This window comes from Brevibacillus sp. AF8, from assembly GCF_021270385.1.
Taxonomy (GTDB): Bacteria; Bacillota; Bacilli; order Brevibacillales; family Brevibacillaceae; genus Brevibacillus.
The window spans coordinates 1-115,343 of record NZ_JAGQDN010000009.1 but is presented as its reverse complement, the minus strand read 5'-3'; the positions used below and the strand labels follow the sequence as shown (position 1 = coordinate 115,343).

100 protein-coding genes (1 of these 100 running past the window's edge) are annotated in these 115,343 nt (G+C 49.3%); 16 read left to right on the top strand and 84 right to left on the bottom strand.

Annotation, left to right across the window (positions count from 1 at the left end; all coding sequences use genetic code 11):
• The 16 genes from KB186_RS14070 to KB186_RS13995 form a co-directional block, all read right to left on the bottom strand.
• Positions 1–557 carry the 5' end (the start) of a putative baseplate assembly protein gene (locus KB186_RS14070; protein WP_221868146.1) on the bottom strand. Its footprint begins 1,687 nt before the window's first position, so 557 of the gene's 2,244 nt are visible here — the first part of the coding sequence; its start codon is at positions 555–557; its stop codon lies off the left edge, out of view.
• Positions 558–598: 41 nt separating this feature from the next.
• A complete protein-coding gene (locus KB186_RS14065; RefSeq protein ID WP_232773829.1) occupies positions 599–3,649 on the bottom strand; it encodes a putative baseplate assembly protein in 3,051 nt (1,016 codons plus the stop codon).
• A gap of 48 nt (positions 3,650–3,697) precedes the next feature.
• Positions 3,698–4,099 carry a GPW/gp25 family protein gene (locus KB186_RS14060; RefSeq protein WP_173610970.1) on the bottom strand — a complete coding sequence of 134 codons (402 nt, stop codon included), beginning with the start codon at positions 4,097–4,099 and terminating at the stop codon, positions 3,698–3,700.
• A 16-nt stretch (positions 4,100–4,115) separates the two neighbouring features.
• Entirely contained in the window at positions 4,116–4,841 is a 726-nt protein-coding gene (locus tag KB186_RS14055) for a phage baseplate assembly protein V (RefSeq protein WP_232773828.1), read from the bottom strand.
• Positions 4,838–5,953: a phage late control D family protein gene (locus KB186_RS14050; RefSeq protein ID WP_232773827.1), complete on the bottom strand. Its 1,116-nt coding sequence runs from the start codon at positions 5,951–5,953 to the stop codon at positions 4,838–4,840. Before KB186_RS14050 ends, KB186_RS14055 begins: the two co-directional genes overlap by 4 nt.
• A 7-nt stretch (positions 5,954–5,960) precedes the next feature.
• Complete coding sequence (locus KB186_RS14045; RefSeq protein WP_173610967.1) at positions 5,961–6,596, bottom strand: CIS tube protein; 636 nt, start codon at positions 6,594–6,596, stop codon at positions 5,961–5,963.
• 57 nt (positions 6,597–6,653) lie between these two features.
• Positions 6,654–10,586 carry a hypothetical protein gene (locus KB186_RS28535; protein WP_232773826.1) on the bottom strand — a complete coding sequence of 1,311 codons (3,933 nt, stop codon included), beginning with the start codon at positions 10,584–10,586 and terminating at the stop codon, positions 6,654–6,656.
• A gap of 33 nt (positions 10,587–10,619) precedes the next feature.
• Positions 10,620–11,084: a phage tail protein gene (locus KB186_RS14035; protein ID WP_221868141.1), complete on the bottom strand. Its 465-nt coding sequence runs from the start codon at positions 11,082–11,084 to the stop codon at positions 10,620–10,622.
• 5 nt (positions 11,085–11,089) lie between these two features.
• A complete protein-coding gene (locus KB186_RS14030) occupies positions 11,090–11,281 on the bottom strand; it encodes a DUF6760 family protein (RefSeq protein WP_007721336.1) in 192 nt (63 codons plus the stop codon).
• Positions 11,278–11,655 (bottom strand): hypothetical protein, encoded by a 378-nt coding sequence (locus KB186_RS14025; RefSeq protein WP_007721338.1) that lies wholly within the window; start codon positions 11,653–11,655, stop codon positions 11,278–11,280. Before KB186_RS14025 ends, KB186_RS14030 begins: the two co-directional genes overlap by 4 nt.
• An 86-nt stretch (positions 11,656–11,741) precedes the next feature.
• The gene (locus tag KB186_RS14020) at positions 11,742–12,173 is read right to left on the bottom strand and encodes a phage tail protein (protein ID WP_007721341.1); all 432 of its coding nucleotides are present in this window, start codon (positions 12,171–12,173) and stop codon (positions 11,742–11,744) included.
• Between the two features lie 37 nt (positions 12,174–12,210).
• Positions 12,211–13,971: a phage tail sheath subtilisin-like domain-containing protein gene (locus tag KB186_RS14015; protein WP_232773825.1), complete on the bottom strand. Its 1,761-nt coding sequence runs from the start codon at positions 13,969–13,971 to the stop codon at positions 12,211–12,213.
• A 181-nt stretch (positions 13,972–14,152) separates the two neighbouring features.
• Complete coding sequence (locus tag KB186_RS14010) at positions 14,153–14,959, bottom strand: hypothetical protein (RefSeq protein ID WP_221868140.1); 807 nt, start codon at positions 14,957–14,959, stop codon at positions 14,153–14,155.
• Positions 14,959–15,513 carry a Pvc16 family protein gene (locus KB186_RS14005; protein WP_258183171.1) on the bottom strand — a complete coding sequence of 185 codons (555 nt, stop codon included), beginning with the start codon at positions 15,511–15,513 and terminating at the stop codon, positions 14,959–14,961. Before KB186_RS14005 ends, KB186_RS14010 begins: the two co-directional genes overlap by 1 nt.
• Positions 15,514–15,643: 130 nt before the next feature.
• Positions 15,644–17,800: an ATP-binding protein gene (locus KB186_RS14000; RefSeq protein ID WP_232773824.1), complete on the bottom strand. Its 2,157-nt coding sequence runs from the start codon at positions 17,798–17,800 to the stop codon at positions 15,644–15,646.
• A gap of 18 nt (positions 17,801–17,818) precedes the next feature.
• A complete protein-coding gene (locus tag KB186_RS13995) occupies positions 17,819–20,575 on the bottom strand; it encodes an adenylate/guanylate cyclase domain-containing protein (protein ID WP_232773823.1) in 2,757 nt (918 codons plus the stop codon).
• A 170-nt stretch (positions 20,576–20,745) separates the two neighbouring features.
• Between KB186_RS13995 and KB186_RS13990 the strand changes: the two genes are divergently transcribed.
• From KB186_RS13990 to KB186_RS13980, 3 genes are read left to right on the top strand one after another with little or no spacing between them, the layout of a single operon-like run.
• The gene (locus KB186_RS13990; protein ID WP_015892467.1) at positions 20,746–21,132 is read left to right on the top strand and encodes a DUF4280 domain-containing protein; all 387 of its coding nucleotides are present in this window, start codon (positions 20,746–20,748) and stop codon (positions 21,130–21,132) included.
• Positions 21,133–21,151: 19 nt separating this feature from the next.
• A complete protein-coding gene (locus KB186_RS13985; protein WP_232773822.1) occupies positions 21,152–22,825 on the top strand; it encodes an MORN repeat-containing protein in 1,674 nt (557 codons plus the stop codon).
• A 2-nt stretch (positions 22,826–22,827) separates the two neighbouring features.
• Positions 22,828–24,261 carry an eCIS core domain-containing protein gene (locus tag KB186_RS13980; protein WP_232773821.1) on the top strand — a complete coding sequence of 478 codons (1,434 nt, stop codon included), beginning with the start codon at positions 22,828–22,830 and terminating at the stop codon, positions 24,259–24,261.
• Between the two features lie 53 nt (positions 24,262–24,314).
• Here the strand turns inward: KB186_RS13980 and KB186_RS13975 are convergent, their stop codons facing one another.
• The 9 genes from KB186_RS13975 to dpaL form a co-directional block, all read right to left on the bottom strand.
• On the bottom strand, positions 24,315–24,953 hold the full coding sequence (locus KB186_RS13975) for a pyridoxamine 5'-phosphate oxidase family protein (protein ID WP_173610957.1): 639 nt from the start codon (positions 24,951–24,953) through the stop codon (positions 24,315–24,317).
• A gap of 73 nt (positions 24,954–25,026) precedes the next feature.
• The gene (locus tag KB186_RS13970) at positions 25,027–26,367 is read right to left on the bottom strand and encodes a YjiH family protein (protein WP_173610956.1); all 1,341 of its coding nucleotides are present in this window, start codon (positions 26,365–26,367) and stop codon (positions 25,027–25,029) included.
• A gap of 72 nt (positions 26,368–26,439) precedes the next feature.
• Positions 26,440–27,714, bottom strand: coding sequence for an imidazolonepropionase (gene hutI / locus KB186_RS13965; RefSeq protein WP_173610955.1), 1,275 nt, complete (start codon positions 27,712–27,714; stop codon positions 26,440–26,442).
• A gap of 5 nt (positions 27,715–27,719) precedes the next feature.
• Positions 27,720–29,390: a urocanate hydratase gene (gene hutU / locus KB186_RS13960; protein WP_173611005.1), complete on the bottom strand. Its 1,671-nt coding sequence runs from the start codon at positions 29,388–29,390 to the stop codon at positions 27,720–27,722.
• A gap of 163 nt (positions 29,391–29,553) precedes the next feature.
• Positions 29,554–31,050, bottom strand: coding sequence for a helix-turn-helix domain-containing protein (locus KB186_RS13955; protein ID WP_173610954.1), 1,497 nt, complete (start codon positions 31,048–31,050; stop codon positions 29,554–29,556).
• 99 nt (positions 31,051–31,149) lie between these two features.
• Positions 31,150–31,707 carry a signal peptidase I gene (gene lepB, locus KB186_RS13950; RefSeq protein WP_173610953.1) on the bottom strand — a complete coding sequence of 186 codons (558 nt, stop codon included), beginning with the start codon at positions 31,705–31,707 and terminating at the stop codon, positions 31,150–31,152.
• Positions 31,708–31,808: 101 nt separating this feature from the next.
• The gene (locus KB186_RS13945) at positions 31,809–33,590 is read right to left on the bottom strand and encodes a sigma-54-dependent Fis family transcriptional regulator (protein WP_232773820.1); all 1,782 of its coding nucleotides are present in this window, start codon (positions 33,588–33,590) and stop codon (positions 31,809–31,811) included.
• Between the two features lie 74 nt (positions 33,591–33,664).
• Positions 33,665–34,825 (bottom strand): ArgE/DapE family deacylase, encoded by a 1,161-nt coding sequence (locus KB186_RS13940; RefSeq protein WP_232773819.1) that lies wholly within the window; start codon positions 34,823–34,825, stop codon positions 33,665–33,667.
• Positions 34,822–36,066: a diaminopropionate ammonia-lyase gene (gene dpaL / locus KB186_RS13935; protein ID WP_232773818.1), complete on the bottom strand. Its 1,245-nt coding sequence runs from the start codon at positions 36,064–36,066 to the stop codon at positions 34,822–34,824. Before dpaL ends, KB186_RS13940 begins: the two co-directional genes overlap by 4 nt.
• A 565-nt stretch (positions 36,067–36,631) precedes the next feature.
• Between dpaL and KB186_RS13930 the strand changes: the two genes are divergently transcribed.
• Positions 36,632–37,861, top strand: a complete 1,230-nt coding sequence (locus KB186_RS13930) for a leucine-rich repeat domain-containing protein (RefSeq protein WP_370646681.1) — start codon at positions 36,632–36,634, stop codon at positions 37,859–37,861.
• Between the two features lie 100 nt (positions 37,862–37,961).
• On the opposite strand, the gene KB186_RS13925 is transcribed toward KB186_RS13930, so the two are convergent.
• On the bottom strand, positions 37,962–38,540 hold the full coding sequence (locus tag KB186_RS13925) for a TMEM175 family protein (protein WP_173610949.1): 579 nt from the start codon (positions 38,538–38,540) through the stop codon (positions 37,962–37,964).
• A gap of 274 nt (positions 38,541–38,814) precedes the next feature.
• On the opposite strand from KB186_RS13925, the gene KB186_RS13920 reads away from it, so the two are divergent.
• The gene (locus tag KB186_RS13920; RefSeq protein ID WP_173610948.1) at positions 38,815–39,225 is read left to right on the top strand and encodes a BlaI/MecI/CopY family transcriptional regulator; all 411 of its coding nucleotides are present in this window, start codon (positions 38,815–38,817) and stop codon (positions 39,223–39,225) included.
• 36 nt (positions 39,226–39,261) lie between these two features.
• Entirely contained in the window at positions 39,262–41,520 is a 2,259-nt protein-coding gene (locus tag KB186_RS13915; protein WP_232773817.1) for a M56 family metallopeptidase, read from the top strand.
• Between the two features lie 145 nt (positions 41,521–41,665).
• Here KB186_RS13915 and KB186_RS13910 read toward each other — a convergent pair whose 3' ends face one another.
• The 20 genes from KB186_RS13910 to KB186_RS13815 form a co-directional block, all read right to left on the bottom strand.
• Complete coding sequence (locus tag KB186_RS13910; protein WP_232773816.1) at positions 41,666–42,079, bottom strand: VOC family protein; 414 nt, start codon at positions 42,077–42,079, stop codon at positions 41,666–41,668.
• Between the two features lie 78 nt (positions 42,080–42,157).
• Positions 42,158–42,910, bottom strand: coding sequence for an RNA polymerase sigma factor (locus KB186_RS13905; RefSeq protein WP_173610945.1), 753 nt, complete (start codon positions 42,908–42,910; stop codon positions 42,158–42,160).
• Positions 42,911–43,042: 132 nt separating this feature from the next.
• Positions 43,043–43,900, bottom strand: coding sequence for a putative RNA methyltransferase (locus tag KB186_RS13900; RefSeq protein WP_232773815.1), 858 nt, complete (start codon positions 43,898–43,900; stop codon positions 43,043–43,045).
• A 308-nt stretch (positions 43,901–44,208) separates the two neighbouring features.
• The gene (locus KB186_RS13895) at positions 44,209–45,168 is read right to left on the bottom strand and encodes an ATP-grasp domain-containing protein (RefSeq protein WP_232773814.1); all 960 of its coding nucleotides are present in this window, start codon (positions 45,166–45,168) and stop codon (positions 44,209–44,211) included.
• Entirely contained in the window at positions 45,169–46,440 is a 1,272-nt protein-coding gene (locus KB186_RS13890) for a type III PLP-dependent enzyme domain-containing protein (protein ID WP_232773813.1), read from the bottom strand. It lies immediately after the preceding gene.
• Positions 46,433–47,605 carry a DegT/DnrJ/EryC1/StrS family aminotransferase gene (locus tag KB186_RS13885; RefSeq protein ID WP_232773812.1) on the bottom strand — a complete coding sequence of 391 codons (1,173 nt, stop codon included), beginning with the start codon at positions 47,603–47,605 and terminating at the stop codon, positions 46,433–46,435. The genes KB186_RS13890 and KB186_RS13885 overlap by 8 nt, the downstream gene beginning before the upstream one ends.
• Entirely contained in the window at positions 47,605–48,633 is a 1,029-nt protein-coding gene (locus KB186_RS13880; RefSeq protein ID WP_232773811.1) for a GNAT family N-acetyltransferase, read from the bottom strand. The genes KB186_RS13885 and KB186_RS13880 overlap by 1 nt, the downstream gene beginning before the upstream one ends.
• A complete protein-coding gene (locus tag KB186_RS13875) occupies positions 48,602–49,249 on the bottom strand; it encodes a sugar transferase (RefSeq protein WP_173610939.1) in 648 nt (215 codons plus the stop codon). Before KB186_RS13875 ends, KB186_RS13880 begins: the two co-directional genes overlap by 32 nt.
• Positions 49,233–50,243: a polysaccharide deacetylase family protein gene (locus KB186_RS13870; protein WP_232773810.1), complete on the bottom strand. Its 1,011-nt coding sequence runs from the start codon at positions 50,241–50,243 to the stop codon at positions 49,233–49,235. Before KB186_RS13870 ends, KB186_RS13875 begins: the two co-directional genes overlap by 17 nt.
• Positions 50,210–51,448 carry a glycosyltransferase family 4 protein gene (locus KB186_RS13865; RefSeq protein WP_232773865.1) on the bottom strand — a complete coding sequence of 413 codons (1,239 nt, stop codon included), beginning with the start codon at positions 51,446–51,448 and terminating at the stop codon, positions 50,210–50,212. Before KB186_RS13865 ends, KB186_RS13870 begins: the two co-directional genes overlap by 34 nt.
• A complete protein-coding gene (locus KB186_RS13860) occupies positions 51,408–52,610 on the bottom strand; it encodes an O-antigen ligase family protein (RefSeq protein WP_232773809.1) in 1,203 nt (400 codons plus the stop codon). The genes KB186_RS13865 and KB186_RS13860 overlap by 41 nt, the downstream gene beginning before the upstream one ends.
• On the bottom strand, positions 52,611–53,327 hold the full coding sequence (locus KB186_RS13855) for a phosphocholine cytidylyltransferase family protein (protein ID WP_221868120.1): 717 nt from the start codon (positions 53,325–53,327) through the stop codon (positions 52,611–52,613). It abuts the gene before it with no gap.
• On the bottom strand, positions 53,272–54,099 hold the full coding sequence (locus tag KB186_RS13850; protein ID WP_173610934.1) for a CDP-alcohol phosphatidyltransferase family protein: 828 nt from the start codon (positions 54,097–54,099) through the stop codon (positions 53,272–53,274). Before KB186_RS13850 ends, KB186_RS13855 begins: the two co-directional genes overlap by 56 nt.
• Positions 54,100–54,114: 15 nt before the next feature.
• Entirely contained in the window at positions 54,115–55,512 is a 1,398-nt protein-coding gene (locus KB186_RS13845) for a flippase (protein ID WP_232773808.1), read from the bottom strand.
• A 23-nt stretch (positions 55,513–55,535) separates the two neighbouring features.
• Positions 55,536–56,231 (bottom strand): CpsD/CapB family tyrosine-protein kinase, encoded by a 696-nt coding sequence (locus tag KB186_RS13840; protein WP_173610932.1) that lies wholly within the window; start codon positions 56,229–56,231, stop codon positions 55,536–55,538.
• Positions 56,206–56,958, bottom strand: a complete 753-nt coding sequence (locus KB186_RS13835) for a YveK family protein (protein WP_173610931.1) — start codon at positions 56,956–56,958, stop codon at positions 56,206–56,208. The genes KB186_RS13840 and KB186_RS13835 overlap by 26 nt, the downstream gene beginning before the upstream one ends.
• Complete coding sequence (locus tag KB186_RS13830) at positions 56,951–58,039, bottom strand: LCP family glycopolymer transferase (RefSeq protein ID WP_232773807.1); 1,089 nt, start codon at positions 58,037–58,039, stop codon at positions 56,951–56,953. Before KB186_RS13830 ends, KB186_RS13835 begins: the two co-directional genes overlap by 8 nt.
• On the bottom strand, positions 58,036–59,931 hold the full coding sequence (locus KB186_RS13825; protein WP_232773806.1) for a polysaccharide biosynthesis protein: 1,896 nt from the start codon (positions 59,929–59,931) through the stop codon (positions 58,036–58,038). The genes KB186_RS13830 and KB186_RS13825 overlap by 4 nt, the downstream gene beginning before the upstream one ends.
• Before the next feature lie 36 nt (positions 59,932–59,967).
• Positions 59,968–61,248 (bottom strand): nucleotide sugar dehydrogenase, encoded by a 1,281-nt coding sequence (locus KB186_RS13820; protein ID WP_232773805.1) that lies wholly within the window; start codon positions 61,246–61,248, stop codon positions 59,968–59,970.
• The gene (locus KB186_RS13815; RefSeq protein ID WP_173610927.1) at positions 61,241–62,224 is read right to left on the bottom strand and encodes an NAD-dependent epimerase; all 984 of its coding nucleotides are present in this window, start codon (positions 62,222–62,224) and stop codon (positions 61,241–61,243) included. Before KB186_RS13815 ends, KB186_RS13820 begins: the two co-directional genes overlap by 8 nt.
• A gap of 191 nt (positions 62,225–62,415) precedes the next feature.
• Here KB186_RS13815 and KB186_RS13810 point away from each other — a divergent pair, with 191 nt between their 5' ends.
• Positions 62,416–63,954 (top strand): glycoside hydrolase family 55 protein, encoded by a 1,539-nt coding sequence (locus KB186_RS13810; RefSeq protein WP_221868115.1) that lies wholly within the window; start codon positions 62,416–62,418, stop codon positions 63,952–63,954.
• A 55-nt stretch (positions 63,955–64,009) separates the two neighbouring features.
• Here KB186_RS13810 and KB186_RS13805 read toward each other — a convergent pair whose 3' ends face one another.
• Positions 64,010–64,405, bottom strand: coding sequence for a hypothetical protein (locus tag KB186_RS13805; protein WP_173611003.1), 396 nt, complete (start codon positions 64,403–64,405; stop codon positions 64,010–64,012).
• A 111-nt stretch (positions 64,406–64,516) separates the two neighbouring features.
• Positions 64,517–67,729, bottom strand: coding sequence for a DNA translocase FtsK (locus KB186_RS13800; protein ID WP_370646680.1), 3,213 nt, complete (start codon positions 67,727–67,729; stop codon positions 64,517–64,519).
• Between KB186_RS13800 and KB186_RS13795 the strand changes: the two genes are divergently transcribed.
• Positions 67,623–68,897, top strand: coding sequence for a hypothetical protein (locus tag KB186_RS13795; protein WP_221868114.1), 1,275 nt, complete (start codon positions 67,623–67,625; stop codon positions 68,895–68,897). The two genes, KB186_RS13800 and KB186_RS13795, sit on opposite strands and share 107 nt — an antisense overlap.
• A gap of 63 nt (positions 68,898–68,960) precedes the next feature.
• Here the strand turns inward: KB186_RS13795 and cysC are convergent, their stop codons facing one another.
• The 9 genes from cysC to KB186_RS13750 form a co-directional block, all read right to left on the bottom strand.
• Positions 68,961–69,566, bottom strand: coding sequence for an adenylyl-sulfate kinase (gene cysC, locus KB186_RS13790; RefSeq protein WP_173610924.1), 606 nt, complete (start codon positions 69,564–69,566; stop codon positions 68,961–68,963).
• Between the two features lie 38 nt (positions 69,567–69,604).
• Positions 69,605–70,744: a sulfate adenylyltransferase gene (gene sat / locus KB186_RS13785; protein ID WP_232773804.1), complete on the bottom strand. Its 1,140-nt coding sequence runs from the start codon at positions 70,742–70,744 to the stop codon at positions 69,605–69,607.
• A 42-nt stretch (positions 70,745–70,786) separates the two neighbouring features.
• Entirely contained in the window at positions 70,787–71,503 is a 717-nt protein-coding gene (locus KB186_RS13780) for a phosphoadenylyl-sulfate reductase (RefSeq protein WP_232773803.1), read from the bottom strand.
• A 15-nt stretch (positions 71,504–71,518) separates the two neighbouring features.
• Positions 71,519–72,976: a uroporphyrinogen-III C-methyltransferase gene (cobA, locus tag KB186_RS13775; RefSeq protein ID WP_232773802.1), complete on the bottom strand. Its 1,458-nt coding sequence runs from the start codon at positions 72,974–72,976 to the stop codon at positions 71,519–71,521.
• Positions 72,977–73,031: 55 nt separating this feature from the next.
• Positions 73,032–73,271 (bottom strand): DUF3906 family protein, encoded by a 240-nt coding sequence (locus KB186_RS13770; RefSeq protein WP_173610921.1) that lies wholly within the window; start codon positions 73,269–73,271, stop codon positions 73,032–73,034.
• Positions 73,272–73,308: 37 nt separating this feature from the next.
• On the bottom strand, positions 73,309–74,925 hold the full coding sequence (locus KB186_RS13765) for a nitrite/sulfite reductase (protein WP_232773801.1): 1,617 nt from the start codon (positions 74,923–74,925) through the stop codon (positions 73,309–73,311).
• Positions 74,891–75,703, bottom strand: a complete 813-nt coding sequence (locus KB186_RS13760; protein ID WP_232773800.1) for a sirohydrochlorin chelatase — start codon at positions 75,701–75,703, stop codon at positions 74,891–74,893. Before KB186_RS13760 ends, KB186_RS13765 begins: the two co-directional genes overlap by 35 nt.
• A 156-nt stretch (positions 75,704–75,859) precedes the next feature.
• Positions 75,860–76,753 (bottom strand): alpha/beta hydrolase, encoded by an 894-nt coding sequence (locus KB186_RS13755; protein ID WP_221868110.1) that lies wholly within the window; start codon positions 76,751–76,753, stop codon positions 75,860–75,862.
• Between the two features lie 25 nt (positions 76,754–76,778).
• Positions 76,779–77,537 carry an arylamine N-acetyltransferase family protein gene (locus KB186_RS13750; RefSeq protein WP_232773799.1) on the bottom strand — a complete coding sequence of 253 codons (759 nt, stop codon included), beginning with the start codon at positions 77,535–77,537 and terminating at the stop codon, positions 76,779–76,781.
• Between the two features lie 147 nt (positions 77,538–77,684).
• Between KB186_RS13750 and KB186_RS13745 the strand changes: the two genes are divergently transcribed.
• A complete protein-coding gene (locus KB186_RS13745) occupies positions 77,685–78,566 on the top strand; it encodes a LysR family transcriptional regulator (RefSeq protein ID WP_232773798.1) in 882 nt (293 codons plus the stop codon).
• Positions 78,567–78,635: 69 nt separating this feature from the next.
• Here KB186_RS13745 and KB186_RS13740 read toward each other — a convergent pair whose 3' ends face one another.
• The 6 genes from KB186_RS13740 to KB186_RS13715 all read right to left on the bottom strand — a co-directional run bounded on the left by KB186_RS13740 (position 78,636) and on the right by KB186_RS13715 (position 82,897).
• On the bottom strand, positions 78,636–79,403 hold the full coding sequence (locus KB186_RS13740) for a potassium channel family protein (protein ID WP_173610915.1): 768 nt from the start codon (positions 79,401–79,403) through the stop codon (positions 78,636–78,638).
• 147 nt (positions 79,404–79,550) lie between these two features.
• Positions 79,551–79,988, bottom strand: a complete 438-nt coding sequence (locus KB186_RS13735) for a DUF350 domain-containing protein (RefSeq protein WP_173610914.1) — start codon at positions 79,986–79,988, stop codon at positions 79,551–79,553.
• A gap of 21 nt (positions 79,989–80,009) precedes the next feature.
• Complete coding sequence (locus KB186_RS13730; RefSeq protein ID WP_173610913.1) at positions 80,010–81,251, bottom strand: glutathionylspermidine synthase family protein; 1,242 nt, start codon at positions 81,249–81,251, stop codon at positions 80,010–80,012.
• Between the two features lie 10 nt (positions 81,252–81,261).
• Positions 81,262–81,519 carry a hypothetical protein gene (locus tag KB186_RS13725; RefSeq protein WP_173610912.1) on the bottom strand — a complete coding sequence of 86 codons (258 nt, stop codon included), beginning with the start codon at positions 81,517–81,519 and terminating at the stop codon, positions 81,262–81,264.
• Between the two features lie 11 nt (positions 81,520–81,530).
• Positions 81,531–81,977 carry a hypothetical protein gene (locus KB186_RS13720; RefSeq protein WP_173610911.1) on the bottom strand — a complete coding sequence of 149 codons (447 nt, stop codon included), beginning with the start codon at positions 81,975–81,977 and terminating at the stop codon, positions 81,531–81,533.
• Positions 81,978–82,120: 143 nt separating this feature from the next.
• Complete coding sequence (locus tag KB186_RS13715; RefSeq protein ID WP_173610910.1) at positions 82,121–82,897, bottom strand: inositol monophosphatase family protein; 777 nt, start codon at positions 82,895–82,897, stop codon at positions 82,121–82,123.
• A gap of 111 nt (positions 82,898–83,008) precedes the next feature.
• Between KB186_RS13715 and KB186_RS13710 the strand changes: the two genes are divergently transcribed.
• Positions 83,009–83,386: a hypothetical protein gene (locus KB186_RS13710; RefSeq protein ID WP_173610909.1), complete on the top strand. Its 378-nt coding sequence runs from the start codon at positions 83,009–83,011 to the stop codon at positions 83,384–83,386.
• Positions 83,387–83,433: 47 nt separating this feature from the next.
• On the opposite strand, the gene KB186_RS13705 is transcribed toward KB186_RS13710, so the two are convergent.
• Positions 83,434–83,922, bottom strand: coding sequence for a PaaI family thioesterase (locus KB186_RS13705; RefSeq protein WP_232773797.1), 489 nt, complete (start codon positions 83,920–83,922; stop codon positions 83,434–83,436).
• 198 nt (positions 83,923–84,120) lie between these two features.
• On the opposite strand from KB186_RS13705, the gene ilvD reads away from it, so the two are divergent.
• Positions 84,121–85,797, top strand: coding sequence for a dihydroxy-acid dehydratase (ilvD, locus tag KB186_RS13700; RefSeq protein WP_015892520.1), 1,677 nt, complete (start codon positions 84,121–84,123; stop codon positions 85,795–85,797).
• A gap of 146 nt (positions 85,798–85,943) precedes the next feature.
• Here ilvD and KB186_RS13695 read toward each other — a convergent pair whose 3' ends face one another.
• Positions 85,944–86,444 carry a C40 family peptidase gene (locus KB186_RS13695; RefSeq protein WP_232773796.1) on the bottom strand — a complete coding sequence of 167 codons (501 nt, stop codon included), beginning with the start codon at positions 86,442–86,444 and terminating at the stop codon, positions 85,944–85,946.
• A 449-nt stretch (positions 86,445–86,893) separates the two neighbouring features.
• On the opposite strand from KB186_RS13695, the gene trmB reads away from it, so the two are divergent.
• The gene (gene trmB / locus KB186_RS13690; protein ID WP_173610906.1) at positions 86,894–87,538 is read left to right on the top strand and encodes a tRNA (guanosine(46)-N7)-methyltransferase TrmB; all 645 of its coding nucleotides are present in this window, start codon (positions 86,894–86,896) and stop codon (positions 87,536–87,538) included.
• A gap of 357 nt (positions 87,539–87,895) precedes the next feature.
• Here trmB and KB186_RS13685 read toward each other — a convergent pair whose 3' ends face one another.
• From KB186_RS13685 to KB186_RS13650, 8 genes are all read right to left on the bottom strand, one after another.
• Positions 87,896–88,594, bottom strand: a complete 699-nt coding sequence (locus tag KB186_RS13685) for a DUF977 family protein (RefSeq protein WP_173610905.1) — start codon at positions 88,592–88,594, stop codon at positions 87,896–87,898.
• The gene (locus tag KB186_RS13680) at positions 88,572–90,203 is read right to left on the bottom strand and encodes an ATP-binding protein (protein ID WP_463674827.1); all 1,632 of its coding nucleotides are present in this window, start codon (positions 90,201–90,203) and stop codon (positions 88,572–88,574) included. Before KB186_RS13680 ends, KB186_RS13685 begins: the two co-directional genes overlap by 23 nt.
• Before the next feature lie 98 nt (positions 90,204–90,301).
• On the bottom strand, positions 90,302–91,612 hold the full coding sequence (locus KB186_RS13675; protein ID WP_232773795.1) for a CitMHS family transporter: 1,311 nt from the start codon (positions 91,610–91,612) through the stop codon (positions 90,302–90,304).
• A 244-nt stretch (positions 91,613–91,856) separates the two neighbouring features.
• Complete coding sequence (locus tag KB186_RS13670; protein WP_232773794.1) at positions 91,857–92,723, bottom strand: ABC transporter permease subunit; 867 nt, start codon at positions 92,721–92,723, stop codon at positions 91,857–91,859.
• Positions 92,695–93,657 (bottom strand): ABC transporter ATP-binding protein, encoded by a 963-nt coding sequence (locus tag KB186_RS13665; protein WP_173610901.1) that lies wholly within the window; start codon positions 93,655–93,657, stop codon positions 92,695–92,697. Before KB186_RS13665 ends, KB186_RS13670 begins: the two co-directional genes overlap by 29 nt.
• A gap of 90 nt (positions 93,658–93,747) precedes the next feature.
• Positions 93,748–94,923 carry an anti-sigma factor family protein gene (locus KB186_RS13660; protein WP_232773793.1) on the bottom strand — a complete coding sequence of 392 codons (1,176 nt, stop codon included), beginning with the start codon at positions 94,921–94,923 and terminating at the stop codon, positions 93,748–93,750.
• Entirely contained in the window at positions 94,920–95,444 is a 525-nt protein-coding gene (locus KB186_RS13655; RefSeq protein WP_217367222.1) for an RNA polymerase sigma factor SigX, read from the bottom strand. Before KB186_RS13655 ends, KB186_RS13660 begins: the two co-directional genes overlap by 4 nt.
• A gap of 124 nt (positions 95,445–95,568) precedes the next feature.
• A complete protein-coding gene (locus KB186_RS13650) occupies positions 95,569–96,279 on the bottom strand; it encodes an AAA family ATPase (RefSeq protein ID WP_173610898.1) in 711 nt (236 codons plus the stop codon).
• 96 nt (positions 96,280–96,375) lie between these two features.
• On the opposite strand from KB186_RS13650, the gene KB186_RS13645 reads away from it, so the two are divergent.
• Positions 96,376–97,800: a L,D-transpeptidase family protein gene (locus KB186_RS13645; RefSeq protein WP_232773792.1), complete on the top strand. Its 1,425-nt coding sequence runs from the start codon at positions 96,376–96,378 to the stop codon at positions 97,798–97,800.
• Between the two features lie 146 nt (positions 97,801–97,946).
• On the opposite strand, the gene KB186_RS13640 is transcribed toward KB186_RS13645, so the two are convergent.
• The 4 genes from KB186_RS13640 to tkt all read right to left on the bottom strand — a co-directional run bounded on the left by KB186_RS13640 (position 97,947) and on the right by tkt (position 106,643).
• Entirely contained in the window at positions 97,947–101,264 is a 3,318-nt protein-coding gene (locus KB186_RS13640) for a collagenase (RefSeq protein ID WP_232773791.1), read from the bottom strand.
• A gap of 233 nt (positions 101,265–101,497) precedes the next feature.
• Positions 101,498–101,848 (bottom strand): hypothetical protein, encoded by a 351-nt coding sequence (locus KB186_RS13635; protein ID WP_173610895.1) that lies wholly within the window; start codon positions 101,846–101,848, stop codon positions 101,498–101,500.
• 101 nt (positions 101,849–101,949) lie between these two features.
• On the bottom strand, positions 101,950–104,466 hold the full coding sequence (locus tag KB186_RS13630) for a transglycosylase domain-containing protein (RefSeq protein WP_232773790.1): 2,517 nt from the start codon (positions 104,464–104,466) through the stop codon (positions 101,950–101,952).
• A gap of 170 nt (positions 104,467–104,636) precedes the next feature.
• Positions 104,637–106,643, bottom strand: coding sequence for a transketolase (gene tkt, locus KB186_RS13625; protein ID WP_221868100.1), 2,007 nt, complete (start codon positions 106,641–106,643; stop codon positions 104,637–104,639).
• 129 nt (positions 106,644–106,772) lie between these two features.
• Between tkt and KB186_RS13620 the strand changes: the two genes are divergently transcribed.
• Positions 106,773–106,928, top strand: a complete 156-nt coding sequence (locus tag KB186_RS13620) for a hypothetical protein (protein ID WP_229088116.1) — start codon at positions 106,773–106,775, stop codon at positions 106,926–106,928.
• 16 nt (positions 106,929–106,944) lie between these two features.
• Entirely contained in the window at positions 106,945–107,406 is a 462-nt protein-coding gene (locus KB186_RS13615) for an NUDIX hydrolase (RefSeq protein WP_173610891.1), read from the top strand.
• A gap of 254 nt (positions 107,407–107,660) precedes the next feature.
• Here KB186_RS13615 and KB186_RS13610 read toward each other — a convergent pair whose 3' ends face one another.
• From KB186_RS13610 to KB186_RS13600, 3 genes are all read right to left on the bottom strand, one after another.
• The gene (locus tag KB186_RS13610) at positions 107,661–108,248 is read right to left on the bottom strand and encodes a DedA family protein (protein WP_173610890.1); all 588 of its coding nucleotides are present in this window, start codon (positions 108,246–108,248) and stop codon (positions 107,661–107,663) included.
• A gap of 188 nt (positions 108,249–108,436) precedes the next feature.
• On the bottom strand, positions 108,437–108,643 hold the full coding sequence (locus KB186_RS13605; protein WP_015892550.1) for a YqgQ family protein: 207 nt from the start codon (positions 108,641–108,643) through the stop codon (positions 108,437–108,439).
• Positions 108,640–109,038 carry a hypothetical protein gene (locus tag KB186_RS13600; RefSeq protein WP_232773789.1) on the bottom strand — a complete coding sequence of 133 codons (399 nt, stop codon included), beginning with the start codon at positions 109,036–109,038 and terminating at the stop codon, positions 108,640–108,642. Before KB186_RS13600 ends, KB186_RS13605 begins: the two co-directional genes overlap by 4 nt.
• Before the next feature lie 22 nt (positions 109,039–109,060).
• Between KB186_RS13600 and KB186_RS13595 the strand changes: the two genes are divergently transcribed.
• On the top strand, positions 109,061–110,398 hold the full coding sequence (locus KB186_RS13595) for an MFS transporter (RefSeq protein WP_312027536.1): 1,338 nt from the start codon (positions 109,061–109,063) through the stop codon (positions 110,396–110,398).
• A gap of 63 nt (positions 110,399–110,461) precedes the next feature.
• Here KB186_RS13595 and abc-f read toward each other — a convergent pair whose 3' ends face one another.
• From abc-f to KB186_RS13575, 4 genes are all read right to left on the bottom strand, one after another.
• Entirely contained in the window at positions 110,462–112,387 is a 1,926-nt protein-coding gene (gene abc-f / locus KB186_RS13590; protein ID WP_173610888.1) for a ribosomal protection-like ABC-F family protein, read from the bottom strand.
• A 454-nt stretch (positions 112,388–112,841) separates the two neighbouring features.
• The gene (locus tag KB186_RS13585; protein WP_232773788.1) at positions 112,842–113,639 is read right to left on the bottom strand and encodes a stalk domain-containing protein; all 798 of its coding nucleotides are present in this window, start codon (positions 113,637–113,639) and stop codon (positions 112,842–112,844) included.
• A gap of 99 nt (positions 113,640–113,738) precedes the next feature.
• The gene (locus tag KB186_RS13580; protein ID WP_173610886.1) at positions 113,739–114,677 is read right to left on the bottom strand and encodes an AEC family transporter; all 939 of its coding nucleotides are present in this window, start codon (positions 114,675–114,677) and stop codon (positions 113,739–113,741) included.
• A gap of 13 nt (positions 114,678–114,690) precedes the next feature.
• Complete coding sequence (locus KB186_RS13575) at positions 114,691–115,092, bottom strand: hypothetical protein (protein ID WP_047071713.1); 402 nt, start codon at positions 115,090–115,092, stop codon at positions 114,691–114,693.
• Positions 115,093–115,343 lie beyond the last annotated feature (251 nt).

Sequence of the window (115,343 nt, the reverse complement as noted above, 5' to 3'; positions counted from 1 at the left end):
GGATAGTCCTCAAACAGGCGCAATCCGATGGAGACTGCTTTCCCCACTGGCAGCGGTCGATCAAAGCCCAAGTAAATCTTGTTTCCTGTCTTCGGTTCCTGGCCAAATGCGTAGTAGGAAACACCGTTATGCGCATTCGATGAACTCACATCCGCCGTCCCGCTTTCTGTATGAACCAGCACTCGCTCCAGGCTGGCCGGTACCAGAACAAGCGAATGTTCCGTCTCGAAAGGAAGATTCCCCGCGAACAATCTCGTCTTCTCCGGAAGGATCGCTTCTTCTGACACGTCGAAAAACGTTACATCTGTCATTGCACATGACTGGTCCTTTGGGTGTACACCCATGAGCTGCAAAAATTTGCGTTCGTTCTTTTCGGTTATCCGGTTGAGATAATATTGCTGCATTTCCATCAACCACGCGAACATCTCCAAAAGCGTAATGCCGGGATCGTGATGACGGTGATCCCCCCACTCTGGCTGCAGCTTGGGGATCGCGTTTTTTGCTTGTTCGACGATCTCTTCAAAGTGGCGATCATCCAGATTCTTGGATGGAAGCATAGTGCACACTTCCTTTTTCAATGTTTGGGTGGGAAGAAAGCCTAGCCTTCGTGAACGCGGACGCTGATTCGATGTGCTCCCTCTGTGACGATCCCATGTACAATCGTTTCGTATTCAGAAGCGAGTATTTCTTTTCGGTGCCCATTTTCTGTTCGAAATACAGCCAAGGTCAAATGATCCACAAAGCGGACGCCCTTTACGGATTTCAACAAGGCAAACAAGAGCGAAGGGTGTACACGCTGGCCTATTTCCCAGCCCCCACCATGCAGATTTCCCGAAATCGGGTCAAGGAATCTCGCGAGCTTGCCGAGTGTCTCCAGCTCCACTTCAACGATTTCCTCCAAAGCCCCCACTGCCAGCTCTGCCGTCACCGCAATTTCCAAGTAGACAGGCTCCCTGACATGAATCCGTTCGGGAGAGGCTATTGTCGCTGCCGCATGTGTAAGCAAGTAGTTCGTGACAGAACGCCGGAGCTCCAAAAATGGTGTCCCGAAGCTTCCCACTGCGGGCAATACGATCACAGTGACATGCCCTGCTTCTTTTTGCAGTCGGTTGTTCCGATTCGGCAAACACTTCACTTTGACTATCCCCGGATGCGCTTCGCGGACGAGCCATTCGAAATCTTCAGCCGTCACCGCTCGATAACGATGCTTGATTGTCTGAGGACCGCGCTGCAAGGCTTCCGTCAGCAATTCCCGATTACTTCCCCCAATCGCAGGCACCGGATTGCTGACAGCTTGGACAAACGGAATCGATTGTTCCAGTTGATTCAACTGTCCTGCTGAAAGATTCCCTGCCGCTCCCCCACCAACCTTATACGTCACCCTTACGGAACCGAGTCCGGTTTGTGGAAGCTCCCTACCGTGTCGGCCATCGCCAAACAAAATTTTTCCGCTAGCACTCTCCAAGCAGTAATGGCGATCATCCGGGCCAGAATCGTGCAGATGCTCTACTCGCTTCCACAGAACCCAGCATTTTTGTTCGTTCCCTTCAGAATCATAGAGAAGCTCCACCCGATTTTCTGGATGTTCCAGCCAGCTCTTTCGTTCACTCGGCAAAAAGAAGCCTGTTTCATCTACCCATACCTCTTCGCCCATGACGGGATGTCGGATCAATCTGTACTCGGCTTGTGGCCCCTCTGTTATTCGCTCTGCCATTTCATTGCGAATCGTCTCCTGTTGAATGGCTCGTATCGTATTCGGATAAAAGCCGCTTAGCACGGGATGTCGTGCATCCGAAGTGCCTCCTCCAAGACGATTGTCTACGTTGACGGCGCGAATCCAATAACGCTCCCGTTCAAACATTTTGCTTTTTTCCATATCAAAAGGACCAGCGAAACGCACGGTACCACTTTCCGTAAAACCAGTGGTCTGATCAATCGTCTGCAGCTTGGCCCAAGTCGTTGCTCCTGCTTCTCCCCGCTTGTACTCCCATTGCACTACCGGAGCAGCCCCTGGGGATTCTTCCATTGGGAGAAAAGAAAAGTAGAAAGAAAGCGGTCCTTGTAATGGCGGCTGCTCAAATCCAAAGTAGACGGCGGGGTGCAGGCATTCGGGCGGCAAAAACGGCTGGAAGCTCCCCTGATAATTGCCTGTACCGACAGGTTGCTGCCAATCCAAGTCGTTCTGTATGAGAATCGCTTCCGGCTCATGCAGCGACTCTCGGTACGAGTAGCTCAGACGCATATCTTCCAGCCACGGGGCCATGTATACAGGATTTGGGCCGTATAAGCCTTCCACCTGAAGAATTCTCACACGAATCCAATAACCATACTGGGATTGCACGGTTGTCGGCTGCAAGTCATCTGGACACGTAAAGGCAACCACAATCTCCTCATCCGAATCGGTGCCGGCAAACAGCTTCTCCCGATCCTCTCCTGACAGAAGCACCATCCATCCACTGCCATTCCAGTATTCCCATACCACCTTGCTGACCGTGACGGGTGTCGTCGCAGGAGGGTCAAAGGAAGACTCCTTCATGATCCATTTCCATTTCGGTTCCGGTTGTGAAAGATGCGTAGCGGGATAGGGCACTGTCTTCATTCGAAAACGAAGGGCAACCGTACTTCCAGGCTTCGTCAACGCCTCTTCACAGGACAAAAAAAACATGCCATAAGGTGCAAGCTGCTCGCCAAACGCAAGGTAACCACTCCCAGAAACCTGTACATCATTGGAGAAAAGCATGTCGGGTGCAAGGCCCTTCGGATCATCTGTCGGCAAATAATCCGTCTTCATCTGGATTTGGGTCAGAGAGGTGCTCCCGCCATTTTTCATCCACTCATGAATCATGCCTGGCTTCACTCTACAGCGGAGCCAACGGTTTTCGATTCCTTGCACTTGACTAGGCTCCCATTTTTTCCGCTGCTTTTTTTCCAAGCGCAGCCGATTTAGATCAGCTTCGATCTTGTCGAACAAAACCCATTCGCCCTCTGACTGATACGTCCACTCGACCAGCTCTGGATTCGCCAGCTTCTCGGTCAGCAAGGATTCCAGATAGCGTTCCTGATTGGACACCATCGTGAGCTGGATCGAAGCACTCTCCCCTAAACAAAACAAGTCCTCGTGCCCCAAATACCAGCAATGCTCCTGGTGATTAGGCAAAGTCTGGCAGTCCAATAGCGGGAGCGGTGTATTTGTTCCAAGCCAACACGTTACATCTGTTAAAAAGTCTCGACTGCCATTGGCAAACAACAAATCTGTCGGGAGAGAGGGGGTAGCCAGCATAGGCTGATCGGTTTCAAAAACCACTTCATCGCCAAGGGCAGACTTCCCCGAAACCTTTGTACCCGCCGGAATCCACACTGGCTTTTGCACGCCCGTACTCAATTCAAATGCCAAAAAGGTTTCTGCCGGTCTTGCCTGAGCCATCCCGACACCAAGCATGTTGAGAAAAGCGATAAAATTTCGCTCCGGCACTTGATTCAAGCGATCACGATTATTCATCAGCATGTCTGCGAAAAGGAGAAATAATGCCGTACCCGCATCAGGATCTTCTGGAGTGAAGCGCCACTCCGGTGTGTAGAATGGCACCATTTCACGCATTTTCCGGATGACTGCCTGCATGTCCCGCGGATCGACCAAAGGTGGCTTCACATTACCCACCTCCCTTCCTGAATTCTTCATACGATTGTGACTCTTGTGCTATCCACGTGGATCGAGACGATGGACAGGATACAACAGCTGATAGCCTTTGTTTGTCGCACGTACGGTATAGCTGATCGTAACGTTCACCGTTTCGGAATGAGTCTTGTCGACCTTGGCCTCCACTTGGACATCCCGCACACGCGGTTCCCAGATCATGATCGCTTCTGCGATGTCTGATTGGAGCAAAGCTAGGCTCGTTCCATCCGTGCCATCAAACATAAAACCTTGCAATCCGCTCCCGAATTTCGGTCGCATCACACGCTCACCCTTTGCTGTGGAAAGAATGATGCGGATCGCTTCAGCGATGTCATCCTCGTAGTCGGACAAGCGAATACGGCCTGTAGCCTGATCCACCTGAATAGGAAACTTCCATCCTTTTTCACCGAATGGCTGCTGCATGGAATCCCCCCATGAATTAATTCAATTTGATCACCGAGCCGTTGATGGCAACGATGCCGTCAGATTTGATGTTCAGAGACGCTCCTGCTTTAATCGACATGGCTCCCTGCGCCTCCAGATTCAACTGGGTGGACTTGATTGTCAGCGATGTGTCTGACTGAATGGTCACTTGCCCTTTTGCATTCAACGTAATCGTACTTGAGCCGCTCTTCACCGTAACTTCATTGGTGCTACCGCCTTTAATAGCGACTTGGTTGTTTCCACTGCTCTCCGTAAGCACAATACTCTCATCCTTGTCCGACAGTTCCACCTGTTGTCCTTTTTTCGTGGCAATCGTGATCTTCCCGTCATTCGGATCATCGCCGAAAATCACTTCATGGCCTGCACGGGTCGTGATTTTTCGGATGTTGTTTTTCTCCGCCATTTCCGGACCTTTGTTTTCCTTATTCCATAACATCCCAATCACAAATGGTTCGCGTACATCTCCCCAGTGAAAAGCGACCAACACCTCGTCGCCTACCTCCGGAATAAACAGGCTGCCGCGATCTTTTCCTGCAAAAAGCGTGGCAATTCGCACCCAATCTGTCTCCCGCTCGTTATCAACCAAAGGCAGCTTCAGCTTCACACGCGAGAGCTTTTCCGGGTCTTCGTTGTTCGTCACAATCCCGACAATGACACCATGGATTTTTGCCCGTTCTTCTTCTGTTATTTCATCCTGGTAGAACCAATGATCAAAGCTCATATCGTATTTCCCTTCACTTGAAACGTCGTGACATAGCCTGATGCCACATCGATGGTGTGTGTAACAGATGTGATGTAATAAGGCTGACTCAGCTTTTTCCCCATGCCCTCTAGTGTGATATAGCGGCCAGCACGAATTTCTGGCAAACCGATGGCCTCGCAGTTGCCGTCGAGAAGGTTCATGGCGAGCTGATTCAGGCGTGCCTTCGCGACCGCCTTTATCTCCTCAGGTGAGTCCAGCTTTTTCGTAAACTCGTATTTATCAAAATAATCACCGATTGCTCGTAGCAGATCAGCGCTTGTCTTCGAATTGGTCCCGAGCTTCCCGATATCTGCGCTCGTTGCTTTCGCTTCCTGGAGCACCGTTGTTTTGTCCTTGTCTACCCATCGCACCGTATAGGAGGAGGCTTGAGAAGCAATGTTCACATCGACGGAAAAGCTGCGCAAGGAAACTCCCCAGATCAAGGTAAGGACCGGCGTCGTGTTGCTCAGTGGCTTACGGAAATACAAGTTCTTCCCGACGATAAAAAAGTCGTAGTTACAAATTTTCGCAAGACGATTGATAAACTGAAAGTCAGTCTCGGCCACTGTCTTGGTAATGGTCTCGATTGTCTGAACCGTATCATCCACATGCGTTGACAAGCCGTATTTTTGTCCCAGCTCTTTCACGACATCACTGTATTTCTTTTTATTCCAGGAGGTAGACTTGTTATCGACCATAAGCAGGAACGATTTGTCCATCCCTTTTACCGTTATGGTAGGCGTCTCCTCGCATGCAAACGAAACGGCTGTAATGTGTCCGTAAAAGAGACTGGATAGCTCGGTTCCATAGCCCATCTGAATTTCAATTTCGTTGCCAGGAACCAAATAGTCATCTACCCAGCGGAACTCCCACGCTGCCGTATCAAAAGCATTGGTTACTGAAAACGAAAACGTATCTGCTTTGCCTTCCAAGCTAGAGTTGATCGTTGCTTTGGTAATGGCGACACCTACCTGGCTGATCAGCTTTTTCCCTCCAACGAGTATTTCCAGGGCTGGGGAATGAAAGTTGTTGTACGTTTGGCGCAGGTCATCGAAGGAATGGCGGTCTGTCGTCAATTTCAATTCGCTCATGCCCTCGTCACCTCACAAGTGGCACATGCAGGGTAGTAGCCGGTTTTAGAAGTCTGGGATTGTCGATCCGATTGGCGTTCGCAATGTTTCGCCATTTCGACGCATCATTGTACGAGCGATACGCCATCAAGTACAGCTGATCTCCTTGGTTGACTGTCTGTTGTGCGACCTTTTCTCTTGCGGCCCCGATATCGTCCGCGGACTTTTTCACGCTCGTGCCTTTAAATGTGACGCCTAGCGTGGCTCGCACCGGTGTGCCTTGATCGAGAAACATCGTGAATCGCTGCGAAACCTTCTCGACAACACCAGTGAATTGAAAGCTGTCCCAGACGAATTTGCATAGGGGTGGTGTACTGATTTTCTTTTCTACGGCCATCAGTCCCAGCACCTGATTGGTGAATGCACGCACATCCACTCCTGCCTCGTATGTATCAAAAAACAAGTCGACCGATAATGTCTCGATATCACCGCTCGTAAACATTCCGACTGGTACAGATTGCCCCAATATCTTTTGCCAAGAGTAGTTATTGGAAGCATCTACCTTGTATTCCGAAGGGTTAAAGAGAACAGAAATACTCTCCTTGAAGTCACCTTGCCCATTGCGATCCACTAAAATTTTGGCCTTTTTCTCCTGACCCATCATTGGCTTTTGCCTCTCTTTACCGAAGAAATAGTCGTCTGAGCATGCGGCAAATCCTGCTTATAAACCTCGTCGCTGCCGCTCCTGAGTGAGGCGCTTGTCCAGCTCCTTCATCATTTTATCCATCAATCGATCCACCTCTTGTGGGGGCAGCGACCTCTGATTGCCAGCCCCCTCTTGCACGTGTAAGTCGACCTGTCGCTGGGGTGGAAGTGTTGTCGTCTGCTGCACAGCGGTTTCTTGAGGCTGAATGCTTTTTCGCAAGTACTCCATGGACGGCGGCGACTGAACGGTAGCCACAGGGCTTGTGTGGCTGTCCGCTGTGCGTAATCCTCGTCGATGAATATGGGTTGCGTTTTCGGACAGGGAAAGCAGCCCCGATTCTTCTGACGCTCTTTGAGCTTGTTGGATTCGTTGCAGGAGTGGAGGCAGCATCGTCATTGCAACCATTGGCTTTGGAACAAGTGTTAGGGATGTGTTTTTTTCCGCCTGTTCTACTTTTTCCGTGAATAGCCCTGTTTTTTGCAGAGGAGTGAGACGAGCGTCTCGAATCTCGGCCTCCTGTGCCCAATCACTAGTTAGCTGTTTGATCGTCTGCATCTTCTGGTTAACCATCAGAATCTGCTCTTGGTTGCTTTGTTGAAAACGGCTGCGGCGACTGAACTGTCCAGAATGCAATCTGTCCATGGTTAAATCAATGGATTTTTCTCTCGCGAATGGAACGGAGCTGATTGGATGGTGGCGAGAAAATGGCTCCAATCTGTTGACTCGATCTTGTCGTTGGAGTGGCTCGATTGCACGTCTGTTTCCACTCTCATGCACGATACTGCGGGGCATCCCCACGATTTGACCATGCACAAGGCTATGGAATGGTCCCCATTGTTTCTGGACAACCATTTGTGCATCGTGACGATTCAGAATAGTCGAGAGTGGGTGATGGCTTTGGACATATGTTTCCGTCCGGAAATCAGTTTGGATAGCTTTTCTGATTTGCTCCATGACTTGAAGAAAGGAGCGAGCACGTAGGGCAACGGCGTTGGTCCGCAAGTTGGCTGTCTGCTGCAAGAAGTGGGAGCGACGGCTTTCTCGTAATGGATTGCTTTCGCCCTTGCGAGACCTTGACTGATCATTCGATTGCTTTTCACTGCTCGGGGAAGCTTTCCTACTTGTGCTTGTTGAGCCTACCTTTGCAAACCCACTTGTTGACGATAGCTTTGCAAACTCGCTCATCGCTGCCAGCTTCGCGCTTTTTTGCAAGAGGATCGTGAGTCCTAGTTCCACACTCCATCCAGCAGCTAGCTGTCGCAATGAGTTTCTGTCAGTGACGTCCTCGCTGGTAGAAAACGGCTTCGCAGACGTACTTTGCAATTGCTGATGATCTGCTCCTCCAAGTCCAATCCAATCTGTGGCACGAAGCTTTGCAAAACCAAAGCGGTTCAACCTGAGGAAAATGGCTTCCCGATCATGACGATGTGAATGCACGAATGCTTGACTTGTACTCTGTTCATTTTTTAGGAAGACGGTGTGCCGTAATGGTCTATGCACATGCTCGTGTACCATCGAGATCGTCGCTTTTCGTCCCAATAGGCTGAGCTTTTCTTGATTCTTGGAGAAAGGGAAAGCAACATTTGTCTGCTTGCCCCTCTCACTCTGAAACGACAGTAGCTGACGTACCATCTCGTTTGACATCTGAGAAACGTGCTGATTTTGCAGAAAATAAATAGCTGGCTGGACATGATTACTGACCGATGTACTCTCTTTCGTTAGAACATTCAGCAGGTGTATCAACCATCTACTAGGCGTACCTGCCACAGGATGCAGAGATCGATTCTCCGGTTCATTCAAAAGGTTCCTTGGCGCTTGAGTTCTAGTAGCAAGGAGCTCCCTTGCTCTCAGCTGTTTTACCGCCATCTGTTGAAGATGCACCCACTCCATCACAGACTTCTCGTTCGTCTCGTGATGGGTAGAACTTACGATACGATTCTGTAGTGTCTGCCAGAGTTGGCGATTCACACGGAAGACAGGCACGAAGCGATTCCCTACAAATCGTGCAGCACTTGCTGTACCTGCTGGCTCACGCTCGATTTCGTTATGAGTTTCAAGATATTGCTTGACCCACGGTTGGTTCAACCATCCTCGTTTTTCAAAGAAAACAGGATCATTGGCGGACTGGTAGCTCTGAATCCAATAAGCAGTGATCGATTTCCTGACAACTGACTGTGAGAGAAGCGGAAATGTTCGGGAGCTATCTGTGGTACGCGTTATACGCAATGGGAACGGTAGACCTTGCATATAGTGTAAAACGTGTAACGGCGAACCCGTCCTCCACTCTTGCTGTAGCATGTCAAGCTGCTGATACGAAGCACGAGACACAGCTGGAATCACATTCTTGTTACCAAAATGAGATTGCCCATGGCTCGATCTCAAGCGAATGGACTGCTCCCTAGCAATCTGATTCAACCCAGCTTCCTGTGAGATTCGCTGTTGCAGCCACTCGTATGTCCGCTGATTCCTTTGATTCTTTGTTGCCATCGTTTCAAATGGAAGCAGTTGCAGCGTATGTAATGGTATGCTAGGGGGTTTCTGCTCAACCCGAGACACCAACATGGTTGCCAGTTGCTCTTGGCTTAGGACAAGCTGACGCAACCAATGTAAAAAAGTACTCGACTGTTGTTCCCGCCAGCTGTCTATCTGCTTCGAGCTCTGTCCAGAACCATGTACGGCAAAATGCACAGGATCACTTTCTGCCTTCGAAAACTGTTGAGCCAAATGGAACAGCTGTTTAAAGCGTTCCCTTACAGCCTGCTGTTTGGTCCGACCAGTATCCGCTCGATGAAGTATGCGAGGCATTAAGGACGAGAACATCTTCGAAAGCTCATTGCTATGAAGTATCTTCCGTTCCAATGGGATTAAAGAAACATCAGACTGCGTTTCTATCATCCACTCGCTTTTTACTTGTAAATGTTGACGGCTTCTCGCGAAAACAATCGGCTGTAATACACGTAGACGTGGATTCGCGTTCATCGTCCTTGGACTTGTGATATCTCTGCCGTCATTTCCGGCTTTCTCCGTCCACACCGAGCGGTCCAAGAAAGAGCTCGCAGCCCGTCCTTCTACTCTTTTTAGCAAAACTGGAAAAGACCACGTCCCAATCGTTGAATCCATCCCTCTGCGGATCAACTGCCAAAAATGGCGAACTCCAAACTGTTCGAATCGGCCAGTTTCAGAAAGAGTCGATCTGACACGTGAAATCATAATTGCATCTACTCTAGCCGCGAACCGTATCCGTTCAAGTTCATGTTGCAAGCTCCTGCGTCCACCAGGATCACCCATTCGCACCGTGTGTACCAAAAACTCCGGTGAAACATAGGGAGTCTCAGGCGTCCAAAAACTTCCGCGTACCGTTTCCTTGCTGTCTGAAACCATTGCTTTCAAAAGAGGCGCGGCAAAATCGGCTGGGTGTATCTGCTCTTTTAACCGCCACTGCGGGAGCCATTTTTCAAGTGAGCTTCCTCGCTGAACCGAAGATTGAACATAGCTGGACCTGCGATATCTATCTCTTCCATTTGAGATAACCGTGATCTGTGGCAGGTAAACCTTCTCGATTATTTTGGATGACGCCCACTTCTGAAAAAGCTCATGTATCAAAGTAGCTGGTCGTACTTTTCGTCCTGATCCCGATGCTTGCGTCATCACCACGCGCTCTTTTGCCCCTGGTGAGCCAGCCTGTCCGTTCGGCAACCTTTCGCGATTCAATCCGAGGTAGGAGTCCACTTGTGCACGCATGCGCACATGAATGAAGGTCTGATGAAAGTGGTTTTCCTGCCCTCCGATACTCGGCGAAAAATCACGATGGATCAAAGCGAGGTAGCCGGGATCGCGACCTTCCCCGTGCCGATACTTTTGCATGATGCCCTGTGCAAAGCTTTGGTTGGACGCTCTTGGCAGCAGTGATGGGCGACGCGAAGGTGGGAGCTGCTTGATCGTTATCATCGTTTCTTTTGCTCCTTGCAGACGGGATACAGCTTAAAAATACGATTTTAAGCCGTGGTGCACGATTTCCAATGTCTCGACCGCCACTTCTCCATGCGTGGCCCGGAACTCCGGTCCAACCCACTTGACCGGATACGCCCCTTCAAATGCCCAAGCCCCCACGTCGTTTCCGTTTGGGTCCATAAGAATGATTGCCCCTTGCTTGCGCTTGCGCTTTTCTGGCGGGCCAAAGTGGAAGTCCTCATACCATCTCCACAGCTCGTTTGATCTCACAAACCCCCGTTTGAAGACCAGATTGGGAAACTTGCTGCGTTTCGGCAGCTTGTGAACGAAATGATTCACGCCGCCCTCCTGGTATTCCTCCAGCTCTGTTTCAACCGCCAATCCGGACACTTCACTAAATCCAGCAACCCAGATACCATCCATCTCCAATCCAAACGGAAGAAAGTCCACACGAAATCGGAGGTTGGTGTAATATGGATTCTCATTGCCGAACACCAGACTCACCTCCGCTTGAACACATCAAAAACATTTTCCGGTTCGTCATTTTGCTTGCGATTGATGGCGGATATTTCTTCACACCAGCGCCGTCGTTCCTTGTGTTCCATCGACATGATCTCGTCGTGAGGCCAGTGAAAATAGTAGGCGATGAAGGCGGCTTCTTCATAGATCTTGTCGACGGGATACCCACTCATACTCCCTCCAGCGCCCCTGAAAAAGCCATATCTACCTGAAATTCATGCTCGCATTTCGGGCAAGATGTCTTGAACATCGAACTGTCCAATTCATTGATCTGTCTGTACAGGTTTTGCAGGTACGCGAGATCCGCTGTAAACAGTCGTTCCACCACTCTTGTATCTATTCCCCGTACATCTCCCAGTTTGGTAATCACTCTCGTCAGCAAAATAATCGTCAGGTAGCCGGGATTTTGCTGGACACGCGGATCACGCATCGGCAAAATCTCGTCAGCAGCCGTCGCCAAGCGCATGACACCCCGCTTGTGCAGGTTTCCTTCTTCATCCACATAGCCGCGTGGTAGCTCAAATTCGTATTCCGTTTTAAATGCCATGGTGTCATCCTCCTCATCACCCGAGGCCAACAAGAGTGACAAAGAAAAGCCTTTTCCTTGCCACTCTTAGGCGTCGGGATTTTCTATTATTTCGTGCGTGTCATTCCTTCGTGGGCAATTTCCAACTGCTCAATTGCCACCTCTGAGGACGTACCGTTAAAATCAGGGGCCGTGTATTTGGTCGGCCATGCTTCGATGACCTTCCATGTAGCGACATCATCTCCGGCTTCGTTAATGGCAATGATCGTTACCGTTTTGCGTGCGACCTTGCCCTGGATGGTGTCCTGCATCCAGTTGTACAAATCCATCGAATCCGTCACGCCCCATTTCAGCGTGATGTTCCCGTATTTCGCCAAGCCCGGGAGCTTGCGTGGAGTAATCACCTCATTGCCTTCGCGATACTCGACTACGTCCACAGACGCATCAAAGCCCGATACCTCACTGAAGCCTGCCTGCTGAATGCCGTCCATCTCTACCCGATACCGAAACTTGCGGTATGGATCCTTGCGATCTGCCATACTGTACCCCTTTCCTCACACCGTTTTTCTCCGTGAATTATTGCTGATCAGATGTTTTTTGTGTAATACGGAAGATGACGAACTCTGCTGGTTTGACAGGAGCTACACCAATCACGCAGATCAGTCTGCCATTGTCGATATCATCTTGCGTCATCGTGCTTCTGCCGATTTGGATGTAAAAGGCTTCCTGAGGGCTTGAGCCCATCAACGCGCCATCTCGCCAGACGCGCGTCAGGAAAGAATCAATCGTGCGTTGGACGCGGGCCCACAGCCTCTCATCATTTGGCTCAAATACCACCCAGTTTGTCCCGTTTTTGATCGATTGTTCTATGAAAATGAACAGGCGGCGCACGTTTATGTACTTCCATAGCCCATTGGATGACATTGTACGCGCGCCCCAGACGCGAATTCCTTGACCTGTAAACGCACGAATCAGGTTGACTCCCTTCGGATTCAAAATATCCTGCTCGCCCGTATTGTACTGGCAATCCAGTCCTGTGCAGCCACGTACGACCTCGTTAGCCGGGGCTTTATGGACGCCGCGGGTGTTGTCCGAGCGCGCGTATATACCAGCCATGGAGCCTGATGGCGGAATGTAGATGTTGCGCTTGTCCAACGGATCGAACACTTGCAGCCAAGGATTGTAGATGGCCGCGTATTGTGTATCGAAAATATTGCGATGCGTCAACACATCGCTTACTTTTTTCTTGTCGCGTGGGATATCGAGGATGGCGAAGCAACTTTTCAGGTTTTCACAATGAGCCACAAGCGCAAGCTGCACATTCGGGTCTGTCACGCCCGGAATGGCCATAATGCTCACTTCGTCATTATCGATGAAGGCTTGGATTCCCGTACGTTTTCCCGGTCCGTGGTCCTCCCCCATGTATTCGCCTGCTGACAGATTGGCGACAGAACCGTCGCTACCCCCTGCCAATGAGATTTGATACAGACCGAATTCCGTCTTTCCGCCCTCGGATTGCGTTTCTTCCGCCATCCCTGAAATGACGGTAAAAGGAGGGATGACTTCTGCGCTCGCTGGGGCAGCACCTGCTTCGACCTCGACGATATTGCTCTTGGACAGCAGCTTGCTGACATGATTGGCAGCAGAGACATTGAGCGAGCATTTGTCGAACTCTTCGGCCTCATCGTTGTAGAAGACTTGCACCGTAAATTCGCATGTGGACAAAATCTTGACCGGCAGCAGATTGTTATCGATGACGTCTCCTGTAAGCACGGTAGACAACTCGATCACATTGTCCTGCGAAGAAACCACTTCGCTGTACTGCTTCGTTTCACCGTCGTAGAAAGAAACAACATCACCTGCTTGAAAGCCTGCACTGTTTTTCACGCGGTATTTAGCAGCTTCGCCTAGCTGCTCGTAAATCTGCGTTTTTGCCTTGCTCGACGGAATCAAATTTACGCGGATCTGATTTCCCCATGCCCCCGGGTTTTTTGCCATAATCCGAAGGACAGCCCCTTCGCTGTTGCCCTCATTGGAAGCCGGCTTCGCATCTGCTGGCGCTACCCGCATCACATAGCAACGAGAGCCACCATTCAGAAAGAAGTGATCCACCGCATAGGCAAGATAGCGGTATTCGCCAAATGCATTTTCAGACAAATAGGAACCGAACAACTTGCGGAAATCATTGACACCTGTAATCAGCTCAGGCAATCCCGCAACGGGTCCTTTTTGGGCCAGCCCGATAAAGCCGGCCGTGCTCGTACTCGCTCCCTCCATGGGAACGGGGCCACTATCAAACTCCTCGACATACACCCCTGGTGATAGGTACTCTGGCATCGTAACCTGATTGGAGAGTTCCGCATGTATCAGCAGCAGAAACCTGCAATCAGTCCCTCCCTCCGATTAATTTCATCACTTGCTTGACCACTTACAAAAATGCCGTTTTGATACGTGAGCCTTGCTCTATAATCAGGCAGCAGGATGTCATGGACCGACGCCAAACAACTGCCGGATCACCCTATTTAGGTCTGTTCATTTGGATGATACCTATGGATTGGTTCGTACCGGCTTGAATGGAAAGCTCGGCAAAACCAGCGGCTTCTTCCCGCCGCACTTCAATTTTCATACGCGCATGAGTTTTTTCCAGAAACAACGGAAGGGCAACTACGAATTCTCCTCTGTCGTCGCAGTGCGTTTCGAGCAGTGGGAGTAAGACAGTGCCTCTTGGGTAGGCAAAAGAAAGAGGTTCGGTCAAGGGATAAACCCGACCTTTTGGGGGACTTGCAAAACGAATGATCGTCCCTTTACATGTGGGTGTTTCGAGAAGAAAAGCGTCAGCCAAATCGACTTGGCCCTTTTTACTGGCTACGATTAGCTCCGTGGCCTCTTTGTCAGCATCCTCGGCCAATCTCACCGGGGCATCTCGCTCATACGAGATGACAGCCTGCACACAGGCACCGCCAGCTGGGGAACCATCCGCCACGCAGGCTCTCCCTCTAACAAGGGAGTCTCCTGACCGGAATGGATAGGCTGGACTCGGATGCAAGTAAACGATTCGTTCGGAGTAAGCTGTGCTCCCGGTGATCACGGAGAAGGTCACGGAGCGATCCATATACTCCCTGCTGCTTATGTTGAGTGTGTAAATCCCATCGGGCAAATCAGTAAAGATATACCATCCGTCCCCTTTTTCTATGGGCACTTGTGGATGATTCGCCAAGCGAACAGACAAGCTCGAGCGAAAAGGAGCTCCTTTTGTATACATGTCCACCAGACGGACGGCATACGAGAAGACGGAACGAATGCGCACCTGGAAATGCTGCTCCATTAACCATGACCTTCCCCTCGTATGCGAATATCCCGTTCCAGCACGCGCTTCGTTGAACGAACTCGGGTGGAATCGATATGAACCGGCCCGACCGAGTAGCCGATGGATAGCTTGTACGGAACATGCGGAAAGAGTTGGATGAGTTTATCAACGGGAGGCTGCTCCACGACGACACGAAGCTCTGTATCCATGTTTGCAAGGGAGCCTTGAAGCTGATCGCCACGCAAAATGGCGTTGTCGTAGAGAACCTGCATGGCACGCCCGAGGATGCGGTGCTCGTCCAGCATGCGGGTATGCTGTTCCGCTGGGGAATGGGCGGTCAATATGTAGGAGAGATTGACCGTCATTGGGGGATATCGCAACTGATCAGTACCTTCACTGATCATCATGTGCTGCCTCTCCTGACTTTCCCGGATTTCGTATAAAAACAAGGCTAAGGCCAAATCTCCTGGCTGAGCAGGCGAGCTTAGACCAATCAGTTCGGGTTGGCTAATTGGCTCCGGCGTCATCTCTTTTCGCAAAAGAGCGAGCAGCGTCTCTCCTACTTCAGCAATGGCGGTGTACTGACTGATACCCGCTCACCTCGACATTATTTGACAGAATATACTTATCATAACATTCAAATTAATGGTTTTACATGAATTTTTATCTAATTTTGTAAAATTATACACTTTCTTCGACACGCTACCTGTTGGCGTACTCCCCCAAATCCTCTTTCAATAGCAGCTTACCCGTCTTTTTTAACTCCTGCTTCGCAGCCGCAATCAAATGGCTCATGGAAACGGGCGTGCCTTCCGATGCAGCCAAGAAGGAAGCAGCGAGAACCACATTTTTGATCCCTCCCCCAGCAATGTGCAGCTTGGACGCGAGAAACTCAAAATCGATATCAGCAGTTCGCGGCGTATCGGTCGGGAACATGCTGCGCCATATTTCTTCGCGATAGTCCGGTTCGGGAAAAGGAAACTTCACCACGTAGTTGATTCTGCGCATGAAAGCCTCGTCAAAATTTTGCAAGAGATTCGTCGCCAAAATGGAGACCCCCTCGTACTCCTCCATCTTTTGCAGCAAGTAGGCCGTTTCCACATTCGCGTATTTGTCATGCGAATCTTTCACTTCTGAGCGCTTGCCAAAAAGGGCATCGGCTTCATCAAAGAAGAGGATGGCATTGCCGATCTTCGCTTCTGAGAAGATATGGTGGAGGTTTTTTTCCGTCTCCCCAATGTATTTGCTGATCACCTGCGACAAGTCAATTTTAAAAAGTTCCAAACCTAGTTCATTTGCCACGACTTCCGCCGACATCGTCTTGCCCGTACCCGGAGGACCTGCAAACAACATGCTGACGCCCTTGCCATAAGAGAGCTTTCGCCCAAAGCCCCACTCTCCCAAAACGACATTTCGGTAGGTCACCTGATTGCAGGCGTTCCGCAACAAAGTCAGTTGCTCCTCAGGCAAAATCAATTCTTCCCAGCTGTATTTGGGTCTCAAACGCGTGGCGTGCTTTTCTAGTGCATGCCTCATTTGCAGGAAGCAAGCTTCATGGAGATGTGTTTTCGTAATGATCCCGTCTTTCGTCTGCATCGCCATCTCGTTTGCTCTTTGCAGCGCCTGGTTGATTTGCCCGGCATTCAGCTTGAATTTTCCGGCTAAAACGCCTACATCAATCTCTTGAGAAAAGCTCATGCCTGCACGGCCCTTCTCCCATAATCGCCTCCTTTCCGTTTCATCTGGACCAGGCACCTCCATTTCCAGCCAAATCCTCTTCCCCAGAGCGTTTTCCGGCTTCCATTGACTTTTCGCCAAAATGGCAATGGGGCCCAGAAAGCTTTCGAGTTCATCCATCATCAGTTGCTTTCGCCCAACGGTTTTGACCTCTTCTGTCTTAAAAACCTCGAACTGATGCAAGCACAGCACCCCCCGACGCAGCTGCACCTCCCGCAATACCTGCTGGAATCTGCGTGAAAAAGCTTCCTCGTGGATCAAGCGCTCTGCATCGACGAACAGCACTGGTCTCCTGACGCGATGAAACAGATGCTTGACTCGATGCCTTTTGCCAACGCCAGTCGGACCATGCAAATGCAGGAGAATCCGCTCTGAATCTGCTCCTGCCGTTTCCCATAATGTGTCAAAGCGCTCCTGCAAATGAATCGCACTTTCTCCTACCAACGGTTCCAGCTCTTGATCTGGCAAGCTCCAGGATAGCCAAGGTGGCAGACCGGCATCACCTCCATCCCTTGTCGTCAAAAAGTGCAGCATACGTTCATCCAGCTTTAACGGCCGAGAAAGCCATGAGCCGCTGCCCCCCATGTCCCCCTCGGTAAAAAGCAGCAATCGGCCCAGCTTGCTTTTTTGCGCAAACGCTGTCCAGGCCTCTATTCTCTCGGTCGCTGTCCGGCAAAATAGCTGCATCGCCAATTCGGGAGTAGGTGACTTGCATGTAATATCATCGAGGAGGTAGCCAAACAGCTTTTCGTACTTCCGATCCAGCTCGACTGCCAGGCAAAGAAATAAACATCCCAGCTCGAAGGGGTTGAGTGAAAAAGCGTCTGCCACTGCCAAAATCGGTACGCTACCCGCTTCTTGCATGTGCAGGGCATGAAGTCGTTCCTCGCATGCTGCCACCCGCTCTGCGAAAGCTTCCCATAGCAGCGTTGCCGGCGGAGCTGCCTCGAGCAATTGCACAACTTCTTCCTCTGTGACAATCACCCCCCTCATTTGATCGAGCGGATAATCATCCCCCTGCTGTGCTCGCACGGCCAGCAAGCGCATCAGATGAATATCCAGCCATCGAAGCATCTCTTCGTAATAGTTCCACTGGTTGTGATTCGGTTCGGGACTCGTCATTTCGCTTTTTCACCGCTCCTACGATATTTTCAACTCGCCAGACCAATCTCGCTCGGCCCCTTTTTGTGCGTATTCATCACATAAGTAGAAATACTGTCGCGCCGCCTGATCCCAGCGGTTTTGCTTGATGACGGACAGAAAAGCGGAGCGTGCATCGTGAAACCTCCCATTTTGATACATCGCAATCGCTTGCTCAAACAAATCCTTCGTCTCATCCTTGTGAGCACGAATCTGTTCAGCGTCCCCCTCGTAGACGTCGTACAAATGCATCGGCTGAGCCTCCCCCTCGATATGCACCCAGCCTAAATCACGATATCGATACGGCGTGCTCTCTCCCATCTTGGCAAACAGCGAATCGGACATCAGGATGCAGGCCCCGAGCGTTTCCGCCATCTTTTCCATTTTCTCCACCACCCGGACGTGATCCGATATAATCGCAGCCTCCAGACGTGTCGCCTCACCAATAATCCCCAGCATCAGCGGACCATGATGCAGAGCAACTCGCAACTCAATCGGATCGTATCCTTTTTCCGCCCGTTGCTCGTTATAGTCTGCTAACGTACGGCGCATCTGTACCGCCGCATCCAACGCGTCTTTTGCCTCTTTTGGATAAACAGCAAGCACCCCGGGATCGAGATATTCGGTAATCATCCCTTGATTCTCGTTCACAATCGGAGCAAAACGTTTGAGAAACGCATTGATGACACGGAAGGTCGTCTCTGGTTGCAGGCGATGAGAGATGGCATGAAACGATTGCAGACTCATCCGCATAACGGCCATTTCCCGCTCCACTTGATCACCCAGCTCCACGTCGAGTATGCTTTCCTTCCCGAGAAAATGGATAAACTGCTGCGGCACAAAGCGATTGTTCGCCTCGCTCATCCTCGTGATATTCGAAATGTACTGACGAATGCGCTTTGCCATTTGGTTGAAGCTTTCTGCCAGCTTTTGAATTTCATCCATGGAACGAACCCTGGCCACCACACTGTAGTCGCCTTTTCCCATATCGGAGACGTTCGTTTGCAGATTGCGGATGTTTCGGTAAGTCAGCCACGAGAAAAGGAAAAATAGACTCGCACAGATCGACCACACCAGCGCAGCGCCACGACCGAGCTCACGGGACATTTCGTTGTGCTGTATGCGGACCCCGTTCATTTCTCTGCCTAGCTCCAACACACCGGATAGCTTGCCTGCGGAGTTGTAGATCGGGGCCATCGCGTACATCCAGTAGCCTGTCCGATCCTGGGCTTTACCCGAGACGATCTCCCGTTTCATGACCACACTGCGGAACTCATCATCAATGGACACATTCTCAAACACTTCTGCGCTGTCATTGTCATCCATCATGAGAAACAATTCGCCATCCTTGTATTTGTAAATCGTTTTATATAACCCCCTGTTCACATTCACATCGTCTGGAACCTCCAGTTTTTTCAGGTTGGCCTGTATAGCTTGATAGTCCGCATTCATGTAGTCAATCGCTCCATTGATTCCATCCAGCCTGTCCCCTTCGATCAGTGTAGAAATAACATAGGCTTGGAGACGAAGATCGGTTTGATTTTCCTTCTCCATAAACGAGAAGGTCAGCTTCGTTCCCTCCAGTTGAAGAAATACAGGGACAACAATGAGTGGGGCGATCACAATCGTTTGCTTGATAATCAACGGAATCCGGAAGAGGCGAAACAACAGAAACTGAATGACACAAAACAGGAGAACTGCCACACCCAATCCTGTCCACCAGGTCCATTCCTTCAAGCGGTCTTCTCCGGATACAGACGGGGACGTGAGCTTGGTCATCACCTTTCCTTGTTGATCCAGGAAGGCGAGTTGACTGTCTGTGGCGACTACGATCTCATACTGGGGAGTTATAGCAAACGCCGTTAAGGCACTGCTATCGCTCGACTTGATCTGCTCGAATGTTTTGGAAGGCACCATCAAGGCGATTTCATCTGGATGTGCGGGATCGAAGCGTTCAATGACATTTTGATCAGAATTGTAGAAAAGAAGACGACCTGCTGGCCCCACTTTGACATGATCGGGGACGGTACGATTCGTTTCCGAGCGTTCAGAGTGAATGTAGAGCGGACCTTTTACTTGAGCTTCCCCGCTTCCCTGGGGAACGTCGACCTGAAAAAACTCTCCGCGTTTAGTAGTGACATAGGTATGCCGTGGGTCTACTCCTGTGATTTCATTGACGTACACTTCATTAGGCAATTGGATTTGATAGAGTTGTGTGGGGGGTGAATCAGAGGGTACAAATTGATAGGCAATTACTTCAGGATGTTGATACACATAAAAATAAAGGCGATCTTTCGCAACTTGCAGGGAGCGTACCTTGCCAATTCGCTTGTACGAGCTGTTCGCTCCGTATGAATCTTCATACACGACTTGTACGATTTCTCCCTCTGGCGACATTCGCACGATTCTCTCGGATACAGTCCGCAAGCCAAAGCTGTCGAGCTTTGTAATCAGCACGTACGCATATCCTTCTTCGTCGATGGCTACCTCTGTGAAATTTTCCAAGCCTTCTTCTGGATTTTGCTCCAGGACTTGCTGGTACCGTAGCGTCCGATCGGGGTACAGGCTAGTCAGCTTTTGGTGTCCATCCGTTATGAGGACGACATCCTTTTGACTATTGACCGCGATGCTGTTGATCCCTTGAAACGGTTCGTCCTGCTTCCCGCTTCTATTCACGTTCCAAGCGAGCAGCAAGCCGATCCCAACAAATACAATCAGCAATCCGGTCAACCAGGAATACTTCTTGTTATTTCCCATCGTTTGCGGTTCTCCCATCTCTCGAAAACGTATTTTCGAAAATGATACCAAGCAACATTATACTAAAAATTACAAATTTCGCTATACATCTTCTCTATTTGACATTTATACTACTATACAGATTGATTTTCAATATCTTACCAGATGACTTATGAAAAGGAGTTGGCTTCATGGGACAACTTGTCTGCGGAGGAGCCATGCTACAGTGCAGCTTTGGTGCTGCTCCCAGTTCACTTATGGTGCTCCCGGTGAATCGCGTCACAACCAGTATGCCGATTGCAAACATCATGGACAATAAACCGATGGTAAACGTCCTTCCATTCGGGATGTGCAATACGATGTCCAACCCTCAGGTCGCAGCAGCCACAGCGGCAAAGCTGGGCGTTTTCACTCCGGTCCCCTGCGTTCCTGTCACAGCCGCCCCTTGGGTTCCTGGCTCCCCTACTGTTCTCGTCGCCAACATGCCTGCCCTCAATCAAACCTCCAAGCTCATGTGCAGCTGGGGTGGCGTCATTTCAATCACGAACCCCGGACAAGCGACGATTCAGGTTCCCTGACAAGTAGGGAGGTTACGATATGGACAAACAACTCCAAAAGCTAACGGAACAAACGATTGTCGACCCGCTCACCCATCCGCTCAAAAAATGGGGGCAGGATTGGATAAAAAAAGGAGCCGCCCTCCCCAAGCAAGCCCTCGATTGGATCAAGAACGGCATTGCCGGATTATTCACAAAAAAAGAAACTTCACTCAACGATTACGTGCATATCGGCCGTTTTTACATCGCCAAACGCTTTCTCATTTTGACAGGACTATTCCTCCTTGTCCTGGCCTACTTCCTGTTCATCAATCCTCCCGATGCGCTTAACCGCTTTTTGCAACGTCCCATCGTCATTCACTTAAAAACTCCCAATCAACAGATTTCCGACACGGGTTTGGCGATCATCTACAACCCGGAAGGCACGATGATCTATTCTGGTCAGATCGTGGATGGTCTGTATGACGGAAAAGGCGAACTCTATGATGACAATGGCAAGCTTTTCTACAGCGGCGAGTTTAAAAGCGGCACTCCGCAAGGCTTGGGCAAAGGATACCGGAAAGGCGTTCTCGTCTATCAAGGCGGGTTTGACAATGGGGTATACGCTGGTCAAGGAGCGTTGTACAACGACAACCAGCAAGTTGTTTTTCGGGGAGATTTCAAAAATGGGAAGCTGGATGGAGCCGGTCAGGAATTGTACACAAATGGTGCAATCAAGTACGAAGGTGCTTTTCAAAACGGGGTGTACAACGGAGCAGGCCGACTTTTTACGAAGGATGGGAAGCTGCTCTACGACGGACTTTTTGACAATGGCTTCTACGGCGGCGAAGGTACCGATTACTACGAAAACGGGCTCGTGCAGTATAAAGGGCAATTTGTGGATGGCAGATACAACGGGGCCGGGAGTCTTTTTGATCGGGATGGCAAGCTCGTGTATGAAGGCCATTTTCGCAATGGGCACTTCAATGGAGCCGGAACCAAATTCTCCACCAGTGGCAGCATCGTTTATCAAGGTGATTTTTTGCTAGGTGTGTATCACGGGCAGGGTGAGCTGAAAGATGCAAGTGGCGTAACACTGTATAAAGGCGGCTTTGCCGAAGGGCATTATCACGGAACGGGAGAGCTTCGTTCTGCCGAAGACGCTCTGTTGTATCAAGGGCAATTTCGGGCAGGTGCCTACGACGGCATCGGGGTACTCTACGACAAGGAAGGCTTACCTCTATATAAAGGTTTTTTTCGCGAGGGGCGCATTCATTTGCCAGGATTCATTGGCATCTCCCGGAGCAAGCTGGAGGAAATCATGGGCAAGCCCGACGATGACACACCGAAGGAAGCCGAGGGTGCTGTTCCTCCTCCTGCCGATCAAAAAGCGCCCGAAGTTCCACCAGTAAAGGATACCACTTTATCGCCGCAAAAACTTTCATATCGTGAAATGAACATGGCTTTTACACTTGAACCAGCACCAGGACTCCCTGGCAAGCAGATTGTCACTGCCGTTCACGTATATCACCCACAGGTCATCTCGATTGTCAAAGAAGATCGGAACGAGCTCGACAGCAAATCTGCCATTTTGCCCAAGACATCCTCCACATACTCTACCCGTACTGGCGCTATCACGAGCTATTTGGTCGACCCGTATCTGTATCTCTATTTCTATCAGGCACAGCAAAAGGAACCCGTTCAATTGGACGTGTCAAAAGCAGAGGGGGTGTAATCATGCGACGCTATGAATCTAGCAAGTCGTCTATGGATGCGATTCAGGAAAAACCGAAAGCACCTGTCTCCAAGCCCATGCTCCAACCGAGCCAGATCCAAAGAAAGGCGAGTCACTCTTCCCACATCCTTTCGCTGCAAAAGACTCTTGGCAACCAGGCCGTCCAGCGCATGTTATCGAATACTCCCCTGCAAAAATCGGAGAATTTCTCTTTCGGCAGCGGCCGCTCGCTCCCCGGTTCCGTCCAAGCAAAAATGGAAAAGGCTTTTCACACTGATTTTTCAGATGTACAAATTCACCCAGAATCGTCTGTCGCCTCCCAAATCGGGGCTATTGCCTTCGCCCAAGGGAATGACATTCACTTTGCTCCGGGGACGTATCAGCCAGAGACGCATAGCGGCCAACAGCTACTCGGTCATGAGCTGACACATGTGGTCCAGCAACGACAAGGACGGGTACAGGCGAACGTTCCTGATTCCAGCTTGCCCATCAATGATGATCCGGCTCTGGAATCGGAAGCTGATCACTATGGGTCACTGGCAGCAGCAGGAACCACGACGGATGGTACAGGTACGGATGCTTCTGGTTCTGTATCATCCCCCATTATCCAAGGCACTTGGGATGAAGCTTTAAAAGATGCACGAAGAATGTGGGGTAAGCATGTGGATAAAACCAATGACTTGCATGACGGCACAGTCAGTGAACTTTTTGACAATGTTGACTACTTAACCTTCAATGACAAAGTGCGCTTCAGCTATAGTCTGCATTCCAAAATTTCCGATATTTTTTCAGTTACAGGCGGGAACTATACAGAACTTGAAGAGGCACAGCGCCTTTTGGGAGAGGAAATCACGCCTTTTTTCGGTCAGGATAAGGACAATGATCCTGACATCGATTACAGCTATTGGGAGGAGCAAGAAAACGACAACGATGAGAGAGTCGACATGATGGACGAAGACGAGGAGAATTCAAATGTTTTACACGTGGAAAAACGCGTTGCAATGGAGATCAAGACGATCAGTTCCCATGATGATTTACAAATTAACGCACGTATTCACGAGGCGATTGGTCAATTGGATAAACGACGAGATACCGATCAATATGATGAATACGTCATCGTCATTCAAAAATATCATCCAGAAAATCCTTGGCCGTACACCAAAATGGAAAACCGGGCGGCTGCCGAACTAGGCGATCTCAAGCAAAGGATTATTCAAAGATTGGGGAGCATGACCAATCTGCCCAACTATAATATCAAGGTTATATTCCGCGGCATCACCAGAGGTACACCCACAGGCGGAACCGGTGGTGTAAATCCTGCATTCATTATCCCGGAACACATCCGTTATTCGAATATGCCATCGTATTCGTTGGAGTGTTACTACTGGGGTGAAATCGGGGCAGGGTGGCTGGTAGATGATCCTGTTCGCGAATAACATGATAAAACGACAGCCACGCTAAATAAATGGCTGTCGTTTCACTTTTGACATTAGTACAATCGATTCGTATAGCTGTCTTGCAAGCCCTCTGCCACTTCTTTTGCCGTCACACCTGGAAGCTTCACATGATCCGCCAGCATTTGCGCGACATTAGGAGTGGTCCCCTCTGCCGGCCAGGTCTCTGGCTTCCATAGACCGGAGCGCATAAATGCCTTCGCACAGTGGACGAAGCACTCCTCTACCTTTACGCCGATCCCGAGCGTTGGCGCCTTCCCGTTTACCGCCATTTTCGCGAGTATTTCTTCATCGCGAATAATGCAAGCCTTGCCGTTCACGCGAAATGTCTCTTCTAGCGTAGGAATCAAAAAGATAAGCCCAATATGCGGGTTGACCAAAATATTCGTGATAGAGTCCATTCGCTTGTTTCCTGGGCGCTCAGGGATGACGAGATGGTGATCGTCGATGACATGCACAAAGCCAGGCGCATCTCCGCGTGGCGAAGCATCGCAATGGCCATCTTTGTCTGCTGTGGCAATGATGAGAAATGGCGCTTGGGCAATGTAATTGCGGCTATGGTTATCCAGCTGGGTTATCGCCTTGTTCTGTACGAGACGACTTGGCTCTCCTACCATTTCGCGCAGTTGCTGCTCTGACGTGATTACATTCCGGAATATTCCGAATCCTGACATGACTTCCCCCTCTTTCCTCTGCTTGTTCGAATCTGCCACCATCATACCATATTTGCCCATTCTCTTTTCATGATTATGGCAGGAGCAGGAAAGCTAACGGGGTAACAAACAGCAGTGTTAAGATCGTACGCTCTACCCAAATCACCAGAAGCTTTGGAATACTAATCGGAATCTCGGTAGACAAAATGCAAGGAATCGTCGCGGAAAAGAACAGGATGGAAGAAACTGAGACAACTGCAATGACAAACTTGGTGACCAGAGGCGCTTTTACCACTAATAGTGCGGGCAAAAACATTTCGGCAATTTCGATTGCTGACGCTTTTGCAGCCAGCATCGGCTCTGGAATTTGCAAGAGCCATGTAATCGGATAAAACAAGTAACCCAACCAGTCAAACAAAGGGGTAAATTCAGCCAGCACCAACCCGAGCAAACCGACCGACATAATGGACGGAAGAATACTCATGGTCATAATAAAGCCATCCCGCAAGTTCTCCCAAATGTTTCGTTTAAGCGGCAGTGCTTTTCCCGCCGCATCCATTGCTTCCGTCCACGCCTGGCGCAGCCGTTTTTCCTTGATTACTTTTTCAGGATCGCCGTTGTCCTGATAATACGCATCGCTCATGCTGGACAGCGGCCAAATACGAACCGTCACTGCGGTTACGAGAAACGTCACGACGAGCGACACCCAGAAGTAAAGATTCCAGTAATTCATCAAATCCAATGTTTTCGCGATGACGATCATAAATGTCGCAGAAACGGTGGAAAAGCCCGTTGCAATAATGGCTGCTTCTTTAATCGTATATTTGCCTTCTTTGAATACCCGGTTCGTGATCAAAAGACCGATCGAATAGCTTCCCACAAAGGAAGCCACCGCATCTACCGCAGAGCGGCCTGGTGTTTTCCAAATCGGGCGCATGATCGGTTGCACCAGTACCCCGATAAATTCCAAAAGGCCGTAGCCAACCAGCAACGCCAAGAACACGGAGCCGATCGGGACCACCATGCCTACGGGAATCACCAGCTTTTCAAAAAGAAATGGCCCCATATTCTTGTCCAGCAGCCATGCTGGACCCGCCTGAAAATAGATTAACAGAGCGATAGGCACACCCAGTACTTTTAGTGCAGAAAAGACGAGATTTAATTTGCTCTGCTTCCAACTGCCCGTTACAAACGGATAAATGGCCCCAAGCACAATCACAAGCAAGGCATATATCGGTATTACACCCGGCATGATTTGCCGAACCCATGTCACGATGTGATCGAGCATAATCGAGCTTGTGTCATTAACGGTAACTGGAATAAAAAAGACAAAAATACCAATGAGGCTAAAAACAAAAAACTTCCAAGCATGTGTGGTGGATACGGCTTGCTGATCAGGATGAGGTGCAAGATTGCTGTTCGAAATATTTCCCATACATGTCCCCCCATTTTAAAGACAAGCCGGTCTCCCCCACTTCTATCCGTTTTTCTTTTGCTCTCTTTCGTATTACGCCAGTCTGCCCCCAGCAACGACAATTGTTCCGTTTTTGATGACCGTGTTTACGTGATTAATCCCATACCGATATTGCAAGGTCATGAAATCAGGAACGTCAAAAATCGTGACATCTGCTTTTTTCCCAACCTCAAGGCTGCCGACTTCATGCGCGCAGCGGATTGCGTGAGCGGCATTGATGGTAGCTGCTGTCAGCACCTCGGCTGGCGTCATCCCCATTTTCAGGCAACCAAGATTCATGATGAGTGGGAGCGAAACCGTTGGAGACGAGCCCGGATTGCAATCCGTTGAAATCGCGACAGCCACGCCACGATCAATCATTTTCCTGCCATTTGCTGACTCAGCCATCAGGAAAAACGCCGTACCGGGCAGTAACACAGCGATGACACCCGCTTCTGCCATCTGTTCAATCCCCTTGTCGGAGGCACGCAACAAATGATCCGCAGATACCGCCCCAACCGAAGCTGCCAGCTCTGCCCCTTCATACGGTTCGATTTCGTCCGCATGAATCTTCGGCAGCAGCCCATGTCGGACCCCAGCTTCGAGAATGCGTCGGGACTGCTCAGGGGTGAACACACCTCTTTCGCAAAACACATCGTTAAAAACAGCCAGCTTGCGACGAGCAACCTCCGGGATCATTTCCTCGATGACCACGTCTACAAACGCATCCGGATTTTCCTTATATTCACGCGGCACCGCATGTGCACCCATAAAGGTACTAACGATGTCGATGGGATGTGCTTCGTGCAACTGCTTGGCGACCTCGAGCTGCTTCAGCTCATCTTCCAATGTCAGGCCGTATCCGCTTTTCGCCTCGACGGTTGTGACCCCATGCAACAGAAACTGGTCAAGACGCTGCTTACTCTGGGCAAACAGCTCTTCGTGGGTGGCTGCGCGGGTCGCTGCAGTGGTCGAGTGAATACCACCGCCATTGTTCATAATCTCCATATAGGTCGCACCGTTTAGTCGCATATTAAACTCGTTTTGCCGACTGCCCGCGTGCACCAAATGTGTATGAGGATCGATCAGCCCTGGCGTGACCAGTTGGCCCGAAGCATCGATGATTTGCGCCTCATGCGCACGATCTCGATAGTGAAGTGCCAGCTCTTCATCTGTTCCCACACGCTGGATCACGCCGTCTTCCAGCCAGATGCTTCCGTCCTCGATGATCGACAACTCGTTCATTTGCGCTCCAACTACTGGGGAAGAGGAGCCGCCAGCCAGCGTGGCAAGCTGACTGGCATGGCGAATCCATACAGGTTTTGTCATGGCTCTTACTCCTTCATCATCGGAATGTGGACGCCTTTTTCCTTGGCTGTTTGAATCGCGAGGTCGTACCCTGCATCGACATGTCGGACGATGCCCATGCCTGGATCGGTCGTGAGGACACGCTCCAGACGACGTGCTGCTTCTGGTGTTCCGTCAGCCACGATGACCATTCCGGCGTGGAGGGAGTAGCCCATGCCAACGCCTCCTCCGTGGTGCACAGACACCCAGCTCGCTCCGCCTACTGCATTGATCATGGCATTGAGAATTGGCCAGTCTGCAACCGCATCGCTGCCATCCTTCATCGCTTCCGTCTCACGGTTTGGCGAAGCAACAGAACCGGAGTCCAGATGGTCACGCCCAATGACGATAGGAGCCGATAGCTCGCCGCGCGCCACCATCTCATTAATGATTTGACCAAAACGCGCACGCTCGCCATAGCCTAACCAGCAAATGCGGGAAGGCAGTCCCTGGAACTGAATGCGCTCCTGTGCCATGCGAATCCAGTTGCACAGATGCGTGTTATAGGAAAACTCGCGCAGGATGACTTCGTCTGTCTTGTAAATATCCTCCGGATCGCCGGATAGCGCTACCCAACGGAACGGCCCCTTGCCCTCACAAAACTGCGGACGGATGTAGGCTGGCACAAAGCCAGGGAAACGGAACGCGTCCTCCACACCCTCGTTTTTTGCCACCTGCCTGATGTTATTGCCATAGTCGAAAGTGACTGCTCCTTTTTCCTGCATGGCGAGCATCGCGCGAACGTGTTCAGCAATACTTGCTTTTGCGCGAGATTCGTATGCTTTCGGATCGCGCGCCCGCAGTTCAGCTGCTTCCTCCAGTGACATACCGATGGGAATGTAGCCATTGAGTGGATCATGCGAGGAGGTCTGGTCCGTCAGCACATCCGGGATAAAGTCGCGAGCCAGCATGGCATTCAGCACTTCGGGTGCATTGCCCAACAAACCGATGGAAATGCCTTTTTTGTCGCGTTTCGCGTCTTCCGCCAAACGGATCGCTTCATCCAGACTCTCTGTCATCACATCCAGGTATTTTGTGTCCAGTCTGCGTTGGATACGAGTCGGGTCCACCTCGATATTGATGCTCACACCGCCATTGAGCGATACGGCTAACGGTTGCGCCCCACCCATGCCGCCCAAGCCTGCTGTGACGGTAATGGTTCCGGTCAGCGTTCCTTCAAAATGCTGGCGTGCCAGTTCTGCAAAGGTCTCATACGTTCCTTGTACGATGCCCTGGCTGCCAATGTAAATCCAGCTTCCCGCTGTCATTTGTCCGTACATCATCAAACCCTTTTTGTCCAGCTCGTGGAAATGCTCCCAATTCGCCCAGGCAGGCACCAGGTTCGAGTTTGCCAGCAGCACACGCGGCGCATCGGTATGCGATTTGAATACAGCAACTGGCTTGCCAGACTGGATGAGAAGTGTTTCATCGCTCTCCAACGTTTGCAATGTTTTGACAATTGCATCGAAGCATTCCCAGTTCCGCGCCGCCTTGCCAATTCCGCCGTATACGACCAGATCCTCTGTACGCTCCGCTACATCGGGATTGAGGTTGTTCAAAAGCATGCGCAGCGCAGCTTCCTGCACCCATCCCTTTGTATGTAATTGGGTACCTGAAAAGGCTTGGATCAATTGCTCAACGGATTGTGTCGTCGTCATCATTTCCACCTGCTTTTCTAAAAGGATGTACTTCTTAGCTCCATTGTAAAAAAGCAAGGAAAGACAAAAAAGGCACCGCGCTTTCGATTTGGTGCCTCTATTTTCGATTCAGTTGCAACCGCATTCATGGTTTGACGAAAAAATCTGTCTTTTCTTTCGATTTCTATCTTTTCTTCTGATTTCGTAACAAACGTGGAGTTGTCCCTGTTTTTTCCTTAAAAATTTTACTGAAATAATTGGCGTTAATGAATCCGCATCGCTCTGCTACCTCTTGAACAGACATCGATGTTTCAAGAAGCAATCGACGTGCCTCTTTTACCCGCAACGAAGTGAGTATTTGGCGAAAAGAGCTTCCTTGCTTTTGCGCGAGCAGCGTACTGAAATAGGAAGGGCTGCGGTCGATATAGCGTGCAACCTCCTCCAGACGCAGTGCCGGATCGGTATAGCGGCCCTCTATATAACGAATCGCCTGTTCCACGACATCGACACGGGACTCGTCGATGGGATGGTGAGCAGCATCCAGAAGCTGATTGATAAACAGCAGCAGTTCCACTACGATCCGATACAAGATCGGCGAGTAAAGAATCGTTTCGAAAACCCGGTGATACTCCTCTTCCAAAGGTCCAGAGTCAAGACCACGTGATATCATGTAGCGTCTGACTTGGGCCAAAATACTCGTCAGCCGAATACGCAACAGCCCGGGCTCTGGATAGGGCTCTTCCTTGTAAAAAAAGTGTGTATACAGCCACTGCTTCAACTCTTCCCGATTGCCTTCATCCAGCATTTCTACCCACGTGCGCTGTTCGGCGGGGGTCAAAAATGGGTCAATCATCGTCCAATTCACGCGATTGTCCACGACCGTCACTTGCCGATATCCTTTAAAAAAGCGGACTTGCAGGGCTTGGCTCGCATCCGCATAATTTTCGTTCAAGCTCCGCTCATGGTTGCTTGGGTCATACATGACCAAAAAGAGCGGCGCGTCATTGTTTGCTTCCCAGTCCATCAGCAGACGCTTGCCCATTTGGTGGAGCGTAGAAGGCGAGACCACAGCATCCATTGGAAAAACCCCCACAATGGTCTCCCCTAACGGCAAAAGAGCGGGTTTGTCGCGAAACGGATATTCTTCAAAAAAGCGCAGCAGCTCGGGGTGGCGCTTCGGATCCTCCAATTGAGCCAGCATGAGCGAATAAGACTTGGCTTGAACATGCCCGGGGAAAAACAGGTCAAGATACGAGACATCCCTGTCATTGTCCGATCCTGTTCTCTTCTCTTCGTTCACTCGCTTCCGATCCAAGCGCTCCTGGCAGCATCTCGTCAGGATTCTCCTGATGTATTCCGGTGTCTGTGGCTTCAGCCATAGATCGCGGGCAAAAAGTCCAATTCCCTGCATCGCCCGCTCGAACGTGGCTTCTGATGTGGTCACCACAACGGTCGGACGATACTGCTCCACCAGGAGCTTCAGCCGATCCCACTCCCCGCGCCCGATCATGTCCAGTTCAATACAGAGTACTTCCGGTGTATGCGCTTCCATCCTTTCGAAAACGTCTTCCATGGTCCCGGCATTATGCACCTTGTCATACGGAATGGCATAGCTGTTGACGAGCCATCCGATCCCAATTCGTTCGTTCTGGTCCCGATCCGCTATCAAAATGCTGGGCATAAGCCGTCCTCCTTTTTAGAGCGATCAGAAAAGTGGGACATCTTTCACTATGAAACAAAGGTTGCCCATAAATGGACAACCTTTTCTCCTTCACGTTCCTTACTTCTTGAGAGGGTTTTCGATCATGGTTCCCATCACATGATCCAGCGGAATAAAGCCAATATCGCGGGAATCTGTACTGTGATTACGGTTATCTCCCATAACAAAAATATGATCGGCTGGAACCGTGATCTTTCCGTCTGCTACATATTCCATCGTTTCTTTGATATATGGTTCGTTCAATGCCTCACCGTTTCGATACACCTTGTTGTCTTTGAACTCGAGTACGTCGCCTGGTCTTCCAATGACACGTTTGACATACATCGTGTGATCATCGCCTTGGCCTGTGACCAGCGACACCAAGGGATGCCCCATGATATCGTCCATCAATGTACGGTCTCGCTCTACCCTACTGTCGATCACGACAATGTCGCCGTAATCTGGCAAATAAGAAAACGTGTGTGATAGTTTAGACACATATATGCGCTGTTCGTCTTGTAAGGTTGGGTCCATGGAATGCCCATCAACCTTGAACGGTTGAAATACAAAGATTCCGAGGACAAGAGCGAAAACGACAGCAAAGGTTATCGACCGAATCCATCCCAATACTTCTTTCATTTTCTTTTGGCACTCCTTCCTTATACCATTCTCTCTTCCTGTATCGAAACCATCATACCACATTATCCGCCCAATCCCAAAAAATCGACCGGAAGCAAAGATCAGGTGAGACCGTACTCGCGCAGTTTCCGAAACAGCGTTGCCCGGCTTATGCCTAATAGCGCAGCTGCTTCTTCTTTTCGTCCGTTTCTATCCCGAATTTGTTGCATCGCGGTATCAATTGCTGCTCGTTCCAGCTCTTTCAGCGTAAGCCCTTGCTTTTGCCAGTCGAATGACCCCTGATGTTCTTTTACGAAATGTGGGGAAGATTCACGCAGCATTCCCGTTCGAATGGGCAAGCTCGCAGGCTGGACCCAAGGACTTGCTTCCATATTGACCGCGTACTCGATTACATTTTCCAGCTCTCGGACATTTCCTCTCCAGCCGTGATGAAACAGGACGTTTTGCGTTTCCTGGGAAAAGCCGAGCAGCTTCTTCCCCGCTCGATTCGCATGCGCCAAAAGGATATCGTTCGCCAAAGGCAGTATATCCTCTCTGCGTTCTCGCAGCGAGGGCAAGTGGATGGGAATTACATGCAAACGATAGTACAGGTCCAACCGAAACAACCCTGCGTCTACTCGCTCCTGCAAATCCAGATGGGTCGCTGCAATGATCCTCGCCGCTAAGCGTATAGGCTTGCCGTTTCCTCCGATTCGGTACAGTTCCTTTTCTTGCAACACGCGCAACAGCTTGCTCTGCAGAGGCATGGGCATATCCCCGATTTCATCGAGGAACAGTGTGCCTTTTCCCGCGACCTCAAACAAGCCCGGTTTTCCACCCTTTCGCGCTCCTGTGAATGAGCCTTCCTCGTAACCGAACAACTCGCTTTCCATCAAATGCTCAGGGATTGCTGCGCAATTAATCGAAAGGAACGGCTCGTCACGACGCGGGCTTGCCTGATGAATGGCTTTGGCAAAGAGCTCCTTTCCGGTTCCACTTTCACCTTGGAGCAGGACAGTCGAATCACTGGCTGCCACACGTCTTGCCACTTCCTTTGCCTGCACAATGGCAGGACTGTTTCCACCGATCATCCGAAAAGGGTCGGGCTCCGAATATCCACTCACCTGCCTTGCGATTTGCACGACTTCCTGTACATCATCAAGCGTAATCACCCATTCTTTGACCGTTCCTTCCAGTAGAATGGGCTTGATGGCAAACAAAAAGGTCTTGTCTTCCTGCCCGATGGACAAAACGACCTGCTTTGGCGCAGATTGCCCAGCATCTGCACGGCGAATGGCATCTATCCATTCTGCCGTCTGACTGTCGTCGTGATCGAGCTGCAAATATTGACGGGCACGCTGGTTCGCTTGCATGATCCGATTGTCTTGATCGACGAGAAACATAGCCTTGTCCATTTCATCCATAACGACACGCAGCTTTTCTACCGTATGCAACTGCTCGACGTACAAGCAATGCTCTTTTAACTTAATGGCGATCAGCTCAGCCATTTTTTGCAAATAGGTCAATATCGCATCCACATCTGCAAACAACCGCTCGCGTTGCTCCTCATCGAAAGCGAGCAAGCCGATCACACCTATGTTTTCATTATCTAAATGAATCGGGCAACAAATCTCTCCCGTCTCCCTGCAATTTCCATAATGCATACAAGGACGGCACCGCTCATCCTGCCCGGGATGCATGATCACAACAGGATGCCCGGCGAGCAACGACTCCCGGTAGATATGATCCTCTCCTGCCATCGTTCGCAAAACGCCAGCCTCATTCTTCCCCGTCCCTGCGATCCGCAAAAACTGACTGTCCGCAATCTCTACTTCTACGCGCAGAACCGATGCAACAGCCGAAGCAATCTGTTGCACACTTTCTTGAATATCTCGCAAGGGCATCTGGCTTCCCCTCCCGTCAATCTCTTGCATCCATTATAACGCATCACAGGAGAAGCCAGCCCTCTATGCAATTTTTACCGGCAAAAATCGCAAATTGTCTCCACCAAGATGGCACTCATGTCTACCAAGCTATCCACCTCTACATATTCGACTGCCGCATGCAGCCCAGCTCCCACTGGTCCAAACAAAACTGTAGGGATTCCCGCTTCCTGCAACAATGCTGCGTCCGTCCAACCCGAGAATCCGCACACTTCGGGTGTTTTTCCCGTCACACTCTTACACGCTCCCTGAAGGGCTATATAAACAGGCTCATCTAACCCGACTTCAAACGGCTCCCGCAAAAATGACAGCTCGGCGCTTGCTTGGAACGTCTCATCTTCTGCGCGCAGCTTCTGGAGTAATGCTTCTATTTCATTGGCAATGTCTGCCTCTGTCTCGCCCGGCAACGTCCTTCTCTCCCAGTCGATCCGGCAATAGTTTGGATAGGTGGACAGCTCCGTTCCTCCTTGAATGAGTGATGCATGGACAGATGCCGCACCGAGAATCGGATGAGCGGGACCTTGAGCCAACCTGTCCGAGAGGCGCTCCAGCTCTTGCAGAACTCTGCCCGCCCGAACGATTGCATCAATCCCTTCTGATGGACGGCTTCCGTGAGCTGCCTTGCCCAGCACCTCGCATTTGACCCAGGCAAAACCTCTGTGTACGACACCAATCGCCAGATCGGAAGGCTCGCAGCATATCGCTGCGTCTGCTTTGTACGCCTTTACCAACTCCTCCGTGCCGATGCTTTTATACTCCTCGTCAGCGACAAAAGTCAAAATGACATCTCCTGCCAATGGAACCTTTGCTCGTGCGATCGCCTCTACTGCGGCAATCATGGCCCCCAGACTGCCCTTCATGTCCTGACTGCCTCTGCCGAAAATTTTGTTGTCCACAAGGGTAGGCTCAAACGGCGGAATCTCCATACGCTTGGCGCTTACCGTATCCATATGTCCATTTAGCATCAAGGATTTGCCGCCGCCCGTTCCCCGTAGGATCCCGACGACATTGACCGCTGTGTCGCTAATAGGCGTGACGCGAACCTCCAGTCCAGCCGCCTCCAAACGCTCTCGAATAAAAGCGGCGATCGCTTTTTCGCCTGGGCCATCCTCGTCCAGGTATGGATTCACCGAATCAATGCGTATCAAATCCTGTACGAATGAAATCAGTTCATCTCGATTGATCGTCACGTTCATTTTGTCAGACCCTCCTCTTCCCGGCATGCGCCCTCCCAGATGATGCGTTTGTAGATATCCCGATCCGTGTCACCCTCCGTACTAAAGCATAAAACAACGGAATTTTCATCTAAGCCGAGCTGCTCACGCTGTTGATGATACATTGGCTTGCTCATCAAGGCAGCGAGTAGCCCTACCCCGACTGCTCCACTTTCCCCGCTTACAATAGAAGGGTCGGTTCCAATCGGTGCCGCAAGTATACGCATGCCGTTTGCCGCCACATAATCGGCACAGCTAATGAAGAAGTCCGCATGCTCCTGCAAGATCTCCCATGCCATCGGATTCGGCTCGCCACATGCCAGACCTGCCATGATGGTTCCTAGCTCTCCCGTAGCAGTATGTGGCTGTCCGTCGTTCTCTTCTGCTGAGAGGACCATGCAATTGGCGCTATGCGGCTCTACGATCACGGTTGTTAGGTCTTTGTTTACTTGCGCCGCTACGAAATGTCCCAAGACTGCGGCAGCCATGGAACCGACACCTGCCTGCAAGAAGAGATGCGTCGGCTGTTTGGCGTCAGTAAGGGCTGAGAGTTGTTCCATAGCCTCTGCTACCATCGTCGTATAGCCCTGCATAATCCACATGGGAATAGTCGTGTAGCCTTCCCATGCTGTATCTTGAATCACTTGCCAACCACGTTCTTTGGCCATTTGTTCTGAGAGTCGCACGGCTTCATCGTAGTTTCCATGGATCACGTGAGCTTCTGCGCCGGCCTCGCGTATCGCATCTACCCGTTGCTGGGTGGAGCCTTTGGGCAAATAAACAACGGCATGTTGTCCGAGCGCCTTCGCAGCCCATGCAACGGCCCGTCCGTGATTGCCATCTGTTGCAGTGACGAAGGTGACTTCTCCAATTCGCTCTTTCACTTCTTGGGAGCACAGTGCTTCAAAAGTCATGTCTTCTGTCGATTTCCCTAGCTTCTCGCACAAAAAACACGCCATCGCGTAAGAAGCTCCCAGAACCTTAAAAGCATTGAGACCAAATCGCTTGGACTCATCTTTTACAAGTACCTGTCCTACCCCCAGCTCACGTGCCAGTGCAGGCAATGTAACAAGGGGAGTTGGCTCGTAGTTTGCGAGAGATTGGTGAAAAGCTTTGGCAAAACGGGATTCTATTGTGGTCAAATAGGTAGGAACGCGAGAACTCTCCCTATTTTTTCTCTTATTTTTTACGACGTAGATTGGTGGTTGATTACGTTTATCCATTTGATGTGTACCTCCTCCGTTGGTTTCATCCTGAATGATAGAGCAAGGATCGTGCCAACGGTGGGAGGCGTGGGTGGCTTATTGTTTTGGTGGGAATCGTATCATAATGAGATTAAATTGTATCACTTTGATACTTTCAGTCTTTTTTTGAGACTTTTTATTCCGACTGCTGTGGTGGGAGGAAACAGAAGAAAACGCTCCAGCTTCTTGGGTCACCAGGATCTTCGCTTATTTCTCCTGTTTCCTTGCGAGCGGATGTAGTTTCAAGTGGCTTTTAAAGATTGAGAATCATTGGACAGCTTCGCAGTGATTTGCGGGCAACAGAAATGCAACGTGCCCACGCTACGAAGCGGCTACCACTTTTGCATTTCCCCGCAAATCGCTGCGGAGCGGACAGTCCCCACTTCCCAGCAGGACGTAGCCCGGAGCGTAGACTGGAAATATTCTTCTCTCCACTACAGCAACTACAAAATCAACTTGGCTTTCTATGCTATATTTTTATTAAGCTCCAAGGTATTGAGATGTATTGATACATAGCGCAGAAGTCAGGAGTTAAGAAGGAAGGATGAAGGAAATGACAAATCATAAGCAAGTTCGTTCTCCTGCTGGTTCTATAAGAGAAGATGGTCGATATCCCATCGACCTGACTGGCCCTCACAGCCATACACTTGTTATCAAGCCCGGCGTAGGCAGTCTCTCCATTGGACCCTCACAATTGGGCAATAAGGCAGATTTGCACGTCGATCCCTATGCGCCCATCAATTGGAACATATTCGATTCCTTTGCCACACCAGCTGGCTCTCCCTGGCCGCGGTTTCTGTACTACACAGGTAGCGACGCGGGCTTCTTCAACTGGGCCAAAGAACGCCCCATTGAAGAAATGACATGGGTTCCGATCCTGTCAAAAGACATGGTCGTTGACGCCAGCCAATCCAAATTGCACAGCTTGCATATCGAACTGGACCAGTTTGAAAGCCGTTTGCATTTGAAACTCCCGAAACGCCAAGTCTCTGAATATTTCCGTCTGAGTGTGGCTGGAGATCTATCACGCTTCTCTGTCAATGGCGACATGCCATACTCCCTGACACTCAAGCCGCGAACCAGCCGCCGCAAGAATCATGCCCCCGTCTTGCTACCCGATCTGGGCGAGCTGCACCAGGTCACGAGCCTGACACTTCGAAACGAACCGCTGGCGCAGCCTGTCTCGCTGACGTGTTTAGAGAGATTTCAAAATCTTACATCATTGAGCTTGTGGGGCAATTTCTGCGACTTGGAGCTGTTAGCTCGTCAGACGCAGTTAACAAATTTGGAGCTCCGCTTCATGCCTGATCTAGGTGACCTGCCGCCATTAAATGTGTGGCCGTTGCTTGACAGATTTATCGCCTTTAACGTGGAAGAGATTACAGGCAAGCGACTGAGGCAGCAAATGAAAGCCCGAGCCAACACCCGCCCATGGACTGGCCACGCTTCCGTGAGCCAATTACGGAAGCCCGAGTGGTGGACGACCGAGTTTGGCCGCCCATTTTCGTCCTGGCCGAAACGTCTGGCCAAGCTGGCTAATGAAGCCTATGACGTTGCACAAGCGGCCTTGGCGCAAGCCCGCAGCCTTGCTGATGCGGAGGCAGCCTTTACGGCCTTTACCGTGCGTTTTAACACCCTCAAAGGTATCGAAACCATCGAACGAGATGACCTGGGTGAAGCTGTCTGGCAACTAAGCCAGTCTGACCACCAAATCGGCCAGCCTATTACGGAGGAAATGGCTCAACGCTGGTTCGACGCCGCACGCGATTACTGATGAAAGTGAAGCAATGTTACTAACAAGGTTTAAGGCCATCCTTTGCGGGAACCTATTTTTGAAAAAAAGCCTCCGGTTTGGAGGCTTTTTTTAGGCACAATTATTCGCTTCTCAAGATATGCTCGATTCGCTTTTCCGGCACGACCCAGATCACAGCAACGAGTACATAAAAGAAACCGGAAACCCACGGACCCACATACGCGGTCAATATTGCGAGCAAGTAGAGAAAAGGAGATACTTTCACCTTCCAGTCTCGGCCCATTGACTTTACGAATACGGAATCGCCAGAATGCTGGCTGATAATTGCGAGCTGGAGAAACCTGTAAGAAGTAGCTGCAAGCAGAAGAACGATCCCGTACAATGCCATCGGGGCGGGAGCAAAATGACTTTCCCCCATCCAGGCGGTCGTGAAGGGAATAAGGGATAGCCAGAAAAGCAATATCAAGTTGAGCCACATTAGCCGCCCGTTCATTGTTCGAATCATGTGCAGCAGATGGTGATGGTTGTTCCAGTAGATGCCGACATAAACAAAACTGAAGATGTAGCTAAGCACTTTTGGTCCTAATTCAATTAACGAATACCAGTCTTGGCCTTCCGGTACTTTGAATTCTAGCACCATGATCGTAATGATAATCGCCAGTACGCCATCGCTGAACGCTTCCATCCGGTTTGCTCTCATTTGGTGATCACCTGTTTCCTCTTTACGTAATTTGTTGATTGATAGATATTTGTAGTTATTCTATATGTTCTGCATAATGTCAAGCACAATTGTTGCGAACATTCCCTTGCGTTTCTGGCCGAATTGAACCGCAGCTGAGCCATGAGTATGTAAATAACAACCTGTGGTTATGAATGGAAAATATTTCTTGACACTTTTCATTTACGTTTGTAATATTAACCCGACAGATTATATTTACATCTGTAAATCAAAAGATGGATTAGGAGGTGAGTACATGCACAATCTCCCGAAAATTTCTGAAGCAGAGTGGGAAATCATGAAGATTATTTGGAAGAACAACCCGATAAACGCCGAGAATATCGCACTCCTCTTGCCTGATGAAATCGAGTGGACCGATCAAACCGTTCGTACCTTTATCAACAGACTTTTGAAGAAAAAGGTGATCGGTTTTGAAAAAGCAGGAAGAAGTTATAAGTACTTTCCATTGATTTCCGAAAAAGAATGCATCAAGGCAGAGAGCCAGTCGTTTTTGAAAAGAGTCTTTAGCGGGGCGGCAGACATGATGATGACCAATTTTTTAGAAGACGTCAAGTTGTCCCAGAAGGATATCGAGCATCTCCAAAAGATTCTGAATGAAAAGCAGAAAGACAAGGACAAAAGAGGCGATGACAGATGTGAAGAATGACAAAGCAGCAGATCTCACTGTAAAGAGGTAGAAAGCATGGATATGCTATGCGATATTTTTTTATGGGTTTTTGATGCCACCATTGGAGCTAGCCTCGTCGCTTTGATGGTGATAGCCATCAAGAAAATCTTTCATCACCGAATAAGTGCTCGACTTCACCACGCACTTTGGCTGATTGTGTTAATACGGCTTCTGTTCCCTTTTCTCCCTAACAGTCCGGTAAGCATCTTCAATATCTGGCAAGTAGGCGTAGACAGCATAAAAAATGCTGTTTCCCCTCACTCCCCTGTTGCGAATGACGCGTCACAAAAAGAGATAGAGCAAAACAGCAAACAAACAAACTCACCTCAAAATAATAAGACAAACCAGCCAGAAAATCAAAAACTTCTGGATCCCTCCCTATCCCACCAAATCAAAATCGATCCAGACCCTGTCGAGAGCAATCACATCCTTGGCGTAAAAATAGCAGCCATCGTTTGGCTTGTGGGATGTTTTTCACTGCTTGGATTTATGTGTGCCTATACGTTTCGAACCAGAAGCAGAATGAGCAGCCTCAAGATCGAAACCGACCCGCAAGTCATTTCCATCCTAGATGATTGCCGAAAAAGATTTGGCATCACCAAATCAATCCCTATCTATTCAGGAAGCTATAGAAAAAGTCCGCATATCTCCGGGGTGATCCATCCATGGATTTACTGTCCCGAAGAAATATGCAAGGAATCGAACGCCTCTGCGCTTACTCACGTCTTCTCCCACGAGCTTGCCCACTACAAAAGAAAAGACATCGCGTGGAACCTGCTGAGTCTACTTGCTTTGGCCATTCACTGGATGAACCCTTTTGTTTGGTTGTGTGTAAAACAGATGAAAGCCGACCGGGAGCTTGCGTGTGACGCTTATGTGTTGAACGTTCTGGGTGAAGATGAGTCTGTGCCCTACGGGATGACGATTATTCAATTTTTGCAGCGTTTTTCTGCCAACCGCCAGCAGCTTCACTTGCTTCACTTTAACGAAGCAAATAACAAGAATCAACTGATAAGGAGAATTCAGATGATAAAAAGCTTTAAAGCAGGATCTTACAAGCTTTCGGTTGCTGCCGTTTTGTGTGTAGCTTTGATGAGTTCGGTGACCCTTACGAATGCCGCGGTGAAGGTGGGGAGCACCGCCCAGCCAGTCGCCTCCGATAAAGCTAATGCAGGGCAAGAGGCTAGATTTTTATTTGACTCGGATGAGCGAACATACGACCGTTTGTCAAAAGGAATACAGACAACTGGTTTTGATTTTAAAGTTCCTGATGTGCTTGCTATGGACTATGAGTTTAGAGGGATGTATATCGATCAGAAAAAGTTGCGTACCAATAAAGAAACGCACGTTCAGATTGAATTTAGAAAAAGAGGTCCATCATCCAAATATGTGAGTTTTTCTGCAAGGAGCGGACTAAAAGGATTGGAGGCGGCTTACAAAATAATCGTAGATGAACAAAAAAAGGGATATGGGGAACAAAAAATAGCGAAGCAAAATTTAAATGTCCAAGGGCTAGCTGTAATGAAAGTGACTTTTAATAGCGAACACTCCGGTGAAGAAAACAACATTAACTACGTTTACTATCTATGGCAAGATAACGGAATACAGTATAACATTAGTAGTTTCGCTAGCGATCCTCAAGAAGACATTGTGAAAATGATCTCGAATGTGAAATACCCGGATCAAGCGATGAAAGAACGTTATGTAGGCTATTCCAGTTACGTCTTGGGCTTATATGATACGGAAGATGTACAGCACGGCTCAAAAGCTATAGGGTTTACTCCTAAATTTCCTTTGGAGCTGCCGGGACAGTTCAAAGGTACAGCAGCAGATATAAGCTCAAAAGTAAATTTCAGCATGCCGGCAAATGAGGAAGATTATAAGACTATGTACCTTGGGATTTACTACGATGTTGCTGAGAAAAACAAAAGATTGAGCGGAGAAAATAGAATCTCATTTGATCAAATCAAAGACACAAAAATATACGAAGATATGAAAAAGGATGGAAATGTAGCATTTCACCTCGGTATGGACGATAAGCACATAGTTAAGGTAAACATGCTGAAAATCGCTGGAAATGAAGTGTTCAAAACGGCGAAATACAAGCGTTTTGGAGAGGCGAGCAAACCAGAGGATCCAACTCTCATCTCCTATTTCTGGAGAGAAAATGACGTTTGTTTCAAAGTCACGTTTATGGACGAAGTGTCCAATGAGGAGGAGATTGTTTCCTACCTGATGAGCCAAAAAGCGGTGGACTTTCAGAACTTGAAGTAGTAAGGACGTACTAGTACTGTGCGGTAGAAGGGAAAATGATTTTGGATGCCACCCCAGGAGCAAGCCTAGTTGTTCTGGGAGTGGCATCCTTCAAAAAGTACGGTTGTTAACGGGGGAATCAAAAACGCTTAAGAGCTACCACTTTCTATGCGTTTCTCTCTTCATCCTCAACAGAAGGCCAGCCACCCCATAGGTGGTTCAAATGCCCATCTGGATCACGAAATCGAAAGCTGTAGCCTCCGCCTCGCTTATACGTCATTTCACTTACTTCGATTCCTTTGCTTTTCAACTCCTCATAAACCTCATGGATTTGGTCTACCTGCAAGGAGATGATCGGCTGGGTTTGTCCGGCCATATCGGTAAAGTCCAATCGCGGAACCTCCGGGCAACGAATGAGTCCGAGACCTACTCCTCCTACGTTCAACCAAGCCTCATTGTCTCCAGGTGTATATTCAAACGTGAACGGAATACCGAGCACATCGCGATACCACTTTATGGATACCTCCAAGTTTTTGACTGGCAGCTGTACAACCGCAAAATTACGCACATGAATACTCATTTGTGTTCGCTCCTTTCTTTGAAATATGTATTTTCACCCTCATGAACGAAAGAAAAGAACAAAAAGAAACGGGTACTTCTACCATTTCTGAAAAAAATGCAGCAAATGTCCATCCGGGTCACGAACCGCAAAGAAAAGGCGATCGCCTGCTACCGAAAGCTTTTCCACGCTCACGCCCAGTTTTGCGAGGCGCAGGTACGTTTGACAAATCGCGTAGGCATCCCCTGCACGAAAGGCAGTCAAAAATTGCTCGAACCCTTCTTTTGATACAAAGCCGGACGAATCACGACGGCCAGCTTTGTCGAATTTCTTTTTGTGGAATGGGCTTTCTCCCTGTCTGGATTGCTCTGCCAACACGAACAAGCGCTGGCGTGCCCTCTTCACTCCTTCCTTCACTGCCCCTACGGTCGTATGGAGCAATGTGGCTGTTTCCTGCGCCGTAAACGAAAAAATGTCCATCATGAGAATCAGCACCATCTGTCTGGCATTTAGTCGATCCGCCAGTTGCTCGAACACCTCTCTCTGCACAAACGCATCAGATACACTGGACTGATGCAGATAGATCGCTTCATCAAACAAGGCGGGATGCTCATTCGCCTTTACTTTCCTGCAATGATCGATCCAAGCATTCGTAGCAATTTGCTTCAAAAATGCCTTGGTTAGTTCTCTGTCTGGAGTCTTCTGCAAGGAACGATACACCTTCGTCAATGTTTCCTGGAAGAGATCCTGCGCATCCCACTCGTTTTTCGTGAGGGACAAGCAATGCTTTTGGATATCCGCAAGGAAAGGTTTTACGCGCAAAAAGGAAGCCTTATCCTGATCAGCCCCCATACTATCCCTCCGAAACTTTTCTGAGTATTCATGCTTATTTTCAAAAAAATAAAGAACGCTGTCAACAACGACCATCTACAAATAGGAAAGCGACTGTCCCAACGGATTTTTCCGCTCAGGACAGTCGCTGCTTTATTTCCTGCCAATCAACACAGCCAAGTCTATCGTTATATCCACTCCTGCCAAGTCAGACACTCGCTTCAACTGCTCAGGTGTCGCTCCCCACGCCAACGGAGTCATCTGAAGCAGGGAAACAAGACGCTCTTCCTCCAGTCGGAACTGATACTGAACCCGTTCCTTACCAATTAGCTGGAAGCTGGTTTTGAAGTGCTCGATCGTACGAGTATTCTTATATTGTGTTTTGGGAGTTTCTTGATACAAGGCTTCTCTTAGCTCTCGCAAATAGTTGGCCTCCGGAATGACTTTGATCATCCTTCCATCATCAGCGAGGAGTCTATGAAACTCATCCGAATTGGATGGAGATAATAGATTCAAAATGCATGAAAACTGTCTGTCGACAAACGGCGCCTTCGTCAAATCGCCAACGCACCAAACTACTTCTGGATCGCTCTTCGCCGCGAGCATAACCCCCTCTTTGGCGAGATCGACACCCACTCCGACAAATGGGACTTTGCTTGTTTGCATCACTCTCTGCCGAACCTGCGTCAGATGATAGCCTTCGCCGCATCCTGCATCCAGCACGTACATCTGGCTTTCCTCAGTGTCTGTCCTATGCAGGATGACTTCGCTCAATACGTCATACAATGGATCAAAGAAGCCTTGCTCCATGATCGCCCTTCTCGCTGCAAACAATTGCTTGTCATACTTTGTTTTGTAGGTTCGCGTAGCCAAGTGAACATAGCCGTGCTTGGATAAATCAAAGCAATGATGATTGTTGCATACCAAGCTGGTGACAGGTACGTTGCGCATAGCCGACTGGCAAATTGGACAACGAAAAATCTCCACATACTGGGAAATAGCTGTAGACATCAAAAAAAGCACCCCATTCATTCGTATTTCGGTGAATGAAAAAAGGCACAGTCAAATAAACCCCAAGCATTTTCAAAAAATGCGGGATTCTGTTGAGCTGTACCTCACATTACCGATAACGAATGAACTGGATGATCATGGTCTGTAACACTCCTGCATTTTGATTAAGTAGGCATCACGTGGACGCTCAGCTACAATTGTAGCACATTTCAACAATACAGCCACTGTACAATATGGGGCAGGTACGCAATATTTATCTTGTTTTTCGCTTCCCTGCCCTTTCCCGCTTCTGAGGGATTTTTTTCCCTTCACTCCAGAAGCATGACCTCATCGTATTTCATCATGATGCTTCCTTCCTTGTACTCCCCTACTTTCGGTACATTCACCAGACCCTTTACGTTTTGGAGAAGCGCACGGACGCTGTTCACTCCGCTTTCGTGAGCATGCGGATACCCTCCGCCAAAGCGGGGATTGATCTCCGACACAACGTACTGATCTCCCACCAAAAAACAATCGATGTCAATGGGCCCACGCGGCTCCAGGACACGAATCAGTTCCTTCGCTAGCGATAGCAGACGCGGATCTTTTACCGCGAGTGAGCGATCCGTCTCCCCTGCCCGCATACGCAGCTTTTTGCGGGTGAAAAGTGTCACCAGCTCCCCCGAGATCAGATCCACATAGCCGTCCACTCCGTACTCCTCTGCCTGCAAGAACGGTTGAATGACAACATCCTCCGTGTTTTCCATGAGCATGGACCATTCTTGATCATTCTCCACACGTGTGATGCCTAAACTGGCACTTCCATAACGGGGCTTTACAATCAATGGATACATAATCTGCCCTGCTGTAAGAGCTGCTTGTACCTCATCCACTTTTGTAAAGGTGGGAATGGCGGGAATCTGATGCGCGGACAAAAAATCATACATAGTCATCTTATCCAAGCACATCTGGATTACATCCCGATCGGACACGATCACCTCGATGCCCTGCATGTAGAAACGATCTGCATGTGCAGCCAGCAGTGTCAGCTCCGGGTCTATTAAAGAGAGGATTGCCTTGATCTCGTAGCGTTGGCAAATGTGTAGCAGGGCATCGAGATAACCAGGATCGTCGATACGCGGCACCTGCTCATGATAATGGGCAGCGTACAGAGCCGGGGCTGTCGGATCGCAGTCGGCTGCGATGATTTTGCCAGTGTCACCCCATTCGCGTACAAAATAGTGGAGCAGCTTGACTCGTCTGCCTACACTGGTCACAAGTATGTTCATTCAGTTCACGACCCCCTGCTTGTCAACGTGAAAACGATAAACCGATTCGGGTATGAATTGTTGGAGAGTCTCTTTTCCCCTGACAATGACTGCATCTTTTCCATCGATAGCGAGAACCGGCGGCCTCTCCCGAATAAAAGGTGGATTAAAGACGAGCGTATACGCCCCTACGTGTCCGAAGACAAAATAATCCCCGCTGTCAGGCAAAGGTCCCGTATAGCTTTGAAGCAAATAATCTTTTTCCATGCACGTATACCCGACGACATGATAGCTCGCTTCGGGAACTGGCTTGCGGTTGCACACATGTCGGGCTGGCAAAGGGTGCGCGTGCATCGTCGGCTTGACATTGTGAATGCTGCCATCCACGAGAACAAATCGCTCTCCTCTGTTTTCTTTTACATCGATGACCTGGCAAACGAAATCAACGGCATCTGCCACAAGTGAAATACCCGGCTCCAGAATCAGCAACGGAGCGTGATCCAGCTCTGCCAGCTCCTCCTTCATGACTGACGTAATCGCTTCGGCGTACTCCTCAAAGGTTGGTGCAGCCGTCATCCCGAATGAGGTCGGGAGCTCGCCAAAAAATCCGCCTCCCATATCGATAAAAGCAAGCCGCTCACCCAAATGCTGTTTTCCCAAACGGCATAAATAGCGCGCAATTTGGCGATACACACCGACACTGCGATTGGTGGAAAAGTGTCCATGCAACCCGACTACATGCACATTCGGGGCGACAGCCAATTGACTCAGGGCTTTTTCCAAATTGCCGTTTTCGACGCAAAAACCAAATCGGCTGACCTCGTACCCATTTTGCAGAGGACTCACGCCACCCCTGGCCAAATCCACATTAATCCGCAGCCCGATCCGAAACGTCTGCTCGGGATACTGCTTGGCGTAGGCCACCACCCACGGGATTTCCGAAAAAGAATCCAGATTGATCAGGCTCCCCTGCTCCAAGGCAAACTGAATGTCCTCTTCCGTTTTGAGCGGGCCGTTAAAAATGATGGACGCAGGGTCGACGCCGAGTTTCCGTGCCAATTCGTATTCCAGTCGAGAGACGACTTCAGCATGCGCCCCTAGCTGATGCAGCTTTTGGCATAAAAACGGCAAGTAATTGGTCTTATACGAATACGCGACGACTACATGCTCATACCGCTGGGTAAAAGCCCGTTGGAAACGACGATAGTTCTCGGAGAGCTTCACGGTGTCCAGCACGTAATAAGAAGACGAGCAGAGGCTACGCCATTTTTCTAGCTGCTCATAACTATACATGGCGCACCCCCCGTTCCTGGTTCAGGAGGCAGCTCATGATCAGACCGATGACCCGCTCCTGTTGTTCAGCAGTCAAGCTGGAACCCGACGGCAAGCAAACACCTTCGGCAAACAGCTGATCTGATATACTCTCATCAGGTTGGTGCGGATAGTATTGGCATTGTGCGAACAACGGTTGTAGATGCATCGGCTTCCACACGGGACGGGCTTCGATATTTTCTCTACCCAGTGCATCGATCAATTGTGCAGCAGAGAGTGTCGTGTCAGCTGGATTCAGTCTCATCACCGTTAGCCAGCGGGTGGATCGCCCTGTCGCCGGCTCGGGCATGAACGAAATGCCAGGCAATTGTCCGAGGGCTTGTTCATAACGCTTATAAATCCCTCGCCTTGCCTCGATTCGCTCCTCCAAGACGCGCAGCTGCCCCCGGCCAATTGCCGCCAGTACGTTGCTCAACCGATAGTTGTAGCCCATCTCTTCATGCTGGTAATGCCTCACTGGCTCCTTCGCCTGCGTCGACCAGAAGCGCGCCTTTTCAATCGCCTCAACGTCATCGGAGACGAGCATTCCACCACCTGAAGTCGTCATGATTTTATTGCCATTAAATGAAAAAGTCCCAACATGACCAAAGGCACCGCTCATTCTCCCTTTGTATACAGCTCCTAACGATTCTGCTGCATCTTCCACCACGCGCACCCCATACTGCTCACAAAGCGCCATCAACGGCCACATATCTGCGCTCTGCCCATATAAATTGACGATGACGACCGCCTTGGGCAACTTGTCCGCTGCTGCAGCTTCCTGCAAGGCTCGCTCTAATGCCTTCGGAGACATATTCCAGGACCCTTCCTCGGAATCAATAAATACAGGAGTCGCTCCCTGATACAGAATCGGATTGGCACTGGCGACGAAGGTGAGACTGGAGCAAAACACCGTATCACCCGGAGCCACACCGGCTAGCCTAAGGCCGAGATGGATAGCAGCCGTTCCAGAGGATACAGCCAGCGCAGCTTTTACGCCGACATACTGGGCAATCTCCCGCTCAAAAGCATCGACGTGTTCCCCCAATGGTGCAATCCAATTGGAGGCAAAGGCGTCTGCCACCAACTCCTGCTCATCCTCCCCCATATGTGGCGGTGATAAAAAAATCCGCTGCTGCGCACTCATTACGACGTCCCTCCATTGCGATAGGCAGGAAAGAAATCTTGCTCGCCAGCCTGATCGACCTGTAGTTTTTGGCACAAATCCAGATACACTTCCTCATCGTGAACTTTTTTGCCCATCCAGTACGGAAAATGATTGCCGTTTGCAAACGAGGACTTGAAACGGAACAAGCCATCCCCATCCAGATTCCCTCCTCCAAGGAGAAGTAGCTGTGCTCCATCTTGCTTTGCCTGCTGGATCATGGCGTCGAAGAGGAGGTGGTTGACGCCAAGCGCCATGTCTTCCGTATGGGATGCCCCTAGCTGATAATGGGCGAATTGATTTCCACTGAGCAAAAGTACTCCCGCCACCGGCCGATCCTCATGCATGGCAAGCAGAAGCCTCGGCTTGCACAGCTCTGTTTTTTTCATGAGTCCCCAAAAAAATTCAGGTGCATAGTAATAGATCGCCGCGGCTTGATTGCGGTCCATCGTCTCCCGATGCAGCTGGATAAAAGAAGGAAGCCAATCGGTTCCGCCCAATGTAACCCGGACGTCGTTTGCCGCGGCCTTCCTGATATTTCGTCCGACGTTTTGCGTATAGTGAGCACGAATGTAGGAAAGTGTGGGGCGCAAATCGACAGCCGTTACCATCCTCACCAAATCTAGTCGCATTTGATCCGCAAACAGCTCCGCATTTCCCAGCAACGGATGAAAGCGGACCGTTTCTGTCAGATAGTTTTTGTACCGACAGTAGACGTGGAATTGCTCCTGGAACAATCGGGCAGCCGTCTGTCCTCCCACGACAAATGGCCCTCCGTATCCAATCGAAACCAAATCGGCATAGCCGGGAATCCACCCATCCAGACGTCTGACCAAATACGGGTAGAAAACCTCGTTCTCCCCACTCTTGAAAAAGACAGCTTCTGGCGTGCCCTGCTCCATTTTGGCGTATAGCTGCACAAATTCTTTCGTGTAGGACACGTCTAATTTGAAAAACCGTCGCAAATATTCGGTCCAATCATCCTGTTCCGACAGTACGATCAGGCTCACATGCTTCCCTCCCAGCGCGCTCTGTGTTTTCACTCCCTCTGAAGTCTTCTACCGTGACGCTGCCCAGTTGATTTATGCCTGTCGATTGAAAAACACGCTTGATCGTCAGACCGATAATCCGCATATCCAGTAAAAAGCTGCCATTTTCTACATACCAGACGTCCAGCTCGAACTTTTGCTCCCAGTCAATCGCATTTCTTCCATTGACCTGCGCCCAGCCTGTAATCCCCGGCTTTACGTCGTGTCGTTTTAACTGCCGCGGCGTGTACAACGGCAAGTACTCCATCAGTAGCGGTCTCGGCCCTACGAGGCTCATTTCACCGCGAAGCACATTCCATAGTTGTGGCAATTCATCCAAGCTATACTTGCGCAAAAGCGTTCCGAATGAACCCAGCCGCTGCTCGTCAGAGAGAAGCACTCCACTCTCATCACGCTCATTGGTCATCGTGCGAAATTTGTAGATAAAAAAAGGTTTTCCGTGCAAACCTGGTCGCTCTTGTACAAACAAAACCGGAGACCCCAGCTTCCAACGGATGAGCAGACTCACCAGCAAAATCAGCGGGGACAGCATGACGAGCATCAGGAAGGATACGCCACGATCAAACAAGGACTTCATGCCGCACCTCCTGTTGATTCCACTTCGCTGCCGCTTCCTCCATACTGAGGCTCTGCATGCCGTACCTCTCGCGTAACATGGAGTAATGCTGGAGGATTTCCTCCAAAAAGGACAGATTCTCTTCCATGTGGTTCCCGAAGTTTTCCGGATGCCACCATAGATGGTACAAGCGATTGTGCTCTGCCGTATGAGTCAGGTCGCGTTTGATTCTTTTCATGCGCCATTTTTCCAACCTCTGTAGTCGAGGATGATAAGGACGCAAAAAACGACTGGATGGAACATCGACCATTCCCTCTGAACTACGCTGCAATGAAACATAATTGTTATGACCGGAGAGATTCACATACGCATCCATCAGTCGCATGGCTCTTTTGAACAATGTCTCTTCGGCAGCCCCTTTTGTGTGATACATCCAAGACTGCTCGTTGCCGCGATAGGAACGAAACCCCTTTTTCTTGCACAAAGATAAATAGGCAGGCTGTACCTGATTTCGCGGAAAAACGATGCTGGTAGGGGAGTATCCTTTTTTGCGAGTCACTCGATGAAAAGAATCAAGGTCAGCAGCAAAAGCTTCGGGAGTCTGTCCCGGCTCCAGACAATAGTAGTGGGAAAGGGTGTGGCTTCCGATGAATTGATGCGGGTAAGAGGATATCAGCTTGATTAAGGAAGGAGCAAAATGATACGGGTCGACCTGCTCATGCTCTCCGATCGCATCTGTGTCCATATAGGGATAGGGTGACAGCTTTTCATCGGCATACGCCGGGAGATGCCATGGGACGACACTTGCCAGCTCCTTGCGCGACTCGCAAAACAAAAAACCGACAGTCGCCCAGGTGACGTGCATTTCATACTTGGCAAACAGCTCCAAAAGTGCGGGGATCACTTGACGAACGCCTAGCAAATTTTGCTCATAGGACTGAATGGTTCTCTTGTCTCGGACGCCCCAGTAAAGTTCAAAGTCTAGGGAAATGACGAATGCTCCCGTCTTGTCCAATCTTCTCCGCTGCCTCCTTTCTCCTGCTCTCTTTCTTCTCTCAGCTGACCAGTGAGTTGGGCAAATAACGCCGCCTGCTTCGCGAGGACCGTTCGCTCATCAAAGTGCTCAAGCGCGATACTGCGGCTGTTCTGCCCGAATGCTTCTCTGAGTCTCGAATCCACTACGAGCTTTTTTAAAGCTGCATACAAGGGACATATCTGTTTTGGTTCTACTAAAAATCCGTTAACACCGTCCCTGACTTCTTCCCGACATCCACGGATATTCGTGGCGACGATCGGTTTTGCCATCGCCATTGCCTCAATGATGGATCGAGGCAGCCCTTCGCGATGAGAAGGAAGGACAAAAATATCACTGGTGGCCATCAACTCCGGGATGTCTGTGCGGAATCCAGCCAAAATGATTTGCGGATGCTGTCGACAAAGCTCCACGAAGTTTTGCCCCCGCTGATCGCGTTCACTGGAAGACACGTCCCCCACCAACAAGAGGCGCAGACGTGGAAATTCGCCCGCCAGCTTGCGAAAGGCCTCCAACAGCTCAAAAATTCCTTTCTCCGAGACCATACGTCCTACATAGGTGATCACCACATGATCATCCCGCAGCCCCAGTGAGGACTTGATGGACTGGACCTTTTCTCTCGTAACGTGTCGCGGGTGAAAGCGTTCTGTGAGATCAACACCGTTGCCAATATGCAGAATCCGCTCCGCCTGAGAGGAGAAGCCATCCTGCACGCTCAACTCGTAATCCTCCCGACTTTGAAGCAAAAGATAGTCAGTCATATGCCGGGCAAACCATTTTTCCAGCGTGTAATACATCCGATACGTGCTTTTGCTCATGCCCTCATGAAAGAAGTAGCCATGTGCTGTGTAAATGACATGAGGCACTCCTGCCAGCCTTGCTGCCACACGTCCGAGAACAGCAGCGATCGGTGTATGAACATGCACGACATCATACTTCTCCCTTTTCATTAACCGATACAATGCCCCAATCGTGACCAGATTGGAAATCGGGTCGATCTTTCGCTTAATAGGGATACTTCTGAGCGTCAATCCCTTTGCTGTTAGCACATCAAAGCGCCCTGTATCCGAACACGCGGTATGCACCTCGTAGCCTTCACCCATCAGCTTTTCAATCAGGGGAAACAGCAAGCTTTCTACAGAGCGGTCAATTGCGCATACTTGTAAGATTTTTTTCAAGCAGATCACCGCCATTTTTGATCTGACGCGTATTGATTTCGGCTGTCACAAAATACAGCGCGAGCATGATCCAGAAAAACGTTTCGCGAATTCCATTATGAGTGAGCCCGTACAAAATTTGGAAGACAAGCGGATACCAAGCAACCAATCGATGCCCACGAACCGCCCCATAAATCACGAGAATGAACAACACCGTGCCCATTACGCCGTAGGAAAAGAACAGATTGGCTAAGGTAGAATGGAGTTCCAACGAAATGCTGCTGTTAAATCGCTCGTACATCCCTTCCCCTGCTCCGAACAAAATGTACTCCGGATGGTTGGCAATCCGGTCATAGCCCCGCGCTGCCCAATTGTCATCCGAATCTTCGCCGAGTGTGACCATTCGTTCTTCGATTTGTGTGTAAATAGAAGCATCGCTCAGCACGTTTTCGTTGGTGTACAAATAGATGAAGAAGACAGTGAAGGACGAGACGAGCACGCAAAGCAGATTCATCCAAAACAAGCCCGTGCGTTCTTTGATCGAGAGGAGCAAAAAAACGAGGTACATCCCTACGGCACTAATGATCGCTGCTTTTGACAGGGACGCTGCAATGATGCTAAACGCCGTGCCGATCGCAACAAAGAGAGGAATGGTCTTCACAGATACGAAGCGGGCACACAGCAGGCATATCCCCATGCACAGAAGCCCAAAATAGCCGAGCTGGTTCGGATTGTTGAAGAACAAGGACTGCCTGAACTCGTCACTATCCGGTGACAGTCCTGACACGAGAATGAATGTCTGAACGAGCAAGGAAGTGGACGTAGCCAGGAAGACCCATTTGACGTACTCTTGCGGGTTGCGCCTGAACAAAATAACCAGGGCAAGCATCACGGCTCCGTTGTACAAATACCACTTGGTCGAGCTGAATACATCCATTTCCCCGCCGAGTGCAATCGCCCATATGCCGTTCACCATCATAATGTCGTACAAAAACAGAAGGGTAAGGAAGAGAAAAAATCCGAGTCTGCGGTTGACCCGCCCCAAGCGAAACAAGAAGCTGTAGGCGATCAAGATCAGCATAATAAAATCGGCGATTTGCGGATTGCCACTTGGGAAGAAGTAGAAGGGCTTAAGTACCACATATAGAAAAAGAAGGATCTTGTCCGGTGAGAGCTTTTCCTTGATCATCATTTACCTGTGCGCCAGATGGTTGGTGAATTGCAGGATTCGCCGATAATCCTCCCACGTATCAACCTCTGCCCAAAACAATCCCGATGGTATTTGTGCGACATACACATTCCTTTCCCCCAAAAAAGAATAGAGGACATTTTCCCACCACAAATCATACTGCTTCTCCTGAATCAACCTTTGTAATCGCCGCAAAAATATTGGCAGAAAGCTCTCTTGAAGCTTGGCAATTCCAACGTATTCGCCAGTTGTCTCTTCCAGTGAGAGCTCCTTTCCATGGCGGAGCAAGCGTCCGTTTTCATAGCCAAATTTATAATCCCCCTCATAGCGACGCACTGGATCAGCAAACATGACAGGACATGCGGTCTCTTGCAACACTACCTCCAGTACCTTCGACTCAAAGAAAACGTCGGCGTTCAACAGCAAGCAGTCACTTCCTTGCAAAAACTCGCGGGCGAACCAGAGGGACACCATACTATTCGTCCGATCATAAAAAGGGTTGTGATAAAAACGAATCGGTTCATCTCCGAGCAACTGGGTAATCACGTTGGCTCGATAGCCCACCACCATCGCGATCTCTTCAATTCCGTGGCGCCTTAGCTTTGTTATCGTATTTTCAATGAGCGCCTGGTTTCCGATGTCCACTGTACACTTGGGAATACCGTCAATTTGCTCGTTGATTCGTGACCCGAGACCTGCTGCCATGAGCAGTGCCTTCATCCGACTCCCCTCCTTCTTTCAGAGATGGCATGACGTATTTGATGTTCAGCTTCAGCTTGTACATCGATCTGGCCAGTCCGACGAACAGGTGGTAGAAGGTCCATAGGAGCAAAAATAGCATCTGACCGCTGATTGCCCACAGGAACGCGGTAACGAGCACGCCCAACTGATAGCCCGTTTGGGTAAGAAAAAGGAAGACAAAAGCATCGATCCATTTGCTGCGCTTTCTCATAGAGACTGTTTCGTGAGAGATTTTCCCTTGACTAAAGACGAGATCGGAGCCATTCGTCGCCAAAATCTCTGCAAAAATCGTCAGCAAAATCAAATAGAGCAGCCACGGCCCCAACATCGCGTGATGATTGATGATGCCGTATATCACACCGAATGACACCAGGTAGAGTGCATAGTTGAGCCCGATGTCCAGCCATTCTCCTCCCTTGCTCTTCTGGTTGCGCATGCGGGCCACTTCCCCGTCGACGCAATCCGCCAAGTAGCACACCTGACAGAAGAAGCAGCCGAGCAGAAAGGATGCCGCCGTTCCATACATAAATGCTGCAGCGCTTAGGAGCCCGGCAACAATCCCCCCCATTGTAATCGCGTTGGGGGAAATGCGTGTTTTTCGGGTCAGCAATAAGCTCACGTAGATGGAGATGCGACGAGTGAAGTAGTACGACCAAAATTCCTCCCTACTCCACGGCTTCTGCACCTGCAGACGGCAATGGCGTGTCTCTTCACTATCCCAAAACATAGACGGATACAGCTCATCCTTCACGGTAAGCCACCTTCTTCATGACCTCGTCTCCTGGAGCGAGACGGAATATTTTTCGGACAAAAACGGGATATACCACGTGCGAAATCCAAAATATTTGGATGCCCAATACGAAGCACAAAGATCTCGACAGATCAGGCTGATTGATGTAGCAATGGCGGCCCCGATAATTCCATACAGCGGAATGAGGCAAGCGTTTCCGATTATGTTTAGTGCAGCTGAACAGACAAGAATATTGCGGGCCGTTTTCTGATGCCCGGTCATCGTCAATAAGGGGATAACACTCCCTGTGCAAAAATTGACAAACTGCCCCATGCACAAAATCACTAGGACGAGGCTCTCACTGGCAAACTCTTCGCCAAAAAAAGTGAGCAACGGAACGGCGAATAGCGCCACTAGCAGATTGAGAGGAGCAGAGGTGAAGAAAATGAGCCGATTGGCAAACGCAATCATCTTTTTCAAGCCGTCCATATCATTACGTGCGTACAGCTCAGAAAACTTCGGAGAGAGGATCGTATTGATGGAAATCAACGCAAAGCCCGTCACCATTGCCAGACGAATGACCACACTGTATACTCCGACGGTTTTGGCGTCCGTAAAAATCCCCAGCATGATCATATCTGTCCACGTCATAATCAATTCCATCGACGCACTGAGATACATCGGGAGTGCGACTGCAATAATTTCCCTCAACCCAACACCAGGCTCTCCCGAAGTCGGCTGTACACCGCTACGAAATCCTCGGCTCGTCGCATACCACTGCCCCATCCCATAAACCGCATTCAAGATAACAGCAGCTGCGAGCAGTTGAATCAAGAGCATCGTACTGGGTTCGAAAAAAGGAATGGCGATGAAGAGAAACGCCAAGTGCAGAAAACGCATACCGACGATATCGACAGTGATCGAGATGACAACCCGATGCAGTGCCCGAAATGCAGATGCATACAGCCTGGCGAGCGACACAAACGGAAGCATCCACGCAACGACTCTTAGTGCCTCTGCTGGCAGTTCCCCTGCAAACACGTAGGCGGACACCTGCTCTGAGAACAGATGCAAAAGTACCCCAAGCACAATCGAAATCAGCGTAGCCCACAGCACTACTTTGTTGAAGACTTCGGAAATCTGATAAAGTGAGCCTTTCGCGCGAAACTCCGAGAGAAAGCGGATGATGGCTGTATCCGTCCCCAAAACGGCCAGCACCATTCCGATATTCATCAGGGTGATCGTCAGCGAATAGATGCCCAGGCTCTCGGCTCCATACTCTCTGGCAATGTAGAACTGCAAGAGATAGAGTAGTACGAAGCCAAGGAGCCGAAACAAAAACGTGAAGGCCGAGCCGCGAATCACTTCGTGAACGTCGCGATCTTTATTGAGACGGCTCCATTGTCGTTGCCAAGCTATTTTGAGGGCATGCATGCCTACAAACGCCCCGCTTTCTGCTATGCGTTGTACCCGTATCCGTAGTAGCCTTCTCTCTTTCCTACCTTTTTGTTGTTGAGAACAACACCAAGCAAGTTGGCGCCTGCTGCTTTTAACTGCTCTACCGCCTTGACAGCAGAATCCCGCTTCGTCTTGCTTGCATCCACAACCATGACACAGCCGTCCATTTCCCTCGCCAGCACCATTGCGTCGCTTACGATTAGTGGCGGACTGTCGACAATCACAAAATCGTAGTTGTGGCGCAGATAGTCCATCAATTCCAAGAGCCGTGGCGTCCCGAGCATTTCCGCTGGATTATGCGGGATCGGCCCTGCTGTAATGATCGACAACTCTGATACCCCAGACGGTTGGATGATATCGGGAATCTGGCACATATCCGAAAAGTAAGAACTGATCCCGTACAGATTCGGCATATCAAAGGTGAAATGCACCCGGGGATTGCGCAAGTCAAAATCAAGCAGCACCGTTTTCTTGTGATCCTTTGCCATCATCAAGGACAGGTTGGCAGCGGTGATCGTTTTTCCCTCAGAAGCCCCTGGACTGGTGACTAAAATCGTTTGCATCAGCTTGTCGCCCATGGAAAACTGAATGTTCAAGCGAAGAGTACGGTAGCCCTCTACCAGCGGAGACAGCGGCTCCCAATGGGCGATCAGCTTTTGATAACGATCATCAGGCTTCTGCCTTCTCATACTCATTCCTCACTTCCTCCACCTTGGGCTGGCGAAATGCCTTCCGTGTTTTTTTGTCAATCACCGCAATCGTTGCCAGTACAGGTAAACCTAAAAACTCCTCCACTTCTTTTTCCGATTGAAGTCGAGTATCCATCTGCACAAGCAAGAAGACGACGACCATAGATGTTGCCAACCCGAGGACAAAAGCGATCACCGAATTGAGGATCGGTTTTGGGCTCACGGGAATGGCCGCCGGATTGTTTCGGGCTTCCGCCAAAATATGCACGTTGTTCATGCTAAGCATTTTGACGACTTCTTCCTGAAAGGTCTTCGCGATGGTATTGGCGATGAGCACAGCTCTGCCCTGATCCGGGTCTTCTACCGTAATGGAAATGACCTGCGAGTCCTTGACTGGCTCCACTTTCGTTTGAAGAAGCAGATCCTCCATCGTAGCGCCGGCCCCGATCACTTCGAGCACGCGTTCCATCACCCGTGGACTTTCAATAATGACGCGGTAGGTCTCAATCAATTTCAGATTGGAATCAATTTCTGCGACAGATAGCATGCTCTCTACGGTTGAATCCAGCGAGCGATTCACTAATATTTCCGTCTTAGCCTGATAAATCGGTGTCAGCAAATAGAAGCTCACGAGCGCTGTTCCGATGGTGCACAAAGAAGTAATCAAAAGGATCAGCTTCCATCGCTTCAACAACATCAAGAGTATTTCACGAAGATTAAGCTCCTCATTCATCCTGCTTCCCCCTTTGCCCCGCCATGCTGTCACTTCCTTCTTTCGGCAGTTGTACGGGAGGTTCGATTTGTTTTTGAAAAGTTGAAAGACTCTCGGTCAATCTCTCACGCTCTTGCGGGCTGACGATATAGTAGTAGATTCCATTGATCATTTGACCCTTTCCTTCCAAACGAATCGTCTCGACGGAGGTAACTGCCGTGCTGTAGCTTAGGGCAAGCTGTTTCATCACATCAAAGGTCATGTTCGTTTTCACGTATTTCCCCATCGTCGTAAGGACATCATTCAATCGGGTAGGCGATGCAAGAGTTACCCCTTTATCCAGCAATGCCTTGATGATTTCCTGCTGTCTTTCGTTGCGCCCGAGGTCGCCTCTCGGATCTTCGTAGCGCATGCGAGCGTAGACCAAGGCTTGCTTCCCGTCTAACTGGATGGGACCTACCGGAAAGGTGTAATCGGCATAAGTAAAGGCAAGCTTGTTGTTGACTTCCACTCCGCCCAGCGCATCGATCACACCTGCGAATCCTTCCATATTTGCGGTCACCACGTAATCAATGGGAAATTGGAGAAACTGCTCGACGGTGTCTACTGCCTGCTGTACGCCGCCGAATGCATAGGCATGATTGATCTTATCCTGAGTACCTTTGTGAGCGATAGCGGTTCGCGTATCACGCGGTATGCTGATGAGCAGCGCAGATTTCGTTTTCGGGTTGACGGAGAGTACGAGGATGACATCTGAGCGTCCCTTGTCATTCTCTCTCTCATCAACGCCTAGAAGCAGCAAGGTGATCGGTTCTTTGGGCAAGATAGCGGAGTTCTCCACTTCAGCCGCAAGTGGTGTTGTTGCACCTTGGGAATTTAAAGCCGGTGTTTGTCTCACAGATGCTGGTTCAGTCGCTACAGGTATCTCCACAGATTTCTGCGTGCGGATAGGGAGGTACATTTTGCTGGCCGTTTCTTTTAACGACAGATAGACGTACACACCATACCCACTCAAGCTGATGAGACAAATCAATCCTCCCCATGCTAGCAGCCGCTTCCACTTGATCGTGGCGATCTTTTCCTTCCATTTGCTGACGCTCATCCGATTGCCACTGGATAAGGGACTGGCGTAGACTCTTCCTTCACGTAAGAAGTGGATTGATAGCCTGGAACGATCCCTTGCAAAATCTCGATAATGGATTGTTTGTCCTCCATCGTCGCTCCCTTGTCTGCAATTTGCTCCAACCGGGCGATCCCTGCCAAGAGCTCATTCCAGGAAAAATCGAGCGGCTTGCCTATGAAGATGCGATTATGGCAAGTAGACGACAAGCCTTCTTCCGCCGTCAAAATTTCTTCGTACAGCTTCTCACCCGAACGAATTCCCGTGAATACGATCGGAATATCCTTCCCGGGCTCCAAACCTGCCAAGCGAATCAGGTCGAGGGCCATATCGACAATTTTGACCGGTTTCCCCATATCGAGAATGAATATTTCCCCTCCCTGAGCGAGTGCTCCCGCCTGGATGACGAGCTGGGCAGCCTCAGGAATGGTCATGAAAAACCGCTCCATATCTGGATGTGTAATGGTAATCGGTCCACCTGCCCGGATTTGATTGAGAAAAACGGGAACGACACTCCCCCTGCTCCCCAGGACATTCCCAAAACGAACAGCCGCAAACCGGGTAAGTCCGAAATGGTTATAACCCTGGATCAGAAGCTCAGCGATCCTTTTCGTGGCACCCATCACACTGGTTGGATTCACCGCTTTGTCCGTCGAGATCAGGATGAAATGAGAGACGCTGGTTTCCAGCGCGCATTCCGCAACGTTTTTCGTGCCCAGAATGTTATTTTTTAATGCCTCACACGGGTTGTTCTCCATTAATGGCACATGCTTGTGGGCTGCCGCATGAAAAACAACGGCGGGACGATACTCATGCATAATCGAAGCAATTCTTTGTCTGTCACGAATATCTGCAATCAAGCTGACCGTCTCCTGCTCAGGAAACAAACGCGAGAGCTCCAGGCTCATTTCAAAAATCCCGTTCTCTTCATTCCCCAAGAGAAGAAGTTTCCTTGGTCCAAATCTAGCTATCTGTCTGCAAAGTTCCGACCCAATAGAGCCGCCTGCTCCTGTCACAAGTACGACTTGCTGTCGCAAGTATCCCGTAATCTCCTCCAGATTGACTTGAACAGGCTCCCTTCCCAATAAATCCTCCAACGCTACATCCCGAATCATGTTCATCGTGATTTTTCCACTAATGATGTCTGCTACGTGCGGCAAAATTTTGACGCTTGCTCTCGTCGTTTTGCAAATGTCGAAAATCTCCTTAATTGTCTGTCGGGAAGCGGATGGCATGGCAATCACGATGTCTGAAATGGAAAGTCGTTGCACGACACGGGCGATATCAGCCCGATTCCCTACAACGGGCAGGCCATACACGCGCAGATTTTGTTTGCTGGGCTCATCATCGATAAAGGCCACTGGACGCAGCTCCGACAAAGGCGAGGCTTTCATCTCTCTGGCTACGAGCACACCTGCGTTGCCTGCCCCGATAATTAATGTGCGCCTGCGCTCCTGCGTTCTTTTCTCCCGCTCTTCATTCCACCACTTCCAGACAAACCGGGAGCCTGTGATGCCGAGCAAAACAAAGGCTAGCGTCATCAGAAAGAGTGAGGTGGGAAATCGGATAGACCAACCAAGCAGGTACGTCATTTTGAGTACCAGGTAGAGCGCCAAAACGGAAAAGCTCGTGGCAAAAATGATCGAGACCAGCTCGCGAACACTGACATAGCGGAAAACAGGTCGATAGAGTTGAGCAAAGTGCATGCCTGTCACGACGAACAGTACGTGGCCAATCATCAAATACATAGGTTGATATTCGCTTATCTCCGTGAAAGAAAAATCAAATCGAACCAGGCAGGCCAACCAAACAGCCAAGCTGATAATTCCTGCGTCCGATAAGCTTAACCAGAATCTTCTCTTCCGGTAGCTCATATTCATCCGCTCCAGGTGTTATTCAAATAATGGTCATCATAAACGCCACAGGCTAATTTCTGCCGGGCATGTTTCGCGATTGAGCACGCTTTTCACGTCTGCGATGACACCTTGCCCCTGATGCAAGAGTCCGGCAAGCTCCTCCCATCCCAGGTGCAGATATCGCTCATGAGGTACGGCCAATACGATTCCGTGGGCAGGCTGCAGGTCTTCCCACTCTCGCAATTGAATGCCGTATTCCTCTCTCGTCCGCTCTGGACAAGCCAATTCATCTGTCACTTGGACCTCTACTCCGAACTCCTTCAGTTCCTGGACAATGTCGATGACCCGACTATTGCGAATGTCCGACACGTTTTCTTTAAAGGTGATGCCCATAATCGTGATCCGCGAGCCTTGAATCGCAATATTTTGCCAGATCATTTGTTTCACGAGTGAGGTCGCGACGAACTTGCCCATCCCGTCATTGATCCGTCGTCCAGCGAGTATGACCTGCGGATGATAACCGACACTCTCCGCCTTGTATGTCAAATAGTACGGATCGACGCCAATACAATGACCACCGACGAGTCCCGGAGAGAACGGAAGGAAATTCCATTTTGTTCGAGCGGCTTCGAGCACATCTGCCGTTGAGATGCCCAAACGGTCAAAAATAATCGAGAGCTCATTGATCAAGGCGATATTGATGTCGCGTTGCGTGTTCTCAATCACCTTGGCTGCCTCAGCCACCTGAATCGAGGGCGCTTTGTGAATACCTGCCTCTACAATCAGCCCATACATCTCGGCAATCGTTTCACACGTCTGGCGATCTTGCCCAGAAACGACCTTGACGATCTGGGACAATCTCCGCTCCCGATCCCCCGGATTGATTCGTTCAGGTGAGTAGCCGACATAAAAATCAATCCCCGCCAGCTTTCCAGACGCTTGTTCCAATACAGGAATACAAATCTCTTCTGTTGCCCCTGGGTATACTGTCGATTCATAGACGACGATAGTCCCTGAACTCAGGTGTTGCCCAACGCTTTCAGACGCGAGAATGAGTGCCCGCATATCGGGCCGTTTCGCAGAATCGACAGGAGTGGGCACCGTTATGATGATAAAATCGCACGCTGCGAGACTTGCAGGGTCATCTGTATACATGATGTTGGCTCGCTTCAGCTCATCTGTCGACATCTCTCCCGTTTCGTCCATTCCACTCTCCAGACTGCCTATGCGTCTTTCGTCTATGTCAAAACCAACCACTGGAAGCACTTGGCCAAAAGCAATCGCGACAGGCAGTCCTACATATCCAAGACCTACGACTCCCACTTTTTTACGCATGAGCGACACCATAATAGCTGACGTACCAGTCTACAAATCGAGATATCCCCACGTCGACTGGTGTTTTTGGGCGAAAGCCTGTCGCCTCATACAGAGCTTCTACTGACGCATAGGTAGCAGGAACATCCCCCGGCTGGATGGGCAAATAGTCGCGAACAGCCTTTTTCCCCAGCTTCTCTTCCAAGATTGAGAGAAACGAAAGTAAATCGATCGGCTGGTGATTCCCGATGTTGAACACCTCATGCGGCGCCTTATCCCCCTCCCTTTGCGGGATTCGATTCATCAGTCGCAGCATCCCTTCGACGATATCGTCCACATACGTAAAGTCCCTCGTCATGTTGCCGTAATTGAAAATGCGGACAGGCTCTCCCGACAAAATCGCCTTGGTAAACGTATAAAGCGCCATATCGGGTCGGCCCCAAGGCCCATATACCGTAAAGAAGCGAAGTCCCGTCGCAGGCAAGCCGTATAAATGACTATAGGTATAGGCCATCAGTTCATTGGCTTTTTTCGTTGCTGCGTACAAGCTGACCGGCTCATCTACGGGATCGTACTCCGCAAATGGTAGCTTTGTGTTCCCTCCGTAGACGGAGCTTGAAGATGCGTAGAGCAACTGCTTGACCCTCGACCGACGGCATCCTTCCAAAATGTGCAGAAACCCGGTGATATTGGAAGTCGTATAGGCGTGAGGATTTTCCAGACTGTACCTGACGCCCGCTTGAGCGGCCAAGTGAATGACAATTTCCGGCTCCATCTCTCGGAACAACTCGTCCATTTTGCTCTGATCTGCAATATCCGCTTTGACAAAACGAAAGGATGGATACGCTTGGAGGATTTCCAGTCGGTTGCTCTTCAAGACCGGGTCGTAATACTCATTGCAATTATCTACCCCCCAGACCGTCTGTCCTTGTTCCAAAAGCCGTCGTGCTACATGAAAACCGATAAATCCAGCTGCACCAGTCACCAAAATCGACATACTATCCACCTCTTTGCTTATTCATACGGAGGTTCTAGGACAAATATGCCAGTGGCTGCCCAAAGTTTATGGAACACATTTTTATGTAGTCCATGCCCTTTTTACTAAATGGTTGTCAACATTTGAGAAATGGTTGAATGAAATGAAATGAAGACAATCTTGTCTACCAATTACTGGAGGAGAATGCTTTTATGTGGATTGATGTAAAAACACACGGAGCAAAGGGGGATGGAGTGACCGACGATACCCAAGCAATCCAGGCTGCATTGACTGCTGCTCTGAACCTGCAAATTCCATTATTTTTTCCTGCTGGCACCTATATCATTGAGCCAAACAGACTGGAGGTCATCCTAGGAGCAGGAAAAAGCCTAGTGATGCAGGGAATCGGTCCGTTTTCCGTGTTAAAAAGGAAAGCCAATTCATCTGGCGCAGATTGGCGCTGGCTTTTCTCGATTACGTCCTCGGGTGGTGATGCTGATTCTTTTGTGGTCTCCAACCTGAAGATTGATTCCAATGCAAGAGCAAATCCGCTGCCACCCGATCCTTACGATTACGAACATAGCGCTGATTTCTACATTCGTGGTGGAGGTCCTAGTAGCTATATCAATTACGTAGCGCTACAACAAGTATGGTGTACGGATGGAGTCGCCGACCATTTTTACTTTGCCGGGGAAACGAACTGCTATGTCCGCACGGTGCAAATTACCGATTTTTATAGCGACAACCGCAAGCGTACACGCTCAGACATTACCGTGACGGGTGGCCTGGAGCGGCTGAATGCAACGAATGTAGCTTGTGATCGTTTTGAAGTCGAGCTCAATCAAGGGTACGACGGAGCCACACCCATGTTCGTAAACCTGAGCAATATCTCTTGCCGTCAACAGCTCGACTTGGAAGGAGATTTGTCCTCCCCGATGGTCGTGCAAGGTAGTAATCTGGTTTCGCTCGCCAGCTTCAGTCTTACTGGCATGACAGGCTGTATCAGCTCCTCGGTTTTTTATACGGCACCTGATCAGAAAAATCGGGTGAACTTTATGAAAAACATGACTTTCAGCAACTGTCGCTGGGTACTGCATACAACCGCGCAAGGAAGTACAAAGACGGTAGGTACTGGTCTAACCGTGGATTATTCGGATGTAGGACTTGTATTTGATGGCTGTAGCTTCGAGGCCAATGATACAGCGGCTTCCATCGGCGGCTACGCCTTGAGCTTGGAGCCATGGGATGTGCTCGCCGAGCGGCATGTTACCGTGAGAAGTTGTTCGTTTGACCCTCGACTGACCCAAAACATTTCATTGAACCGCTGCGGAAACGTCTATCTCATAAACAACCGTTATTCCGGATCTGACCACGCGATCATGCTCTACGGCACTGGAACGTACCCATTGGTAGTCACCGTGGATGGTGGCGACTTCAGCCAGGTTACCGGAAAAATGTTTTATCACAAGACTTCGGATAAAATAACCCTCTCCATGAAAAACCTCCCTGTTCCTGTCTCCCTCACTAGCGGCTACAAATCCGAAAACTCTTCCTATATCCCAACTGTTTCCATCAACGAACGTGTGGTGTATGTCGCAACAGCCCCCAGCGCCTCCGTCAAATACGGTGGTCTCAAAGGCGATACTCTGCGCTTGATCACTCCTGTAAACAATCAACCATGCGAATGGATTGCAACTACGACAAATAAGACTGCCTGCACTTGGCTTGTGACCAAAACAGCCAAAAGCTAAGGGGAATGAAAAACATCCATCTGCCCCTCGTCGTGGGATAGATGGATGTTTATTATTAGGCAATACGCTCTAAATCCGGATTGTACCGTTTCACGTAGGTAAAAATTTCTTCTCCAAGCAATTGCGTTCTCACTAGCTCATCTGCCCGTTCACTCAAATGCCGGGTGAGTTGATTGGTTCCATTTTCGATGCGTCTTTTGGCAGCCTCAGGCAGTGTCAATACATGCGGTACGAGCAATTGCAGGTACCAAACGCCCTTTTCTTCCTCGGAGACATCGATCTCCAGTTCCATGTCCGGACTGTCGAAATCGTACAGCTGGTTAAAGAGCCATTCTCTTTTTTCCAGCGTCATTGCGGCAATGTCGATTTTTTCCACGCTCAAATAATACTCTTCATTGAACAAGACAAGTTTGTCGTCAATTTCCTGATACTTTTTCGCCAGCGGATTCATCGTCATCGATCCTTTCCATCTCACATCTATTTTATAGCATACTACCTTACTGAATATTTAGGCAACTCGTCCGTTTAGAAAGGGCCTTGCTCCATGCAAGACCCTCGTTTTCTACAGGAGTGTCGATCCCTCCACTACGGCTTGTGCGTCCTCCTTGGAAATAAGGACAGCGCGAGCCTTACCGCCGCTTTGGCCTGCGACGTATCCATCTGCCTCCATCATTTCGATGAGACGGGCAGCACGGTTATATCCGACGCGGAAACGACGTTGCAATCCAGATGCAGAAGCTTGACCCTGCTCGGCCACGAACACGAGCGCTTCCTGATACAACGGATCGTCTCCACTGTCAAACGATGCAACCTGCTGCTCCAAATCCTCTTTGCTGAAAATATACGCAGGCTTTCTTTGCTTTTTGATCATGTGCGTGATTCGCTCGATCTCGTCATCCGAGACGAAGTTCCCTTGCAGACGAACCGGAGTCGTGCCGCTCTCAAGGAACAGCATGTCCCCTCTACCCAACAGTCGTTCTGCCCCAGATTGATCGAGAATCGTACGCGAGTCAACTTGGGAGAATACGGCAAAAGCAAGACGCGTCGGTACATTTGCCTTGATGTTTCCGGTAATGACATCCACAGATGGGCGCTGTGTCGCCAAAAGCAAATGAATACCGCAAGCACGTGCTTTCTGAGCGATCCGGATAATGCAATCCTCGACATCCTGCGGCGAGACCATCATCAGGTCAGCCAGCTCATCGATGATGATCACGATATAAGGCAGCTGATCATCTGTCGTCTGATTGTAGCGATCAATATCGCGAACACCCGCATCTACGAAAAGAGCATAGCGCTTCTCCATTTCTTCCACGGCCCACTTGAGAGATGCCGTTGCCTGCTTGGCCTCTGTCACGACAGGCGTAACCAGATGAGGCAAGTGATTGTAAGGCGCGAGCTCCACCATTTTCGGATCGATCAAGAGCAATCGCACCTGCTCAGGAGTCGCTTTGTACAGCAGACTGACGATGATCGAGTTGATGCACACACTTTTACCCGAGCCTGTCGAGCCGGCAATCAAACCGTGCGGCATCTTTTTAATATCCGCAATAATCGGCTCTCCGCCGATGTCCATACCGAGTGCGACCGCCAGCGGAGATGAATGCTCCTGAAACTTGTCTGAACTGATGATCTTCTCGATTAATACAGGTTGGCTGGACATATTCGGGACTTCGATCCCAATGGCATTGCGTCCTGGAATCGGTGCCTCGATGCGAATATCTTTGGCAGCCAAATTCAGCTTAATATCGTCAATCAATCCCGTAATCTTGTTCACTTTTACCCCGGGAGCCGGTTGCAACTCAAAGCGTGTCACGGATGGGCCTTTGACAATCCCTACGACCTGAGCGCTGACATTGAAATTCGCGAGCGTCTCTTCCAATAACAGCTTTTGAATTTGGGTATGCTCATCGTCATCATCGCTGACCGGCGGGCTCGGATTCAGCAGTCCCAAATCCGGCAAGGCGTATGGCGGCTGTGTGGACTCTGCTCCTTGGTCAGCTTCATTGGACGAGTCTTTTACCGGAGCTGACGCAGGCTGCACCGCCCTGGATGCCTGGGACATGTTCACGGGCTGTGCTGTGGATGAAGCAGGGACTGGGGCTGGAACGGTTTCTGCAACAGAGGTTGCAACTGGTACTACAACCGGTTCCACAACGGACTCCACAATTGGTTGAACAATGGATTCAGGCTCAGTTGGTTCTGTTGGTTCTGTTTGCTCTGACGTATCTTCGGAGACCGAACCCACTCCTGCTGAACTGAGCTCCAGTGTATCTACCTCTGCTCTCTCTAGCAAACGACTGATAGCAGGTGCATAGGCAGGCTCTTCGACGCCATCGCTCTCTAGGGCCGTATTGACTGCTTGATTCTCCTCACCAACAGAAGGAGCCTGCACGTTAACGCCATCATGCTCGCTTTCCACCTGCACAACCGCACTGAGTGTAGTAATCAGTCTATGCTCGGCTTCTTCATGTGCTTGCCGCTCTTCCATCGTTTGAGAGGAGACTGTAGGTTCTGGTTGCCCAATAGACTCCGATACCACTTCTTCCTCATGCACATCAGCCACCGTCTCTTCGACTTTTGGCTCGAATGCGTCAGAATCAGAATCTTGCAGCGCCGTCGCTTTTATTTCTTCTACTACCGTCTCTTCCAATTGTACGGAAGCAGCAACTTCTTGTTCTGAATCAAGAGCATCTGCCACAGCAGTCTTTGCAACAGCATTTTCACCTTCGTTATGTACAGAATCATTCGTAACAAAAGCATGCTGCGGTTCATTTTGCTCAGTAGATGCAGACTCTTGCTCCTCTGGAAAATACCGCTCGCTTATCTCTTGTTCCCACTGCTTCATCTGCTGCAAATGCTCTTCTTGTTCCAAGCGCGGGTAAATGATTCCCGCAGTCGTATGGATGCGATGTTCCGCCTCGCGCGTCGCCGGAGTAATCTTCCCGTAAACAGGCGAAACGATTTCAGAAGGCTGATAGGCACGCTTTTCTTCTGTAGAAAAAACGGTTCTCGTCACTTTTTCCACTTCTTTTTGCGGCGTACGGACGGGACGCTGCGGTATCTCGCTGTTGTTTTTGACAAGCTCAGGTTTCTTTTTCTCGAAAACGGGCTCTGTCTTTGTTTCTGGCACGCGATCATTGGCTGGCCGCATCGTTTCACGCTTCGGCTCGAATCGCTCACGAGGTGCCTGTTGGCGACTGCGTTCATTCGATTCGGAAGAATTTACGCTTTGATTGCGCTTCCTCTCCAAATAGTCATCCGGGACAACCGGAAAACGAAATTGACGCTCTCTTCTTTGACGCACATTGTCTTCTGTATCTCGATTGTCTACCCGCTCTTTTGGGTATATGTTTTTTGTTCTCGCCTGAGGCTGAGGCTGACGGGGAACGGGATTACCTGTTGGGTTACCGGTACCTGCTGGACGGCCTTCTTCCTCTATTTCTTCTTCTCTTTCTCCCTGAAAAAAGTTCATCAGCTTTTGAAGCCACGACCACATGTTGCAACGCCCTTTCTTCACTAACCATCTTCTCCCCTTCATTTTACCACGAAAATGAGGCAGAATTAGCCGGATTGTGATTTTTTTCCGTTTTTGCGAAACCTTTTCTCTATTTGTGCGTAGAACAAAGGGGGAATAAAAAATAATATACATAGGGGAGGAACACATCATGTGGAAAAAAGGTAGCGCCCTTCTGGTAGCAGGTACCGTACTGCTGACCGGTTGTGCAGGCGAGGCATCCCTGGTGCGTGATTCTATCGTAGCGACAATTGACAAGCCTAACTATGATTTTGAAGGCACTTTGAAGCTGACAGGCGACGTTGAGAAATTGCCTGAAGCATTCGGAGAACCGGTTGACAAAGAAGGGCAAGCATTGTTGTCCGCTTTGAAAGCAGGCGTAACAGTAAAAGGCTCCCAGCTGGATCTGGACACTGTGAAGTTTGAAGTGGAAGTAAAAGACGACAAGCTCCTGCGCGACAACAAGCTCTGGACAGGTGACAAAAAAGCATCCGTTGAAACCATCGTTGACGAGGATAAAGTCTACGTGAAGTCTCCACTGGACAGCAAGTACTTGGTAATCGATTCGAACTCTTCCAATCCTTTCATGGCTGAGCTTGGCGGCTCCGATGCTGCTAACGCTGCGAAGCTGAAAGAATACCAAGACAAAATGAACGACCTTACTTTCAACTTTGTGAAAAAGTATGTAAGTAAATATGGCTATACATTGGCTGACGCGAAAAACCATGGCAAACAATCCGTAACATTGCCGAACGGTGAAAAAGTAGAAGCAACTCATGTAACTGTAAAAATCGACGCAAAAGAATTGGTAAAAATGTTCTTCTTCACAGCTAACGATGCAGTAGCTAGCAAAGAAGTAAAAGATTTCGCGATCGATATGATGGTCCTGACCACTTCCATGACAGAAGATCTGTATCCGGAACTGGGCAAGAAAACCACAGAAGCTGAGAAGCGCGCAAATGCGGAAGCGATGGTAAACGAAGGCATGGCTGAAGCGAAAAAATGGTTGGATGAAACAGGTAAAGCATACACACCTGAAAAAATCGTAGAAGAAATGAAAAAAGAAGGCTTCCACAAGCTCGCTTGGAACCTCGACTTCTACATCGACAGCAACAAAATGCCTGTGAAACAAACAAGCGATTTGAGCGTAACTTTCCAAGCTCCTGAAATGAAGCAAGCTGTAACAATCGGTCTGGCTGCTGATCAATATGCATACAACTTCGGAAAAGCAACCAAGTTCAGTGCGCCAGCAAAAGATGCTGGTCTGACTGTAGAACAGCTGGTGAAAGATGAAAAAGCAATCAACAGCTTTAGCGACAAAGGCTTTGTTCGTCCAATCGCTGAAAACATGGTTGATCAACAAAAATGGATGGAAGAATTGTCTGAGGATCTGGAAGTTGAAGAAGCAGCGACCACTACGAAGTAATATTTTTCCTCACGAAGAAAGCACGGCGCCTCTCGCGTCGTGCTTTTTTATCTATCCATAAAACTAGAGAATCTTGTGCTTTTCCAGGTATGTAAGGACAATCTGGACAGCTTCTTCAATGGTCTGCTTGTCGCTCTCAATGACTAACTCCGCTTGAACAGGCTCTTCATACGGTGCTGATATCCCCGTAAACTGACCAATCTCCCCACTTCTCGCTTTTTGATACAGTCCCTTCACATCCCGGCGCTCACACTCATCCAATGAACATTTTACATATACCTCGATGAATTCCCCAGCTTCTACCAGATTACGCGCAAGCTCCCGGTCTTCCCGATAGGGAGAGATAAATGCCGTCAAGGTAATCACGCCTGCCTCTACGAACAGCTTCGCGACCTCGCCAATTCGGCGAATATTTTCCCGTCTATCCTCTGCCCCAAACCCCAATCCCCGGTTTAAGCCGTGACGTATATTGTCACCATCCAGCACGTAACTGGCTACCCCTCTTTGATGAAGCTCATGCTCGACTGCATTCGCCAACGTTGATTTGCCAGCACCAGACAGCCCCGTAAACCATAAGACACAGCTTTTGTGGCCCGCACGCTTCTGTCGGTCTTGTTTCGTTACCGTCGTCGGATGCCATACGATATTCGCGGTACCCTCTCTACTCATCGTCTCTCCCCTCTCGCACAACCGATTTTTTCAGCGGATTAGACGGACACCGGGCGCAGCCCTTCGATCAATACCCGTGCAACCTCAGGACGGCTAAATTCAGGTGGCGGAGCCTCACCACGCGACAGCATTTCCCTCACCTTGGTCCCAGACAGCGCGATATGATGCTCGCTATCATGCGGGCACGTTTTGGTAGATGCCATGTTTCCGCAGGTCTTGCAATAAAAGCTGTTCTCGAAAAATAATGGTGTAATTCCTAGCTCCTCTGGCTGGAACTGGCGGAAAATATGCTGGGCATCGTACGTCCCGTAATAGTTGCCAACGCCAGCGTGGTCCCGGCCTACAATAAAATGAGTGCAGCCATAATTCTTCCTCACCAATGCATGAAAAATCGCTTCACGCGGTCCTGCATAGCGCATGGCAGCCGGGAACACAGCCAACTCTACCCGTGTAGCCGGATAGTATTTTTCCAGCAATACCTGATAGCTGTTCATCCGCACATCAGCAGGAATGTCATCTGCCTTCGTTTCGCCCACAAGAGGATTTAAAAACAGACCGTCGACGATCTCGAGAGCTGACTTTTGGATGTATTCATGCGCGCGGTGGACTGGGTTGCGTGTCTGAAAGCCGACAATCGTTTTCCAGCCCTTCTCGGCAAATCTTTCTCTCGTTTGTGCCGGATCGAAGTGATAGCTGGCAAAACGCCCTTTTTCGGTGCGCTTTACCAACGTAATTGGGCCAGCCAAATAAACGGCGGGACGCTCCAGCAGCTTTTTCACCCCGGGATGATTCGTATCATCGGTGCCATAGACGAGACGAGCTTCTCGCTCCTTGTCAGGTGAATAAATATCGGTAATTGCAAGAATACCGTAGACCGACCCCTGATGACTCAAACGCACCTTGTCTCCGATCTGCAACGCTCCTGCGACAGTGGTCGAGACCGGAAGTGTAATTGGAATGCTCCAAACGGTACCATCTGCCAGCCGCATCTGCTCAACGACAGAAATATAATCCGCCCGATTCAAAAACCCTTCAAGCGGACTGTAGCCTCCAATCCCGATTAACTCCAGATCTGCGAGTGCAAATGCATCTATCTCCACCTCATGCGTAGTCACCGACAGGTCTGCCTGTGGATCAAAACGGTTTACCAGCTCTCCCCCGTGAGGTTTCTCACTCATACAAAAGCCCCTCCTATCCTTGATTTGTTCTTCTCTTTCTCCTTACCTTGCGAGATGAAGACCACATTCCGTTTTCCCTGCTTGCGCCCAGCGCCCTGCTCTTGAATCCTCGCCCTCTTTTACAGGACGCGTACAAGGAGCACAGCCGATGCTCGGATAGCTCTGGTCGTGAAGGGGGTTGTACGGCAACTCAAATGCTCGGATGTACTGCCACACTTCTTCCGACTTCCAATGAATGAGCGGGCAAATTTTTAACGACTGGAATTTTTCATCGCGATTGATAAACGCGACATTCGCTCTCGTAGCAGATTGCTCTCTGCGTAGCCCTGACATCCATGCAACCGCTCCAGTCAGCGCACTTTCCATTGGCAGTACCTTGCGGATATGACAGCACATATCCGGCTGCCTGCTCCACAATTCTTCGCCATGGAGGTCTGCCTGCTGTGCCAGCGTGATGTCAGGCTGCTTGACTGTTATACGAAGCGCAGGATACCTCGCTCTCACCTGGTCAATCAAGCTGTATGTCTCGGAAAAGTGGAGATTGGTATCCAAAAAGGTGACCTTGGCATCCTTTTTCACATCGCTGATCATATCGAGCAGCACCATGGCCTCGGCTCCAAAGCTACACGAATAAATCAAATCATCCGAAAACGTGGTGTAGGCCCATTTGATTACTTCTATGGTGTCGCCCTTTTCGAGACGATTATTGATAGAAGCGAGTTGTTCCTCTGTCGCTGACGCATAATTCAGCTGGCTCATGTGCCCCCTCCTTGATCATTTAGCGTACGACTCTTTCAGCTCGTTTATATTGATCGCGTTATCTTCTTGGCTGCTCACGAATTGCCAGCCCATTTCTCTGGCTGCATCCGCTGTTTCCTTTCCGACACATACGATCGGTGTCTTTGACCAGGCATCGCCAGCGAATTGGGCCAGCGCTGACAGCGTATGGACATCATCCGTGGCTAGCCAGTCAAATGAGCATCCTGCCATCTTTTCATTGGGGTTCTTCCCATCCCATTCGAACGTGCCCGCTTGGATCACTTGAATCGCCTTGCCATCGTCCAACCTGATTTTTTGCGGCTTCCCTTCCCCTGCGTAAAGCACCTGCTCTTCTTTTTCCAAGGCGAGCAGGTCAGGGAATGCCAGCAGTGACGTGTTTTCATCGAGCACCAAGTCCGGATATATCCCCTGTTTCTCGAAAGCCGCATATGCCCGTAGTCCACAAACAGCCAGCTTGCTCGTTAAGCGCCGTACATCGTAGCGCTGTTGTCGCAGGGCAGAAGTAAAAAAGGATACCTGCTGCGCATTCTGGAAGACGAGCCAACGATAAGTGGCAAGCTCTGTCAATGGGATGTCAAACGTGCAGCGTTCGATCAAAGAAATCGGCATGACTTCGGCTCCCAACTGTTCCAAGGCAATCAAGAGCTCGCTATTTCCTTCATCGCTTGCTCTTCTTGCAACAGCTACTCGTTTACCGAACAAGGGGCGGGATTCGTACCAGTTCAGCGGTTCCCGCAGACGGACGACCTCCCCTACGATAATGATAGCGGGTGCGGCAAAACGGGCCTGCTCTACTTCCTTATCTATCGTCCCAAGCTGGCCGATCAGCGTCTCCTGCTCACGCACCGTCCCCCAGCGCACGAGAGCAACGGGCGTATGGACGTCTTTTCCATGCGCAAGAAGGCGCTCCCTGATGCGAGGCAGATTTTTCACACCCATGTAGATAACCAACGTTTCCATCGAGGCGAGGGCTGCCCAGTCCGGCTCCCTTCCCGCATTTTTTTCACACAAGTGACCGGTGACAAAAGCGACGGAAGAGTTGTGGTCACGATGCGTCAGCGGAATACCCGCATAGAGCGGAGCCGCCATCCCAGAAGTAATCCCTGGGACGATCTCAAACGGAATAGAATGGTCACGGCACATCTGCGCTTCTTCTCCTACCCGCCCGAACATGCTCGGGTCCCCGCCTTTCAGTCGAACGACATACTTCCCTTTTTGGGCTTCCCGGATGAGCAGGAGGTTGATCTCTTCCTGCGGCAATGTATGATGATCGGCCTCTTTCCCGCAATAGATGAGGCTGGCGCCCTTTTTTGCGTACGAGAGAAGCTGCGGGCTTGCCAGGCGATCGTACACAATCACATCCGCAAGACGAAGCGACTCCATGCCGCGAATTGTCAGCAGCTTGGGGTCACCCGGCCCTGCTCCGACAAAAACGACTCTACCTGTGTTCATTGCGAATCCGTCCTCCTTGCTGCTTTGTTCCTTCACAGGAAGAGCCTTGGCTGCATCAGGCAAACGTAGAGGTTTCCACTACGTACCCGACTCCTTGGCGTCCGAGCGGCTTCTTCTCTACCAAGCTCAGCTCTTTGATGCGAGGTGGCGCTATGGTATGTCGCAAGAGATTGTTCTCGGCTGAAGTGAAAGCTCGCTCATCCGTTTGGGCGATCACAACAATCGTCAGTAACCGCCCTTCCTCTAGCACGGCTTCCAGCTTGTAAAGGTAGCTCTCTGCTTGTTCCTCTCCCATGACATTCCCCCCTAATCTGACGCTACCCGCCCAAGCATTACGCTGGTTGCAGAATGGAGTCAACCTGTGCTTGAATATGGGAAAGTCCTACCCGCTCCACGTAACGCCAGTACGGTTCGCCTTCCTGACGATCCACCTTGTACAGCGTGATCAATTGGGCAAGGAACGGCCCGAGTCTGTCCACAGTAATCCGTGCGTTGAGCTTGCGGTTGAATTGCGGCTCCTCCAGTGTCCCGCCTACGAAGATGTCAAACGCCTCTACCATTCCGTCCGCTGTCTTGACCAATGCACCTTGCAGGCCGATATCCGCAATTTGGCGCTGTCCGCAAGAATTCGGGCAACCGATCATGTGAATGCGCAGCGGCGTTTCGAGAACGACCGTATCATCCAAATATTGAGCCAGCGAACGCATCCGCTCCTTGGTCTCCACGATAGCCAGATTGCAATATTCCGTACCTGTGCACGATACGGCATACCCGACAAACGTATTTGGCTGCAATTTGAAACGGTTCACAATCATCGGCTCATTGCGGAAAGCTGCTACTTTTGCTTCAGGAATGTTGCGAATCAGGACATTTTGCGTGTTACAGGTGCCAATCGTCCCATCGCCATATTCGTCCGCCAAACGGGCAAGTTCATTTAGTTCCCTTGCATTCATCCGCCCAACGGGAACAGACAAGCCTGCGTAGTACAGTCCTGCTTGACGCTGCTCGTGAATGCCATAAAAATATCCACCATTCCACCCCGCGGTTAAATCGATACCACCTGGCTCTAACTCGCCAACCAGCTCCAGTAATTGCTCCTTGAACTTTTCCGGTCCCCAGTCAGCGACCAAGAACTTTAGACGTGCATGCGTACGTTTTTGACGGTAACCGAAATCACGGTATAAAGTCGTAACTCCTGCCGCTACTTTGACGACATCCTCTGGTCGCACGAAAACATCCAGTTGCTTCGCCAAGAATGGCTTCGCTGACAAGCCGCCACCCACCCATACATGAAAACCGATCACTTCCTCGCCAGCTATGACTTTTTTGGCCGGAGTGAAAGCCAGGTCGTTGATTTGCGCATGCGCGGCGTTATGGATGTTGGCAGAAACCGATATTTTGTACTTGCGTGGCAGATTGGAAAAGTCCCGATTGAGCAAGAAAAATTTTTCTAACTCCGCTACGATGGGGCGCGTATCCAGCACTTCATGCGGATCAATTCCTGCCAGTGGGTTCCCCATGATTTGCCGCGGGCAGTCTCCACATGACTCAAAAGAGGAAAGTCCGGCTGATGCGAGCCGCTCAAAAATGTCAGCGAGCGATTCTACCGTGAGCCAGTGAAATTGCACAGCCTGACGCGTGGTCACATCCACCAGATCACGGCCATAATCTGCTGCGATATTGGCGAGCACCCGAGCTTGTTCACTGCTCAAAATGCCTCCAGGTATGCGTACGCGCATCATGAAGTGTCCGTCCTTTGGCCGCTGCTGATAGACGCCTGCCCATTTAAATCGATCCATGTCAGAAGATTCAATCGATGCAAATCCTTCTTTGGAATAGGTGTTTACGATCGTCTCGATGACATCCAGTCCGTCTTTTTCCAGCTTCGTAAACTCCATTTTGTTGAGGGATGGATCAGCAGCCCATTTCCACTGCTTTCTCTCGGCCATGCTCGTACATGCTCCTTTGTGTGAAGATGTCAGTTACCAATGCCATTCGAATTGATTGGCTCATCCAGTCCGCAATCAGTGGATGGGGCAAGTACGCACTGCCCTCATAACGATAAGCCAAGCCCACAAGCCTTTTCGGGATTGCTTGTCGCGTGAAGTAACCTTGGCTGACAAACAGAGGAAGCACGAGAACCTCCCCTTTTTCTGCAAGTAAACAGGCTTGATCGTACAGTGTATCAGGCCTCAGTGTCGCATATCCGGCAGCGGCAAATGCATAGCGGTTTTGCAAGCGGAATGTCAGACGCAAGAGCAGCTTTTCCCAGCGCTCATGACATCCCGGCAAGTCACTGCCGTGCCCGACGAGCAACAAAGCCTCCTGATTAGGCAAGCGTGATAGACTTGCGATTCGCTCTGCCACAATCTGCTCGACGTTTCCGTGATCCTCCAATGGTGGACACCAAAGAATTCTTGCCTGAACGGGAACGCGAATCAGGTCTGTCTCTCCTGTCGGCCATGGGTCTAGTCCAAACATCGCACGGATTTCCCCTACGTGATTGCTTCCAGCCGTAGCGAATAGCGGAACGACGACAATCGTTGTCGCTCCTGATGCTTCCAGACGATTCACTTCCTCGCTGATGCTTCGTCCTTCCACTCCTCCCAAGTAAGCTACCCGAATTGGCAAATCAGTGCGGCACTGCCAAACGGCTGATTCCACCAACGCCAACCAGTCAGGATCCGGTGAACCGTGAGCAATTACCAAAACCGCTGTTTTCACCATCGGATAATCCCCTTATCCAAACTTATTTTGTAATTCATATATGTTTACTCGGAATTATAATTGGGTTGGATTGCCTCGTCAATAACAAAATGATATTTCGCTTGAACATAGTAGAAGCCGCCCTAACCCTGGCGGCTTCTTGCAAAGTGGAGTTTTCTATTTTTTTGCAAATACATCCTTTAAATAATTCGAAACTTGATTACGTGCTTGAAGCCCTTTATCCAAAATCCCTGCCATCCAGAAGAAGCCATGGACCATTCCTTCATAACACTTGTATTCTACGGGAACCCCTGCTTCCTTTAGACGCTCAGCATATGCCGCACCATCGTCTCGTAAAGGATCGTATTCTGCTGTAATCATAAGCGTCGGTGGTAAATCCTTTACGTCATCGTTCAATGAAGGTGAAGCAATTACATTGTATCTGTCGATTTCGTCACGTAAATAGGTTGAAGCTGCCCAGAAAACGCCCTCAGTCGTAAGCAAATAACCTTCGGCATTGTCGCGGTATGATTGTGCGTTGAAGGTCAAAGTAAGATCGACCACCGGATAGATTAATACTTGAGCCGCTAACGAGAGATTGTTGAACTTTTGTGCCATGACGGCAACTGAAGCAGCAATATTTCCACCAGCACTGTCCCCACCAATTGCAATTCTTGTTTTATCTGCGCGCAGCATGGAACTATTTTCAGCTACCCATTTGGTGGCTGCATAGCAATCCTCTAGTGGAATCGGGAATCTATATGCAGGAGCTAGGCGATACTCTACCGAAACAACGATACACTCAGCATCATGTGCGATGTTTTGACACAAGATATCCACAGATTGAATATCTCCTGCCACCCATCCACCACCATGCAAATAAACAAAAACAGGTAATGAATCCTTTTCATTTGGAGTATACACGCGAACTTTAATTTCACCGTTCTTTACAGGGACTAGAAAATCCTCTACTTTCGATACAGCTTTGGCTTCCCCGTGCTCCTTCCCTGTGAGGGAATTAAGATCCCCCCCTTGTGCCATAAATGATTGTACTTGTGGATCTAAGGCCATAAAATAGTCCTCCTTAAAGTTTTTATCAAATATTGATCTGGAAATAGCGACGAGCCGCTTCCTCAATCTCGTGTCCTTCCAGTTTTTGTTTTGTTTTTTCTTTGCCATCGACGATAATCAACGTATTTCCCAACAAGGTGATACGCCCATTTTCCGTCACTCTTGAAAGGAAATACATCTTGTTGAACATCGATTCAGGAGATGTTTCCGTTAGCACACAGATTGGATGGATGTTTTCTAAATTCCATTGATGGGAAGGTGTCTCAAATCGATATTGATTTTCCCACTCCTCGTCCGTCTTCTTTTGCAAATAGTAGAGCGAATTGGTCTCATCCTGGTATACGCGGTAAATTCCATCACTATCAACAACTTCACCGCCACTCATTGGAACAGGAAGCCGTGGCGAATTACCGCCCATGCCTACATCCACCAAGTATTCCTCGTTATCTAGCGGTACGATGTTGAATAAATGAGCGTTCTCAAGAGCCCAGACTCCATTTCCTACATAGACAGTCCCTGCCATCAGATAAGGCGCAAATCCCAGTTCTTTTAGCAGAAAGTAAAATATTCCGTTTAACTCGTAGCACACGCCACCATTTTTAGCATGGACAATTTTTTGATATAGGTCTTCTTCACGCAAAGACAGAGGTTTTTTTGCGAGAATATCAAGATTCTCAAAGTGAACTTGGAGGACATGCTGTTTTTGGAGATGGGACAAATAACCGAGACTTAGCTCACTTCTTCTTTCAGCCTTTATATATTCTAAATATTTTTGTGTATCCATGATATGATTCACCTCTTTTTATACTTAATCATTTACAATGTTTCTGTTTACGTTTTTATTATAAAGTTGATCATCCATAAATAAAAATATATAATTCATTATCACATTAATAACACTGAATATATCAATATAAGGTGGAAATGTACTATGGAATTACTTCAACTCAAGTATTTTCAGACAGTCGCCCGTACGGAACATATGACAAAAGCGGCACAGGAACTCCGTATAGCCCAACCAGCTTTAAGTGTTACCATAGCTCGCTTGGAGGAAGAATTAGGAGTCCCCTTATTTGATCGGATTGGGCGACAAATCCGCCTGAATGTTTTTGGACAAGCTTTTCTCAAAAAGGTGGATATCGCTCTTGGAGCATTAGAAGATGGGAAACGCGAAATTTCAGACCTGGCTGGATTGGAACGCGGAAGTGTTTTGTTAGCCACGACAACCTTGAATCGGGTATCTGAATTGCTAGCACCTTTTCTATCCTTATATCCTCGCATTAGCTTTCGCATCACCCAAGCGACGACAGAAGAATTGAAGGTTCAATTGCTCGAAAAGGGGGAAATCGACTTTTGCCTCACTTCTTCCTCGATTGATCGACCAGGAATCTGTAATCTACCCTTATTGACGGAAGAGATCGTACTGGCTGTGCCAAGTACACATCGTCTAGCGGGCCGCCAGCGTATCCATCTCAGTGAAGTAGCAAATGATCCGTTCATCAGTCTAAAACCGGGATACAGCTTCCGTGAAATCACCGATGCTTTCTGTCGGGAGGCTGGTTTTATCCCCAATATTGTATGTGAAGGGGACGAGCCTGCCGCCATCAGCGGCTTGGTACGAGCTGGTCTTGGCGTTGCTTTTATCCCCATCGATGCCAAAAGGGAATTGCCACCGCTTACGCTCCTTCATATACAGGAGCCTGTTTGCCAATGGACTCCTCATTTGGTGTGGCATGAAAAACACTACTTGTCACTTGCTGCACAGGCTTTTCGCGAATTCGTGATCCAGCATTACGCTCAAGCAAAACAGTAAGTGTACATCCTGCGTTCGAGGCACTCGCACGAAAAAAGCTGCCAGACCTAATGCCTGACAGCTCTCCCCTTATTCCTCACTCTTTTTCCTCGTTCGGCGATAAAGCAAATCCATGCTTTCTTTGAGCGTCTCATACTCGTGCTCGGTCAAGTTTTCGATCTGTTGAATATTTGTGATCGCCTGCTTCTTGATCTCTTCGGTCAAGCGATCTTTCTCATCCAGGCTTTTGCTTTCATGTGTCTCTGTCCAATGCGTAGCAAAATTTGCCGTCAATGCTCCCAGCATTCCGATCCCCGTTATCATCAAAATCGTCGCCATGATCCTTCCACCTGCCGTCACAGGCGAAATATCACCGTAGCCGACTGTCGTAGTTGTCACAATCGACCACCACAACGCATCCGGGAAGCTTTTGATATTCTCGTTTACACCGTATTCGAGCAAATAAATCGCAGTCGAGCTCCACAGCATGATGATCGTGACGACACCAAATACTTGACGCATCGGGCCAGATCGAATGATTCCCAGCAAAAACGGCGAAGCACGCACGATGCGCACCAGACGAAGCACGCGCATGATTCTGGCTAAATACAAATAAGAGTCCAATGGAATCATTGCGATCAGATCGAACCAGTTGGCATAAACGAATTTTCGTTTGTCCTTCGCCCTCCATAGCCGGACCAAATACTCGACAATCAGCAAAATGATCAGCCCATTGTCTACCTTGTCCATCAGTTCATCCGTCAACAGCGGATGATTGGAGAAGTCTGCGAACAACAGAATCGCATACGTAATCACAAGCATAATGATAAAAATCTCATACATGACGCGCCAGAACAAAAAGACTCCTCCCTGTGCCCGTAAGTACCTGTTCAAAATATGAGCGGTTCCGCATCGAAAAAGAGGCGAGAACCTGAAGCGGGAGGAGCCAAATGCAGAGAACCTACATGAGCACCAGACTTCGAAGGTGAACGCCTCTTTCCATGCTTAGTAGCTGATCAGCGCAGCCATCAACAAGCCCGCTGCAATACTCAACCGCGATGCGAAAATACCGACGGATACGTTCCCGTTCGGAATTTCAGACACGACTTTAAATGGTGTGATCCATTCGAACAAATAAAAAATGATGACTTGAAATACCATTCCTACAATACCCCAGATGACCAAATCCCACAAGTTAACGGAGTGGTAAACAGCCGAAGCGAGGACGATTGCCAAACCGATGATTTTTCCTCCCAAATCGTGCGAGGCTGCTTTTGCCGCTGCCATTTTCTTCGGATCGTCAGTCTGTGCTCCCTGCTTGATCAGATCAAACTCCTTGTAAGGAGTCGTAATTGTAAACACAAAAATCCCTACAGCCAATATCGGAATGGTCACTGCCAAATATGCCAAAAAGTTTACTACGTAATCCAATTGTCCCAACATGTAAGTTGTCCTCTCCTTTCGCTACTTGTCTATGCCGACCGGCAAATAATATGATAGGTTGTTTGTAATCGGTCCACCGACACGAGCTACAATTGCCGATGCCTCTGTGCCGATCCAAAAGGACCCCCAGAGCAGTCGTCCAGCATAAGCCCCCTTCATCGTCTGAACCGTAATCTCCGGAAGCTCCACCCGTTTCTGATAAATCATCGGCTGCTCCCAGTAAAACTCTTCCTGATCTTTCTCTTGCAGCGTACCATCTGATGCAAACAGCATGACACCGCCACCTTCTCGCCCAAAAATCGGCTTCGTGACGTAGTCCTCTTTGCCTGCAAACCGATTTTCAAAATAAGTAGGCAGCATGTAAGCTTCGATGATCGCGTGCTCCTCTTCGGTGAAAAACTCATTCGCCTCATGCAAGTTCCAGATGAGCGCCTGCAAAGCCTTCGTCTGAATGAGAAACGCAGAAGGAGGATTAATAATGGCGAGCTTTTTGCGGGCAATCAGCGAAAGCACATGCTCACCAGTCGGGTAGCCGTCTTCATCTTGTTCTACCGCCAGCTTTTCCAAAGCATGCAGACGGTACAGCACATCGACTGGCAGTAGCTCCTCATTCTCCTTTACATAGAGCCGATCTTGCCAAACACGCAAATGTTCCAATGCGGCAAACCGGGCAGAAAGACCCGATTGGTTCAGTAAGTACAATGTCGTTCCCTTGTCTTCCTCATGCCAGTCGAGCGAGCTAAACCAGATAGAATCCGTATCATAGCCTTTCGCCCGATACGCGTCGACCACCTTGCTGAAAGCCGAACGCAACTGCCGCTCCATCCCTTCATTCGGGTCCTCACGCAGGAAATGGCGACAGGCACGACCGTTCACATAAAAAGCCTCGACGATTCCTGTAGGGGTGTCGCTGTTGCACTCAAGCATCTTCAAACCTTCTGTCGTCTGGGCAAAATCAAAGCGTCCAATCACAGTCGGCACCGTTTGGGAAACGACGATCCTGACTGCCTGCAATGCCTGCTTTGGCACTCCTAGTTCCAACAACAGGGAGTCCTCTGCACGCTGCAATACCGGAACGACCTTGGTAAAGATTTGCCCCAGTCGCTCGGTTGCCATCGCGATTTCCTCTCGAAAGGTGGGGGAGATCAGGTGAATATCATGGAGCGCATATTCCTCGCCATACATCCAATCCCAGGTAAATACGCCCTCTTCCCGCATCGGGCCGTACAGCGCCTCTCGTTCTCGTCGGTTATGGTCCGCCACTTTCCTCACCTCACCCGGAGCTGGAATAGCCCGAGCTGCCGATACCGCCCTTGGAGCTGCTCGTGCTTATCCCACTCGATACTCCGGATTTGCTCTTGTAAGACCTGTAGGTAGAGCTCGAACCCCCACTGCTGCTGCTATCGTCACAATAGCCGTCATTGTCATTATCGTAGCAATCATCATAGTCGTCCCCGGAAGAACAACCGCTGATCGCAAGTGCAGCTACGACGAACAGACCGACTACTTTCTTTGATTTCGTTTGTGCCATTTTTCTTCCTCCTACACTGGCTTCGCGTAGTAAACATAAACCTGCCGATCTTCATCCACCTCGGCCGATGTCTTCTCCCATTCGCGTCCATTCACGTACAAGTAGTCGCTTTGCAAATGCAAGAGAGCATCGTCATCGTCCTTGAAATAAAACGTGTGGACGAGCGGATAAACGCTTGCATTTTCTTGAAATTCACGCATTTCGATCTGGATGCTGCCCCAGCGTGCAGACACAGCCTCCGCGTAATCGACAGCTTGTTCTTCTGTTGAGCGCTTGACGTAAATGACATACGTACCGTTTTCGATTGCACAGGACGTTTTTTCATAAACGACATGCCCCTTCACCAAATAATCGCAAGCAAAACGCAAGGAGACCTCATCTTTGTTCACGTGGTCGTAGTAAAACTGAACTGGGTATCCCCTCGCCTCATCCAGCAGCCGATATTCCATTCGTGCCATTTTTCTCACCTCTTTACCTATCACAGAATAGCAAATCTTTCGCACAATTTTATACGTGCGCCGAAACATTTGGTTGCCAATAAATGAAAAGAAATCCAGCAGAGCCATAAACCGCTACATAAGTCCTGCTTCTTTTGTACCCGTTACTGTCGAATCATACCGCGAATGGTTTCATGCAAATGTCCGTTGCTCGCCATTAAGGAAGGGGTGTGATCTTGTTGGAACGGCTCATGCTGATACGGTTTTCCAGACCAGTCCGTAATCGTTGCACCCGCCTCCTGGGCGATCACAATTCCGGCGGCTACATCCATAATATTGGAGCGTTGCATCACGATATAATCGAGCCATCCGTTTGCCAGCAGGCACCAGTCCAGTGCAGGCGCAATATTTCGCATGAGACGCTTTGTCTGGAATACAAACGGTTCCGTAAAAGCCATCTCTTCCTCCTTCGTTACTGTGTTGCGTCCACGGATGTACGTTCCGACTGCACGTGTGAGGTCTTGTCGGTTATTGACGTTCAATCGTTTTCCGTTCAAATAGGCTCCTTTTCCTTTTTCCGCCCAAAACATTTGACCTGCTACCGGATTGTAGACGACGCCCAGCACCAGCTCGCCCTTGTGCTGCAACGCAATCGAGATTGAGAAATACGGATAGCCTATAAAGTAGTTATTCGTTCCATCTAACGGATCGATAATCCACAGATACTCTTCCTCGCGGGAAACCATTCCGACCTCTTCCGAAAAAATGGTATGTGTCGGGAAGTGGCGATGCAGGACCTCAATGATGCGCTGTTCACTGCCTTTATCCTCTGGCAGCTTCACGTCGTTATGCAATTCCTCATCGGGCACGAGCTGTTCAAGAAAACGTTCCTTCAAAAAGGCACCCGCGACACTTGCTGCTTCTTTTGCAATTTCGATCATGATATTTCGCTCCTTTATTACGTTTGGAACACTTTTTTGAACAACCTTCCACTTGCACTTGCATAGGAAAGATTACTATCATAGAGAGATACCCGAAGGAGGGGGATAAATATGAACACCGACTTCATTCGGCTGAAAAATATGGAAGGTGAACTCAAATTCACCCAAATGAACAATAGCTACGGCTTCTCCGTCACCACAAAGGAGCTCGTTTTTTTCAAGCCACATATGACCTACCATTTGTTTTTACAGGATATCATCAGTATGATCCCGATGAAGCTGGACACAAGCCCTGTCACATTTCGGCATCAGAGTCAGACGGTACACGCCTCGTTTGGTTCCGATTACTACAAGCTGACCGCCAAGTGGGCGCGGATTGTTTCACGTTCTGGTATCGTCGAAAAAGAAAACATGGAGTTTATCGTGCCGCTTTCCACCAAAATGCTCACCTATATCTCGGAATACAGCGGTCTCGTTGTCATCAAATAACACCGTCACCCCTCGTTCTCACCTTTTTGATGTGGAGCGAGGCTTTTTTATTTCCGACCATTTCTGGAGAGCACAATGAACGTTCCTGTACCGTGGGCGATCCGCCTATCCCGATCATCGTAAACACTGCCCTCCATGACGACCAGCGTGTGTCCGCGATGCAAAAAGCTCGCTTCAGCGCGCAGCCGCTCTCCTGTTCCCGGAAGCAAATAATTGAGCTTGAGCTCTGTCGTCACTGCATACTGATTCGGTGGCAAGGATCGATTGATCAAGGAGCCCATCGCTGAATCGATCAAGGTCGCAAGAATTCCTCCATGAACAACTCCCCCTGAATTGTGCATAAAAGGGGTCAGAGGCAATTCGAAGCGATATGACTGTCTTTCTACGTCTATGAACTCCCCCTTTAATCCAAGAAACCCGGAGATAAACGCACTATTCCGTTCCCGCTTTTGATGAATGGCAGCAACAGCCAGCTCGAGAATGCGGCGCTCCTCTTCACTCCCGTCCGACCAGATGTTTTTTAGCTCATCTAACATTTCGTTCACTCCAACCGAAATAGAATCGATTCTTCTATTTTATCCCAAACAAGCTGATTTCGCTATGATTCCTAAACTTATGTCATTCGAGACTGAGCAAATGTTCAGACTTTTACGGTTGTTTCTGTAATTAAAAATTGATAAGATAGTTCAAAACATAAGACAGGCATGATCCGTATTGGAAGGGAGTTTTTCAAATTGGCCAGACAACGAAGTGATATGATCAAAAAAGGATTCGACCGCGCACCACACCGCAGCTTGCTTCGTGCAGCAGGTGTAAAGGATGAGGATTTCGATAAACCGTTTATCGCCATTTGCAACTCGTACATCGACATTATTCCGGGTCACGTGCACTTGCAGGAGTTTGGAAAACTGGTCAAGGAAGCCGTTCGTGCCGCTGGCATGGTACCATTTGAATTCAATACGATTGGTGTTGACGACGGAATCGCTATGGGACATATCGGGATGCGCTATTCCCTCCCGAGCCGTGAGATTATTGCAGACAGCTTGGAAACCGTTGTCGCTGCTCACTGGTTTGATGGCATGATCTGTATTCCAAATTGTGACAAGATCACTCCTGGGATGATCATGGGTGCGCTTCGTGTCAACATTCCAACCGTCTTTGTAACCGGTGGTCCTATGAAAGCCGGAAAAACGAGTGATGGCCGCTCCATCTCGCTTTCCTCCGTATTCGAGGGTGTCGGAGCTCACCAAGCAGGCTTGATCAACGACCAGCAACTCGAAGAGCTGGAGCAATATGGATGCCCGACTTGCGGTTCCTGTTCCGGTATGTTTACAGCAAACTCGATGAACTGTTTGCTCGAAGCCATTGGTTTGGCTCTCCCTGGCAACGGTACCGTACTCGCTGTCTCGCCTGAACGTCGCGAGTTGGTACAAGCATCTGCTGAAAAACTGAAAAATCTGATTGAACGCGACATTAAGCCACGCGACATCGTGACACTTGAGGCAATCGACGATGCATTCGCACTCGACATGGCGATGGGTGGTTCAACCAATACGGTTCTCCATACTCTGGCTATCGCACAAGAAGCAGGCATCGAATACCCAATCGAGCGCATCAACGAAGTAGCGAAGCGCATTCCACATATTTGCAAGCTGGCTCCTTCCTCCGACTATCATATCGAGGATTGCCACGAGGCAGGCGGTGTATCAGCGGTTCTGAAAGAAATCGCGAAAAAAGCAGGCGCGATCCATCCAGACCGTATCACCGTCACGGGCAAAACCCTTGGCGAAAACATCGCTGACGCCGAAATCAAAAACGATCAAGTCATTCGTCGCCTAGACAATCCGTACAGCGCTTCCGGCGGTCTCGCTGTTCTGTTCGGCAACCTGGCAGAGCAAGGCTCGATCATCAAAACAGGTGGTGTCGATCCTTCTATTAAAAAGCACGAAGGTCCAGCCATCTGCTTCGACTCCCAAGAGGAGGCTCTGGCAGGAATCGCTGCTGGCAAAATCAAATCCGGTCATGTTGTCGTCATCCGCTATGAAGGTCCTAAGGGCGGCCCAGGTATGCCGGAAATGCTGGCTCCTACCTCGCAAATCGTGGGTATGGGTCTCGGTAAAGAAGTCGCGCTCGTTACAGACGGACGCTTCTCCGGAGCTTCTCGCGGGATCAGTATCGGTCACGTGTCTCCTGAAGCCGCAGAAGGCGGTCCAATTGCCTTCGTACAGGACGGAGATATCATATCGATTGACCTCGAGGAGCGCACGATGCAACTGCTCGTGGATGAAGCCGAGCTGGCTCGCCGCAAAGAAGGCTGGAAAGAATTCGAGCCGAAGGTAAAAACAGGCTATTTGGCTCGTTACTCCAAGCTGGTAACGAATGCGAGCATGGGTGGTATTTTGAAAATCTAGCACACTGCTAGCATACAGACCAAAGCCCTTGTCTTTGTGGGAGACTCCACAAGACAAGGGCTTTTTTTACAAGATTTGCATTCCTCGATTCTCGCAACAAATTGCGCTGCCAGACGTATTAGTTAGTAGAGAGCCAGACGAGTAGATTACAAGACTCGCCGTGCCGAAACAAAGCGCTTCTCCCAGGACGTGCCCTTAAAGGTCGAATACGTCACTCCTGGTTTTCCATATGTATGAAGGAGTTTGTTGTTACCTGCATAGATCGCCACGTGTGTGATCCGTTTGGACGTCGTCGTTTTACTCGCCTTGAAGAACACCAGGTCTCCTTTTTTCAGGTTTGACTTGGACACACTTGTTCCTACCTTGGCTTGATCGCGAGAAGTGCGTGGCAAGCTCTTGCCGACTGCGACTTTAAATACGCGCTTTGTAAAGGAAGAGCAATCAAAAACGGCTGTGGTATTGCTGCTCGCACCGAATTTATAAGGAGTACCCATATACTTTCTTCCCGTGGCAATGACCTTGTCCGCCTTGGATTGCGTCCACGCTGCCTCGGCTACATTTTGCTTGCCTGGCAGTGGAGCGACAATCGATGTGATTCCCAATGCTGCTCCCATTACGATTCCTATGAGGGTTTTATGTAATTTCATGCTGTTCATCCTCCCTTTTCTTTTGAAAAAGATCCCTGCTCAACTAGGGACCATTTTATGCAAAGTTTGGCTGACCTCTCACTTGTTCTCTACTTTACCAAAGCTCACACTCTATGAGATTACCAAAAACTTACCAAAAACTATTTTTCCAACTGGATACGATTACCGCTTGACGCCTTCGCGCTTGATTTGACGGGCATTCCTCAAATTTTCAGTCTATTTTCCTGCCATAATGTCCCTCCCAAATTGGCAAATTTTATCCAGCTGCCATTTGTCCAAATCCACACTCCATGCGACTTTCGTCCTAGTTCCATTTACAAAAAACCCCTTTCCCCTCCTTTTTCACGTAATCTGCCTCTGGAATCTCGCTTCCCTTTCTTCTCTCTCTACTTGCAACTAGCAGGGAGTCATCGTAAAGTAGATAGGAGTTCGTTTTGAAGGAGGCACATATGCGACTGCGTAACATTCCAGGTGCCGAAGCGGCCCTGAGAGAATATCCGACGTTTGTAGACAATCCCCTTTCCTATAAAGGAAACTGGAAGGAACGCTTCGGGAATAACAATCCGATTCATGTGGAGATCGGCTGTGGAAAAGGACGTTTCATTAATACATTGGCCGAGCGTCACCCTGACATCAATTTCATTGCGGTTGAACTGAAAGCGGAGGTTGTTCTGCGCGCTGTTCAGCGTACAGAGTACAAAGCTGTTCCGAATCTGGCCTTTGTCCAATACGACGCTTCCAAGTTGACCGACTTGTTTGCCGATCACGAAATTTCTCGCATCTATCTGAACTTTAGTGATCCGTGGCCAAAAACTCGTCATGCGAAACGCCGTCTTACTTACAAAAGCTTCTTGAACACCTATCGTCAGGTGCTTGTGGCAGACGGTGAGATTCATATGAAGACAGACAACGAGAACCTTTTTGAGTTTTCACTCAACCAATTCGCTGGGGAACGCTTCCAGATGCGCAATATCACTTTTGACCTTCACCAGTCCAAGCTGGCGGCGGATAATGTGATGACGGAGTACGAGGAGCGCTTTTCTTCTCGTGGGCAGCGCATTTATCGAGTGGAAGCGAGCTGTGTGATTAAGTAGGCTCTGGTTTGAGTCAACATAGGGGAGGAGAAGAAAAAGCACAGCTCTCTTCGACTCTGACACACCAGCAGGGGGGATTCACTGGACGTCTCCACTTCCAAAAGGGGACCGTCGAGCCAAAGCCACCCTACGGGCGGAAGTTTCTCAAGGAAGAAGTGTTCGACAAGCGTGGTCCCCTTTTGGAAGTTCCGACTGGGTGGGCGTTGTCAAGGTCTGCGAGCCCTGCGCTTTTTCTTCTCACCAGCTTTCGTTGGTTCATCGGAACCTTCTAAATGCTTATTAGAAATCATAAGTACCAAAAAACCCTCCACGCTCTCTAGTAGGCTTGTACCTTACTTGCGAACGTGAAGGGTTTTTTTATTCTTTTTGCCGTCCGACGCTTTTGTACACGCGTTCAGGACGTCCGACGACTCCGTACGAAAGGTCTGCGATGGCGTCTCCTTTGGCTACCAGATATTCGAGATATCGCCTTGCTGTTGAACGGCTAATGCCTGTTTCTTTACTGACCAAATCTGTCGTGGCCTCCTGGGTCTGCATGAGAAAGCCTGAAATTTTGTCCAGCGTGATTTGATCAATTCCTTTGACTGCCCTTGTCTCGGTTGTCTTCTTTTGGCCAGTCCGGGAAATAAGCTCATCGATTTGGGCTTGGCTGATTTGATCGGTGTCTTTTTTCCAATCACTCACCTTTTGCCTGAACTCCTGATAATTCCGCAACGTTTGTTGCAAGCGTGCAAAGATAAGTGGCTTGGTAATAAAATCGAATACGCCATAGCGGATCGCCTCTACAACCGCATCTACTTCTTTGGCGGCTGTCAGCATGATGACATCCGTTGTAGGGAACTGCTCCTTTATGATCGACAAAAAATCGAGGCCGTCCATATCCGGAAAATAAATGTCGAGCAAAACGAGGTCGGGATGTAAAATTTCCATTTGGTCCTTGGCCTCTTGCCCATTCGTGGCAATGCCAATCACCTCGTACCCCTCTACTTTTTCCACGAAGCGTCGGTTTACCTCTGCGATTCTCAGGTCGTCTTCAATGATGAGTACCCGTATCATCTAGTACGGCCTCCTTCCGTTCTGCCGTGCGTGCATCCTTTGGTATCGTCACAGTAAAAATCGTTCCGCCTACCGGATTACCCGTATGCGTAATATTGCCGTGTACATGTAAAACAGCTTGTTTGACCAAGTGCAGACCGTAGCCATGATTCGGATGTTGTTTGGTAGAGAAGCCCAGCTCAAAGATTCGTTCGGCATTTTCTTCGGAGATGCCTGGCCCCCGGTCCTCTACCTCTATAAGCAAGACCTCTTCCATGTTAAGCAAAAAGATCGTGATTTCTGGAGCAAATGCATCTCGAGCTTTTACAGCGTCCATCGCATTATCTATCAAATTGCCGAGAATGACAATCAGCTGTGAGCGATCAATCGAGGCAGGAATGTCACGGAAGTTGCTTTCTGGATCTATTTTCAATTCCACTTTGCGTTCGTTGGCTTGATTCAGCTTCCCAAGCAACAAGCCACCTATCAGCGGGTCGGGAACTTCTTGCATAATAAACTTCGTATTGTGGACATGCACATTCAACTCGGAAGAGATCGTTTCAATGGCTTCCTGATACGATTCAAGCTGGATGAGTCCTGATATGAGATGCAGTTTGTTGGAATACTCGTGCGTCTGGGAACGAAGGACTTCCGCATACTCCTTCACTCGTGACAGCTCCTGTGTGACCTCGAACAGCTCGGACCGATTGCGAAAACTCGCTACAGCACCCATTACATGGCGCTCCTTATCCATAATCGGGACCCGGTTCACGACTAATACATGCTCGTCCACATTCGTTTCGCGGTCAAATTCGGCTTTCCCTGTCTCAATCACCTCATGAAGACCAAGCGAACGAACCAGCTCGTCCTGTTTGTCCATGATCCTGTCTTTATCCTTCGCTTGCCCGAGCATGTGGAGAGCGGTCTGATTCGCGAGCGTGATCGCCCCATCCTTATTGACTGCCACAATACCTTCGCGAATCGATTCCAGCACCGCTTGATTTTCCTGATACAATCGCCCGATTTGTTCTGGCTCCAAACCAAATATCGCTTTCTTTACATTTTGTGAAAGAATGAGCGTAGCCACCACACCCAGAAGCATGATGATGATGCCGATGACAACGATTCGATTGCGATACGATTCGATTGTTTCATTTATATCCTCAAACAAGAAGCCGACAGAAACGACCCCCATCACTTTTCCTTCCTCATCATAGATCGGTGTTTTTCCTCTCAGCCCAGGACCAAGCGAACCGACTGTCTCAGAGATGATGGATTGTCCCTCAAATACTGCCTCATTGTCGCCTCCCACCATCTTTTTGCCAATCTGCTCTGGATCGGGATGTGAGTAGCGGATGCTTTGCAAATTTCCTACGGTGATAAAAGCCGCATTCGTGTCCACGCGTATTTTTTCCACGATTGGATTAATAATCTTGGCGGGATCTTCTGTGTCAAACGCCTGTTTGATCTCGGACATCTGCGCGACGGTCTTGGCGGTGTGCAGTGCTCGCGTCCCGATCTCATGCTCTAATACGCCCGCCAGCATCTGTTCAAACATCGTACCGAGTATGACAATCACACCAAAAAGGAGCGAGCAAATAATCAACATCAGCTTGCTGTGAAAACGCACATCGTTCCCTCCTCTTCTTCTCATTGTATCTCATTTCGCCCGATGACGAAAAAAGAGGCCATGAGCAGGCCTCTTTTTTTCTTCCTTCTTTTCGTTGATCAGAATGAGATGACTCCGGTAAGAAGGGCAAGCACAATCATCACCATCGATGTTCCAAACGCCCATTTCAGGACGAACTTTTGGGTTTCCGCATAATCGACTCCAACCATTCCGATCAACAGGTACTGTGCTGCAAACAACGGGCTGAGTACATGCAGCGGTTGACCCAGGATGGAAGCGCGACCAATTTCCGCCGGATCGATTCCGTAAGCGGCTGCTGCATTTGCCAGGATTGGAACGATCCCGAAGTAATACGCATCATTCGACATGAAATACGTGAATGGCATGCTTGTCAGCGCTACGAGTAGAGGCATATGGGAACCAAGTGAATCTGGAATCCAGGAAACGAGTGTACTCGCCATCGCATCGATCATTTTCGTTTCAGTCAGGATGCCTGTAAAGATTCCCGCAGCGAAAACCATGGACACGGTAGCCAGTGCGTTAGCAGCATGGGCTGCAATTCGCTCTTTCTGATCTTGCATTTTCGGATAGTTCACAAACAGGGCAATGGCAAAAGCGAGCATGAACATCGTCGGCAGTGGCAAGAAGCTCGTAATCAGACCGACCATCAGGGCTGCGGTCAACAACAGATTGAACCAGATCAGGCGCGGACGTTTCAGTGCAGCAGTCTCATCTGTCGCCGCCACTTCTTCTTGTCCTGCAAGCGATTGCAAATCTTCATCTGGTATCTCCATAATCCCCAGACGCTTACGCTCTTGTTTGCCCAGAATACAGGCTACGATCATCACCCACGCAATTCCGCCAATCATTACAGGAATAACAGGGACGAAAATCTCGGAAACATCCATATGAAGTACACTCATGACACGTGCTGTCGGTCCACCCCAAGGCGTCATGTTCATGACACCGAGTGCGAGCATCGGCATGACTGCCAGAATCATCGGTCTAATTCCCAGCTTGCGGTACAAAGGCAGCATCGCTGTAACCGTAATCATATAAGTAGTAGTTCCATCACCATCCAGCGCCACCAAGGTAGCGAGGATCGCTGTACCTACAATCACCTTCAGTGGGTCACCCTTCACCATTTTCACGATTTTCTTGATTAATGGATCAAACAGACCTGCATCCATCATGACTCCAAAGTACAAGATGGCGAACAACAGCATAATTCCCGTCGGCGCAATTTTCTTGATGCCTGCAAGCATCATGTCGCCAATTTCTGTACCAAATCCGCTAATCAACGCAAAAACAACAGGAACGACAATCAAAGCAACCAATGCCGAAAGCCGTCTCGACATAATCAGGTACATGAAAACGGCTACCATGAGAAATCCAAGTAATGCCAACATACGCTAGTTCCCCCTTGCAAGAATGCGCTTACAATGATGTTGTAGCAACCATGACGAATGCGCTTTCATATTGTGCTGTCATTATAACAATGTTCGTAAAAATCCGAATAGAATATGCGCATAAACTGTTTTAACCGCATTTCCTCTATTAACATCATAAAAATCACGAAATGCGCATATGGTGATCGGCCATGCAAGGGAGAAAAGAAAAAGAACGGCCGAATTAGCCGTTCTCTCGTCTTTCTTATACATCTCGCTTTTGAAACACCCGAATGGACAGCCCTAACGCTACGACGCCATAGAGAATGGTGTAGATGAGCATGGCAGTACTCGGAGGTGAAGTCGTACCGAAAATACCTTGCGAAGCGAAGGACAACGGATCGTCAGCTGTATCAAATAGCGAGAGCGTCGTTTGCCTGAATAACGAATCGGTTGGAAAAACCAGACTGGAAATAATCCCGATGTTCGTGAGTGAGCTGTTGCTAAATGCAACACCAAGCTGCTCGATAAAGCCACCAATAAAGCTGATCCCGTACAGAATGATTAGGATAATACCGCCCGTTACTGTTGTAGTCATACTACTCAAGAGCATGGCTACACAAACAAGAATGATCGGCATACTTACGAAGAAAGCGGCTGCTTTCAGGATTTGGTCTCCTCCTACCTGAACAGCCAACGCACCGCCGCCCACCCATTGGTTGATCGCCAAAAGTCCGAGGAACATCAGGAGTGCGTATAGCCCCAACATACTTGCCAACCCGAAAAATTTCCCCAATAAATATTTGTAGCGAGGAAGGGCGCGAGCCAGCCACGTGTCGATTTGGTGGCTCTCGATTTCAGATGCAATACTCCCGACACTGCTCAAAATCGCCAAGAGTGCCGTAATGACGGAACCAAAGTACAAGCCCATCCCCAAGAGCTGCGTGGAAAAGAAGTTTTTTTGCAGCAAAGCTTCTGGACCTGCGCCCCCGAACGATTCCTTCATTTCCTTGACCGCATAGCCTGTGGCAAGCCCAAACAGCAGCAGGAAGGCCAGCGACATGATCAGCGTAATCGTGAAAATACGCTTGGAGATCATTTCTCTATACGTGATTTTGATGATCGGCCACATGTCGTTCTCCCTCCTTTCTCTGCACCCAATACAGGAATACGTCTTCCAGTGATTGTTGCTTGCGCACGACTTCATGTACTCCAGCCCCGGATGCAACCAATTGTTGCAACAGAGCGGGTACCCGATTGTCCTGATCCATCGTCATTAACCATGTATCACGGTCTTTCTCTTGTCTTACGAGACGACTCTCTGTGACAAAGGAAGGAAGCTCGTTCTGAAAGCCTGCGCTACCCTTGTCCACTGTCAATTCAATTTGTGGTTGGACGCTGCTCAGCTTGCGCCAGTCGCCATGTACGACCAACTCACTGCGGTGAATGATCCCGACGTAGTTGCACACGCTCTCCATTTCACTCAGTAGATGACTGTTGAGAAAAATCGTCTTTCCTTGGTCACGCAGCCGCGCGATCAGCTCACGCACTTCTTTCCGCCCGATTGGGTCCAGTGCGGAGGTCGGCTCATCGAGGAAGATCAGCTCTGGATCGGATAAGAGGGCGCAGGCAATCCCGATACGCTGCTGCATGCCTTTAGAATAGCCCCGGATGCGTTCACGCTCTCGTCCAGCCATTCCGACCAGCTCAACGACATTTTTTATCACGGATTTGCTCTCACGATATGTTAATCCGCACAACTCAGCATGATGCTCTAGGAGCTGCTGGCCCGTCAACCAATCAGGATAGCGAAACAGCTCTGGCAAGTACCCTACCTTTTTTCGCGATTCGACACTGCCAATCGGCTGCCCAAGCATGACCGCTTTGCCATTCGTTGGGTGCAATAGCCCGAGCATCGTCCTGACAAAGGTACTTTTACCCGCTCCATTTTGACCGAGGAAACCAAATACAGAGCCGCGCGGTACTTGTAGCGTAATATTTTTGCAGCCGGCTTTACCGTTATATTGCTTGGTCAATTCCCAGGTCTCTATCACGTAATCTGACATCGTTTACCTCACTTTCTCCATCGCAAAACGGGACAAAGCAGAGCCCTCCTTTTCCAGGAAAACTCTGCCAATATCCTACTATTTGTTTACTTATTTCAGTTGATTTGCAAAATCCAACAGCCCGTCAGCGTTCTTTTCGCTGCCTTCCAGCATGTGAATTTGTCCATCCTGCTGCCACATCAGATGGGAATTGTATTTACCTGTGATCAGCATTCCGTTTTGACCGTTCACTTTCACTTCCTTCATCTTGCTCTCGCCGTCTGCCATGTATGGCACAGGGAGGGTATGCTGCCAGTCTTCGATGCTAATCATCTGCTTTTTCACTTGATCCGGAATGAACGGCAGGGCCAAGATTGTCTCGCGAAGCTGTGCCAGATCGACTCCCTCTGGTGCGCTTAGCTCAGGAGCATCCATGACAGAGTAGCCATAGCTTTCTTTTCCTGCGGCCATCCTCACGTTCTGCATCTGTGGGATTTTCAAGGAAAAGCGTTTTCCACTCAGCTTTTCATCAAAGCGCGCCTCTACCTGTAATTGCCCCAGTAGCTTGTTTGCACGATCGGCATCGATTTCCATGTGCATGGTGTAAGGAGAATTGACATCTACGCTATCCACCGTAACATCTTTCGGTAGCGCAGGCAGCTTCACTCCAGCCTTTACAGCGGCTTCTTTGCTGTTATAATACTGGTTTCTTTGTTCGAGCTTCTCTTGATCGTTTTCATCAATCCAGATTTTCCCGATCCCGTTCAGCTCCATCTCGCCCACATTGCCGTTAGCGATCCATTGTTCCAGCTCTTGCATATCTTCTTGCGTCACTTTGACGAACTCTACTTTATCCATACGGAAAATGGACAGAAAATCGTTCGCTGCTGCTTGTACTTGGGGGAAAGACAGGGACACAGCCAATACTGCTGCTGCCGAAGCACCTGTCACCCATCTTTTTGTTTGCTTATTCATCTGATTCCAGCTCCTTCTGATTGTTGCTCGATTGGTTATCGCTTGTCGATCTTGTGCATTTGTGTTCGTCGGTTTCTCGATTGTTTGCGAAAATCGCTGCCACGCTGCTTCCGTATTGACCTTCACATCGCTTGTCTCGGAAAAAGCATGCTCCATCTTCTCACCAGTCCAGCTATCCAACGCGGACAGTTCGTCCAGCCGTGTGCGGCAGGTTTCACAGTACTCCAGATGAAGCAGGAATTGCTTACTTTCTTTTGAGCTGCATTCCCCATCCAAGAACGCCTGGATAAAGCCTGTATCGGCACATTTCATTCCTCTTCCCCCCTCATCCGGCCATATATGGTACGAAATTTACTTTTCGCTCTCGCGAGGAGTGTTCCCACCGAGCTGATCTGCGTGCCAGTCGCTTTCGCCAACTCCGCATAAGGAAATCCGGAATATTTCATGACCAGCAAGGTTCGTTCCCGCTCGTCTAGCTCCTCTAGCACATCGCGGACGATACTCTGGGACTCTTTTGCAAGCCACATCTCTTCTGACGAAGGGCTGACGTGTTCTTGCTCGGATGCACTTCGCTCTTGTCTGGCGTACCTGCGTTTTTCTGAACGAAGATAATTGTACGCTGCGTAGAGCGCGGACTTGGACAGCCATGCCGGAATATGTTCGATCCCTGTGCGATCGGTATGGTAAAAGGAGAGAAATACATCCTGCGCAATATCTTCTGCAGTTTGTTGATCTTTCACAATTCGCATGATCTGTCGGACTACAAACGGATAATACGTCGTAAACAATTCTTGAAAGGAATCTGTATGATCCTCTACTCGAGCATGGTTCATCACCAGGTTTGCTTGCACCTCCACTGGATTCCTCCTTCCCGCGTGCGCTATTGACGAATGCCCTACTGCTTCGTTCATCTAATAGAAACCGCCAAGCCGTTTTTTGTGACAGGAAGAATGAAAATTATTTTTCATCTAAAAATAGATCGGGCTTCTCCAGGAAACGGCGCGTCAATTGATAGTGCTCCGTATCGCGATAATTCACCTCTTGTACCGGCGATTCATCAAAATTGAGGATAGTTGCTCCGGGATAGCCCAATAGAATCGGCGAGTGCGACGCAATGATAAATTGTGCTCCTTCTTCCACCAAATCGCGCATCAAGTACAAAAAAGCGATTTGACGCTTCGGTGAGAGAGCAGCCTCGGGCTCATCCAGCAGGTAGATTCCCCTGCCGTTGAAGCGATTGGCAAACAACGAGAAAAAAGATTCTCCGTGCGACTGCTCATGCAGCGAGCGTCCGCCGTAATGTTGAAAGCTTTTCGGGCCCATCTCATCGATATGGCTGGCAAACTGATAGAAGCTCTCCGCTCGCAGGAAAAAACCATTCGTTATTTTAGGCAGCCAGGAAAGACGTATGTAGTCACCCAGAATCGCCTCCGAGCGATGCACCTCATAATAGTTGTGACGCGATCCTCCAGCTGTGTTAAAACCGCATTGATAGGCAATTGATTCCAATAAGGTCGATTTACCCGAGCCATTCTCTCCTACAAAAAAAGTGACGCTGCTAGCAAGCTCAATCTCTTCCAGCTTGCGCAAGGACGGCAAGTGAAACGGATATTCTTTCATGTTGGGAAATTTCTCCCGCAGCAGCTTGATCGTTCGTAAATAAACCATTTTTGACCTCCACTCTCATTATTTTCCCGACTCCCGCCGATACATCCTTATAAGGGCGCCTTTTTGAACGCTCATTTATTTGGGGGAGAAGTATCCGTGGACAAGGTTTCCTTTCTTCAGGAAAAAAGTACATTTCATATGAAATATCCGGATCAGAGCGACCTCGCTTTTTACCGGTGGTATACGACGCAGTATCCAAACGAAGCCATCGGCTGGTTTCACCTTGGCCAAGAACGAGAAGCACAAGGAAACCGGGAACAGGCTCTCGAAGCGTACAGGCGTGGCCTGGTATCCAAGCAAGGCTCGTATTACAACGAGACGCGTGACGCTTATCAACGACTGCTGCGGGAGCGACAACGCAATTCCTTGGGCAATCGAACGCGTTTACTCTTGGCTTCACTCTTGTTTCTCTATTTTCAATTCGCTTTTTCTCCCGGACCGTTGCGAGATGCGTCTTCCAAGACAACGCCGCAGGCTGCTAAACAGCCCGTACCGACATCTGGGCAAACGCAGCCACATGTAGAGGTCATTGCAGTCCCTCCTACACTCAGTGCCCGTGAGCTATCTGAACAGGTCCGGCGGTATGTAGAGTCTCGGCGCCCTGCTCTGACGCAGCCTTTTTCGGTGATGGTTGTCCCGGAAGTACCTGGTTCGCCGTTGTTCCGTCCCTTGCTGTTTTATCAGCCACGTGAAGTCCGAGGCATCTTGCGTTACAATCCGACGAGTCGAACTGTTCTCAGTGAAAAATGGTGGGATAAACCTGTGCAGTTGGAACGAGAACCGACACTTGCCACAGTAAAGGCAGAACTCATAGATGAGCAGCTAACCCTCCAGCATGTACTGATTTTGCGAAACGCCTTGTATCGCTACTATCAGCAAACCGGTACATTGCCTGCCCAGCTGTCTGATCTGGCTGGCGCATATCCAGGCAATTATTTGCCGCAAGTTCCAGTACCGCCGAAGAGACTTTTGTTAAAAAGCTATCCGTATCATCCCAAAGCCTTCTTGCCAGAGTCCGCATGGGACAGCTTGCGCAATGTGCTGGCGCTTCCCGGCTATCCGGAGCCAGTGGCGCCTTTCGAACCGTTACAGCTTCACTTGTCTACCTCGACACATACGATGAAGCTCATCAGCGGTTCCCATCTGGTACGCAGCTATCCCGTTGCCATAGGCAAAAACGGTTCTACACCCGAAGGCTACTATACCATTCAACAAAAAATCAATCAGCCGCGCGGACATGACAATATTTATGGAACGAGGGGCATGGTCTTTCAGGAGAACGGGTACGCCCTCCACGGGACAAACCATCCCGAGAGCATCGGCTCATCCGTTTCGCTCGGATGTGTTCGCTTGTACAATGCCGCTGTCGAGGAGTTGTACAGCTTTGTTTCCTTGGGGACAGAATTCATGATCTCCAATGCACCGTCCCCTGCCCAGCCTTGGAACAATCCTGTACCATTCGTTCTCCCGGCTGGTCCTGAGGAAGAGACTCCACAAGTCATTTACAATTGGCTCCATTGATTCCTTAGGCTTCGTAAAGAAAAGACGTGTGGAACGTCATAGCGTTACGCACTGATTTTTAACAGACGCTTATCAAACGAAAAAAAGCCCTTCTATCCCTTTTTAAAAAGGGGGTAGAAAGGGCTTTTCTTCCTATGAATGGGGGATTACCCTGCGTTCACGATAACTTTGTACGGAATCTTTGTGTAGTTAGTGTTATAGACTAACAAGTAATATTTCCCTGGTTTTGCCTCAAATTCTCCCGTCAGTTTCTTACCTGCATTTTTGGGGTAGGCGAAATACGTTTCGAGATCATCTTCATGGAACACCACCCAGTTCAAGCCTTCGTCCTTCTCGCTACTTACCGTAACTTGAACGACCCCTTCCTCTTCAACCTGAATGATGTACGTATCCTTGTCATCTGTACGATCAGTTTGACCACTTATCTCTTCGCCCAAATGTAGTGCATTTGCGTCATCGAATGAATTGTTCGGCTCCGTTTCGATTGGTTCTGATTCTTCTTCCGGCAATTCCGCGGTTACTTTGTATGGAATGGTTTCACCGTTAAAGTTGTACACGGATAAATAGTAGGTACCCGGAGTTGCTTCAAACTCACCGGAAAGCGTTTTTCCTGAAGTTTTGGGGTAAGCGAAATAATGATTCAGATCATCCTCGTGGTGAACGACCCAGTTCAAACCAGTATCATGCTCGCTCGTTACGTTGATTTTCACCGTTCCATTACCCAATACCTTCAAGGCAAAAATGTCCTTGTCATCTTGTTTGCTTGTTTGACCACTCAACTCCACATTGCTTTTCAACGGATATGCCTCTGTAAAGCTGTTGTTTGGCTCTTGTTCCTTTTCCCCGATTTCTCCACCCTGCTCCTCGATTGTGATCGTCATCGATTTCGCAGTAACCGCTCCTTTGTCATCCGTTACTCGCAGTTTCACGGTATATTCTCCCTGATTTTCGTAGACATGCGTAGGATTGGCATCACTGCTGCTTGTGCCGTCTCCAAATTCCCACAAATAGGATACGATGCTTCCATCCGGATCGGAGCTTCCGTTACTGCTGAATGCAACCTCCTCGTTTACGGCCGCTTTTGATGGTCCGTTCATGACAATAACAGGCGGCTGGTTCTCACCATCTCCCTGTTCTGGAAGAACCCCATGGAACGTGACATCATATTCAAACTGATTGGATGCATTTACTCTATAGTTGGTAAAGTAGGCCGTTACGGTTTTGTAGCCGTTCCATGGCTGGGAAGTAAGTGTAGTTAGAAACTCGTCTGTCATGCGACTCATCGTTTCCCAGTCTCGCTTCTCCCCTTGTGCCTGCGTACCCGTGTACGTGCCTGTTAACGTAAAGGTTTGGAAGAACGCTGAATCGTACTTGTTTGTAGACACATTTTGCAATCCAGTAACCTCTTCAATTTCCCCAAAGATTTCTGCATTTGCTTTGGGGTCTGGCGCGACCAGATAATCATCGGATACCAGCGGTACAGTCAGATCGGGATAGCTGTCTACCAATGATTCCATTGTTCGATGGTAATCCCGATTTAGCTCTGAATCATTGCTGAGCGTACGGATTAACTGGTCATAACCATCCACGTTATTGGCCTCTATGTAATCCATGATATCGTCCAGCTTGTTCCAGTCCTCTTTCATCATGTGATACTGCAGGGCGTATGAATACGTATAAAAGTCCCACGAGCCATAGCGTGCGTGCAAAGTTTGAGACGCCGTATACCAATTATTTTGCCCAAAGCGAATGAGATTGTTGACCATGGATTTTCGAGGCAGAACACCCGTTGTTCGCGTGGAGCCTGCAAAGAGTTCCGCTCCTCCTTCTTCAAACCACGACAGTCTCTCGTCTCTGTAAATCGGCCCCTCATTCCACAAGCCAGGTATGGCATAGCGCCCTTGCAAATAGTGCGTGAATTCATGGCGGAACAATTCTTCCAGTGTGTACGTGCTCTGCTGCGGTGTTCGTTCGTAGGTGAAGAAAGTTCCTTTTCCCTCGATATACATGCCCCCGTTGTCCGTTTCATAGCCATACAGGGGGTTGTTCATCTTGTACTCTGAAGGACTATTGTAAAGGACAATGGTCAAAATATCGTCGGGGTTCCCTTCTTCCATCGGTTCATCTCGTCCTACCATCCGATGAAACTGCGCTTTGACCTCTTTTGCCGCCCAATACAACCGTTTTACTTTTTCTTCCGTGACATCTCCGCCTGTTTTCATGACGATGCTTCCGTCATCAAATGTGTATTCTTTTGGCAAATACTTTTCCATAGCATCCTCACGAATCTTGTTGAACTGGATGTCTCTTCCCTGCGCGTCTTTACCTCCATAGACCGTTTGGATCAGCTTCGCTGCTTGCATATACTGAAGTCCCACATACGGATAAAGCTCTAACGCTTCTGTGAGGACCTCATTCCCCTTATTCGGATTGGAATGGTATTCTCCCAAATACGCACTATGATAAAACCCATTGTCGAGGACCCATTCTTTTGCCTCATCCGTATCGCCATGCAAGGCGAGTTTTCCCAACTCGTTCAGATACGAATCGATTTTGCCGTAAAACTCCTGCTTCTTCGTTGGTTCATCCACTTTCCACATTAGAATATAGCTAAACTGGCTCATGATACGGAATACAGCATCACCCGCACTCCGCTGCGTAATGAAAGTATCCATTTGTTCCTCGTATTGACGGATGATCGGGGCAGCTTTCTCCACGAGGGAAGCGTTTACAAAAGTGTTTCCGATGAGTCCACCAAATGCACCTACCACCTCATTTTGAGCATCTGTCCCTAATTTGAAATTCGGATTGTCTGCAATGGCTTGCAGAGCAGGGAACACTTTTTGATGCTCGCTTCTCTGATTGAGATAGGATAATTCCTGATGGTAGTAGCCGAGGTAATATCCAGAGCGAAGAACCTCAACCAAGGTGTCAATTCCTTTGGAATCGCTGCTGGAGTATTGTGTACCTCTCACTTGCAATGCGTCAATGATGGCCTGAACGCGCTGCCGATCGTTGTAAAAAGCATACGAATCGGGGGTAAAATCGAATAATTCAGGAATCTGCTCCCAGCTGACCGTCACCAGTACTTTGACTAACTCGTCATAACTGAGTTTGTTCAAATCGGACATCGCGTACTTTTCGGCATTTGCCTTTATGCTCCACTGCTGTTCGCTAGAAGAATCTTGCTCCTCCACACTCCAGGTCGGCTCCACTGGATGCGGATATTCTTCTGCTTTGTCACTGGTTTGATGCTGAAACGAGGTGACTGGGTCCAGCTTTCTCCCCGCATATTTCCCAGAGGGCGGAACGTTTTGATGCGCATCCCTTCCAATCGCACTCGTGTAATCCTTGACCGCCAAAGCTTGGGCAGGGGTACCAACCGTCCCCAATAGAAATGATGTCGAGAGAAGGACACCAGCCATCATGCGGCTTGTGTGTACCGTGTGACGCTTTTTCCTCATGAATGAGCAAACCTCCTTTTGGAATGAAATAACGTACACGCTGTTAAAATTGCAATTATGGTGCCAATACATATAACAGAAGAGAAGAGTGAATGTGTATACATTTTTTTACATAACTACATAAACATGTATGTTGCATTAGACACTGTTACTTTCCTAAGTGAGCCTAGCTTAGCGCACGCAAAAAAGCGCGTTCCCGCAAATGGGAACGCGCCATGTTTTTACAGTCACATTTATTTTTCTTCTTCCAATTCCCTCATCGACTCTTCTTGTTCTTCTTCTGGGTTCCAATAATCGAGCACTTTTCCTTGCAGAACCTTGCCTTGAATGAATTCTACCTGCTGCTCACTGAAATCCTCTGTCCACTCAATACCCAATTGTTCAGCTAGACGTACGACGGTCAACAGTTCTGACCAAGCCACATAACGTTTGTACCAGAAGAACTGTGGCTGTTCGTTCATGTATGGGTAAAGATCATCGAAATCGGTGTGTTTACAGTCAAGTGCTCGCTCAAAATTCAACTTGGTTTGGCGTAACTGTTCTTTGAAAAATGTGGGTAGATCCCTTTGTGCGTAGCCAGACATGGACTGTCCCCCCTGTCTCCCGATTTAATGGTATTGTACCACGCGAAAGAAGTTGTGCAAATAGTCGAATCGGTTTTGAATCGTTCCTGCTGGGCTAATCTTTAGCCGTTTGAAGCATCCGGGAACTGGTTCTGCCCCTCCTCTTGTGGAGGTGGCGGTAATTGAATTTCATTGGAAGAACCATTTGTCTGACCAGGAACTGGATTCATGATGTCCGGTGGAACCTCACCTGTTCCCTGATTTGGCGGTTGGCTACTGCCTTCATTATTTGTATGCTCACCAGTCTCTCCGGTACCTTGGTCAGGTGGAATTTCACCGTTGCCATTTCCCGTACCATCCGGATTTTGTCCCTGATTGGTGCCTTCCTCGTTATGACCTGGATCTTGATTAATCAGATTCTCCAGCTTCTTGGAATCGATTGGGACTTCTTTTGATGGCGTCCCTTCCTCACCTTGTGCATTTCTCGGAACGACTTGATAACGATATTGTTTGGGACTGTCCAACACATCCAGGAACGAGGTTTCCTTCGTACCCGCAGAGATGAGTTGTTTTTCGCCGTTTTCGCTAATGCGGTACAAATCGTACGTACTGCCGTCAGCTCCACCGATCCAGCTAAGCACGACCATCAATTTATTGGTACTGGTATCCAATGTCATGTCAGCAGCCAATTGAATTTCCGGTTCAACTTCCTCTTGTTTATGTTGTACGACGCCTTCTGGTCGAACGAAGTCTGATGACGGCACCCCTTTTAAGGCTGTTGCCAACACTTTGGAGAACATTTGCGCCGTCATGCTACTACCTTGGTGCATCAAATGCTGTTTATCCTCTGGATCAAAGCCCATCCAGACTGCACCGACGTATTCCGGTGTATAGCCTACAAACCAAGCATCCTTGTTTGCTTTGCTATCGCCTGCTATCGATTGTGTCGTTCCTGTTTTCCCTGCAACATGGCGGCCAGAGATACGCGCTGCCTTCCCTGTCCCTTCCTGTACCGCTTTCTCCAGCATGGTGTGAATCTCCCAAGCTGCTTCCGGCTTCAGTGCCTCCGATTGTTTTGGCTGGTATTCACGGACGACACCCTCAGTCTTGTTCTCGACCTTGGAAATGGCGTGCGCTTCGGACACTACCCCTCCATTTACAAAAGGTGTATAGGCCTGAGCCATTTGCATCGGAGATATACCTGCATCCAATCCCCCGAGGGCAATCGCCAGGTTCCGGTCATTCGGTGTCAGCTCAATGCCGACCTTCTTGAGGTACTCCAAGCTTTCCTTTACACCGATTTCATTTAGCAACCATACAGGCGGGATGTTTGCAGAGTCGATCATTGCCCGGCTCATGCTCATTGTTTCACTGTAGCGGTTATTGTAGTTGCGCGGCTCATAGCCATTGAAGCTCTGCCTTTTATTGCTCAGCTGCGAATTCGCGTTCCATTTGTTGATATCTTTATTTACTGCTGGAGCGAACACGGCAATCGGCTTAAAGCTGGAGCCCGGTTGACGCTTCATGTCTGTCGCATAGTTAAAGCCTTTTGGCGCATAGTTGCGTCCGCCCATCATCCCGGCAATTCCGCCCGTTTTCGCGTCGATGACAATCATCGATGATTCTACACCGCGCTTGGCGCCGTCTTTCGGGAAGTTTTTGGCATTCGCATATTCCTCTACCATGGCATCCTGTACTTTCGGATCGAAGGTCGTGTAAATGTCCCAGCCTCCGCGGTACAGTTCTTCTTCCGTTACGCCGAACTCAGCTTCAGATTCTCGAATCATATGGTCAAAAAACGCGCGATAGCCTTTTTTCAAGCTCGCACCCGCCACTTCATGCGGTTCTTTCGGCAACGCCTCTGCTTGAGCTGCGTCTTTTTGTTCATTGGTAATGATTCCTTGCTCATACATCAGACGAATAACGGTGTCTCGACGCAGTTTTGCTTTTTCCGGATTGTTAAAAGGTGAATAAGTGGTCGGTGCTTTTGGAATGGCCGCCAGCATCGCTGCTTCTGCAACGGTAACATCGCTCGCGGACTTACCGAAGTAATACTGGGCAGCGTCCTCTACCCCAAATTCCCCTTCGCCCAAATAAACGCGGTTCAAGTACATCTCTAAAATTTGATCCTTGGAATACTTACGCTCCAAGCCAATCGCGATACTCATTTCTTTTGTTTTGCGCCAGAATGTTTGGTCTAGGGTGAGAAAGACGTTTCTTGCCAGCTGTTGGGTAATGGTACTTCCCCCTTCAGCTAACGATCCTTTTTTAATGTCATTAACAATGGCGCCACCGATCCGAACCATATCCACGCCTTTGTGTTCATAAAAGCGCTTATCCTCTACGGCGAGGAAGGCATCGATCAGAGTCTTTGGCATTTCGTTAATCGGTTTGTATACACGGTTCTTCTGACGAATCAGGCTCGTCATCTCTTTCCCGTTTTTGTCGTAAATGACAGTTGGTTCTGCTTTTAAGTCCTGTAGCTTTTGCACGTTTTGCTCAATCATCCGGTCTCCCGCATACAACAGAGCAAAGTAGCCCCCAATCACACTAAGGATAAGGAAAATTGCAAACGATACGGCAATCATCAGCAAGTTGTTCTTTTTCTTCTTGACTGTCTTCTTGGCCTTTGCTGCCATTTTTTACCTCCTGGTCTTCTCTCTCTCCCCCACATCTTATATAGACGGTCCCATTTCAAAAAAGTTTCTGTTTTGGGTCGTAGTCTATCATTCCATACAAAATTCCGTTTGTCACTGGAAAAGCCTATCTCCTGAAACAGAAGATAGGCTTTTTCCTAAAGGTTTACGATTTATTTCAGCAGTTTTTCTGCTTCAGCTACAACATTTTCTACCGTGAAGCCGTATTCCTTCATAATACGCTCACCTGGTGCAGATGCGCCAAACTGATCGATTGCGATGACCGTACCGTTATCGCCAGCATAACGCTCCCAGCCCATTGGAGAGCCCATTTCTACCGCCACGCGTGCTTTTACAGTTGGCGGAATCACAGCGTCGCGATACTCTTTCGGCTGACGCTCGAACAGGTTCCAGCTCGGCATGGAAACAACGCGTGTTTCAATACCTTTCGCGAGCAATTGCTCACGCGCTTGCATCACGAGTGATACCTCAGAACCAGTTGCCAACAGGATGAGCTGCGGATTGCCGCTTGGAGCGTCTGCGAGAACATACGCACCTTTGCTCACGCCTTCTGCCGCTTTCTCAATGGTTTCAGGCAGAACTGGCAGGTTTTGACGAGTCAGTACCAGGACGACTGGCTCATCTGTACGGGATACAGCGTATTTCCAAGCCTCGTTCGTCTCCACTGCATCAGACGGGCGAAGAATGGTCAAGCCTGGCATTGCACGCAAGGAAGCGAGCTGTTCAATCGGCTCATGTGTCGGTCCGTCTTCACCAACAGCGATCGAGTCATGTGTAAATACGTAGACAACTGGCTGCTTCATCAGTGCAGAGAGGCGAATCGCCGGACGCACATAGTCGGAGAATACGAAGAACGTACCGCCGTATACTTTAACACCACCGTGGAGAGCCATACCATTGAGGGCTGCACCCATCGCGAATTCGCGAACACCAAACCAAATGTTGCGGCCATCGTAAGAGCCTGGCAGGAAGTTGCCCGCTTCTTTAATCACCGTGTTGTTGGAATGTGCCAAGTCAGCAGAGCCACCTAGGAAGAACGGAACGCTGTTTGCCAATGCATTGATCGCATTACCGGAAGCAACGCGTGTCGCCAGCTTCGCGCCAGCTTCATACGTCGGCATATGGTTGTCCCAACCAGTTGGCAGATGACCTTCCTGTGCAGTCGTAAATTGCAGCGCCAGCTCTGGATACGCTTTTGCGTAAGCAGCAAACAGGTCGCGCCAAGCCGCTTCTGCTTTTTCTCCCGCATCAGCCAAGCCTGCATAGAAATCCGCCACTTCTTGTGGTACGTGGAACTCACTTTCATGGTGCCACTCGTAATTTGCTTTTGTCAGCTTCACTTCATCTTTTCCAAGCGGAGCCCCGTGGGAAGAACTGGAGCCGCCTTTGTTCGGGCTTCCGTATCCAATGACGGTTTTTACTTCGATCAAGGTAGGACGATCCAAATCTTTTTTCGCTTCTGCGATAGCCGCGTCAATAGCAGCCAGATCATTGCCGTCTTCTACGCGAATATATTGCCAACCATACGCTTGGTAGCGACCCGCTACGTTTTCAGAGAAAGAACGGGAAAGCTCGCCATCCAGAGAGATATCGTTCGAATCGTAGAGCACGATCATTTTGCCCAGTTTCAGGTGAGCAGCCAGGGAAGAAGCCTCGCTGGATACACCCTCCATCAGGTCACCGTCGCCGCAGATTACGTATGTGTAATGGTCAACGATGTCAAAATTGTCACGGTTGTAAACAGCTGCCATGTGCTTTTCAGCCATCGCCATACCGACAGCCATCGCGATCCCTTGTCCCAAAGGACCCGTTGTCGCGTCAACACCCGCCGTGTGCCCAAACTCAGGGTGACCAGGCGTTTTGCTGCCCCATTGACGGAAGTTATGTAGGTCTTCCAGTGAAACATCGTATTTCATCAGATGCAACATCGAGTATAATAGCATAGAGCCATGTCCTGCCGAGAGGACAAAACGGTCACGGTCAATCCATTTTGGATTGCTCGGATTTACTTTCATAAAGCGGCTCCACAGTACATGTGCCATTGGGGCTGCACCCATCGGCATTCCCGGGTGACCGGAATTCGCCTTCTCGATGGCATCAATCGCCAGCGTGCGGATGGTATTAATGGATAACTGATCAACAGACGTATGCTGAGTCATCTCGCAAAATCCTCCCTGCGTTTTCTAGAAATTACTACCGAGAATCAGGTAAAAACACACTGTGCCATTATAGCATAGTTCCCATTCATAATCATGTTCGCTTTGCATGAATTAAGGAGGTCTTTTTCAATGAATTGGCTTTATCTTACTATCGGGATCATTTTAGGTGTTGCTGGAATTGGCATGCTGCTCTTGGCGATGACCAGCTCTCCTATTTTGAAAAAAAACAGACTGGAACGCCGAAGACAGGCTGCCGAAAATCATCGCCCGGAAGAATATCATTAAATAGAGGAGAATTCGCATGCAGAAAGAGCGCTTCGCGATGCAGGTAGCCGTTCACCTTTTCCTGGTAAAAGATGCGCAAGTTTTGTTATTACGCCGCTACAATACCGGCTACGAAGACGGCAATTACAGCGTTCCCGCCGGACATCTCGATGGGAATGAAGAAGTGAAGACAGCCGCGATCCGCGAAGCCAAAGAAGAATGCGGAATTGACATCGATCCAGCGAGCTTGGAGATGGTAGGCGTCATGCATCGTCGCTCCGTTGATGAACGCATCGATTTTTTTGTCGCTGCTACTGAATGGCGCGGAGAAATTATCAATGCCGAGCCGAATAAATGCGATGAGCTCGTATGGGTGAACATGGATAAATTACCCTCGAACGTCATTCCTTATGTGAGGCAAGCTCTCTCGAACTTTAGACGAAAGCAGTGGTTTGACAGCTTTGGCTGGGAGCCTGCTTTCGAGCAGAAGAAGTCATAAAAAGCAACCAATCCGCCAAAAGCCTTGTGCTCGCTTTGGCAGTTGGTTGTTTTTTTTACGTTACCCTTCGCTTACCGAATCTCAGAAGAGGACCTTTTCCCCCTGATTAGCCAGACCTACTGCTTCCACCTGCTCAGGTTAAAATGGAAATCTAAGACACAATGACATTTGGTAATTAAATCCGCATAAAAAAGTCGCCTGCCATCCGAAAAGCTCGTGGATAGTAGACGCCGCACTCTAGGAATTCGTATCGATCATGACACAGGTGGTTGCTTATTCGTTCGAGGTTCTTTCATTCCACCCAGACGCTGCAACTGGCGAATCATGAGGAACGAAAACCCCGCGAAACAAACGATCGTCAACGTAATTTTGCTATATTGATAAACACCCGCAACCAATATTTCCAGTTGATCGGAAAACCAGTAGCCTGCCACAAAGTAATGCAAGGTCCAAACCATACTGCTCGGCAAAAAGAATAGAAGGAACTGCCGAAACGGCATTCGGCTGGCACCGGCGAGGATCGGCACGATATGACGAATAATCGGAAGAAAGATACCAAAAGCAAGTAGCCAGCCCATTGACCCGCGCAATGCCGACAGTAAATCAGCACGCAAGCCCAGCTTCCGGGTCATCCAGCCAAATGCCTTCGCTCCCAGCAAGTACCACACGCAAGAAACGATGAAAAAAACGGGGTATATGACCGCAAATGCTATAAAAAAGTCCGCTCCTGTATTGGCAATCTGCGCCCCCATGGACATGACCGTAATCTCATCAGGAATAAATTTTCCCAGCGTGCCTGTAACCATCTTCCCGAATAGCTCGTAATACCCTGTAAACTCCACCTGCGCCGCCTCCTTTCTCTCTGCACTCTATCCTAACGGGTAAACCTTTCAAAAGAAGACAGAAATCCTTAAGAAAAGGAAAAGTGTTTCTGAAGAATTTCTTACAAAATAGAATTCGAGATTCCCAAACAAAAAAACGTGTTCACCAACTACCGCATACACACGGCATGGCAAACACGTTCTTACTCTTATTCTCTTCCCTCTGCCTTACGCTTGCTGCGCAACGCTGACATGGCTTCAATGAACTCTTCCTTGTCAATGACATTCAGCTCATATAGCTCCCGAATTTCATCTTCTATCAACAGCAAATCCCCTTCAGGATCACCTGTATAAATAACCAATCCGAAACGGTGCAGAAACGCCTTCAAATCGAATTCATTCGGGTTTATTTTCAATGAGCTCCCTCCAGATCGATTTCCATCCTTGCGAGGACGGCATCGTAATCAAACTCGACAGCAAAGCCGGTAATGACGATGATCTTCGCGTGTGGATACGCTTCTTGCCACGCCTCCTCCTCTTCCGGTTTCAATCCGACGATATACAACGGAGCCGCGGACAACAGTGGATGTTCTTGACACAAGCGTAAAAACTCCTTGCATCTCTCCTGTTCGACAGCCGCATTCAGAACGAGGACCGCTCGCTCAACTTCTCCGGACTCTCTTTGTTTAGCCAGCAACTCAAACGTTTTGACCGAAGGCACAATGGCATTGATCTCAGGAAAACGATCGAGCACTTCATCCAGCCAATCATCTTCATGCCAGGCCAGGTAGTAAAGCATCGCAGTAGACATGTAACAAACACCTCATGGATATATACTTGACAAAATAGGTAGCCATTCTTATTTCTTTTCTATTATAGCACGTCTTGGTATAACTGCCCACGCTGCTAGCTTGACTTCACCTTTTCCTTCACGTAAGGTGGAAAAAGCAAACAATCCGCTTGAACAGATTTTTGTGCGAAAAGAGGTAGACGTAGTGAATAAGAAGCACCTTGCCCTCTTGTTCTTTATTGCTTTTTTCATCATGCTCGGTTTTGGCATCATTATCCCCATTCTTCCCTTTTTCGCGGAAAAGTTGGGTGCGACTTCGTTTCAAATCGGTGTCCTTTTTGCCAGCTACAATATTATGCAACTGGTGTTTGCACCGATTTGGGGAGCACTTTCTGACAGAGTCGGGCGAAAACCTCTCATATCATTCGGGCTGTTCGGCTTTTCCATCACCTTTATCCTGTTTGGACTCGCTGACAGTTATACAGAAATGCTTCTGTATCGCATTTTGGGTGGAATCGTCTCGGCTGCCGCATTGCCAACCGTAACCGCTATGGTAGCGGATCTCTTCCCTTCAGAAGAACGGGCAAAAGGAATGGGGATCATTGGCGCCGGAATTGGTCTTAGCTTTGTCTTTGGTCCGGTCATTGGTGGACTGCTCAGTGAATTCGGCTTTGCCGTTCCCTTCTACGCATCGGGTATCGTGGCGTTGCTTACGTTTTTCCTGATCCTTTTTGCCTTGCCAGAGAGCTTGCCGAAAGAAAAACGGGCAAATCTGCAAAAAGAACAACGGCAAAATCCGCTTGTCTCTTTGTTTGGTTCCATGTCCTTGCTGTACGGTATTTTGTTCACCGTCTCCTTTGCTTTTTCGGGTCTGGAAACGACTTTTGCCCTGTACATAAGTGATTTGTACGGTTTTACCTCCAAAGACCTCGGTTATATGTTTCTCGTCATGGGCTTGATCGCTGCCGCGGTACAAGGCGGACTCATCGGGAGAATGGTCAAGCAGCTAGGGGAAGCAAGTGTCCTCGTCATCGGGATGATTCTTTACGGCATTGGATTTTTTGCCATTCCGCTGTCGGGTAACTTTTGGGTGCTGGCGTTGATCCTCTCCTTATTCGGAGCGGGACAAGGAATGATCAGAGCGACAGCCACAGCAATGATCACCCAGCGAACGATGCAAGGCCAAGGCGTGACGAGTGGGGCAATCAGCTCGATGGACAGTCTTGGACGCATCTTGGGTCCATTAGCTGGTGGAGCGGTATACCAAGTCTCCCACAGCGGTCCGTTCTTCCTTGGAGGAGTCTTGATGGTATTGCTCCTCCTCTGGTTCGTCAGCGGCTATCGTCGCCTGCCAGAACCAAGCACACAAGCACAATCGTAAGCCAACCAAAAGGAAGCACCGTCAGCATCAACACTTTGCTGAAGGTGCTCTTTTTATTGCCGTCTACTGCTCCTGTAGCTCCATCCACGCCGAAAAGGTTACCTCTATCTCCTGCTGCACCTGATCGATCGCTTGTTGCCAAGCCACTAATTGCTCGTAATCGGCCCCTTCACTTTGGAGCAAGGCCGTCAGTTCGCCTTTTCTTCCTTCTAATGATGTTATTTTTTGTTCAAGCTCTGCCAGCTTGTATGGATTCGGACGTTTGACTGTCGCATTCGTCGCGGCGGTCTCTTGGACTTGCTTGACTGCTGGCTGCTTTCGCTCTATTTCCTCCGGCTTACCCGCACGAGCAGCGATCCGCTGTTTTTGCTTTTCCCTTGCTTCCTCATAGGAACCCACATCGTGAACCAGCCGCTTATTTTCTACCCAAAACACACCATCTACCATCTTTTGCAGGAAATAGCGATCATGCGAGATGATGAACAACGACCCGTGAAAATCTGCCAACGCTTCCTCCAATGTTTCTCGCGCTTCAATATCCAGATGGTTGGTTGGTTCGTCCAGAATGAGCAGGTTGATTTCCTGATGCATCATTTGGGCCAAGCGCAGTCGCATCCGCTCTCCGCCGCTCAACTGCCCGATCCGCTTGAAAACTTGTTCGCCGTAAAACATAAACCGTGCCAGCAAATGTCGCGCTTCCGGCTCCGTCACTCTGGCTACCTCACGGAAAACGTCAATCAACCGCTGGTTTTGGTCCCCTTCCAAAGCTTGCTGGGACAAGTAGCCTACTTTAACGCTGCTGCCAATTTTGAGCGTACCTGCATCTGGCTCAACCTCTCCCAGCAGCATGCGAATCAGCGTAGATTTCCCGCAGCCATTTGGTCCAAGCAGCGCTTTTCGCTCCCCGTAGCGCAATAAAAAGCTGGCGTCCGCAAACAATTGTTTTCCGCCAAATGTTTTCTGTACCCCCGTCGCTTTCAGCACATCCTGTCCGCTTCGGTCGGTTTTCATAAACTGCAAGCCCATGCGATCCGCTTCCATTTTCGGTCGCTCGATACGCTCAATCCGTGCCAGTGCTTTTTCCATGCTTTTTGCCCTTCGGTGAAAAGCCTCATTTGGCGGATTGGAACGATTCCCCCACTCCTTGAGCCGTTTGATCGTCTCTTTCATTTTTTTGATTTGCTTCTGCTGTTCCTGATAAGCGGCAAACTGGCGCAGCAAGCGCTCTTCACGCTCCGTGGCGAATGCGCTGTAATTGCCGATATAGAATTCGGCTTCTCCTCCGTCCACATGATAGACAGACGTGACGACAGCATCCAAAAAATAACGGTCATGAGAGATGATCAGGATCGTGCCCTGATAATTTTTCAAAAACTCCTCTAGCCATTCCATCGACTCCACATCCAAGTGGTTCGTCGGCTCATCCAAGAGCAGAACATCGCTTTGTTGACAGAGTAGTTTGGCAAGGCCAGCCTTCGTCTTTTCCCCACCGCTGAGTTGGGCAAAAGGTGTCGCTAACAGTTCTGAACTAACTCCCAAGCCTTGTGTCACCTGGGTCATTTTCGTCTCCCACTGATAGCCATCCAGTTGTTCAAATTCATCTTGCAGCTTTTGATAGCGCAGCATGAGGCGGTTTAGCTCTTGTTCATTTTCGTAAAGCAATCCCATCTGCTGCTCGAGCTCACGCATCTGCTCCTGGAGCTTGATGACATCCGCAAAAGCGCTGGCTACAACATCCGCCCCCGTCCACTCAGCCGGATACTGCGGCGTTTGCGGCAGGTACGCCCATATCGTTCCTTTTGCCCGAAAAAGCTCACCAGAATCGGGGCTTTCGATACCTGCCAACAGCTTGAACAACGTGGTTTTGCCTGCTCCATTCGGTCCGACGATCCCGACGCGTTCTCCTGTTTTGATTTCCAATGTGATATCTTGTAATACCGGATCTGCTCCGTACGATTTTTGCAATTGCTGTGTCGCGACAATAATCATGATTGTTTCCTCCTAGAAATGTTGGTAACGGTTCAAAATAATGGATTTCCTGGTGGCCCCGGCACAATTTTGAGACCACACCGCACGTGCGAGTGGACGCAAAAAAGCCGCAGGCCATTACCTGCGGCATCGTGAAAGGGACCGACCTTACGTCAGTTACCCATTATAGTCAAGAACAAACCGCCCCTGATCGATGCATGGTACGCCTATGGAAACTCCGTTCAGTTGTATGCGCAAAAAAGGACAGACTGGTCCCGTTGAATGCAAAATCATGCGTCATACTGGAAGTTTCTACCACAAACCATGCTTGCAGAGTTCCGAACACGTACACACACCTCCATTTCTCAAGGGATAGGAAATCACAACCATATCTTACATCAGGAATCACCCAAAAACAAGAGGGCCTGCTACGTGCTTATCGCTAGCAGACCCTGTACTTCTTTACCCGATTTTCTTATCGACTTCCGTTGCCCTCTGTGGCAAACAGCGGCTTCTTCGTCTCTGCATCCAGAAAGGAAATCGTCGTGTAAGGTGGCAGCTTTACTTTTGCCGCCAAATACGGATAGGAAATCACTTGCGGGTACATTCTACCCGGATCAGGGAGCGTTTGTTTGACATACACAAAAACCTGCTCCAAGCTCTGCTCGACTTTGGTTACTTGCAGTCCGTAACCGGGATTCGGTGATGGGCCGCGAGCGATGACATACAGATCCCCTTGCTTGTGAATACCTTGCTGTTCTTTTACCGAGTCAATAAACGTACGTTCCTGTTCTGTCAGTTTATCCGCATCGACAAGCGTAAAAGCACTCTCTTCCCCAGCCATCACAATTTCCACCGCCTTTTTCTCGGCATTCCACGTGATTTGATGTCCGGCCTGCTCTGCCATCCATCTCAGCGGCAAATACACTTGCTTGTCACGCACGATTGCGCCCTGCCCATCTAGTAGCCACTTGCCATTCAACGCTACTTTTCCTGTAACGAGGTGGAACGTCAGCGTACCTTTCGCCAGCTTCATTTCCCCATTCGTTGCATCCTGTTTCCAAGAACCTTCCAAAATCCTGCTCGCATCCTCTGCGGAGACATACGTACGCTGCTGGACGAGAAGCGGTGCTTTTACCAAGGGAGCTTGCTCTCCGTTTACCAGTATCGGAGCTGTCGTTATTTGTGGTGTGCTAGACACTGCCGCCTGCACAGGATAAGCCGCCAACACTTGCAGTGTGAGGGCAACAGCCAAAATCGATTTGCCTTTCATTGATGTTCCTCCATCCCTGATCATCATTTTCGTCATTCTTTACTTGTTAGACATAGGTTACCTCTGATTCGTTTCACTATGACTGAGATTGGCGAGAGATTAATGCAAAAGCCAATTTCCCATGACCAGAACAACCGGGATGGACAAGAGCGCCAGCAAGGTAGAACAAACCGTCGTCATGGCACCCATCTCCTCATCCGCCGCATAGCGCCCGAACAAGATCGAGGCTAATGTCAGGGTGGGCATTGCTACTTGCACGAGGGAAACGCTGACAATATCGCTGTCGATTTGAAAAACGGACAAAAGAAATGCCGTCATCAGCGGAAAAACAACTAGTTTAAACGTAAGTGGCATGCTCAAAAGCTTCAGGGATACTTGCGGTTTGTTGCGCAAAAACATGGGCAAGAGCATACCAATATACATCATGGCTAGCGGAGAGGCGAGCTTGGACAGCGTTCCAAACAGCTGCTTCACAGGCTCAGGCGGCACAAACCCGATGATGGCAGAACCGAGTCCGAATACAATCGCGATCATCGGAATGTTGATGAGTGTTTTGAGCCCTTTCAAGGAAAAGCTTCCTTTTTCCTGGAGCATCATCACACCCACTGTCCATAGCACAACATCCACCCCTGCGTCGAAAATAGCCGCCAAGAGCGCCCCTTTTGGCCCAAACAATGCCGCACAAAGCGGCAAACCGATGAATCCAGTATTCCCCAAGCCGGACAAAAGCGCGATCTCCCGACGTTTTTTCACAGGAAGCGGTAGTGCACGCGCACCTAACCAGCCGATAAAAATGCCCAAGCAGTTCAGGATAATGGAAATGAAGAATATTGCAAAAATTTGGGTTAACATATGTTGATCAATGGTTGTCTGAAAGATCCCGTCTAAAATAATGCACGGCATGGCAACGTTTACAATAATCGTGATGACGAGTTGGCGGGAGTCCGCAGTCAAGGGTTGCCGGTAGCCGATTAAGCTACCGATCCCAATGATGACGGCCATGATGAGGATGGACTGCTGCAACGTTTGTAGTTCCATGCTGCCCTCCTGCCTACATTTCTACCGGAAGCCATTCGAGTTCGCTCGGCTCCCCTTTTTCACATGTTCGCAGCAAATCCCCGCATAAAGGAACAACCTGCTCAAGCGGAACACACCAGGAAAGGGGAAAGGCAACCTCACTACCCTCGATGACGAGCGTGGACATCACCGCCGATTGCTTGTCTGCCGCAAGTACAAAGTGCTGCTCCGCCGGCTCGTGTTCTTTCCATTGCACCAATACTTTGCCGTTATTCCCGCCTGCGACGACCAAATCCACATGGTCGCCATACGCTGCGTGAACCAACGTCCGCGTTACTCCATCCAACTGAGCGATTTCCTTCAGCACTTCATGCCAAGCTACATGCTTTTGCTCCATTCCACTTCCATCTGTATACATACGCCAGTCGTTTAACATGTTGATTGACTCCTTTTGTCGGTGCGCTCTCCTATGAAGAACAAGCACGTCATTGCTTGTAGGCCTTTCAATTCGTACTAATTGTACGCTTCTTGACGAGGAACCTCAACCACTACTTATGCGCCAAGTTTTCGTCTCAAGCACATAGCTACTGCATGAATGGAGAATCTTAAAAGGGATAAAAAGTGTAAACGTTCTGTAGTGGTGGGGAGGAAACAGGAGAAAACGCTCAGATTCTTGTCCCACCCGCT

Bases quoted from the DNA above. Each gene is read 5' to 3' on its own strand.
- KB186_RS13745 (WP_232773798.1), top strand. From the start codon at position 77,685: ATGGAATTACTTCAACTCAAGTATTTTCAGACAGTCGCCCGTACGGAA.
- KB186_RS13840 (WP_173610932.1), bottom strand. From the start codon at position 56,231: ATGAGTATGAGAAGGCAGAAGCCTGATGATCGTTATCAAAAGCTGATC.
- KB186_RS13715 (WP_173610910.1), bottom strand. From the start codon at position 82,897: ATGATCGAAATTGCAAAAGAAGCAGCAAGTGTCGCGGGTGCCTTTTTG.
- KB186_RS14045 (WP_173610967.1), bottom strand. From the start codon at position 6,596: ATGATGGGTCAGGAGAAAAAGGCCAAAATTTTAGTGGATCGCAATGGG.
- KB186_RS13920 (WP_173610948.1), top strand. From the start codon at position 38,815: ATGCACAATCTCCCGAAAATTTCTGAAGCAGAGTGGGAAATCATGAAG.
- KB186_RS13670 (WP_232773794.1), bottom strand. From the start codon at position 92,723: ATGTGGCCGATCATCAAAATCACGTATAGAGAAATGATCTCCAAGCGT.
- KB186_RS13810 (WP_221868115.1), top strand. From the start codon at position 62,416: ATGTGGATTGATGTAAAAACACACGGAGCAAAGGGGGATGGAGTGACC.
- KB186_RS14060 (WP_173610970.1), bottom strand. From the start codon at position 4,099: ATGCAGCAGCCATTCGGTGAAAAAGGATGGAAGTTTCCTATTCAGGTG.
- KB186_RS14025 (WP_007721338.1), bottom strand. From the start codon at position 11,655: ATGGCATTTAAAACGGAATACGAATTTGAGCTACCACGCGGCTATGTG.
- tkt (WP_221868100.1), bottom strand. From the start codon at position 106,643: ATGACTCAGCATACGTCTGTTGATCAGTTATCCATTAATACCATCCGC.
- KB186_RS13955 (WP_173610954.1), bottom strand. From the start codon at position 31,050: ATGCCCAGCATTTTGATAGCGGATCGGGACCAGAACGAACGAATTGGG.
- KB186_RS14015 (WP_232773825.1), bottom strand. From the start codon at position 13,971: ATGCCAGAGTACCTATCACCAGGGGTGTATGTCGAGGAGTTTGATAGT.
- KB186_RS13615 (WP_173610891.1), top strand. From the start codon at position 106,945: ATGCAGAAAGAGCGCTTCGCGATGCAGGTAGCCGTTCACCTTTTCCTG.
- KB186_RS13620 (WP_229088116.1), top strand. From the start codon at position 106,773: ATGAATTGGCTTTATCTTACTATCGGGATCATTTTAGGTGTTGCTGGA.
- KB186_RS13855 (WP_221868120.1), bottom strand. From the start codon at position 53,327: ATGAAGGCACTGCTCATGGCAGCAGGTCTCGGGTCACGAATCAACGAG.
- KB186_RS13830 (WP_232773807.1), bottom strand. From the start codon at position 58,039: ATGAGCGTCAGCAAATGGAAGGAAAAGATCGCCACGATCAAGTGGAAG.
- KB186_RS13635 (WP_173610895.1), bottom strand. From the start codon at position 101,848: ATGTCTGGCTACGCACAAAGGGATCTACCCACATTTTTCAAAGAACAG.
- KB186_RS13580 (WP_173610886.1), bottom strand. From the start codon at position 114,677: ATGGAACTACAAACGTTGCAGCAGTCCATCCTCATCATGGCCGTCATC.
- KB186_RS13970 (WP_173610956.1), bottom strand. From the start codon at position 26,367: ATGGGAAATATTTCGAACAGCAATCTTGCACCTCATCCTGATCAGCAA.
- KB186_RS13905 (WP_173610945.1), bottom strand. From the start codon at position 42,910: ATGGGGGCTGATCAGGATAAGGCTTCCTTTTTGCGCGTAAAACCTTTC.
- KB186_RS13760 (WP_232773800.1), bottom strand. From the start codon at position 75,703: ATGGTGAAAACAGCGGTTTTGGTAATTGCTCACGGTTCACCGGATCCT.
- KB186_RS13925 (WP_173610949.1), bottom strand. From the start codon at position 38,540: ATGAGAGCAAACCGGATGGAAGCGTTCAGCGATGGCGTACTGGCGATT.
- KB186_RS13895 (WP_232773814.1), bottom strand. From the start codon at position 45,168: ATGAACATACTTGTGACCAGTGTAGGCAGACGAGTCAAGCTGCTCCAC.
- KB186_RS13795 (WP_221868114.1), top strand. From the start codon at position 67,623: ATGTGGAAAAAAGGTAGCGCCCTTCTGGTAGCAGGTACCGTACTGCTG.
- KB186_RS13900 (WP_232773815.1), bottom strand. From the start codon at position 43,900: ATGTCTACAGCTATTTCCCAGTATGTGGAGATTTTTCGTTGTCCAATT.
- cysC (WP_173610924.1), bottom strand. From the start codon at position 69,566: ATGAGTAGAGAGGGTACCGCGAATATCGTATGGCATCCGACGACGGTA.
- hutU (WP_173611005.1), bottom strand. From the start codon at position 29,390: ATGACGACGACACAATCCGTTGAGCAATTGATCCAAGCCTTTTCAGGT.
- KB186_RS13675 (WP_232773795.1), bottom strand. From the start codon at position 91,612: ATGTTGGCATTACTTGGATTTCTCATGGTAGCCGTTTTCATGTACCTG.
- KB186_RS13720 (WP_173610911.1), bottom strand. From the start codon at position 81,977: ATGGCACGAATGGAATATCGGCTGCTGGATGAGGCGAGGGGATACCCA.
- KB186_RS13805 (WP_173611003.1), bottom strand. From the start codon at position 64,405: ATGAATCCGCTGGCGAAAAAGTATCAGGAAATTGACGACAAACTTGTC.
- KB186_RS13945 (WP_232773820.1), bottom strand. From the start codon at position 33,590: ATGCCCTTGCGAGATATTCAAGAAAGTGTGCAACAGATTGCTTCGGCT.
- KB186_RS13890 (WP_232773813.1), bottom strand. From the start codon at position 46,440: ATGTATAGTTATGAGCAGCTAGAAAAATGGCGTAGCCTCTGCTCGTCT.
- KB186_RS13655 (WP_217367222.1), bottom strand. From the start codon at position 95,444: ATGAACCATGCTCGAGTAGAGGATCATACAGATTCCTTTCAAGAATTG.
- KB186_RS13660 (WP_232773793.1), bottom strand. From the start codon at position 94,923: ATGAAATGTGCCGATACAGGCTTTATCCAGGCGTTCTTGGATGGGGAA.
- KB186_RS13975 (WP_173610957.1), bottom strand. From the start codon at position 24,953: ATGTCAGGATTCGGAATATTCCGGAATGTAATCACGTCAGAGCAGCAA.
- cobA (WP_232773802.1), bottom strand. From the start codon at position 72,976: ATGAACACAGGTAGAGTCGTTTTTGTCGGAGCAGGGCCGGGTGACCCC.
- KB186_RS13735 (WP_173610914.1), bottom strand. From the start codon at position 79,988: ATGTTGGGACAATTGGATTACGTAGTAAACTTTTTGGCATATTTGGCA.
- KB186_RS13815 (WP_173610927.1), bottom strand. From the start codon at position 62,224: ATGTCGATTTTGGTGACTGGTGCAGCTGGATTTATCGGTTTTCATGTA.
- KB186_RS13875 (WP_173610939.1), bottom strand. From the start codon at position 49,249: ATGAAGTCCTTGTTTGATCGTGGCGTATCCTTCCTGATGCTCGTCATG.
- KB186_RS13845 (WP_232773808.1), bottom strand. From the start codon at position 55,512: ATGCATGCCCTCAAAATAGCTTGGCAACGACAATGGAGCCGTCTCAAT.
- KB186_RS13985 (WP_232773822.1), top strand. From the start codon at position 21,152: ATGGACAAACAACTCCAAAAGCTAACGGAACAAACGATTGTCGACCCG.
- KB186_RS13990 (WP_015892467.1), top strand. From the start codon at position 20,746: ATGGGACAACTTGTCTGCGGAGGAGCCATGCTACAGTGCAGCTTTGGT.
- KB186_RS13860 (WP_232773809.1), bottom strand. From the start codon at position 52,610: ATGATGATCAAGGAAAAGCTCTCACCGGACAAGATCCTTCTTTTTCTA.
- KB186_RS13640 (WP_232773791.1), bottom strand. From the start codon at position 101,264: ATGAGGAAAAAGCGTCACACGGTACACACAAGCCGCATGATGGCTGGT.
- KB186_RS13915 (WP_232773817.1), top strand. From the start codon at position 39,262: ATGGATATGCTATGCGATATTTTTTTATGGGTTTTTGATGCCACCATT.
- hutI (WP_173610955.1), bottom strand. From the start codon at position 27,714: ATGACAAAACCTGTATGGATTCGCCATGCCAGTCAGCTTGCCACGCTG.
- KB186_RS13695 (WP_232773796.1), bottom strand. From the start codon at position 86,444: ATGAAATTACATAAAACCCTCATAGGAATCGTAATGGGAGCAGCATTG.
- KB186_RS14020 (WP_007721341.1), bottom strand. From the start codon at position 12,173: ATGGCAGATCGCAAGGATCCATACCGCAAGTTTCGGTATCGGGTAGAG.
- KB186_RS13685 (WP_173610905.1), bottom strand. From the start codon at position 88,594: ATGATACGGGTACTCATCATTGAAGACGACCTGAGAATCGCAGAGGTA.
- KB186_RS13940 (WP_232773819.1), bottom strand. From the start codon at position 34,825: ATGAACGTGACGATCAATCGAGATGAACTGATTTCATTCGTACAGGAT.
- KB186_RS13820 (WP_232773805.1), bottom strand. From the start codon at position 61,248: ATGCGTAAAAAAGTGGGAGTCGTAGGTCTTGGATATGTAGGACTGCCT.
- KB186_RS14010 (WP_221868140.1), bottom strand. From the start codon at position 14,959: ATGGAGCAGCATTTCCAGGTGCGCATTCGTTCCGTCTTCTCGTATGCC.
- KB186_RS14000 (WP_232773824.1), bottom strand. From the start codon at position 17,800: ATGACGAGTCCCGAACCGAATCACAACCAGTGGAACTATTACGAAGAG.
- KB186_RS14030 (WP_007721336.1), bottom strand. From the start codon at position 11,281: ATGAGTGGGTATCCCGTCGACAAGATCTATGAAGAAGCCGCCTTCATC.
- abc-f (WP_173610888.1), bottom strand. From the start codon at position 112,387: ATGATTATTGTCGCGACACAGCAATTGCAAAAATCGTACGGAGCAGAT.
- KB186_RS28535 (WP_232773826.1), bottom strand. From the start codon at position 10,586: ATGATAACGATCAAGCAGCTCCCACCTTCGCGTCGCCCATCACTGCTG.
- trmB (WP_173610906.1), top strand. From the start codon at position 86,894: ATGCGACTGCGTAACATTCCAGGTGCCGAAGCGGCCCTGAGAGAATAT.
- KB186_RS14050 (WP_232773827.1), bottom strand. From the start codon at position 5,953: ATGAGCGAATTGAAATTGACGACAGACCGCCATTCCTTCGATGACCTG.
- KB186_RS13910 (WP_232773816.1), bottom strand. From the start codon at position 42,079: ATGAGTATTCATGTGCGTAATTTTGCGGTTGTACAGCTGCCAGTCAAA.
- KB186_RS13650 (WP_173610898.1), bottom strand. From the start codon at position 96,279: ATGGTTTATTTACGAACGATCAAGCTGCTGCGGGAGAAATTTCCCAAC.
- KB186_RS13995 (WP_232773823.1), bottom strand. From the start codon at position 20,575: ATGGGAAATAACAAGAAGTATTCCTGGTTGACCGGATTGCTGATTGTA.
- dpaL (WP_232773818.1), bottom strand. From the start codon at position 36,066: ATGGATAAACGTAATCAACCACCAATCTACGTCGTAAAAAATAAGAGA.
- KB186_RS13825 (WP_232773806.1), bottom strand. From the start codon at position 59,931: ATGAGCTACCGGAAGAGAAGATTCTGGTTAAGCTTATCGGACGCAGGA.
- KB186_RS13585 (WP_232773788.1), bottom strand. From the start codon at position 113,639: ATGAAAGGCAAATCGATTTTGGCTGTTGCCCTCACACTGCAAGTGTTG.
- KB186_RS13710 (WP_173610909.1), top strand. From the start codon at position 83,009: ATGAACACCGACTTCATTCGGCTGAAAAATATGGAAGGTGAACTCAAA.
- lepB (WP_173610953.1), bottom strand. From the start codon at position 31,707: ATGAAAGAAGTATTGGGATGGATTCGGTCGATAACCTTTGCTGTCGTT.
- KB186_RS14055 (WP_232773828.1), bottom strand. From the start codon at position 4,841: ATGAGCTTTGATCATTGGTTCTACCAGGATGAAATAACAGAAGAAGAA.
- KB186_RS13665 (WP_173610901.1), bottom strand. From the start codon at position 93,657: ATGTCAGATTACGTGATAGAGACCTGGGAATTGACCAAGCAATATAAC.
- KB186_RS13750 (WP_232773799.1), bottom strand. From the start codon at position 77,537: ATGGATACACAAAAATATTTAGAATATATAAAGGCTGAAAGAAGAAGT.
- KB186_RS13885 (WP_232773812.1), bottom strand. From the start codon at position 47,605: ATGAGTGCGCAGCAGCGGATTTTTTTATCACCGCCACATATGGGGGAG.
- KB186_RS13600 (WP_232773789.1), bottom strand. From the start codon at position 109,038: ATGTCTACTGCGATGCTTTACTACCTGGCCTGGCATGAAGATGATTGG.
- KB186_RS13705 (WP_232773797.1), bottom strand. From the start codon at position 83,922: ATGTTAGATGAGCTAAAAAACATCTGGTCGGACGGGAGTGAAGAGGAG.
- KB186_RS13630 (WP_232773790.1), bottom strand. From the start codon at position 104,466: ATGGCAGCAAAGGCCAAGAAGACAGTCAAGAAGAAAAAGAACAACTTG.
- KB186_RS13930 (WP_370646681.1), top strand. From the start codon at position 36,632: ATGAAGGAAATGACAAATCATAAGCAAGTTCGTTCTCCTGCTGGTTCT.
- KB186_RS13765 (WP_232773801.1), bottom strand. From the start codon at position 74,925: ATGGCCGAGAGAAAGCAGTGGAAATGGGCTGCTGATCCATCCCTCAAC.
- KB186_RS13835 (WP_173610931.1), bottom strand. From the start codon at position 56,958: ATGAATGAGGAGCTTAATCTTCGTGAAATACTCTTGATGTTGTTGAAG.
- KB186_RS13980 (WP_232773821.1), top strand. From the start codon at position 22,828: ATGCGACGCTATGAATCTAGCAAGTCGTCTATGGATGCGATTCAGGAA.
- KB186_RS13780 (WP_232773803.1), bottom strand. From the start codon at position 71,503: ATGAGCCAGCTGAATTATGCGTCAGCGACAGAGGAACAACTCGCTTCT.
- KB186_RS13725 (WP_173610912.1), bottom strand. From the start codon at position 81,519: ATGGCACAAACGAAATCAAAGAAAGTAGTCGGTCTGTTCGTCGTAGCT.
- KB186_RS13770 (WP_173610921.1), bottom strand. From the start codon at position 73,271: ATGGGAGAGGAACAAGCAGAGAGCTACCTTTACAAGCTGGAAGCCGTG.
- KB186_RS13755 (WP_221868110.1), bottom strand. From the start codon at position 76,753: ATGGCCTTAGATCCACAAGTACAATCATTTATGGCACAAGGGGGGGAT.
- KB186_RS13575 (WP_047071713.1), bottom strand. From the start codon at position 115,092: ATGTTAAACGACTGGCGTATGTATACAGATGGAAGTGGAATGGAGCAA.
- sat (WP_232773804.1), bottom strand. From the start codon at position 70,744: ATGAGTGAGAAACCTCACGGGGGAGAGCTGGTAAACCGTTTTGATCCA.